Annotated in this window: 96 protein-coding genes and 4 pseudogenes (2 of these 100 running past the window's edge); 52 read left to right on the forward strand and 48 right to left on the reverse strand. The window is 67.7% G+C overall.

Annotation, left to right across the window (positions count from 1 at the left end; translation table 11 throughout):
- From ABD974_RS07485 to ABD974_RS07500, 4 genes and pseudogenes are all read left to right on the forward strand, one after another.
- Positions 1 to 190, forward strand: a pseudogene (locus tag ABD974_RS07485) (DNA topoisomerase I); its annotated part reaches 2291 nt to the left of the window's first position; the annotation flags it as partial.
- 171 nt (positions 191 to 361) lie between these two features.
- Positions 362 to 1252: a class I SAM-dependent methyltransferase gene (locus tag ABD974_RS07490; protein WP_345302675.1), complete on the forward strand. Its 891-nt coding sequence runs from the start codon at positions 362 to 364 to the stop codon at positions 1250 to 1252.
- An 88-nt stretch (positions 1253 to 1340) separates the two neighbouring features.
- On the forward strand, positions 1341 to 2027 hold the full coding sequence (locus ABD974_RS07495) for a DUF4124 domain-containing protein (protein ID WP_345302676.1): 687 nt from the start codon (positions 1341 to 1343) through the stop codon (positions 2025 to 2027).
- A gap of 28 nt (positions 2028 to 2055) precedes the next feature.
- Complete coding sequence (locus ABD974_RS07500) at positions 2056 to 2652, forward strand: DUF4124 domain-containing protein (protein WP_345302677.1); 597 nt, start codon at positions 2056 to 2058, stop codon at positions 2650 to 2652.
- 79 nt (positions 2653 to 2731) lie between these two features.
- Here the strand turns inward: ABD974_RS07500 and ABD974_RS07505 are convergent, their stop codons facing one another.
- The 3 genes from ABD974_RS07505 to ABD974_RS07515 form a co-directional block, all read right to left on the reverse strand.
- On the reverse strand, positions 2732 to 4186 hold the full coding sequence (locus ABD974_RS07505) for a S8 family peptidase (protein WP_345302678.1): 1455 nt from the start codon (positions 4184 to 4186) through the stop codon (positions 2732 to 2734).
- Between the two features lie 251 nt (positions 4187 to 4437).
- A complete protein-coding gene (locus ABD974_RS07510; protein WP_345302679.1) occupies positions 4438 to 6198 on the reverse strand; it encodes a S8 family peptidase in 1761 nt (586 codons plus the stop codon).
- A 155-nt stretch (positions 6199 to 6353) separates the two neighbouring features.
- Positions 6354 to 8420: a multicopper oxidase family protein gene (locus tag ABD974_RS07515; RefSeq protein WP_345302680.1), complete on the reverse strand. Its 2067-nt coding sequence runs from the start codon at positions 8418 to 8420 to the stop codon at positions 6354 to 6356.
- Positions 8421 to 8767: 347 nt separating this feature from the next.
- Between ABD974_RS07515 and ABD974_RS07520 the strand changes: the two genes are divergently transcribed.
- Positions 8768 to 9826 carry a hypothetical protein gene (locus ABD974_RS07520; RefSeq protein WP_345302681.1) on the forward strand — a complete coding sequence of 353 codons (1059 nt, stop codon included), beginning with the start codon at positions 8768 to 8770 and terminating at the stop codon, positions 9824 to 9826.
- 43 nt (positions 9827 to 9869) lie between these two features.
- On the opposite strand, the gene ABD974_RS07525 is transcribed toward ABD974_RS07520, so the two are convergent.
- The 6 genes and pseudogenes from ABD974_RS07525 to ABD974_RS07550 all read right to left on the reverse strand — a co-directional run bounded on the left by ABD974_RS07525 (position 9870) and on the right by ABD974_RS07550 (position 16343).
- Positions 9870 to 10031, reverse strand: a complete 162-nt coding sequence (locus ABD974_RS07525; protein ID WP_345302682.1) for a hypothetical protein — start codon at positions 10029 to 10031, stop codon at positions 9870 to 9872.
- A 139-nt stretch (positions 10032 to 10170) separates the two neighbouring features.
- A complete protein-coding gene (locus ABD974_RS07530; RefSeq protein WP_345302683.1) occupies positions 10171 to 11253 on the reverse strand; it encodes a hypothetical protein in 1083 nt (360 codons plus the stop codon).
- A gap of 78 nt (positions 11254 to 11331) precedes the next feature.
- A pseudogene (locus ABD974_RS07535) lies at positions 11332 to 11435 on the reverse strand (SDR family oxidoreductase); the annotation flags it as partial.
- Positions 11436 to 11498: 63 nt separating this feature from the next.
- A complete protein-coding gene (locus ABD974_RS07540; protein ID WP_345302684.1) occupies positions 11499 to 13307 on the reverse strand; it encodes a M4 family metallopeptidase in 1809 nt (602 codons plus the stop codon).
- A gap of 209 nt (positions 13308 to 13516) precedes the next feature.
- Complete coding sequence (locus tag ABD974_RS07545; protein ID WP_345302685.1) at positions 13517 to 15337, reverse strand: M4 family metallopeptidase; 1821 nt, start codon at positions 15335 to 15337, stop codon at positions 13517 to 13519.
- A gap of 229 nt (positions 15338 to 15566) precedes the next feature.
- Positions 15567 to 16343, reverse strand: a complete 777-nt coding sequence (locus ABD974_RS07550; protein ID WP_345302686.1) for an SDR family oxidoreductase — start codon at positions 16341 to 16343, stop codon at positions 15567 to 15569.
- Positions 16344 to 16406: 63 nt separating this feature from the next.
- Here ABD974_RS07550 and ABD974_RS07555 point away from each other — a divergent pair, with 63 nt between their 5' ends.
- The gene (locus ABD974_RS07555) at positions 16407 to 16667 is read left to right on the forward strand and encodes a hypothetical protein (protein ID WP_345302687.1); all 261 of its coding nucleotides are present in this window, start codon (positions 16407 to 16409) and stop codon (positions 16665 to 16667) included.
- A gap of 82 nt (positions 16668 to 16749) precedes the next feature.
- On the opposite strand, the gene sppA is transcribed toward ABD974_RS07555, so the two are convergent.
- Both sppA and ABD974_RS07565 read right to left on the reverse strand, forming a co-directional pair.
- Positions 16750 to 18645 carry a signal peptide peptidase SppA gene (sppA, locus tag ABD974_RS07560; RefSeq protein WP_345302688.1) on the reverse strand — a complete coding sequence of 632 codons (1896 nt, stop codon included), beginning with the start codon at positions 18643 to 18645 and terminating at the stop codon, positions 16750 to 16752.
- A gap of 78 nt (positions 18646 to 18723) precedes the next feature.
- Positions 18724 to 20151 (reverse strand): MATE family efflux transporter, encoded by a 1428-nt coding sequence (locus tag ABD974_RS07565; protein ID WP_345302689.1) that lies wholly within the window; start codon positions 20149 to 20151, stop codon positions 18724 to 18726.
- Between the two features lie 108 nt (positions 20152 to 20259).
- Here ABD974_RS07565 and ABD974_RS19505 point away from each other — a divergent pair.
- Both ABD974_RS19505 and ABD974_RS07575 read left to right on the forward strand, forming a co-directional pair.
- Positions 20260 to 20557: pseudogene (locus ABD974_RS19505) on the forward strand (DUF3667 domain-containing protein); the annotation flags it as partial.
- Between the two features lie 952 nt (positions 20558 to 21509).
- The gene (locus ABD974_RS07575; RefSeq protein WP_345302691.1) at positions 21510 to 21827 is read left to right on the forward strand and encodes a DUF4286 family protein; all 318 of its coding nucleotides are present in this window, start codon (positions 21510 to 21512) and stop codon (positions 21825 to 21827) included.
- 24 nt (positions 21828 to 21851) lie between these two features.
- Here ABD974_RS07575 and ABD974_RS07580 read toward each other — a convergent pair whose 3' ends face one another.
- On the reverse strand, positions 21852 to 22502 hold the full coding sequence (locus ABD974_RS07580) for a hypothetical protein (RefSeq protein ID WP_345302692.1): 651 nt from the start codon (positions 22500 to 22502) through the stop codon (positions 21852 to 21854).
- A gap of 459 nt (positions 22503 to 22961) precedes the next feature.
- Between ABD974_RS07580 and ABD974_RS07585 the strand changes: the two genes are divergently transcribed.
- The 3 genes from ABD974_RS07585 (at position 22962) to ABD974_RS07595 (ending at position 27273) form a co-directional block, all read left to right on the forward strand.
- Entirely contained in the window at positions 22962 to 25184 is a 2223-nt protein-coding gene (locus tag ABD974_RS07585; RefSeq protein WP_345302693.1) for a primosomal protein N', read from the forward strand.
- A 90-nt stretch (positions 25185 to 25274) separates the two neighbouring features.
- Entirely contained in the window at positions 25275 to 26504 is a 1230-nt protein-coding gene (locus ABD974_RS07590) for an NAD(P)/FAD-dependent oxidoreductase (RefSeq protein WP_345302799.1), read from the forward strand.
- 67 nt (positions 26505 to 26571) lie between these two features.
- Complete coding sequence (locus ABD974_RS07595) at positions 26572 to 27273, forward strand: DUF2278 family protein (protein ID WP_345302694.1); 702 nt, start codon at positions 26572 to 26574, stop codon at positions 27271 to 27273.
- Positions 27274 to 27312: 39 nt separating this feature from the next.
- On the opposite strand, the gene ABD974_RS07600 is transcribed toward ABD974_RS07595, so the two are convergent.
- From ABD974_RS07600 to ABD974_RS07645, 10 genes are all read right to left on the reverse strand, one after another.
- Entirely contained in the window at positions 27313 to 27780 is a 468-nt protein-coding gene (locus tag ABD974_RS07600) for a DUF1203 domain-containing protein (protein ID WP_345302695.1), read from the reverse strand.
- 88 nt (positions 27781 to 27868) lie between these two features.
- The gene (locus ABD974_RS07605; protein WP_345302696.1) at positions 27869 to 29083 is read right to left on the reverse strand and encodes a hypothetical protein; all 1215 of its coding nucleotides are present in this window, start codon (positions 29081 to 29083) and stop codon (positions 27869 to 27871) included.
- A gap of 5 nt (positions 29084 to 29088) precedes the next feature.
- Positions 29089 to 31860, reverse strand: coding sequence for a Vgb family protein (locus tag ABD974_RS07610; RefSeq protein ID WP_345302697.1), 2772 nt, complete (start codon positions 31858 to 31860; stop codon positions 29089 to 29091).
- Between the two features lie 12 nt (positions 31861 to 31872).
- On the reverse strand, positions 31873 to 33021 hold the full coding sequence (locus tag ABD974_RS07615) for a Vgb family protein (RefSeq protein ID WP_345302698.1): 1149 nt from the start codon (positions 33019 to 33021) through the stop codon (positions 31873 to 31875).
- Between the two features lie 31 nt (positions 33022 to 33052).
- Entirely contained in the window at positions 33053 to 34528 is a 1476-nt protein-coding gene (locus ABD974_RS07620; protein WP_345302699.1) for a virginiamycin B lyase family protein, read from the reverse strand.
- A 38-nt stretch (positions 34529 to 34566) separates the two neighbouring features.
- A complete protein-coding gene (locus tag ABD974_RS07625; RefSeq protein ID WP_345302700.1) occupies positions 34567 to 35619 on the reverse strand; it encodes a multicopper oxidase domain-containing protein in 1053 nt (350 codons plus the stop codon).
- Positions 35616 to 37466, reverse strand: a complete 1851-nt coding sequence (locus ABD974_RS07630) for a cyclase family protein (RefSeq protein WP_345302701.1) — start codon at positions 37464 to 37466, stop codon at positions 35616 to 35618. Before ABD974_RS07630 ends, ABD974_RS07625 begins: the two co-directional genes overlap by 4 nt.
- Positions 37463 to 38728, reverse strand: a complete 1266-nt coding sequence (locus ABD974_RS07635) for a beta-ketoacyl-[acyl-carrier-protein] synthase family protein (RefSeq protein ID WP_345302702.1) — start codon at positions 38726 to 38728, stop codon at positions 37463 to 37465. The genes ABD974_RS07630 and ABD974_RS07635 overlap by 4 nt, the downstream gene beginning before the upstream one ends.
- Complete coding sequence (locus tag ABD974_RS07640; RefSeq protein ID WP_345302703.1) at positions 38725 to 40008, reverse strand: beta-ketoacyl-[acyl-carrier-protein] synthase family protein; 1284 nt, start codon at positions 40006 to 40008, stop codon at positions 38725 to 38727. The genes ABD974_RS07635 and ABD974_RS07640 overlap by 4 nt, the downstream gene beginning before the upstream one ends.
- A gap of 7 nt (positions 40009 to 40015) precedes the next feature.
- On the reverse strand, positions 40016 to 40651 hold the full coding sequence (locus ABD974_RS07645) for an SRPBCC family protein (RefSeq protein WP_345302704.1): 636 nt from the start codon (positions 40649 to 40651) through the stop codon (positions 40016 to 40018).
- Positions 40652 to 41027: 376 nt separating this feature from the next.
- On the opposite strand from ABD974_RS07645, the gene ABD974_RS07650 reads away from it, so the two are divergent.
- A complete protein-coding gene (locus ABD974_RS07650) occupies positions 41028 to 42944 on the forward strand; it encodes an NHL repeat-containing protein (RefSeq protein WP_345302705.1) in 1917 nt (638 codons plus the stop codon).
- Positions 42945 to 43073: 129 nt separating this feature from the next.
- Complete coding sequence (locus ABD974_RS07655; protein WP_345302706.1) at positions 43074 to 43466, forward strand: hypothetical protein; 393 nt, start codon at positions 43074 to 43076, stop codon at positions 43464 to 43466.
- Between the two features lie 100 nt (positions 43467 to 43566).
- On the opposite strand, the gene ABD974_RS07660 is transcribed toward ABD974_RS07655, so the two are convergent.
- The gene (locus tag ABD974_RS07660; RefSeq protein ID WP_345302707.1) at positions 43567 to 44334 is read right to left on the reverse strand and encodes an NYN domain-containing protein; all 768 of its coding nucleotides are present in this window, start codon (positions 44332 to 44334) and stop codon (positions 43567 to 43569) included.
- 306 nt (positions 44335 to 44640) lie between these two features.
- The gene (gene rpoH, locus ABD974_RS07665) at positions 44641 to 45534 is read right to left on the reverse strand and encodes an RNA polymerase sigma factor RpoH (protein WP_345302708.1); all 894 of its coding nucleotides are present in this window, start codon (positions 45532 to 45534) and stop codon (positions 44641 to 44643) included.
- 347 nt (positions 45535 to 45881) lie between these two features.
- On the opposite strand from rpoH, the gene ABD974_RS07670 reads away from it, so the two are divergent.
- The 4 genes from ABD974_RS07670 to ABD974_RS07685 are packed head-to-tail and all read left to right on the forward strand — an operon-like array spanning position 45882 to position 51326.
- Positions 45882 to 46292, forward strand: coding sequence for a GntR family transcriptional regulator (locus ABD974_RS07670; RefSeq protein WP_345302709.1), 411 nt, complete (start codon positions 45882 to 45884; stop codon positions 46290 to 46292).
- A gap of 26 nt (positions 46293 to 46318) precedes the next feature.
- Entirely contained in the window at positions 46319 to 47248 is a 930-nt protein-coding gene (locus tag ABD974_RS07675; RefSeq protein ID WP_345302710.1) for an ABC transporter ATP-binding protein, read from the forward strand.
- Between the two features lie 11 nt (positions 47249 to 47259).
- Positions 47260 to 49137 (forward strand): hypothetical protein, encoded by a 1878-nt coding sequence (locus tag ABD974_RS07680; RefSeq protein ID WP_345302711.1) that lies wholly within the window; start codon positions 47260 to 47262, stop codon positions 49135 to 49137.
- 50 nt (positions 49138 to 49187) lie between these two features.
- Positions 49188 to 51326, forward strand: a complete 2139-nt coding sequence (locus ABD974_RS07685; RefSeq protein ID WP_345302712.1) for a prolyl oligopeptidase family serine peptidase — start codon at positions 49188 to 49190, stop codon at positions 51324 to 51326.
- Between the two features lie 67 nt (positions 51327 to 51393).
- Here ABD974_RS07685 and ABD974_RS07690 read toward each other — a convergent pair whose 3' ends face one another.
- Together ABD974_RS07690 and ABD974_RS07695 are read right to left on the reverse strand one after the other, a co-directional pair.
- A complete protein-coding gene (locus ABD974_RS07690) occupies positions 51394 to 53019 on the reverse strand; it encodes a phosphoethanolamine transferase (RefSeq protein ID WP_345302713.1) in 1626 nt (541 codons plus the stop codon).
- 130 nt (positions 53020 to 53149) lie between these two features.
- Complete coding sequence (locus ABD974_RS07695; protein ID WP_345302714.1) at positions 53150 to 55540, reverse strand: S9 family peptidase; 2391 nt, start codon at positions 55538 to 55540, stop codon at positions 53150 to 53152.
- 379 nt (positions 55541 to 55919) lie between these two features.
- Between ABD974_RS07695 and ABD974_RS07700 the strand changes: the two genes are divergently transcribed.
- Together ABD974_RS07700 and ABD974_RS07705 are read left to right on the forward strand one after the other, a co-directional pair.
- Complete coding sequence (locus tag ABD974_RS07700; protein ID WP_345302715.1) at positions 55920 to 56189, forward strand: YcgL domain-containing protein; 270 nt, start codon at positions 55920 to 55922, stop codon at positions 56187 to 56189.
- Entirely contained in the window at positions 56182 to 59520 is a 3339-nt protein-coding gene (locus tag ABD974_RS07705; protein WP_345302716.1) for an ankyrin repeat domain-containing protein, read from the forward strand. The genes ABD974_RS07700 and ABD974_RS07705 overlap by 8 nt, the downstream gene beginning before the upstream one ends.
- 197 nt (positions 59521 to 59717) lie before the next feature.
- On the opposite strand, the gene ABD974_RS07710 is transcribed toward ABD974_RS07705, so the two are convergent.
- On the reverse strand, positions 59718 to 60191 hold the full coding sequence (locus ABD974_RS07710; protein ID WP_345302717.1) for an Lrp/AsnC family transcriptional regulator: 474 nt from the start codon (positions 60189 to 60191) through the stop codon (positions 59718 to 59720).
- Positions 60192 to 60321: 130 nt separating this feature from the next.
- Between ABD974_RS07710 and phhA the strand changes: the two genes are divergently transcribed.
- From phhA to ABD974_RS07775, 13 genes are all read left to right on the forward strand, one after another.
- Positions 60322 to 61230 carry a phenylalanine 4-monooxygenase gene (gene phhA / locus ABD974_RS07715; protein ID WP_345302718.1) on the forward strand — a complete coding sequence of 303 codons (909 nt, stop codon included), beginning with the start codon at positions 60322 to 60324 and terminating at the stop codon, positions 61228 to 61230.
- A 378-nt stretch (positions 61231 to 61608) separates the two neighbouring features.
- A complete protein-coding gene (gene ccoN / locus ABD974_RS07720) occupies positions 61609 to 63048 on the forward strand; it encodes a cytochrome-c oxidase, cbb3-type subunit I (RefSeq protein ID WP_345302719.1) in 1440 nt (479 codons plus the stop codon).
- A 37-nt stretch (positions 63049 to 63085) separates the two neighbouring features.
- Positions 63086 to 63700, forward strand: coding sequence for a cytochrome-c oxidase, cbb3-type subunit II (gene ccoO, locus ABD974_RS07725; protein WP_345302720.1), 615 nt, complete (start codon positions 63086 to 63088; stop codon positions 63698 to 63700).
- Positions 63701 to 63703: 3 nt separating this feature from the next.
- Entirely contained in the window at positions 63704 to 63895 is a 192-nt protein-coding gene (locus ABD974_RS07730; protein ID WP_345302721.1) for a cbb3-type cytochrome oxidase subunit 3, read from the forward strand.
- Positions 63892 to 64839 (forward strand): cytochrome-c oxidase, cbb3-type subunit III, encoded by a 948-nt coding sequence (gene ccoP / locus ABD974_RS07735; RefSeq protein ID WP_345302722.1) that lies wholly within the window; start codon positions 63892 to 63894, stop codon positions 64837 to 64839. The genes ABD974_RS07730 and ccoP overlap by 4 nt, the downstream gene beginning before the upstream one ends.
- A gap of 28 nt (positions 64840 to 64867) precedes the next feature.
- Positions 64868 to 65239, forward strand: coding sequence for a hypothetical protein (locus ABD974_RS07740; protein WP_345302723.1), 372 nt, complete (start codon positions 64868 to 64870; stop codon positions 65237 to 65239).
- A gap of 79 nt (positions 65240 to 65318) precedes the next feature.
- Positions 65319 to 66866, forward strand: coding sequence for a 4Fe-4S dicluster domain-containing protein (locus ABD974_RS07745; protein WP_345302724.1), 1548 nt, complete (start codon positions 65319 to 65321; stop codon positions 66864 to 66866).
- Positions 66863 to 67426 carry a FixH family protein gene (locus ABD974_RS07750; RefSeq protein ID WP_345302725.1) on the forward strand — a complete coding sequence of 188 codons (564 nt, stop codon included), beginning with the start codon at positions 66863 to 66865 and terminating at the stop codon, positions 67424 to 67426. Before ABD974_RS07745 ends, ABD974_RS07750 begins: the two co-directional genes overlap by 4 nt.
- Positions 67427 to 67445: 19 nt before the next feature.
- Positions 67446 to 67916, forward strand: a complete 471-nt coding sequence (locus tag ABD974_RS07755; protein WP_345302726.1) for a methyltransferase family protein — start codon at positions 67446 to 67448, stop codon at positions 67914 to 67916.
- A 38-nt stretch (positions 67917 to 67954) separates the two neighbouring features.
- Positions 67955 to 70393, forward strand: coding sequence for a heavy metal translocating P-type ATPase (locus ABD974_RS07760; RefSeq protein WP_345302727.1), 2439 nt, complete (start codon positions 67955 to 67957; stop codon positions 70391 to 70393).
- Between the two features lie 68 nt (positions 70394 to 70461).
- Positions 70462 to 70647, forward strand: coding sequence for a cbb3-type cytochrome oxidase assembly protein CcoS (gene ccoS, locus ABD974_RS07765; protein ID WP_345302728.1), 186 nt, complete (start codon positions 70462 to 70464; stop codon positions 70645 to 70647).
- 129 nt (positions 70648 to 70776) lie between these two features.
- Positions 70777 to 71511 (forward strand): sulfite exporter TauE/SafE family protein, encoded by a 735-nt coding sequence (locus ABD974_RS07770; RefSeq protein WP_345302729.1) that lies wholly within the window; start codon positions 70777 to 70779, stop codon positions 71509 to 71511.
- A 79-nt stretch (positions 71512 to 71590) separates the two neighbouring features.
- Positions 71591 to 72505, forward strand: a complete 915-nt coding sequence (locus ABD974_RS07775) for a pseudouridine synthase (protein ID WP_425562643.1) — start codon at positions 71591 to 71593, stop codon at positions 72503 to 72505.
- 313 nt (positions 72506 to 72818) lie between these two features.
- Here ABD974_RS07775 and ABD974_RS07780 read toward each other — a convergent pair whose 3' ends face one another.
- The 3 genes from ABD974_RS07780 to recQ all read right to left on the reverse strand — a co-directional run bounded on the left by ABD974_RS07780 (position 72819) and on the right by recQ (position 76058).
- A complete protein-coding gene (locus ABD974_RS07780; RefSeq protein ID WP_345302731.1) occupies positions 72819 to 73712 on the reverse strand; it encodes a hypothetical protein in 894 nt (297 codons plus the stop codon).
- Between the two features lie 24 nt (positions 73713 to 73736).
- A complete protein-coding gene (locus ABD974_RS07785; RefSeq protein ID WP_345302732.1) occupies positions 73737 to 74030 on the reverse strand; it encodes a hypothetical protein in 294 nt (97 codons plus the stop codon).
- Positions 74031 to 74234: 204 nt separating this feature from the next.
- Complete coding sequence (recQ, locus tag ABD974_RS07790) at positions 74235 to 76058, reverse strand: DNA helicase RecQ (RefSeq protein ID WP_345302733.1); 1824 nt, start codon at positions 76056 to 76058, stop codon at positions 74235 to 74237.
- A gap of 149 nt (positions 76059 to 76207) precedes the next feature.
- On the opposite strand from recQ, the gene dut reads away from it, so the two are divergent.
- Both dut and ABD974_RS07800 read left to right on the forward strand, forming a co-directional pair.
- Positions 76208 to 76666, forward strand: a complete 459-nt coding sequence (gene dut, locus ABD974_RS07795) for a dUTP diphosphatase (RefSeq protein ID WP_345302734.1) — start codon at positions 76208 to 76210, stop codon at positions 76664 to 76666.
- Between the two features lie 83 nt (positions 76667 to 76749).
- A complete protein-coding gene (locus ABD974_RS07800; RefSeq protein WP_345302735.1) occupies positions 76750 to 79044 on the forward strand; it encodes a phosphomannomutase/phosphoglucomutase in 2295 nt (764 codons plus the stop codon).
- A 95-nt stretch (positions 79045 to 79139) separates the two neighbouring features.
- Here ABD974_RS07800 and ABD974_RS07805 read toward each other — a convergent pair whose 3' ends face one another.
- Positions 79140 to 79853 carry a hypothetical protein gene (locus ABD974_RS07805; RefSeq protein WP_345302736.1) on the reverse strand — a complete coding sequence of 238 codons (714 nt, stop codon included), beginning with the start codon at positions 79851 to 79853 and terminating at the stop codon, positions 79140 to 79142.
- A complete protein-coding gene (pyrE, locus tag ABD974_RS07810; protein WP_345302737.1) occupies positions 79850 to 80539 on the reverse strand; it encodes an orotate phosphoribosyltransferase in 690 nt (229 codons plus the stop codon). The genes ABD974_RS07805 and pyrE overlap by 4 nt, the downstream gene beginning before the upstream one ends.
- Before the next feature lie 162 nt (positions 80540 to 80701).
- Here pyrE and ABD974_RS07815 point away from each other — a divergent pair, with 162 nt between their 5' ends.
- The 3 genes and pseudogenes from ABD974_RS07815 to ABD974_RS19510 form a co-directional block, all read left to right on the forward strand.
- On the forward strand, positions 80702 to 81517 hold the full coding sequence (locus ABD974_RS07815; RefSeq protein ID WP_345302738.1) for an exodeoxyribonuclease III: 816 nt from the start codon (positions 80702 to 80704) through the stop codon (positions 81515 to 81517).
- Positions 81514 to 82890, forward strand: a complete 1377-nt coding sequence (locus ABD974_RS07820; protein ID WP_345302739.1) for an AmpG family muropeptide MFS transporter — start codon at positions 81514 to 81516, stop codon at positions 82888 to 82890. The genes ABD974_RS07815 and ABD974_RS07820 overlap by 4 nt, the downstream gene beginning before the upstream one ends.
- Positions 82891 to 82906: 16 nt before the next feature.
- Positions 82907 to 83122 (forward strand): annotated as a pseudogene (locus tag ABD974_RS19510) (hypothetical protein); the annotation flags it as partial.
- A gap of 322 nt (positions 83123 to 83444) precedes the next feature.
- Here the strand turns inward: ABD974_RS19510 and ABD974_RS07830 are convergent.
- Both ABD974_RS07830 and ABD974_RS07835 read right to left on the reverse strand, forming a co-directional pair.
- Positions 83445 to 84569 (reverse strand): anhydro-N-acetylmuramic acid kinase, encoded by a 1125-nt coding sequence (locus ABD974_RS07830; RefSeq protein WP_345302740.1) that lies wholly within the window; start codon positions 84567 to 84569, stop codon positions 83445 to 83447.
- A gap of 136 nt (positions 84570 to 84705) precedes the next feature.
- A complete protein-coding gene (locus tag ABD974_RS07835) occupies positions 84706 to 86172 on the reverse strand; it encodes a M23 family metallopeptidase (RefSeq protein WP_345302741.1) in 1467 nt (488 codons plus the stop codon).
- A 203-nt stretch (positions 86173 to 86375) separates the two neighbouring features.
- On the opposite strand from ABD974_RS07835, the gene tyrS reads away from it, so the two are divergent.
- The 3 genes from tyrS (at position 86376) to ABD974_RS07850 (ending at position 89157) form a co-directional block, all read left to right on the forward strand.
- Entirely contained in the window at positions 86376 to 87608 is a 1233-nt protein-coding gene (tyrS, locus tag ABD974_RS07840) for a tyrosine--tRNA ligase (protein ID WP_345302742.1), read from the forward strand.
- Positions 87609 to 87700: 92 nt separating this feature from the next.
- Positions 87701 to 88057: a hypothetical protein gene (locus ABD974_RS07845; protein WP_345302743.1), complete on the forward strand. Its 357-nt coding sequence runs from the start codon at positions 87701 to 87703 to the stop codon at positions 88055 to 88057.
- A gap of 44 nt (positions 88058 to 88101) precedes the next feature.
- The gene (locus ABD974_RS07850; RefSeq protein ID WP_345302744.1) at positions 88102 to 89157 is read left to right on the forward strand and encodes an XVIPCD domain-containing protein; all 1056 of its coding nucleotides are present in this window, start codon (positions 88102 to 88104) and stop codon (positions 89155 to 89157) included.
- Between the two features lie 9 nt (positions 89158 to 89166).
- Here ABD974_RS07850 and ABD974_RS07855 read toward each other — a convergent pair whose 3' ends face one another.
- From ABD974_RS07855 to ABD974_RS07875, 5 genes are all read right to left on the reverse strand, one after another.
- Positions 89167 to 90720 carry an XVIPCD domain-containing protein gene (locus tag ABD974_RS07855; protein WP_345302745.1) on the reverse strand — a complete coding sequence of 518 codons (1554 nt, stop codon included), beginning with the start codon at positions 90718 to 90720 and terminating at the stop codon, positions 89167 to 89169.
- 93 nt (positions 90721 to 90813) lie between these two features.
- Positions 90814 to 92496 carry an XVIPCD domain-containing protein gene (locus tag ABD974_RS07860; RefSeq protein WP_345302746.1) on the reverse strand — a complete coding sequence of 561 codons (1683 nt, stop codon included), beginning with the start codon at positions 92494 to 92496 and terminating at the stop codon, positions 90814 to 90816.
- Positions 92483 to 93001, reverse strand: a complete 519-nt coding sequence (locus ABD974_RS07865; protein ID WP_345302747.1) for a hypothetical protein — start codon at positions 92999 to 93001, stop codon at positions 92483 to 92485. The genes ABD974_RS07860 and ABD974_RS07865 overlap by 14 nt, the downstream gene beginning before the upstream one ends.
- Positions 93002 to 93138: 137 nt before the next feature.
- Positions 93139 to 94692: an XVIPCD domain-containing protein gene (locus ABD974_RS07870; protein ID WP_345302748.1), complete on the reverse strand. Its 1554-nt coding sequence runs from the start codon at positions 94690 to 94692 to the stop codon at positions 93139 to 93141.
- A 154-nt stretch (positions 94693 to 94846) separates the two neighbouring features.
- Positions 94847 to 95359, reverse strand: a complete 513-nt coding sequence (locus ABD974_RS07875) for a hypothetical protein (RefSeq protein ID WP_345302749.1) — start codon at positions 95357 to 95359, stop codon at positions 94847 to 94849.
- 217 nt (positions 95360 to 95576) lie between these two features.
- Between ABD974_RS07875 and ABD974_RS07880 the strand changes: the two genes are divergently transcribed.
- The 9 genes from ABD974_RS07880 (at position 95577) to hslU (ending at position 103619) form a co-directional block, all read left to right on the forward strand.
- Complete coding sequence (locus tag ABD974_RS07880; RefSeq protein WP_345302750.1) at positions 95577 to 97730, forward strand: S9 family peptidase; 2154 nt, start codon at positions 95577 to 95579, stop codon at positions 97728 to 97730.
- A 40-nt stretch (positions 97731 to 97770) separates the two neighbouring features.
- Positions 97771 to 98157, forward strand: coding sequence for a YbaN family protein (locus ABD974_RS07885; protein ID WP_345302800.1), 387 nt, complete (start codon positions 97771 to 97773; stop codon positions 98155 to 98157).
- A 102-nt stretch (positions 98158 to 98259) separates the two neighbouring features.
- Complete coding sequence (gene lptM, locus ABD974_RS07890) at positions 98260 to 98478, forward strand: LPS translocon maturation chaperone LptM (protein WP_345302751.1); 219 nt, start codon at positions 98260 to 98262, stop codon at positions 98476 to 98478.
- Positions 98479 to 98481: 3 nt separating this feature from the next.
- On the forward strand, positions 98482 to 99336 hold the full coding sequence (gene dapF, locus ABD974_RS07895) for a diaminopimelate epimerase (protein ID WP_345302752.1): 855 nt from the start codon (positions 98482 to 98484) through the stop codon (positions 99334 to 99336).
- 23 nt (positions 99337 to 99359) lie between these two features.
- The gene (locus ABD974_RS07900; RefSeq protein WP_345302753.1) at positions 99360 to 100046 is read left to right on the forward strand and encodes a DUF484 family protein; all 687 of its coding nucleotides are present in this window, start codon (positions 99360 to 99362) and stop codon (positions 100044 to 100046) included.
- A 21-nt stretch (positions 100047 to 100067) separates the two neighbouring features.
- On the forward strand, positions 100068 to 100499 hold the full coding sequence (locus ABD974_RS07905; RefSeq protein ID WP_345302754.1) for a hypothetical protein: 432 nt from the start codon (positions 100068 to 100070) through the stop codon (positions 100497 to 100499).
- The gene (gene xerC / locus ABD974_RS07910) at positions 100484 to 101389 is read left to right on the forward strand and encodes a tyrosine recombinase XerC (protein ID WP_425562644.1); all 906 of its coding nucleotides are present in this window, start codon (positions 100484 to 100486) and stop codon (positions 101387 to 101389) included. The genes ABD974_RS07905 and xerC overlap by 16 nt, the downstream gene beginning before the upstream one ends.
- A gap of 181 nt (positions 101390 to 101570) precedes the next feature.
- Positions 101571 to 102122, forward strand: a complete 552-nt coding sequence (hslV, locus tag ABD974_RS07915; RefSeq protein ID WP_345302756.1) for an ATP-dependent protease subunit HslV — start codon at positions 101571 to 101573, stop codon at positions 102120 to 102122.
- Between the two features lie 129 nt (positions 102123 to 102251).
- The gene (hslU, locus tag ABD974_RS07920) at positions 102252 to 103619 is read left to right on the forward strand and encodes an ATP-dependent protease ATPase subunit HslU (protein ID WP_486346766.1); all 1368 of its coding nucleotides are present in this window, start codon (positions 102252 to 102254) and stop codon (positions 103617 to 103619) included.
- Between the two features lie 563 nt (positions 103620 to 104182).
- Here the strand turns inward: hslU and ABD974_RS07925 are convergent.
- Entirely contained in the window at positions 104183 to 105871 is a 1689-nt protein-coding gene (locus tag ABD974_RS07925) for a GspE/PulE family protein (RefSeq protein WP_345302758.1), read from the reverse strand.
- A 152-nt stretch (positions 105872 to 106023) separates the two neighbouring features.
- On the opposite strand from ABD974_RS07925, the gene ABD974_RS07930 reads away from it, so the two are divergent.
- The 3 genes from ABD974_RS07930 to ABD974_RS07940 all read left to right on the forward strand — a co-directional run bounded on the left by ABD974_RS07930 (position 106024) and on the right by ABD974_RS07940 (position 108164).
- The gene (locus ABD974_RS07930; RefSeq protein ID WP_345302759.1) at positions 106024 to 106506 is read left to right on the forward strand and encodes a hypothetical protein; all 483 of its coding nucleotides are present in this window, start codon (positions 106024 to 106026) and stop codon (positions 106504 to 106506) included.
- Positions 106507 to 106606: 100 nt separating this feature from the next.
- Positions 106607 to 107413: a bifunctional demethylmenaquinone methyltransferase/2-methoxy-6-polyprenyl-1,4-benzoquinol methylase UbiE gene (gene ubiE / locus ABD974_RS07935; RefSeq protein WP_345302760.1), complete on the forward strand. Its 807-nt coding sequence runs from the start codon at positions 106607 to 106609 to the stop codon at positions 107411 to 107413.
- A gap of 73 nt (positions 107414 to 107486) precedes the next feature.
- Positions 107487 to 108164: a hypothetical protein gene (locus ABD974_RS07940; protein ID WP_345302761.1), complete on the forward strand. Its 678-nt coding sequence runs from the start codon at positions 107487 to 107489 to the stop codon at positions 108162 to 108164.
- 184 nt (positions 108165 to 108348) lie between these two features.
- Here the strand turns inward: ABD974_RS07940 and ABD974_RS07945 are convergent, their stop codons facing one another.
- The 8 genes from ABD974_RS07945 to ABD974_RS07980 all read right to left on the reverse strand — a co-directional run.
- Positions 108349 to 109719: an ATP-binding protein gene (locus ABD974_RS07945; protein ID WP_345302801.1), complete on the reverse strand. Its 1371-nt coding sequence runs from the start codon at positions 109717 to 109719 to the stop codon at positions 108349 to 108351.
- Between the two features lie 92 nt (positions 109720 to 109811).
- On the reverse strand, positions 109812 to 110507 hold the full coding sequence (locus ABD974_RS07950; RefSeq protein WP_345302762.1) for a response regulator: 696 nt from the start codon (positions 110505 to 110507) through the stop codon (positions 109812 to 109814).
- Between the two features lie 21 nt (positions 110508 to 110528).
- Entirely contained in the window at positions 110529 to 111230 is a 702-nt protein-coding gene (locus ABD974_RS07955) for a tetratricopeptide repeat protein (protein ID WP_345302763.1), read from the reverse strand.
- 34 nt (positions 111231 to 111264) lie between these two features.
- Positions 111265 to 112056, reverse strand: a complete 792-nt coding sequence (locus tag ABD974_RS07960; RefSeq protein WP_345302802.1) for an SDR family oxidoreductase — start codon at positions 112054 to 112056, stop codon at positions 111265 to 111267.
- Complete coding sequence (locus ABD974_RS07965) at positions 112056 to 112745, reverse strand: iron-containing redox enzyme family protein (protein WP_345302764.1); 690 nt, start codon at positions 112743 to 112745, stop codon at positions 112056 to 112058. The genes ABD974_RS07960 and ABD974_RS07965 overlap by 1 nt, the downstream gene beginning before the upstream one ends.
- Positions 112742 to 114274 carry an AMP-binding protein gene (locus ABD974_RS07970; RefSeq protein ID WP_345302765.1) on the reverse strand — a complete coding sequence of 511 codons (1533 nt, stop codon included), beginning with the start codon at positions 114272 to 114274 and terminating at the stop codon, positions 112742 to 112744. The genes ABD974_RS07965 and ABD974_RS07970 overlap by 4 nt, the downstream gene beginning before the upstream one ends.
- Positions 114271 to 114951 carry a thermostable hemolysin gene (locus tag ABD974_RS07975; protein WP_345302766.1) on the reverse strand — a complete coding sequence of 227 codons (681 nt, stop codon included), beginning with the start codon at positions 114949 to 114951 and terminating at the stop codon, positions 114271 to 114273. The genes ABD974_RS07970 and ABD974_RS07975 overlap by 4 nt, the downstream gene beginning before the upstream one ends.
- 250 nt (positions 114952 to 115201) lie before the next feature.
- Positions 115202 to 115343 carry the final stretch of an RNA polymerase sigma factor gene (locus ABD974_RS07980; protein ID WP_345302767.1) on the reverse strand. The gene runs 1181 nt beyond the window's last position, so 142 of the gene's 1323 nt are visible here — the last part of the coding sequence; its start codon lies beyond the right edge, outside the window — the gene reads right to left on this strand; it ends in the stop codon at positions 115202 to 115204.

A 115343-nucleotide genomic window follows, 5' to 3' on the forward strand; every position in this document is an offset into this window, starting at 1 on the left:
GGGCTTCGGTGCGAAGAAGGCGGCGGCGAAGAAGGCCGCGCCCGCGAAGAAGGCCGCCGAGGCCAAGCCCAAGGCCGCGAAGAAGGCCGCGACCAAGACGGCTCCGGCGAAGAAGGCGGCCAAGAAGACCACCGCAAAGAAGGCCGCAGCCAAGAAGACCGCAGCCAAGAAGACCGCCAAGAAGTCCGCGACCAAGGCGCCCGCCAAGCGCGTGCCGCTGTACGACCATCCCGAGCCTGCGAAATCGCTGCTCACCACCAACGCCGGCCCCAACGTCGGCGTGAAGCGGGTGATCAAGAAGGCGAAGGACGAGGCGCCGTTCTGATCGCGGCGCCTTGCGTCTGCGCCGCTTGAGGTCGACATGTCGTTTGCGGACTGGCTTCGGCGTCGTCGGCACCAGCGGGCCCTGCGCGCGCTGGCGCGCTGGCTGCCGCAACCGCCCGGGCATTTCTATTCGCCGGTGACCGATCCCGATGCGCTGGCTGCGGACGCGCCCAGGCTGTGGCCGTCGACGACGGACGCGCCGGGCATCGATTTCGACGACGACGGCCAGCGCCGATGGCTGCGCGACCTCTTTCCGCCGCTGCTCGCCGACTTCGACTACCCGCGCTGCCCCGCTGCCGACCCGCGCGGTTTCCATCTGGACAACGGCCAATTCGGCGAAGTCGACGCCCGTATCCTGTTCGCGCTGCTGCGGCACTGGCGTCCGGCGCGGATGGTCGAGGTCGGCAGTGGCTTTTCGACCCTGCTCGCCGCCGACGTCAACCGGCGCTGGCTCGGCGGCACGATGCGACTGACCGCGATCGAACCCTACCCGCGCGATTTCCTGCACGGCCTCGACGGTCTGCAGTCGCTGCGCGTGGAGCGCGTGCAGGACACGCCGGCGGTGGTGTTCGCCGAACTGGATGCCGGCGACGTGCTGTTCGTCGATTCCTCGCACGTGCTGAAGACCGGCAGCGATCTGGTCCATCTGCTGACGCGCGTGCTGCCGACGCTGCGTCCCGGCGTGCGCGTGCACTTCCACGATGTCTTTCTGCCCGACGACTACCCGCCGACATGGGCGATCGACGAGAACCGCGGCTGGAACGAGCAGTACGCGCTGCAGGCCATGCTCGCGGCGAATCCGCATTGGCGCGTGGTCTTCGCGGCGCACCATGCGCTGACCCGCCTCGCCGACGACGCCCGCGCCGCATTCGGCGATCACGCCGGTCGGCCCTGGCAGGCCGGCAGCCTCTGGCTGCAGCGGGTGTGATCGCTGCGGTCGGTGCGGTCGCTGAACCGGTGCGAACATCGCGCCGGCGCCTCTTTTCCGCTCCGCGCCGACGGCGCATGATGCGCCCATGCGTCCCGTCGCCGCCCTCTGCTGCCTGCTGATCGCGACCGCCTTGGGCGGTCCACGTGCCGCGCATGCCGGCGACGATGTCGTCATCTACCGCTGCACCGACGGCAAAGGCCGTCTGACCCTGCGCGACTCGCCCTGTGCGAAGGGCGATCGCCAGGAAACCCGCAGCATGGTGCGCCCGAAGGACGCGCCGCCGCGCGCGCCGTCGCCGCGGCCGTCGCAGAGCGTGGTCGCGGCCGCATCGCCGCCGCAGGTGATCGTGATCAACGCGCCGCGGCCGCTGTACGAATGCGTGACGCCGGACAACGCGCGCTATTTCAGCGAAAGCGCGGAAGGCAATCCGAGACAGGTCCCCGCCTGGGCGCTGGGCGCGCCGCTGTTCGCGCGCGTGCCCACCGGCGAACCGGGCCGGATCGATTTCCAGGTGGAGAACGGCCGTGTCAGCGGCAATTACAGCAGCGGCAGCCTCGGCTCGGTCGTGGTGCCGACCGCCGCCGCCTACGGCGCGACCACCTGGATCCGCGACGCCTGCTTTCCGCTGCCGCCGGGCGAAGTCTGCGCGCGGGTGCGCGACCGTCGCGACGAGATCCGCCGGCGTTTCGTCATCGCCCAGCCGTCCGAGCGCGCGGCGCTGAGCCGCGAGGAACGCAGCATCGAGGCGCGCCTGAACCAGGATTGCCGCTGAGATGCGGTGTCTGCGATCGTGCGTCCCGATGCTGCTTCTGCTGGCCGCGTGGCCGTCGGCGGTCGTCGTCGCGCAGGACGGCATGACCATCTACCGCTGCGTCGATGCGGCCGGCGCGGTCACCCTGCAGAACGACGTGCCGTGCCCGCAGGGCAGCACCCAGACCCTCCGCAAGGTCGGCGCACTGCCGACCCTGCCCGCGCCGCAGGTCGTCGCGCCGCCGCCCAGAGCGGTTGTGCCAAAGCCGGCGACCGCCGCTACCGCGGTTGCGTCGCCCGTGCCGCCGGCCCCGCCGACGAAGCGCGGTCCGCCGCCACCGCTGTTCCAGTGCCGCACCTGGGACGGCCGCGACTATCTCGGCGACACCGAAACGCCGCCCGCGGCCTGCGTGCAGATGGAAACCGTCGGCATCGACGGTTCGTCCACGCTCGCCGCCGGACAGGCCTGCGAAATGCGCCGCGACGCCTGCATCCCGGTCCCCGCCGAGCAGTTGTGCGCGGCGTGGAAAAAGCGCATGGACGAGGCGGAGTTCCGCTGGAAGTTCGGCGGCAGCCGCAACGACGACCGCAAGGCCGAATTCGAGCGCGCGACCCGGGTGTATCGCGACAGTACCTGCGCGGGTTGAACCGGCCTGCGAAGCACCGGGCGCGTCGAAACGCCCCCGGTGCCGATCGAACGATATCGAACGAAAACGCCCGGACCGATTACGGAATCGGACCGGTCGGACAGCTGAAGGTGCTGCTGCGCGACACCGAGCCGTAGGCGTTGGTGACCGTCACCGTCACCGTTGGGCGCGAGCCTGCCGTGCAACGCCCCATGTAGTAGGTGTTGCCGGAGCCGTTCGGCCAGCGGATCGTCGCCGGCGTCGCCGAGCTGTAGCTCACTTCGCACCAGTACATGCCGCCGCCGCTGTTGGCGTAATCCGGACAGACGAAGCTGGTGATGGTCGGCGGCGTGCCGCCGCCACCGCCGCCGCCCAGCGTGTACAGCAGGCGGTTCGGCGAACCGGTGCCCGGGCTGGTCACGACGTTCGGCGTCGAGGCGTTGATCAGCGCGGTGGCGACCTGCGCGGGCGTCGCCGACGGACTGTTCGCAAGATGCAAGGCGGCCGCGCCGGCGACGTGCGGCGATGCCATCGAGGTGCCGCTGAGCACGGCGCTGGCCGAGGTGTTGGCGATGCCGGCCGAGGTGATGCCGCCGCCCGGGGCGAACATGTCCAGACACGTCCCGAAATTCGAGAACGACGACCGTGCATCGTTGCTTTCGGTCGAACCGATGGTCAGCGCGTTGGCGACCCGGGCCGGCGAATAACCGCAGGCGTCGGCACTGTTGTTGCCCGCCGCGACCACCACGGTGACGCCGCTGTTGATCAGATTGTTGACCGCGGTGTCGACCGAGGTATTGGCGCCACCGCCGAGGCTCATGTTGGCGACCGCGGGCAGCACGCGATTGGCGGTGACCCAATCGATGCCGGCGATGATCTCGGACCACGCGCCGCTGTTGCCGCAGCCGAAGACGCGCACCGGATGGATGGTGACGCCCTTGGCGATGCCCCAGGTGGTGCCGCCGACGGTACCGGCGACGTGCGTGCCGTGTCCGTTGCAGTCGCTGGTGCCGCGGCCGTCGTCGGCGATCGCGCGGAAACCGTTGCCCATGCGCCCGGTGAACTCGGTATGGCCGGTCAGCACGCCGGTGTCGACGATGTAGGCGTGAACGCCGGTCGCGGTGGTGTTGTAGGTGTAGGTGCTGCTCAGCGGCAGATTGCGCTGGTCGACGCGGTCGATGCCCCAGGTCGCACCGCTCTGCGTCGGATTGATCGTGGCGACGCCGTCTTCCTCGACGTAGGCCACGCGCGGATCGGCGAGCAGGCGCGAGAGCGCCGCGTCGTCGGCCTCCACCACGAAGCCGCGCAACGCATGATCGTAGCTGCGCACCAGCTTGCTGCGGTGCGCCGCTGCGATCTCGCGCGCGGCGACGGAGACCGTCGCGCCGCTGCCGCGTTCGCTGGCGAGACGCGCGGCGGTGTCCTTGAGCACCACGATGTAGCGGCCTTCGATCGGTCGATCGGCGGTGCGCAGCTCGCCTGCCATCGCGGGCATGACCGCTGCGCAGAACAGCGAGGCGCCGATGGCGGCCGACAGTCGGTTGATTCGTTTCATGTCCATTCCTTTCCTTGTGATTGATATGAGTGACGCATCGGTACGGCGCGCACGATGAACGTGCCTCCTTCGCCGCAGCGGATCGGGCGCGATGCCAAGGAAAGAGATCAGCCCATCCCTGGCCGGTGGCCGCATGCGACGGCCCGCGTGATCCACCGGTCAGAGTCTAGAAACAGGATGTGAACGTCGGGCGAATTCGGCCCGTGCGCTGCGTTTGTTGCGGCGCGGAAAAAGAGGAACCGGGAAGCCGATCACTGTTCGGTCAGCGCCTCGCGCAGTGCAGCGGAGGCCTTCGCGCGCAGGGCGCCGAGCGGGTCGATCGCGGCCTTCGCGCGAGACACGGCCGACTTCGTCGCCGCGCGGTTCGCGGTGGTCTTGCGCGGTTTCGCAGCCATGCCGCCCGCGGCGAGGAAGGCCGCGCGCACCGCGGGATCGGTGGCGACGTGGAACTCGATTTCGTCGATCAGGCTGGGCGGCGGTGCGGGACGTCCGACCGCGGCGGCGCGCATGCCACCGCGTGCCGTCTCGCCGGCGGCGAACATCTTCGTCGCCGCGCTGGCCAACTGCTTCGGCGTGAGCTCGGGCAGATAGGGCTGCAGCCGCGCCCAGTCGGCAGCGGCGGTGCTGCGGGTGGGCGCGCGCGATGCGCTGCGCATCACCGCGCCGCCGAACGCAGGCAGCGGTGCGGCCATCAGCGCGGCGGCATCGACGAGGCCCGGACCGTAACGCCGGGTATTCCAGCCGGGCACCGTGCGGCAGTGCGTCTTCAGCAGATCCATGAACACCGAGGCGAGACGTCCGCCGTAGCGCGCGCGCAGCGCGGCCACGCCGTGGCGCTGCAGCCACAGCGCGCAGACGCCGGCGGTGGTGGCGGTGGCGTAGGACGTGCCATTGCTGCGTTCGGTGTCGAACCGCAGCGCGCCCGAGACCTTGTGCGCGTAGGCGCGCCAAACCGATTCACCGGGCGCGGTGATGTCCACCGCCGCGCCCGAGGCCGAACCGCGCCAGGGTTTCGTGTCGGCATTGCTCGCGGCCACGCCGACGACATTGTCGAGCTTCGCCGGATAGACCACGAACGGCCACTGATTGCCGGCCGCGGCGAGCAGGATGAGACCGTCGGCGATGACGCGGTCGACGGCGCGTTCGAGCGCGCGCCCGGCCCAGGGTCCGCCGAGGCTCATCGAGACGAGATGACAGCCGCGATCGCGCGCGCGATACAGCGCTTCGGCGACGTTGGCGAAATCGAAATGGATCACCGAATCCGAGACCCGCAGCGGCACCACTTCGGCGCCGGGCGCGACGCCGTGCAGATCCGTCGCGCCGCTGAAGATCACGCTGGCGGTGGCGGTGCCGTGACCGGGATGCGAGCCGGTCATCGGATCGCGCGGATCCGCCGCGTCGGCGACGAAGTCGTAGCCATCGCCGATGCGCAGCCGCGGCCCCGCGATCTGCGGATGCGCGGTGTATCCGGTGTCGGGATGACCCACGCGCACGCCGGCGCCGGTGACGCCGAACTGCGCGCGCGCGCGGTCCGCGCCCACCGCCTTCAGCGACCAGTCGCGCGGCAGCGAGCCCGGCAGGTCGCGGTCGCCGCCGCCGCTGGAACGCGTCGCGAACACCTGCGGTTCCGGCGCGGTGGCGCGAATGCGCACCGCCGGTTCGCAGTCGGCCAACAGCGGATGCGGACGCAGCGCATGCACCGCGTTCCAGGCCTGGGCCACGCTGACCCGCTCGCTGTCGTGAAACGCCACCAGCACGTCGCTCGCGCCCTTGCCCAGCGGACGGGCGATGGACTTCGCCGTCGTCAACGCCGCGAATTCGGGCACGTCGGCGCGCAACTGCGCGATGATCTTCCGGCGTTCCGCCGCGGACAGCGGATCGCCGAGATCGAGAATGAGCCCGCGGACCTCGGGACCGCTCGCCGGCGTCGATGCCGATCTGCGTTTCGACGGGCGCTCAGAGGCGGTTTTCGCCGTTTTCTTCGCCGCGCGTTTCGAAGCGGTGGTCGCCATCCGTCTGCTCCCTGTGCATGGCCGGCGGTGCCGGGGAGACCAGCATAGCGCCGCTCGCCGTCGCACCGGAATGCGTGGGGCGCCTGCACCGGTATCGTTCCGGTCGCGGATGCGGCGCAGTCGCACCGCATCCGCCGGACGCCCGGTCGAACGCGTCAGTGGTGGCCGTTGCCGACCGAACCGCCCTGACCATCGGGCAACAACACGCGGACATTCTGCATCATGCCCTGATCCTCGTGATCGAGGATGTGGCAATGCAGCACGTACTCGCCGATGTAGCGCTGATAGCGCGTGCGCACGTACAGGGTGTAACCCGATTTCACGAACAGCGTGTCCTTCCAGGTGCCCTGCGTGTTGTCGTAATCGGGCACGCTGCTGCCGGCCACGCTGACATCGCGGCCGGTCGCGTTGTCGATGATCCGCGAGATCTGGAACGGGTTCACGTGGATGTGGAACGGATGGCTGCCCAGGCCCGAGGTGAGCGTCCATTCCTCGACGTTGCCGAGGATCAGGTCGCGCGCGGTGGCGGGATCGTAGGACTGGCCATCCACCATGAACTTGCCGTTGGCGATGTTGAATTCCATGGTCTGCCCGGAGTTCGGCGTCAGCTCCGCGGTGGTGATGGTGGCATGCGGCACGAACGCATCCAGCCGCAGCCCGCGGTCGAGATCGGCGATCACTCTCGCCTTCACGTCGTCCGGCATCCAGCGCTCCGCGGAGCGCTTCAGCGTTGTGCGCAGATACGCTTCGATGTCGTTGCCGACCGGCAGGCCGGGATTCACCGACACCGTGCCCAGCAGCCGCCGGCTCTCGGCATCGCCGGAGACGGAGCCCGCCGCCGGAATGCTGTCGTCGATGACGCAGTACTCGCCGGCCGCCGGGAACACCATCAGCAGATCGCTGCGGTAACCGGGCTGCAGGATCGTCTGCGTCCTGCGGATCGTCTGCGCGTGGGTGAGGCCGTCGCTGGCGATCTCGAACTGCGGCAGCGCGTCGCCCACGCAGTTCTGCGAAATCCATTGCGGATGGTCGGAGAGTCGCAGCAGCGTCTGCGGATCCGCGCTCCTGCGCATCGGCACGAACTTCAGGGCGATCGAATCGCGGATGCCGGCATGGATGTTGCGCCAGCGCTCGACGCGACCGGCTTCGGCGTCGGTGAAGCGCGGCAGGATCTGGCCGTTGATGCTGGTGTAGCGGTTCGATTCCTTCCAGGAGGACGGCCCGAACAGGCTGTAGTTCGGCAGCGTGGTGCCGACCGGCACGCCGCCGCTGGCATCGGTGTTGACGGCGACGCCGGTGTAGCCTTCGATCTCGCCGGTGTCGCCCTCGTCGCACACCCAGTCGACGACGTTCACCACCGGATTACCTTTCGAATCGACGCCCTTGGCCATCCGCACCTTCACCTGATCCACGTCGTTGCGGCAGGCGTACTGCACCTGCTGGAACAGCACCAGGCGTTCGCGGTACGCGGTGCCGGCCTCGTCGCGCAGCAGGGTGTCGATGTCGCCGTTGCGGGTCGGCGTCGGCGGGCGATCGCCATGGATGATCAGCGCGCCGGCCATGCCGCTGGCGACCTGCAGCGCGGTGGAGCCGTGCAGATGCGGGTGATACCAGAACGTGCCCGCCGGATGCGTCGCCGGGATGTTGTATTCGTATTCGAACGACACTTTCGGCTTGATCGTGATCAGCACGTTGTCGCTGTTGCCCGACGGGCTGACCCACAGGCCATGCGAGTGCAGGTTGGTCGAGTTGAAGCAGTGCGGCGTGTTGATGTCCGCGGGCTTGCAGTTCGGTTGCGGTTCCAGCTGGTTCTTGAGGCCCATCCTGATGGTGTCGCCGGGATTCGCGCGCTGGGTCGGCGCGACGAACGGCGTGAACGGATTCGCGGGCGCGCCCTCGGCGACGTAGCTGCGCAGCCGCACGCGATCGAAGCGCCGGGTCGCGGGGTTGTAGATCCGGCCGTCGGTGAGTCGGATGTTCAGCAGCGGATCCTTGTCGGGATCGGCGCCTTCCTCCAGGCGCGCGGCCTGCAGCAGCTTCGGGCCGGCCGCGCGCGCGCGCAGCATCGGCACCAGGACGGGGTCCGCGACGATGCGGTCGGCCGGCGGTTGCGCGGGCATGCCGTCGGCGGCGAACGTGGGTGCGACGATGCTGGTGGCCGCCAGCGTCGCCAGCGCGAGCGAGCGGCGGGCGAACGGGACGGTACGCGTACGATGAGCCATGACGAATCTCCTTGTCTGGTCGGGGCAGCCTGATCGGAACTGTCCGGTCGGAACGCTGCGATCGAATGCAGCGTCGCACGCACGGACGGAACCGTACGGAATCTGCTGTCGGACGAACCCCTGTGGCGTGCGGATGGCGGTCGTGCGGGACCGCGCGACTACGATACGCCGAATCGTAGCCGCTGATCATCCGGCTGCGGCATCCGTGACGCGAGGCGTCGGCCCCGTCATTCCTTGCAGGCGACGTGGGCTCGGCGGCTCTGCGACGATCCACCGACCGTCCTTCCGATGCCACCACCATGCCGACCGTCCCCGAACAACACACGCCAGGGCAGCAGAAGACGCGAATGGCGAAGGCCGACTGGTATCCGATCGATACGGGCGATCATGGGCCGCCGCCGTTGTCCGAATGGCTGATGCGTACGTTCCAGCGCATGCATCGCAAAGGCCTGATGACCATGGCTGCCGCGAAGCTGCATGTGTCCGAACCCACGCTGCGCAAGGGCGGCCCTTCGCGACCCGCTGCCCAGCGGCGGATGATCGATCGTTTCCGATCCCACATCGCGAAAGGGATCGACGGTACGGACGAACGCTACCGCCAACACATCGATGCGCTGGATGCACGGATCGAACGCGGCCATTCATTCGATTTCTCTGCCGCTTTCGCCCGGCATGACGATCCGCGGATCGTCGATATTTGCGCGGGCATCGACAACATCAACACCGCGATGCTGCTGCGCCGGATGCCGGCGAGCGAGGCGGACGATCTGTTCCGCACCATTGCCGGGAGGCCGGGCGTGTTTCCCCGCCCGGCGATCCTGTCGCCCGCGGTGGACGCGGTGGCGCTGAACGCCATGTTGATGCTGCTGGCGCTCATGGACCATGCGTTGCGCAGGCAATATGACGATTCAAGCGTTCGGCCACGACCTGTGTTCCTCGGGCTGACGCCGAAACCAGCAGTGGGCAGAGTGCGATACAGGAGCCCCACCCGGCGATACCTGGATCATCTGTATGGATGGGCGCATCTGTTCCGTACGTGGGAACGCAGCGGTAAAGCGCTGTTGCCGGCAACGCTCCCGACACTCGCGAAAATCGATGCGGCATTCGGTTTGCAGGAGGCATCCGGCATCCGTTCGCGCGCGGTGTATTGGCGCGACAACAGCAAGGCCCTGTATCTGGCGGATGTGGACGAGATCATGGGCTGCGCCTTCGGTCAGTATGTCGACGGAATGCGTCCGCTGTGCTTCGATTACTATTTCGCGGCCATGTTCTGGGAAGCGGTGAAGGAGCACGCGCCGGAACGGCTCGACTGGGCGGTCGATCGTTATCGCGAATGGTGGGAAATCTCGCTGGCGGACGATCCGGAAGCGGGTGAACTGCCGGATCCCTACTGGTGCCTGGTTTGATGTTTTTGCGCGCGACGTTCCCTGTCGCGCGCAAGAGATCGCATCAGCGTTTCTTCGATGTTTCCGCAGTCCGCATCGCGCGTTGCTTGAAACCTTTTGCGGATGGGGTCGCGTTCGTGTTGCGGTCAGTCGTGGACTGGATTCTGCGTGCGTCCGCCGGCGTCATCGGATGCTTTTGCTGCTTGGACATCTTGCGGTGGTCCATATTGGCTTTCCTGCGTTGCGTCGACGTATCGCGACGACGCCAGCGTCGGCCAAAACACGCGTTGGGTGCGTCGGGTTTCGCGAAAGTTTCCCTTTGACTGGACTCGACTGAAGACGAACCAGATCCTTCGTGCGAACTATCAGTTGCATGCGGCCTTGGTCCTCTCCTTGTCGCCGCTCTCGGCCGCTTCGCGGCAGGCCTCGTACTTCGCCTGTTGCGCGGCGAGGGCGGCCAGTTGCTTGAGGTATTCCGTCTCGGTCGTCGCCATCGATTTCCGATCGTTCAACCCCCCGATCACAGCTTGGGAATAGGCATGGAGAACGTCGGCCGGCAACTTCGCCAAACCGAGCGCGTCGCCGCCGGCGGTGACGTCGTAGAAGGTCGGCGTGCCGTTGGAGAACGTCACCTTCCAGCTCGTCGCCGCGAACAGGGTGCGTGGGATCGGCAGATACTCCGTGGGCGAGTTCGCGTCGACCAGCGTGTGCACGAACACTCTCTGCTGATTGCCCGCTGCGGCGACGGTCACCTGCACCGGGCGCTTCTGCCGGTAGAAATAGCCATGACCGCGGCTGTCGGGATCGCCGTCCTGCCATTGCGGCTGTGGCTTGATGTCCTTCCCGATACTCTCGACCGTCACGACCAGCCCGCACGAGCCAGGATCGCCCAGGTTGCTCGTCCCGATGGCATCAAAGGTCAACGGGACCGGCGACGGCCGGTTTTCGAACAGGATCTGCCGCTGCGTGTCGGTCGCATCGAGCACCCATTCGTAGGTGCCCGCCGTACTGCAGCCCTTGCCGGGGCTCGCGTCGATGGATCTTCGCTGCACCCCGGCCGCGAGCCGGCCGAGAAACTCGGCGACCTGCGGCGTGCTGCTGCCCTCGTTGTCGCCGTCGAGCAGGCCGTTGGCGTTGACCTTCACCTTCAGCGTGTTCGATCCGATCTGGTTGCGCCGATACTGGGCGACGTAGCGCGCGCCGCGATCGGCGAACGCGTCGGTCGGCACCACCGTGACTGTGCGCGTCTGCGCTGCACCGCTCACGCCGTCGGTGACGGTGAGGATCAACTTCAGCTGCTGCTTTGGCAGGTAATAGACCATCCCGCCCTGCGGCTTGCCGGCCGACTCGGACGGTAGTTTGACCGAGCGCACCGAGGCGCATCCGGTGATCGCGACCGCAAAGGCCGAAGTCAACGCAAAGGATACTGGGCGACGGAGATGCGACATGGGCTGCTCTCTGGATGTGCGGAATTGGCACCTCGAGTAGTAGCAGACCGGGGGCCATTGCGCGGCCTCATTCCGGCATCAGAACCCGTAGCGCAAAAAACCCCACCCACCGCGATGCATTCGTCGGTGATGTAGCTCAATGCGGGCAGGCACAGGAAGGCGGCGGCGACCTCTCCCGGTTCGCGATCCGGCACCTCCGCCGCAAGGCATGACCGTTGCGGCGGAGGCGCGCTGTCGCGAATGTCTTACGGAATCTGCCCGCTCGGGCAGTTGAAGGAGGAAGACCGCGAGGTCGTGCCGTAGATGTTGGAGACGGACACGGTCACACTGACGCGGCTGCCGCTCACGCAGCGACCGCTGTACGAGCTTCCGCTGGAGCCGTTCGGCCAGCGGATGACCGCCGGCGTGCCCGAGGTGTACGCCACCCGGCACCAGTAGGTGCCGCCGCCGCTCATGCCCATGTCCGGACAGACGAAGCTGGTGATCGTCGGCGCCGGGCCGGTGGGCGGGCTGCCGCAGGTCAGGCCCACGGTGGTGAATGCAGCGGTGACATCGGCCACGGTGTATCCGAGATTCGACGCCGCCGTCTGCACCCCGCACACGCCGCTGTAGAAGTCGGTGCTGGGCGTCCAGTACAGATCGTTGGCGCGGGCGAAGACCTTGAACGCCTTCTGCGTGTTCCAGCCCGGCTTGGTCGCCAGGGTATGAAACGCCTTGTTGTAGAGACCCGACGAATAATGCACGTCCATGCCGTGGATGTAGTTCGACACGTGGCCGATCGACTTGCCGTCCTGCGGCGGATTGGCCATGTAGCGCAGCGCGCCGGCCGCCTTGAAGATGCTGGCGCCGACCAGGAAGTCGTTGGTGCCCTTCATGTAGTACTCGGCCGCTTCGCCGGCGATGTCGGAATACGCTTCGTTGATGCCGCCGGATTGATAGGCGTAGGTCAGGTTCGAGTTCTGCGCCGTGAAGCCGTGCGAGACCTCGTGCGAGGCCACGTCGAGGCTGACCAGCGGATAGAAGGTGGTGTAACCGTCGCCGAAGGTCATCGACGAGCCGTCCCAGAACGCGTTCTCGTAGTTGGTGCTGTAGTGCACGCGCATCATCAGCTGGAAGGTCAGCGGCGGCTTGCCGATGTAGGCGTTGTACATGTTGTAGATCACGCTGCCGAAGTAGTGCGCGTCGTTCAGCGGCGAGTACGCGCCGTTGATCGTCTTCACGGTGTTGCGCGGGCAGGTGTAAGAGAACGCGGTCGAACCTGTGGTGCCGTGATTGAGGTTCACGGTCTTCACGTTGGTGTTGTTCATCGTGCACGTGGTGCCCGACTGGGTGACGTCCATCTTGCCGTAGGTGGTGCCGTATTCGTACTGGCCGGTCTTGGCGTTGCCGCCGGGGCCGGTGCCGACGAGGGCATGCTGCAGGTTGTCCCACTGCTGCAGGATGCGACCGGTCTCGGCATCGACGATCACGGTCGGGCGGGTCGGCGAACCGCCGCGCGCGGTGTCGGCGAAATACGACACGACATAGGCCTTGCGGGCGCGGCCGGCGTCGTCGATGTGGATCATGAGCTCGGCCTTCTCGTCGCGCGTGCGCATGAAGCCGACGCGGGTACCGAGGCCGGCGCTCTTGCCGACGGCGAGCGCGCGATTGGCGTTGAGGCGCGGACGACCGGCCGGAATTTCGGAGGCGAGGCCGTCGACCTTGCGGCCGAACAGCGTACTGATGTTGCCGCTGCCGTCTTCGTTGACGATCACGTGCTCGCCGAAGATCGGCAGGCCGCGGAAGGTCTGCTGATAGCGATGGTTGCGCACGCCGAGATCGGTCTTGCGATCCAGCAGGAACAGGCGCGAATCGGTGTCCAGACCGAGCGAACGTGCGTGACGGGCATGGACCATCTCCGCAGCGCCGGAAGCGGCAATGTCGGTATTGCTGCGCTTGACGCGCGCGAGGTCGGTTTGATGCAGATCGCTGCGGACCGCGGCGGAGGTCGCGCCGGCAGCGAGAATCGTGGTGGCCGCGACGGCAAGCAGGCTGAAACGATGGATTTGACGCATCGGGTATCTCTCCTTGAAATGCATGGGCATTGGCGGCATGGCCGCCTGCCGCTAACGCGTGCGACGTTGATCGGTTGACCGTCGCCGATCGGAAGATTCGATGTGCGTGTGTGCCGCCCGCATCGAGATGGTGCGCCAACACGCGCGAACCCGCCGGAGAGCAGGCTCTCCGACGGGTCCGCTTTGCCTGCGATGAAGCCTGCGACGAATTACGGGATCGGGTTGGTCGGGCAATTGAAGGTCGACGTGCGCGAGACCGAGCCGCCGCTGTCGGCGACGGTGACGGTGGCGCTGATGCGCTGGCCGCTGACGCAGGTGGCCGAATACATCGTGCCGGTGCGCGTGCCGCCGCTGCCGGTCCAGGTCGCGGTGGCCGTGGTCGGGGTGTAGTCGACGTAGCAGATGTAGCGACCGCCGCCGCTGTCCGAACTCGGGCAGCTGAAGCCGGTGATCGTCGGCGGCGTGCCACCGCCGCCACCGCCGCTGCAGCTCACGCCCACCGAGGTGAAGGCCGCGGTCACGTCGGCCACCGTGTACGCCAGATCCGTGGCTGCGGTCTGCACGCCGCAGGCGCCCTGGTTGAAGTTCGTGCTCGCGGTCCAGTACAGATCGTTGGCGCGAGCGAAGACCTTGAACGCCTTCTGCGTGTTCCAGCCCGGCTTGGTGGCCAGCAGATAGAACGCCTTGTTGTACACGCCCGACGAGTAATGCACGTCCATGCCGGCGACGTAGTTCGACGCGTGGCCGATCGAATTGCCGTCCTGCGGCGGATTCGCCATGTAGCGCAGCGCGCCGGTCGCCTTGAAGATGTCGGCGCCGACGAGGAAGTCGTTGGTGCCCTTCATGTAGTACTCGGCCGCTTCGCCGGCGATGTCGGAATACGCTTCGTTGATGCCGCCCGACTGGCCCGAATAGGTCAGGTTCGAGTTCTGCGCCGTGAAGCCGTGCGAGACCTCGTGCGAAGCGACATCGAGGCTGACCAGCGGATAGAAGCGGGTATAGCCATCGCCGAAGGTCATCGACGAACCATTCCAGAACGCGTTCTCGTAGTTCGTGCTGTAGTGCACGCGCATCATCAGCTGGAAGGTCAGCGGCGGCTTGCCGATGTAGGCGTTGTACATGTTGTAGATCACGCTGCCGAAGTAGTGCGCATCGTTGAGCGGCGAGTACGCGCCGTTGATCGTCTTCACGGTGTTGCGCGGACAGGTGTACGAGAACGCCGTGGTGCCGGACGTGCCGCCGTTGAGGTTCACGGTCTTCACGTTGGTGTTGTTCATCGTGCACGTAGTGCCCGACTGGGTCACGTCCATCTTGCCGTAGGTGGTGCCGTATTCGTACTGGCCGGTCTTGGCGTTGCCGCCGGGGCCGGTGCCGACCAGGGCGTGCTGCAGGTTGTCCCACTGTTTGAGGATTCGACCGGTCTCGGCATCGACGATCACGGTCGGGCGGGTCGGCGAACCGCCGCGCGCGGTGTCGGCGAAGTACGACACGACATAGGCCTTGCGGGCGCGACCGGCGTCGTCGATGTGGATCATGAGCTCGGCCTTCTCGTCGCTGGTGCGCATGAAGCCCTGACGCGTACCGAGGCCGGCGCTCTTGCCGACGGCGAGCGCGCGATTGGCATTGAGGCGCGGCCGGCCGGCGGGAATTTCGGAGGCGAGGCCGTCGACCTTGCGGCCGAACAGGGTGCGCAGGTTGCCGCTCTCGTCCTCATTGACGATCACGTGCTCGCCGAAGATCGGCAGGCCGCGGAACGTCTGCTGATAACGGTGGTTGCGCACGCCGAGGTCGGTCTTGCGGTCCAGCAGGAACAGGCGGGAGTCGGCGTCCAGGCCGAGCGCGCGCGCGTGGCGGGCATGGACCATCTCCACGTTGCCGGCCTTGGCGATGGACGCGTTCTGCTGCGCGATCCGCGTGATGTCCTGCGGCTGCAGGTCGGTGCGCACCGCGGCGGCGGCGCTGCCGGCCGCGAAAACGATCGCGATCGCGGTCGCGACGGCGAGGGGAGTGAGGTGACGGGTTCGATGCATCGGTGTTCTCTCCTTGAGTCGATTGAGGGCGGCCGCGTGTGCGGTACGCCAGTCCTGGCCCGCGCCCCTGTGCGGGCCTCGCGATGAGGCGGTCGACGCCGGTGATGCGGATGCGCGTCCCGTGCGCAGTGCCTGCCTTCATCTCCGCGCAGCATGCCGCGTGCGCGTCGCGGTCGCTGCGACGCGGGCACCGCATCCAGATGAGCGGCGCGGGACGATGAACGAGCGGTCAGAACCCGTAGCGCAGGAACCCGCCGTCCACCGCGATGCATTCGCCGGTGATGTAGCTCGATGCGGGCAGGCACAGGAAGGCGACGGCGGCGGCGACTTCCTCCGGTTCGCCGATCCGGCCCATCGGCGTGCGCAGCAGCACGTCGTCGAGGTAATCGGGATCGGCGAGCTTGCCGGAGGTGCGGCGGGTGCGGATGTACCACGGCGCCACCGCGTTCACGCGGATGCCGTCCTCGGCCCATTCCACCGCGAGATTGCGTGTCATCTGGTGCATCGCGGCCTTGCTCATGCCGTAGGGCGCGCCGCTGCGCACGTGTGTGATGCCGGAGACGCTGCCGACATTGACGATCGCGGAGGCGGCGTGTTTCGTCAGCAGCGGATAGGCGTAGCGGGCGAGTTCGAACGCGCTGAACAGGTTCACCTCGAAGATTCCGCGCCACTCGTCTTCGCTGTAGTCGTTCGCGGCCTTGGTGAGATTGCCGCCGGCGTTGTTGATCAGGATGTTGAGGCCGTCGCCGAGATCCTCGACCCAGTCCAGCAGTTCGCGACGCTGTTCGTCGTCGCTCACGTCGGCGACGCAGGTGCGGACTTCGCCGTTCGGGAATTCCTCTTCCAGCTCGACCCGCACCGCATCCAGGCCGTTGCCGTCGCGCGCGGCGATCAGCACGCGCGCGCCGAAGCCCAGCAACTCGCGGGCGATGGCGCGGCCGATGCCGGCGCTGCCGCCGGTGACGAGGGCGAGTTGTCCGTCGAGGCGCCAGCGCTGGGGGGACATGGCAGTGACCGGGCTTGCGGGGTTGGGCGTAGGATAGCCGCGTCGCCGTCCCGGAGGAGCCTCATGTCCCGCAGCGTCCGCAGCAAAGCCGCCACCGCCCTCGTGCTGCTGTCGTGCAGCGTCGCCCTGGCCGGGTGCGGCAAACCGGAGATCCCCGATCACGACGATCGTCCCGAGCCCCAGGCCGCGCCCACGGCGCAACCGCCCACCGCGTTGCGGCAGACCATGCAGCAACCCATCGACAAGGCCAAAGCCGCCGAGGACGCGACCGCCGCTGCGGAAGCGAAGCGCGACGAGGCCCTGAACGCGGCGACCGGGGAATAGCTCGCCGCAACGGACCATCGAAAACGACGACGCCCGGCAGTGCCGGGCGTCGTGTTCAGAACCTGCGTCGCGGGTGGTTGGTTCAGAACCCGCAGAAGCAGTAGGCGATGGCCTTGGCCTGCAGGCGACCGTTGGATTCCAGCGCCTGTTCGAAGATGCGCAGATCGCGTTCGGCCTGCGGCACGATCTTCGCGAGCATGCCGCGGGCGATATCGGAATTGCCGAGCAGCGCGTGACCGATGCGGGTGGTGGCGAAGCCGCCGAACCAGCGCTCGAACGGAGTGGTTTCGCGTTCGATGTAACGCACGCGGTAGGTCCCGGGCTTGTCGCCGAGCTTGGCGCGCTTGGCGGCATCGTTCAGCGCCGTCTGCAGTCCGCCGAACGCGTCGACCAGGCCGCGTTCCTTCGCCTGCGCGCCGGACCACACGCGACCGCGTGCGACGGCGTCGACATCCGCGACCGGTTTCTTGCGCGCTTCGGACACCTTGCCGGTGAAGTCGCGGTAACCCTTCTCGATCACCGTCTGCATCACCTGCGAGACCTGCGGCGAGAGCGGGCGGCTGACGTCGAACGCGCCGGCCATCGACGTGGTGGCGACGCCGTCGGTGCGCACGCCGATCTTCTCCAGCGTGCGCGAGAAGGTCGGGATCATGCCGAAGATGCCGATCGAGCCGGTGACGGTCGAGGGATCGGCGTAGATGCGGTCGGCGTTCATGCTGATCCAGTAGCCGCCCGATGCGGCCACGTCGCCCATCGACACCACCACCGGCTTGCCGGCCTTCTTCAGCGCGACGATCTCGCGGCGGATCTGCTCGGAGGCGAACACTTCGCCGCCGGGCGAGTCCACGCGCAGCACCAGCGCCTTCACGCTGTCGTCGTCGCGCGCTTCGCGCAGCAGTTCGGCGGTGGATTCGCCGCCGACGCGGCCCGGGGGCTGTTCGCCGCCGGTGATTTCGCCTTCGGCCACCACCACCGCGACGTTGCCGTCGCCGCCGATGTCGGGAAGGCTGCCGTTGAGGTGCGCGAGATAGTTGCGGAACGACACCTGGCGGAAGCCGCCTTCGCTGTTCTCGTCGGGCGTGCCGCGTTCGATCAGCAGGTTTTCGACTTCTTCCTGCGTCTTCAGGCCATCCACCCATTTCTGCTGCAACGCGTACTTGGCGAGATCGCCCTGCACCGCGGCGATGTCGGCCGGCAGCGTTTCGATGCTGGCCGCGAGCTTCGCGGCGTCCAGCTTGCGCGCCTTGGCGATGTCGCCGAGATGGCGCTGCCAGATGTCGCTCATCCAGAACAGATCGGCTTCCTTCGCTTCCGGCGACGCGCCGTCGAGCACGTAGGGCTCGGCCGCGGATTTGAATTCGCCGACCTTGAACAGGTGGATGTCGACCGACAGCTTGTCCTGCAGGCCTTCGCGGAAGTACTGGCGATAACGGCTCAGTCCTTCCAGCAGCATGCCGCCCATCGGATCGAGGTACACCTCGTTCGCCTGCGCGGCCAGCAGATACTGAGACTGGTCGAAGCTTTCGCCGAAGGCGACGATCTGCTTGCCCGAGGCGCGCAGCGAGGCCAGCGCTTCGGCGACTTCGCGCGCCGAGGCGTAGCCGCTGAAGGACATGCCGTCCACGCGCAGCAGCACGCGTTCGATGCGCTTGTCGGCCTTCGCGGCGTTGATGACCTGCAGCAGGTCGCGCAGCTGCACTTCGTTCACGCGGTCGTCGCCGAGCGCTTCGGCCAGCGCGCGGCTGGTGGGGTCGATCGAATACTGCTCCACCAGCGTGCCCTCGGGCGCGATCACGAGGGTGCTGCCGCTTTCCACGGGAAGCACGCGCTGCGTGCTGCCGGCGCCGATGGCGGCGAGGATCAGCAGCAGCAGCCCGAAGAAGGCGATGTTGAGGATCAGGCGGCGGGTGAAATTCATCGCATCCCAGATGCCGAACAGGATGCTGGCGATGGGGCCGCGACGGCGCGGTTCATTCATGGGGGACATCTCCTTTGATCTGGATCGCAGTCTGCGGGTGGACGGCCTCGCGGTCATCCGCCATCGGTCACGGCGACGTCAAGCACGGTCGGGGGGTGCGGATCCGTGTCCGTCTGCGTGCAGCCGGCGATTCGCTTCCGGCAGCATGGGGACGCGGCGCGACAGGCGCAAGAAGCGCAGCCCCAGCAGCACCGCGGCGACGGTCAGCCCGGCGATCAGGCCCACCCACATGCCGCGGGGGCCGCCGGCCGGGATCAGATCGCCCACGCCCAGCCCCAGCGCCGCGCCCAGCGGCATGCCGATGCCCCAATACGCCACCGCCGCCAGCAGCATCGGCACCCGGGTGTCCTTCAGCCCGCGCAGGGCGCCGACCGACAGCACCTGGACCCCGTCCGGGAACTGGAATGCGGCGGCCATCAGCAGCAGGCCGGATGCCAGTGCGACGACTGCGGCATCGGAGGAATACAGCCCGGCGATGGCGTGATTGCCCAGCAACAGGGTGACGCCGGTGATCAATTGCGTCCCCAGGACCAGCGCGAAGCCGGCGAACGCGGCGCGGCGCAGGCCGTCGCGGTCGCCGCGCCCCACGGCATGGCCCACGCGCACCGTGGTGGCTTCGGCCAGCGCCATCGGCAGCATGAAGCACAGGCTGGCGACGTTGATCGCGATCTGGTGCGCGGCGGCCGGCACTGCGCCCAGGCGGCCGATCACCAGCGCGGTCGCGACGAACAGCCCGCCCTCCATCAGCCAGGTGAAGCCGATCGGCAGGCCCAGCGCCAGCAGGCCGCGGATCGGCGGCCAGCGCGGCGGCTCGTAGCGATCGAACAGCCGCAGAGTGCGGAAGCGCCGTGCGCGGGCCAGATACAGCGCCAGCGTCAGCGCCTGCGCCCACATCGTCAGCGCCGAGGCCAGCCCCAGTCCGCCGGCGCCCAGTGCGGGCAGCCCGCCCAGGCCGAAGGTGAGCGCCCAGCCCATCGGCACCAGCAGCACCAGCCCGCCGAAGCCGACCAGCATCGTCGGCACGGTGAAATGCAGGCCGTCGCACAGGTAACGCATGCACAGGTAGAGCGCCAGCGCCGGCACGCCCCAGCGGATGCCCAGCACGAAGGCCGCGGTACCGGCGCGGATTTCCGGCGCGATCCCGAGCGCTTCCAGCGCCAGCGGCGCCAGACTGAGGAAGCCGAACATCGCCAACCCCAGTCCCAGTGCCAGCCACAACGCCTGCCGGAACAGCGGGCCGATCTCCTCGCGTCGGCCGGCACCGTCGAGCTGCGAGACCGAGGCCGGCACCGCGATCAGCGTGCCCATCGGAATCAGCAGCGGCAGCCAGAACAGCGCCGTGCCCACCGACACCGCCGCCAGAGTGGCGGTCCCGTGGCGGCCGGCGATCAGGGCGTCCACCAGTCCGATCAGACCGGTCGAAACGTGCCCGGCCATCAATGGCGCGGCCAACCGCGCACTGGTGCGCAGTTCGTCGCGGAACCGCGATGTGGGAGCGTCGGACATGGCTGCGCCGGTGGCGGGTGACACCGGCATGGCGCCGGCGCAAGGGCTGATATCTTACGGCACCGCGGATCCGATCCATGTCCGCCATCCACGTCAGCCGGGGAGCGCATGACCGAACCGCAAGCCCACGCCGCGCTTTCCGCCTGCGAGAACTGCGGCAGCGTGCTGCAGGGCAGTTACTGCCATGTCTGCGGTCAGCACGCGCACAGCCCGCTGCACAACTTCGCCCATGCGGTCGAGGAAGTCTTCGAGTCGTTCTGGCACCTCGACGGCCGGATTTTCCGCACCGTGCGCGACCTGTTCGTGCCCGGACGCGTGGCCGCCGGCTATCTTGCCGGTCACCGCGTGCGCTACATCGCCCCGCTGCGGCTGTTCGTGATCATGAGCCTGCTGACGTTCTTCGTCGGCAAGGCCACGCTGCACATCGACAAGGACGCGGTGTTCACCGCCACCGACGGTCCGGCGGAGGTCGGACTGGATGCCGATCCGCCGCGAACATCGCCGAGCGGGACGGGCGCCGACGCCGGAACGGTCGCTTCGGCGTCCGCGCCGGCCACCCTGGCGGAGGCCGCCGCCGCGCCGAAAGGCGCCCTGACCACCATCGATGCCGTCATCGCCGACCGCAACCGCCAGCTCGGCGAGTTCCGTCGCGAAGCGATCGAGTCCGACGGCGGCTGGCTGCTCACTCCGCTCTCGGGCACGGTGCAGTCCGGCATCGACGATGGCGCACGCAGCCGGATGCGGAAACTCGGCGCCTCCGAAGCCGAAATCGACGTGGCGATGGCCCGCGCCGACCTCGAACTGGAAAAAGCCGAGGCCGCCACCAGGACCGCGGCCGCCAAGGACGCCGCCGACGATGGATGGGTCGCGCGCTGGATGAAGAAGCGCGGAGACCGTTTCATGCGCAACAGCGAGGTCATGCGCGAAAACCCCGACGAATTCATCCGCCTGTTCCTGGGCGCGGTGCCCGGTGCGCTGTTCCTGCTGGTGCCGCTGTTCGCCCTGTTCCTGAAAATCGTCTACATCGGCTCCGGGCGCGGCTACCTGGAGCATCTGGTCGTGGCGCTCTACAGCCACGCGTTCCTGCTCGCCGCGCTGTTGCTGCTGTTCGCGTTGACCGGACTGGCGGGACTCGCGCCGGCGGCGTGGATCTGGCCGAAGGTGGGGCTGGGGGTCGCTTCGATGGGGCTGTTCTTCGTCGTGCCCGCCTATCTGCTGGCGATGCAGCGACGGGTGTACGCGCAGCGCTGGTGGGTCACCCTCCTGAAATTCCTGGTCATCGGCAACGTCTACACCGTGCTGTTGACCTGTGCGCTGCTCTACGCTGTCATCGCCGGATTGAGCAGTTAGGGAACGCCATGGCCGCGAAACGCGTGATCTACGAAGTCAACATCGAAGTCGATGCCGCCGCACACGACGAGTACCGCGTCTGGCTGCGCGACCACATCGCCGAGATCCTCGCGCTGCCGGGCTTCAAGGGCGCCAAGGTGTTCGAAGTGCTGGAACCGCCGCCGAGCGCCGGCCGCATCGGTCTGTGCGTGCAGTACGCGCTGCAGGACCGAGCGGCGCTGGACGCGTATCTCCGCGACCATGCTCCACGGCTGCGCGCCGACGGCATGGCGCGTTTCGGCGACCGCTTCCAGGCCAGCCGGCGGGTGCTGCGGGCGACGCGTTGAGGGCGTTGCCCCCGGGATGCGCCGTCAGCGCAGGCTGATGCTGCCCAGCAACTTGTCCAGCCAGCGCGGCTTGCCGACCGGTATCGGGCCGCGCGCCGTGGATTTCTGGGTCCTCGGCACCGTGCCGGTGGCGATCGCGGCATCGCGCAGCCGGGCGATCGCGGCCACCCGTTCCGGCGCCAGGTGCTTCATCACGTAGCGGGCCTCGTCGTTCATCGCCAGCCAGGCTTCGCCGTCCAGCGAGCCGTCGCTGCGCTGCGGCAGCGCGCGCTGCAGCGCCTGCTTGTATTCGGCCGGTTCCACGCCGAACACCGCGGCCGCCTGGACGTCGTCCAGCCCCACCACCACCCGCAGCAGCAGCACTGCGCGGGTGCCTGGGTCCAGTCGCGCCAGCGGTGCGAAGTCGCCGTGCCAGAACGGCGCCAGCGGTTCGGCGTTGAGCGCCGGGTTCTGCAACAGGGTGGTCCAGAACAGCAGCGGCCAGTCGTCCTGGGCGGTATCGCGGGCGTCCTCGGTGAAGCGTTCGATCACCGCCGTCAGCGCGCGGTCGCCGTGCTCGGCCTCGCCGCATTGCAGTTCGGCCAGCAGCGCCGCCCTGCGCTCCACCCCCCGGAGGAATCCGGCGATGGCGGCGGTGGCCGCGGCGGCGGCATCGAGGGTGTGCTGGGACGACATGACGGCGCAACAACGGCTTGACGAAGGGCAGGGATGATGCCTCGCGGCCCCGGCTTCCGGCTTGACAACCATCACGAAACCGGCTCCCCAAGGCGCCGCAAGGGTTTCCGCCAGAGGGTTGTCCGTCGCGGGTTGTGCACAGCGGTCATTTTCCTGCAATGCGCGGACTTTGCCCCGGCGCTGCAGCGGCCCGCGCGCTATGTTTCACGGATAAGCGATTGATTTGAAAGGGGCAAGACGGGGTGGCGTTTTTTTCGCCAGACGCTGCGGAACCCCTGCATTTGCGGCACAAAATCCTTCGCGCACCGATTCATGCACAAACTTATCCACAGCTTGTGTGGATAATGCCGAATTCCTTTGTCGATCCGTGACTTGCGGCCGACTCGTGTGCGATCCGGCAGCAATGCGGTGCAAGTGGGGCCCGCGGTCGGCGGGTCCGGAATCGGTAGACTGCCGCCCATGTCCTACCCCGAGTCCGTGCTGCGCGTAGCCCTGCCGGTGCCGTTGCCGCGCCTGTTCGACTATCTGCCGTCGCCCGATGGTCCGCCGGCGCAGGTCGGCAGCCGGGTACGCGTGCCCTTCGGCAGCCGCAGCCTGATCGGCGTGGTCGCCGCCATCGGCGCGCCCGACCCCGCCTTCGCCGCCGATCTGCGTACCGCCGAGGCGGTTCTGGACGCGCAGCCGTTACTGGAGGGCGAACTGCTTGAGTCGCTGCGCTGGCTGGCGCGCTACACCCATGCCCCGCCCGGCGAGGTCTTCTCCACCGCCCTGCCGGCGGCCTTGCGCCGTGGCGAACCGCTGCCCGACACCCATGCCTGGGCCTGGCGGCTCACCCCCGAGGGCATCGTCGAACAGCCGCGCCTGCGCGGCCGGCCGCGGGAGCTGGCCGAGCGCCTGCTCGCCGGCCTCGCCGACGAAGATCTGCTCGACGCCCAGCTCGACGACTGGCGTCCCGCGGCGCGGGCCCTGCTCAAGCGCGGCCTGGCCGAACGCGTGGCGGTGCCGGCTTCGCAGGCCGCGCCCGTGCCGCAGCCCGGTCCGGCCGCCAACGAGGAGCAGGCCGCCGCGCTGGAGGCGCTGCGTGCCGGGTCCGGGTTCACCGCCTGGCTGCTGGACGGCGTGACCGGCAGCGGCAAGACCGAGGTCTATCTGCAGGCGATCGCCGACTGCCTGGCCCGCGGCCGTCAGGCGCTGGTGCTGGTGCCGGAGATCGGCCTCACCCCGCAGGTGCTGACCCGCTTCCGTCGCCGTCTCGGGATGCCGGTGCACGCGCTGCACTCGGGCCTGACCGACCCCGAACGCGCGCGGGTCTGGGCCGCGGCCGGTCGCGGCGAGGCGCGGGTGATCGTGGGCACCCGCTCGGCGGTGTTCGTGCCGCTGCCCGACGCCGGATTGATCGTGATCGACGAGGAACACGACGGCAGCTACAAGCAGCAGGACGGCATCCGATACCACGCCCGCGATTTCGCCCTGGTACGCGGCAAGGCGCTGGACGTGCCGGTGATCCTGGGCAGCGCCACGCCGTCGCTGGAGACCCTGCACAACGCCGAAGCCGGTCGCTATGGCCACCTGCGCCTGCGCCGCCGCGCCGGCGACGCCCAAGCACCGACGGTGCGCGTGCTCGACGTGCGCAAACGTCCGCTCGAGGCCGGGCTGTCGCCCGAGCTGCTGCGCGGCATCCGCGCCGCGCTGGATGCCGGCGGCCAGGTGCTGGTGTTCAAGAACCGTCGCGGCTACGCGCCGGTGCTGCTGTGCCACGACTGCGGCTGGAGTGCGCATTGCAAACGCTGCAGCACGCCGCTGCGCGCCTCGCCGATGACCGTGCACGGCGGCGGCCGGCGATTGCAGTGCCATCACTGCGGCGCACGGCAGACGCCGCCGCCGGCCTGTCCCGATTGCGCCGGTCTCGCCCTGCAGCCGCAGGGCGTGGGCACCGAGCGTCTGGAGGAACTGCTGGCCGAACGCTTCGGCGACGTGCCGGTGATGCGCATCGACAGCGCCAGCACCCGGCGCAAGGACGCACTGGAGAAACGTTTCGCCGAACTCGGCGACCGCGCGGGCATCCTGGTCGGTACGCAGATGCTGGCGAAGGGCCACGATCTGCCGAACCTCACCCTCGTCGCCGTGGTCGGCATCGACGAAGGCCTGTTCTCCGCCGACTTCCGCGCCGGCGAGAAACTCGCGCAACTGCTCATCCAGGTCGCCGGCCGCGCCGGTCGCGCCGAGAAGGCCGGCGAGGTGTTGCTGCAGACCCATCATCCCGATCATCCGCTGCTGCAGACCCTGATCCACGGCGGATACCACGCCTTTGCCGAGACCGAACTCGCGCTGCGCGAAGCCGCCGGATTTCCGCCGTACGCGCATCTCGCGCTGCTGCGCGCCGAAGCGCAGCACATCGAAACGCCGATGCAGTTCCTGCACGCGGCGAAGGCGGCGCTGCAGCCGCATGCCGCCGTGCGCCCGCCGCGCGGTGCCGCGCCGGAAGGACTCGCGCTGGACGGCCCGGTCCCCGCACCGATGCCGCGCCGCGCCGGCATGCATCGCGCGCAGTTGCTGCTGACCGCACCGACGCGCCGCGCGCTGCATGCCGCGCTCGACGCCGCGCTGCCGTCGATCCATGCGCTGCCCGAAGCGCGCAAGACGCGCTGGTCGCTGGATGTGGATCCGGTGGATCTGTACTGACGCCCGCGCAACGGATCGGCGACAATGCGCGCGCGGCGATGGCGCCGCAGCGGCGGGAAGAAGACGATGTCGGCGATGCCTCATGTGGTGATCGTGGGTGGCGGGTTCGGTGGGCTGTGGGCGGCACGCGCGCTGCGCGGCGCGCCGGTGCGGATCACGTTGCTGGATCGCGGCAATCATCATCTGTTCCAGCCGCTGCTCTACCAGGTCGCCACCGCCGGCCTGTCGGCCCCGAACATCGCCGCGCCGCTGCGCCAGATCCTGCGCCGGCAGAAGAACGCGACCGTCCTGCTGGGCGAGGTTGCGAAGATCGAACCCGACGCCAGGCGCCTGCGGCTCGCCGACGGCCGTAGTCTCGACTACGACCAGTTGCTGCTCGCCAGCGGCGCCACCCACGCCTACTTCGGCCGCGACGACTGGGCGCCGCACGCGCCCGGGCTGAAAACGCTGGACGATGCGCTCGAGATCCGCCGCCGCATCCTCACCGCGTTCGAACGCGCCGAAGCCGAAGACGATCCCGCCGCGCGCGCAGCGTGGCTCACCTTCGCCATCGTCGGCGGCGGACCGACCGGCGTCGAACTCGCGGGGACGCTGGCCGAGATCGCGCGCCACACCCTGCATGGCGAATTCCGCCGCGCCGATCCGCGCCGCGCCCGCGTGCTGCTGCTGGAAGCCGGGCCGCGGGTGCTGTCGAGTTTTCCCGAAGCGCTCTCTGACAAGGCGCGACGGCAGCTCGAAACGCTCGGCGTCGAGGTACGCACCGGCGTGCCGGTGAAAGCGATCGACGACCGCGGCGTGCAACTCGGCGAAGAACGGATCGACGCGCGCACCGTGCTGTGGGCCGCGGGTGTCGCCGCCTCGCCGCTGGCGCGTGACCTGGGCGTGCCGCTGGATCGCGCCGGACGCGTGATCGTGCAGCCCGATCTCACCGTGCCCGGACATCCGGAGATCTTCGTTGCCGGCGATCTCGCGTCGTTGCAATGCGAGGGGAAGCCGGTGCCGGGCGTCGCGCCCGCGGCGAAGCAGATGGGCCGCTACATCGGCGGCGCGATCCGCGCACGCCTGCGCGGCATCACGCCACCGCCGTTCCGCTATCGCGACTTCGGCAACCTCGCCACCATCGGCCGCATGGCCGCGGTGGTCGATCTGCACGGGCTGAAATTCTCCGGCCTGCTCGCCTGGTGGTTCTGGCTGGCCGCGCACGTGCTCTTCCTGATCGGTTTCCGCAACCGCCTCGTCGTCCTGATCGATTGGGCGCAGGCCTACTGGAGCTACCAGCGCAGCGCGCGGATCATCCTCGGCGGCGACCGCGACGCCTGACCGCCTCGCGGCGATCGCCGCGTTGTACCTGGCAGGGCGGCGCCACCGCCGCCAGGGAGACAGGACCATGCCACTGGACCAATACGGCGTGCTCGTCGGCGCCTACAACCGCTTCGAACGCGATCCGCCGGTGGATTACGGCAATTTCTACCACGGCCTGCTGTACCTCAACGCGCCGCTGCCGAACCAGCAGAACCTCGTCGAATGGCGCTGCGCGCTGGACGTGAAGGCGCCCGACGGCGTCGTCGAATACATCCGCATCGCGATCAAGCGCGAGGCCATCGCCGGCATCCTCGCGCTCGACCCCGGCTACCATCCGCTCGCGCCCAATGCCGCGTCCGGCGCGCTGGATTACGTGCGCAGTCCCTTCATCGTCGGCCCCATCGGCTGCCTGTCGATCTTCTACGGACTGCTGAAGGCGCTGGGCGGCCGCGAGCACAAGGTGTTCACCCAGAACGCCGGCGGCAGCGTGCTCGATGCGCTCAACGGGATGCTGATCGACATCCGCCGCGTGTACGTGTTCGGCGAACCCTTCGACCCGCTGCAGCCGGGCAACATCGGCATGCACAACGTGCACATGAACCAGGGCGACCCGATGCCCACGCCCGGTGCGCCGAACTACGGACAGCAGCTCGGCTGGTACAACAGCGGCGGTATCTGGCAGGACGGCGGCGTGCTGATCGAGCACAACGACGGAACGGTCGAGGGCTTCTTCATCAAGTTCCTGACCCAGACGATGAACACCGGCGACGACGGACATCCGCGCTGATCTTCGCGGCGCTTCTGCGCCATCGCGTCGGCGGCGGGTTCAGGCGCGTTCGACCCGGCAGGCGTAGCAGCCGGGCTTCGCGTAGTGGATGTGCAGATAGGCGACGCGCTCGATCGCGAACAACTGCGCGATGCCTGCCTCGACCTGTGCGCCGTCGACCACGTCCGCCCACACCATCATTCCGCGCGCATCGTAGGCGCGCAGCGACAGCAGCCGCGTGCGCAGCAGGGCGGGCACGTCGTCGACGCCGGGCTGCGTCCGGGTCGCCGCTTCGCGCACATAGATCGGGCCGGACGCGCGGTACGGCGTGTCGACGGCGTGATGTTCGTGCGGCAACAGCAGCAGCGTTTCGCCTTCGACCGCGTCCTGCAGACTGACGCGGCAGGGATACACCGGACGCCCGTCGGCGACGACGCGACGGATGCCGCGTCCGCGCAGCGCATCGTCGGACAACTCGAACAGCGGCGCGAACGAGTCCGCGGGCAGGGCGTGGATCTGGAAACTCATGGATGCGCTCCGTGGATGGGAGCGCACAGCGTCGCGCGCTGCGCGCGATCGCGATATCCGATTCTTGCGATGGCGGACGGGCGGTCGATCAGGGCGACTGCAAGCGGCCGATCCGGTGCCCCTCACGATCCAGAAGCCAAGCCTCACCATGGGCATCGAGCGCGAAATCACGCGCTGTCATTGCGTCCAGGGGAGCGGCGTAGGTGTTGATCTCGACGCCTGCAATGCGGGCGATCGTGCCGCTGCGCAGCAGCACCCAGGCCGGCCCCGTATCGCCCGCCAGCACAGCCATCGCATCGTCGCCGGTGGACGACAACGAAAAAGAGACACTGCGTCCGTCGCTCATGGCGTGGAGCAGAGCCGTGCCATCCGCGATCCAGAGTCCGTCGCGCTGCACTGCGACGTGCGCGGCGCGACCTGGAACATTCGGCCCTTGTATGCGTACCGCACTGCCGTTGTCATGATGGCGGTAGGTCAGTCGCGTATCTTGCAACCACCACGTCCCTTTCACCGAGGCGGCGAGCATGATGCCCTGTCCCTGTGCCCGCTGGATCTCACCGTCTCCGTCGATGCCGAGCCAAGAGTCACGCTCGTCGGCACGCAGCCATAATCGACCGTCTCGTGCCAGCACCGGTCGCTCTGGCTTTCGCATGCGTGTCGCAAGCGGAAGTCCGGGCAGCGCTCGTTCGCCATCGTGCCGCTCGACGACACGACCGGAGGAAGCGAGCCGCAACCAGATCCTTCCTGAGGTGGGGGTCCACGCTGAAGCCCGCAACGGCAGCGTCGCGACTGGTTCCGGCGCATCATCAGTGATGATGCGAAAGACGCGATTACCATCGTCGTCCGATACGAGGATGCCCATCCCACCCGATTCCTGCAGGCGGGTGCCGACGATATCCGCCGGCAGTGTCTGCCAGCGGACTTGGACATGACGTTGTTCGACCGTCAATTTTCCGGTCATCCACGGATGGAAACGGCAGCGGTAGACATATTCCCCCGGTGCGGCCGGCGTGAAGCGCGCTTCTCCTCCCACGGGCAGATCCAATGCGAACGCCTTCGATCTGATTTCGACAACGCTGTGTGTGGTGTCCGCACGTCCGTCGTTGCGCCAGACCACGGATTCACCTATCCGAAGGCGCAACGTGCTGGGCGAATAGTATGGCTCGGTGGGGCTGACCATGATCACGTGATCGACCGTCATTCTGGACGAATGCGACTCGGTTACTCTGCCGACTTCCGGAGCGGGCGCTCTGGCGGCTTCCGCCGCCAGCAACGCCAATGCCAATACGACCGTCGAGGACATCGTCGTCAATCCGACGCATCGGCGATGCCGGAAACCATCGCGTCCGTGTCCGGTACGTAGATGTCCAGCAGGTCGGGCACGTGGGCGATCACATCCGTGGCCTGTTGCGTGAACCACAGTGTGCCGTGCTCACCGGCTTCAATGCCTCCGGGCATGGCATTGTCTACCGCAAGCGCGAACTCGTGCACGTGGCCGTCCTGGAGAACACCGATTCGGTTGCCATAGGCCTGCGTGAACCAGAGCCGACCATGGCGATCGAGCACGGCTTTGAAGGGGCTCGCCGTGCGGGTCGGAATTTCGTACTCGATGATCTGTCCGCTGTTCACGTCGAGGCGACCGATCTTCTGCCCAGCCAATTCTAGGAACCACATGTAGCCGCGCTTGTCGGGCACCAGTCCGATCACGCGGCTTCCCTTCGTGGGCACGGGGAATGTTTTCATCTCAAGCGTGCGTGGATTCATGCGCACGAGATGATCGGCGCCACGTTCGTCGAACCAGACGTGTCCATCGTGATCGAGCACGATCGTACTGGGTTCGGATTTCGGATGCGGCGTGTTGAATTCCTCGAACGTGCGCCGCTTCGGATCGAAACGTCCGATCTTTCCGGATTGCTTTTCGGTGAACCACACCATGCCGTCGTGGTGATCCACCGCAATGCCGGTCGGCATGGAGCCGGGCGAGGGAATATCGAATTCCTCGATGCGGCCCGATGACGGGTCCAGACTGCCGATCTTGCCCGCTGCGCGCTCGGTGAACCACAGACGGCCATCCGGCGCCATCTTGATCGACGTCGGCGCACTTTCGGGTGTCGGCGTGTCGTACTCGAGGATCCGTCCATCAGGAGTCAGCCGGAGAATCTTGTTGTTCAGGGGAACCGCCGCAAGACTGGCGTAGCCGCCTCCTCCGGCCGCGGCCCATACGCCTCTGGGTGTGTCCACGACCAGCACCGTGGGCACCCGGCCAGGATTTTCGGTTTTCGCTTCGATCGCATCGATCGACCGCGGCTCGACGCGAACGGTCGCCGTAGTTTTCCCGCAGGCGTACTCGAAGCGGCCCTCGCGGGGGAATGCGTGCGACCACGCGCCAGCGGAAATGGGCGATGCGAAGCTTCCATCGCGCGCAAGCAGGCGCACGCCGGCTTCCGTTGTCCAGCGTACCCGATCTCCACGCTGCACCACGACCTCGGTCGGCGCACAACCTTCCTGCGTCGCGGCGACGTTCACTTCAACTTCCCCGAACATCTCCACGTACAGGAGTTGCCTGCGCAGCAGCGCGGCCGCACCGTTCTGATCGACGGGCAGCGAGCGCCTCACTGCCGCGATGCGTGCGCGCACCTCGGGCAGATTCCGCATGGCGCGCGCCGCCTCCACTTCTCGCCATAGCCCCTGGATACCGACGGCGGCGTCAGCGGTCGACCGGGCGTATCGAGCAACGGCCCTGGCGAGGAAGTCCATGTCTGGCGCGAGCACGAACCTGCTGGAACCGGTGACGGGGCCATCCGCCGTCTGCGCTACCACCTCCAGGATGTGAGGCCCGGGTTCCAGCCCGAGCAGATCGAGTTTGTCTTGTGCGACGTTCTGCGGTTTTCCATTCACGGACACCTGTCGCGGCGCTTTCGCGACGGCTCCGCGCATCAGCAGATTCAGATCGGCAACCGCACCGCGCTGCGTGCCCACCGGAGCGATCACGTCCAGCGGTGGCGGTTCCACAAAACCGAGGCGATGGCCGTATTGTTCGGCGAACCATACGCGTCCCGCCTTGTCGACGGTGATGCCGAATGGCCGGGTGCTGCGCGCCTGCATTCCCGCGACGGGCTGTTCGCCGCGCGCAGTGATTTCAGGCGGGGTCATCGGCCGCGGATCTGCCGCGCCCGATGGCAGATCGTAGCGACGGAATGTGCCCGAAGCGGGGTGGAAGCTGCCGATCATGTTGCCGTCGAGGCCGGTGTACCACACCAATCCATGCGCATCGGTCACCACGCCGCCCGGCCTGACTTTCGGGTCGGGCAACGGAAATTCCTCGATGCGGGTGCGGTTCTCTTGCCGGATCAATCCGAGCCTGCCGTCCAGTTGACAAAACCAGATGTTGCCCTTGGCATCCGAGGTGATGCCTGCAGGACCATAAAACGGCCCCGGCGTTGCCGGACTGGGCACAAGCACATCGACCACTTTGCCGACGGCCGGATCGAAATGACCGACCCGATTGGCTGAGTTCTGGGTAAAGAAAATGTGCCCGTCCGGCGTGATGGCCATGCCCGCAGGCTGTGCACCGGGCACCTGCACAGGGAATTCATCGAACCGGCCGCTGGCTGGATCGAGGCGTCCGAGCTTGTTGCCGACGCGTTCGGTGAAATACACCAGGCCCTGCGCGTCCTTCACGAGGAAGAACGGAAAGCTCTCCTTCGTCGGTACATCGTAGGCGCGTCGTGCCCCGTCGCGGGGATCGAAGTGCACGATCTGGTTCTTGCGGATGTCGCTGTACCAGACGGTGCCGTCCTGGTCGATGAGCAGGCCGACCGGGAAAGACCCTTCAGGGAGCTGGTACTCGCGTTTGGTCCCATCCGGCGCCACTCGCAAGAGTCTGGAGGCGCGGGCAAGCGAACTCCACACCGCCTGATCGGGCGCCATCACCACGATGGATGGCCCCGACCGGGGTGTGTCGATCTCGATCTCACGGACCCTCCCCGAACTGGCGGTGGACGCTGTGCCTGTCGCTGAGAATGTCATCAGAACCAATAGGCCGACGGCGCGCATGGCCGGAAACAGGGCGAAATCCATCGTGCTTCTCCTTCAGCGCGCAGTGCGACGAGGCAGGATCCGGCAGACGTGCGCGCCGGTCACCAGCGAAAACCAGATCGAGCGATCCTTGCCGAGCGTCATGCCGAGCGGCTGCGAATTGCTCCGGGGCAGGTCGAATTCCTCGACCTTGCCCGTGCGCGGATCCAGTCGGCCGATCTTGTTGCCGCCGGCGCTGCCGCGCCAACCGCCTTCCGTGAACCAGACGAAGCCCTCTTCATCGGTCACGTTGGTCGACACGACACTGCCTGTTGTCGGGATCTTGTACTCGCGCCATTTGCCGTCCTCGAACGCGGCCAAAGCATCAGCCATCGGTTCGCTCACCCACACGATCTTGCCTTCGACCCGAACGCCGGCGGGCAGGCCGTTCTTGGACGGCGTATCCCACTCCGTGATCTCGCCCGTGGTCGGATTCAGGCGCGCGAGCTTGTCGGTGTAAAGCTCCGGAAACCAGACATTTCCTTCCGCGTCGAAATCCAGGCGTCCCGGCCCGGACTGCTTGGTCGGCGACGGATATTCGCGGAAGCCGACATCGTGGCGATAGCTCACCACCTGGTTGTTGCCCGGCTGTGTGAACCACACCGTGTTGCTCTTGCGCTCGACATTGATGTGAATCAGAAAGCCGTGACTCGGCGGTTGATGCGCGTACACCACGCCTTCCTCCGGCCGCAATTCCAACAACATCTCGATGCCGTGAGCGGTTGCCCACACCGTGCCGTCGTTATCCACCGCGACCGAGTACGGAGCCGCGCCTTTCGGCACGAAATACTGGGTCATCTCATTGGTGTTCGGATCGATTCGGATGATCTTGTCTTCGCGTGTTTCCACGTACCAGATGTGACCCGTAGGACCTTCCGCCATGTATTTACCCATGCCCGAAACTTTGACAGGGGTCTGCAGTTCGACGATGTCGCGACCGGCGAGCGAACCGATCTTACGGACTTTCGGCTTGATCACCCGTGAAACGTAGGCGCCGTACCAACCGTTCTGACCCGGCCGGATCACCGGAAGATTGTCGGGATTCGACAATCGCTTCACTGTGTCGGGCGGCGGTGGCGGAACCGCTGTGGCCAGCGCCGGCATCATCAGTAGCGCAATCGCGCCCGCCGCGAGTGCGGGAAACAATCTCGAACGGATTTTCATGGCACTTCTCCTTGTGATGGATGCGAGAGACCTAGTGTGTCGGGCGATCGTGCCCGGAATGCGCTCCGACGCCCTGATGCTGCGGAGGAGCGGGATGCGCATTGGAATTGGCGTTCGCAGACGTCTGCGCAGCGAAGGCCTTGCGCGCAGCCTCCGTGGGATTGGCGATCATCGCGACCTTGTTCCCGAGTTGCTCCGTGAACCAGAGCGCACCTTGGCTGTCGAAGGCGAGTCCGCCAGGCCAACTGTCCGGCGTAGGCAATGCGAACTCGACGATTCGGCCGTCGGCGGGATTGAGTACGCCGATGCGATTTCCGAAGGTTTCCGAAAACCAGATCAGGCCGCTTTGGTCCTCGACGAGATAGAACGGACCGCTTTTGGGATTCGGCAGCGGATATTCCCGCAGAGCACCGTTCTCGATCACACCGATCTTGTTCGCTTCGCGCTGCGCGAACCAGACCCTGTCCTGTCTGTCGACCAGGATGCCTGCGGGTTTGGCGCGCGGAGTGGGCAAGGGATATTCGATGAAGCTTCCATCCTTGCGGAGTTGCGCGATCTTGGATCCATCGCGTTCGGCGATCCAGACATCGCCACGTGAATCGAGCGCTATTCCGGTCGGTCGTCCATCTACTGTCGGCACAGCGTACTCGGTGATGATCCCATCGACAGACAGCCGGCCGACCTTGTTGCCTTTGGTTTCGTTGAACCACACAGCTCCGTCCGTGGCCAGCTCCAGCCCCGTGGGCCACGACGTATCGGTCGGAATCCTGAACTCCTCGATGGTCTTCGTCGTCGGATCGAAGCGCGCTATGCGCCCGGCCATCAACAGCGTGAGGTACACGCGCCCATCCTTGCCGACGCGCACTCCGCTCGGTCCGGAGCCCGGCGTCTGGGTGTCGTAGATGGACAGATCGCCATCGGCCGTGAGTCGCGCGAATTTTGAGAGCGGCGGATGCGCGATGTTGCCCCAGCCGCCGCCGCCGAGCGTGACCCAGATGTTGTCCTGGGCGTCAGGAAAAAGGATGCCGGGCACGCTGTTGGGTACCGGAATCGGGAATTCCACGATATCGATGACGATACCCGGCGAGGCTGTCGACGGCATCTGGCTTTCGGTCGTCGCGATCAGCTCGGCGGGCGGATCGCCGACGATCACGATCCCGTACATGTAAGGATGGATCTCGCAGGAAGCCTTGACCACAGCATCCTCCGCAAAAGTATGCGACCACTTCGTGCCCGGCGGAATCGGTCCCGAGCTTCGCATGCCCTCCGTGGTTGCCACCACGACCGTGTGGATAAGGCCGGGCCCGCGGTTTTCCCAGGTTACCGTGGTGCCGCGCGCTACCTTGAGCCGCTTTGGCTGGAAATACGGCGCCTGGTCGTTGAGGATGACGGTCTCGGTCCTGGTGTCGGCCGCCATGCCGATTCCTGCCCATGCCAGCGCCAGCATCGCGACGATGAGGGTCGCGGCGTGGTTTCGGCGAAAGCATTCCTTTAGCGATGGAAACATTTGCGCCTCCTCGAAAGTCCTTGACGGTTTGCAGATGGCTATCCACGCACGCGGAAATGCCCCATGCCTCCCAACTCCGCATAACGGTTCTGGTGGGCGTGGAACATGAACATTCCCTCGTATTCGTATTCGAATTCCAGAATGCGTCGATCCGCCTGCGACAGCAGCACGATGTCCGTGTATTCCTCGGATTCGCCTTTCGGGGTGCGACGCAGATCGCGGAAGAACGTCGCGTGCAGATGCAACGAATTGACTGGATCGAACTCCAGCGCATTGACGTAATAAAGGCGTACCCGCTCGCCTTTCTTGATCTCAATCGGGTTGTCGCGATAAAAATTCGCGCCACCGTTGAGTACATAAAGCTCGTTGCGCTCGTCGAAGTCGAGGTCCCATCCAGAGGCCACGATCACCAGCTCACGTGCCTTGGGCCGCGGCGTTGGCGGATCGATGATGAACGCGCCGTACAGTCCGCGATTCATGTGCAGCCCCACCGGCGGAACATGGCAGTGATACAGCTGCAAACCCCAAGGTCTGGCGTCGAATTCGTAGATATATTCGTCGCCCGGCTTGACCACTTCGGCCACGCCATCCATGTCCGCGGAATGGATGCCATGGAAATGCATCGTGTGCTCGCTGATCGAGCGATTGCGGAAACGGATGCGTACGCGATCGCCCGCAGTGCAGCGGAGGGTCGGGCCAGGCACCGTGCCGTTGTAGGTCCAGGCGGGGAAGAAGATTCCGGGAGCGACCTCGATCTCTCGATCCTCGGCCACCACGTCGTATTCCCGCAACGTGCGGCCATCAGGCAGCGTGCTGACCCGTCCGCGATCGAATTCGGTGAGGAATCGGTCCGGTTGCAAGCCCTTGAGCGAGGAGACCGGCATCGCCATCGCCGCTTCGATCTGTTCCCGGGTATAGCGTTTTGCTCCTTCCGTCGCCATCTTGGCGTGGTTCGGCGACACATGATGGCGCGATGGTTCCAGCGGCACTGCATCGCCCGCTTGTGCGATCGCCTTGTGCGCTGTGGCCATGGCCGCAGGCGCCAGCAGCGAGGCGAGAAATCCACGACGCGTCCAATCGTTTCGGCTCATGGGGTCGCTCGCATCGAGGAGGGCAAGTGGGCGACAGCGCGTACCCACGCCGCGCCGGCCCGTCCGAGTTTGATCGGATAACAGGTGACGGTCGCGCCGGTGGGCGGAAGGAGATGCAGATTCGCCAGCTTTTCGAGTTGGCAGTACGCCCGCTCGCGTCCCGCGTAATGGGTTGGCCAGATCACGCTCGCATCTCCGCTGCGAAGGTATGCTTCGCGCATCGCGTCGAAAGGACGATCCAGGCCCCAGGCGTCGGTGCCTACAACGCGGACGCCTTGATCGACGAGCCACAGCAACGCTTCGCGACCCAGTCCGCAGCCGAGATCCGGATACTCGGGACGTCCCCAGGCGGCATCCGCTCCGGTCCTCAGAAGAACGATCTCGCCGGGCGCGAGCGTGTGCGGAATGCGCGCGAGCGCGTCGCGCAGATCGTCGGCCTGCAGTTCATAACCGCGGGCATGGTGGCGCACATCGAGTACCACCGCCTGCCCGATGCACCATTCCAGAGGCACCTCATCGATCCGAGGGGCCGGCGCGCCTTCGCTCGTAGGACCGTAATGCCAGGGTGCGTCCATATGCGTGCCAGCGTGCGTGATGAGCGTGAACTCCTCGCCGGCCCAGCCTAGACCATCGGGGAGATCCGCAACAGGCACGCCGAACAAAGCGCTCATTTCGTCGGCACCCTCGCGGTGCAGAACGCGGCGTATTCTCACCGGCACACGCTCGCTGGGGAGATCGTCCAGGACGACGCTCAGATCGATCATGCGAGGTTTGGTTCCAGCGGAAAGCTCGGGCGCGTTCAATGCATCCCGCATCCAATCCCATAGTTTCGGCAGGCATTCCTTGAAGCGATCCGTGCAGACATGTTCCGCACCGTCGTAAATGTGCAGGGTCGGCGCCGTTCGCGACCATTCGCACAATGCTTCGATCTGCACGTCGTCTACCAGGTGGTCGCGGCTGCCATGGACGATCAGCAACGGTCGATCCATGCATCCCTTCAACCCTTCCAGCGTGACCAGAGAATCCAGCGTCTCGAATGGGGCGTCGGCTGGCAGGCCGTAGGCATTGCGCACGGCGGGATGTGCAGCGGGCGGCAATTTCGCCAAAACACGGGCGTCATGAAACCCCCCGAGGCTGACGCAAGCCTGCAGGCGTGGTTCGGACGCGCAGGCATGGCAGGCCAGGAACCCGCCGAAACTGACGCCGAACACGCCGAAGGACAGCCCTTCCAAATCGGGGTGAATGTGCAGTGCGTCGAGTGTCGTGCTCACCATGGCGCTGAAGCGGCGCATCGAGACGTTGCCGGGCCGCACGCCATGACCAGGTCCATCGAAAAAGAACACTGCCAGCCCGCGTTGCAGAAATCCTTCCGAGAACTGCGCCAACTCGACTTCCTTCGCAGAGTCCAGTCCGTTGATCAACAGCACGCAGCCCCGCGGATGTGCGGGTACCCGCAGGTAACCGGGGAATCGCGCGCCGTCGAAATCGATCTCGATCAGCCGCGCAGGCGGTTCCAGCAACGAGGCGCCTGCTGCGAACACCGCCTGCACTGCAGTGCGCAGTTCGGTCTTGGACGGACTAGGCGGCAGCTTGAACTGTGCGTAGTGGAAGCATGCCGCGGCGCAGCGCAGGCTTTCGATGGCCGTTGCCGGGTTGCGTTCGGCGATGGCACGCTCGCCGAGGCTGCGATAGTGCGCCGCGCGCGCGCCCAGAATTTCCGACCAGGTCTCCCAGCTTTCCGCGTCTGCGCACAGACGGAAATCTCCGAAGGGAACGCCGAAATGAAGCAGTCGCGCTGCGCTCTTGTCGAGTTCGGTGCGAATGCCCGGAGCGGTCTTGGCGTTCACGCAGCGCTCCTGAGCACCAGACCCGTGTTGATGCCACCATGACCTGAGCCGAAGCACAGCACGGCGCGCGGTCCCGGTTGTGGGGTGTCGTCGAGACCGAAATCGAGCGCTGTGTCTCCGTCGCACACGTTGTCGCGCGGCAGCATCGTGCGTTCCCGGATCATCAGCGAAGCCCAGGTGGCATCGATGGCGCCCGCCGCCGCAAGCGTGTGCCCGATGCGCGCCTTCGGCACCGCGACCCGTGGTCCTCCGCGTCCGAAAACTTCGTCGATAGCGGCGGCTTCACGCCGATCGTTGTCGTTGTCCGCAAGTCCTTCCGGCATCACGCAGTCGATCTCCGCTGCCGTCATGTCGGCGGCATCGAGCGCAAGCCGCAGGCATCGGGCTAGGCCTCGATGACTCCCGGCATCCGCGCCGACATCGTGAGTGATCGCGCCTCCCGCGAGCTCCGCATAGATGGTTGCGCCGCGCATGCGCGCGCGGCCGAGCTCCTCAAGCATGAGTATCGCGCAGCCCTCGCCGAGCACAATGCCTCCCCGGTTGCGGTCGAAAGGCCGATATGCCGTATCCGGGCGGTCCGCCCCGGTATTCAGAAGTCCGGTGGATTCGTGAATTCGGAACACATAGGGCGCCAGCGGCGCTTCGAATCCGCCGGCGTAGACTACATCCGCACGCCGCTGACGGATCGCCAGCGCGCCGAAGAGCAGAGCTTGATGTCCTCCGACGCGATCGGCGACGATGGATTTGGCGAAGCCCTTCAACCCGTTGGCGATGCTCCATTGGCCTTGCGCTGCGGCGAAGAACCACGCGATCGACTGATATGCGCTGACCCGCGAGGGACCGACGAAATGCTGGTTGTACAGCTCGGGTTCGGCGAATTCCATGCCACCGAAGGTGTTCGCAAAGAACATGCCGATCCGCTGCGGATCTTCGCGAGCGAGATCCAGGCCCGCGTCTTCGGTTGCCATCCTGCAGCTGGCCAGAGCCATATGCGTCGAACGATCGGTTTGTCTGCGGACACCGTGTTCGATAAAGGCGCCGGCATCGAAATCCGCTACTTGTCCGGCGATGCGGCACCCATGATTTCCGGTCGGAAAACGATCGAGCGCGCGCAGATGGCTCGTCTCGCGCAGGGAGTTGCGCCAGAACGCCTGCTTGCCGGTGCCGTTCGGTGCGACTACGCCGATACCCGTGACCACAACCCGACAGGCCGGCTGCCCTGCGCCATCCGTACTCATGACGGCATCCGTGGACGTATTCATGCCCGCCTCGATTCCGCACTGCCGAGCATCAAGGCGGAATGGATGCCGGAGAATCCGCTGGCATTGCATTCCACCACGCGTAGACGCCGATCGCGCGCGGCATTAGGCACGTAATCGAGATCGCAGTCCTCTGATGGGTTTTCATAATTTGCCGTGGGTGGTACCACGCCACGGCGCAGCGCTTCCACGCAGACGATGGTCTCGATCGCGCTCGCTGCGCCGAGCGAATGCCCGAGAACCGATTTTGTCGAACTGATCGGTACTCGCCATGCATGCGCGCCGAATGCGCGCTTGAACGCGGCGGTCTCGTTGCGATCATTCTGTTTGGTTGAACTGCCATGGGCGTTGACGTAGTCGATTTCGTCCGCATTCACGCCTGCGCGCCGCATGCATGACGTCAAGGTTGCGGCGAGCGCCTCGCCGTCTGCCGAAAGGCTGGTCATGTGGTATGCGTTCGAAAGGCTGGAGAAGCCGAGGATGCGTCCCAGGATTTCGGCGCCGCGACGACGCGCATGGGTTTCCTCTTCGAGCACGAGGATGCCGCACCCTTCCGACAGCAGGAACCCGTCGCGGTCGCGATCGAACGGGCGCGATGCCCGTCGCGGCGCATCGTTGCGTCGGGTCAGCGCCTTGATATTGTCAAATGAGGTGAAGACGATGGGCGTGAGCGGCGCATCGACGCCTCCGGTAATGATCACGTCCGCCATGCCCGCCTCAATCATGTCGCTGGCGGTACCGATGGCGTCGATGCCGGCGGTGCATCCGGTGCCCATGGTGGTAACGGGGCCGGCCGCGCCGAAATGACGCGCGATTTCCGTCGAAATGGATGATGCGAGGAAACCGCCGTAGGTCCGTGGATCCACCGGATCGATCGTGATGCCTGCGCCTGGATTCGATGCGTCGCGACGGGCGACGCGAACGAATTCCCGTTCCATGAATCCGATGCCGCCGATCGCACTTCCGATACAGACTCCGAGGCGTTCGGGGTCGAGGCGCTCGATATCGATGCCGGCGTTGCGGCACGCGCCGCGAGATGCCGCGAACGCCAACTGACCGGCGCGATCCATCCGTCCGACGTCGCTTCCAGACAAGCCGTGCCGTGTCGCGTCGAAATCCGGTATGGCCGCGCCTATGCGCGATGCGTTCCTGGATATATCCCAGCCGGTGATGGCTTCGCCGCACGCGCGGCCATTGACAACCGCATCCCACAGAGACGACAGACCGACGCCGGCTGGCGTGATCGCCTCGCATCCCGTGACCACGACATGACGGGAGCGCATGACGACCTCAATGCTGCCCGGCGACGTGGCCGGCCTGCGATTCGAGATGACGCTTGACAGCGACGATGGTGCGTTCGCCGTTGGTCTTCAGCGTTCGCCGTACCGTCTCGACGGCTTCTTCTTCGCTTTCGAGTCCCAGCGTTTCCATTGCGCGCTGAACGTCGATCACGGCGTGATGCATCAGCCGCACGCGCACGCCGCTCTGGACCTCATCGAGGTGCCATTCCCCGGTGTGTTCGGTCAGGAATACGGGTGGGCGCGTCTGGCGATAGGTGATCGTGTGCTTGGGTAGCGTTTCGCGCATGCTTTCGACCGTGTAGAGACGATCGTGCGCTTCCACGGTCATCAGCATCCGCTGATGGCGCGTATCCGCTTCGATCATCTCGATCTTGCGTACGTGCGGCGTGATACGCGGCCAGCACTCCGCATTCCAGAAGCAGTCGTACACGCTGTCCAGATCGGCGGAAATCGTATGCTCATCGGAGACGGTGACTCTTCTCATCCTGAGATCCTCGGCGGTCCATTGCGGAAAGCGTAAGGCGATGCATGAATCCCATTGCGCGCGTCCAGCCGGCGAATGATCCGGTGCTGGGGCGACTCCTCTCGGAGCTCGTACGCGCCGTGCGGTGGACGAGTCGGCCAAGTGCCGTTCGTCAGCGCGACGACTCACGCCGCTTATAACACTTGACTTTGGCATTTGCAAATGATTATGTAAGAAAGCCGCCCGACAACTTCGACGAAGACGCGATGGGCAAATCAAAGAACAGGGACATCGCCAGCTAAGGACAGCCTGCCCGGCTGCGGCATGCCTATTCCTGCATACGATCGTTCTCGCCGAGACGGGCGGCTTTGGTTTTTTGCCTGTGCTTGCGGCGCCTCTGCCCTTTGCGCTTTCAATATCGACATGCGCGGCATGACCATCCCGTCCGGACGCCTGTAGCGCCGCGTTCGGGTCAGAATTCGGCCGTACCGGCCAGGATGGATCCGAGACTGTTAGCGAAACATCCATGGAGGACTCTATGTTGACAAGCACAACATTTGGTTACGCCTCAAAGTCCAGGGTCGGTCTGTTCGTGTTGCTGTTGTCCGCCGGCTCGGTCGCATTTGCGGCACAACCCACCGAAGCGTTCGATGAACGCATACTGCAGCACTCGCTGCCCGCCAAGCTGAGCGTGCTTCCGGGCGGAACCAAGCTCAATCAACCGATCGGCGTCGGCGTGGTCGGCACGAATGATCTGTTGCTGGTCGATACCGGCAATCATCGTGTGCTGAGGATGAAGCTCGACGGCACTGTGCTGCTCTCGATTGGCAGCATGGGTAGCGGCCCCGGACAGTTGAAATTGCCTACCGGTGCAGCCGCCGATGCTTCCGGCGCGATCTATGTCGCCGACACGATGAACCATCGTGTCTCGAAGTTCTCCGCGGATGGGAAATTCGTGGCCAATTTCGGCGCATCCGGCGATCTGCATGCGCCGAACGGCATCGATATCGCCAAGGATGGAACCGTGTGGGTCGCAGACACGCTCGCGCATCGTCTGGTGCAGTTCAGCCCGACCGGTCAGCTTCTGCGCACTGTCGGAAGCGAGGGCAGCGGCGCGGGTCAGCTCAAATTTCCGCGTGCAGTCACCATCGCTCCGAACGGAAATCTCTTCGTCAGCGATTTCCAGAACAGCCGTATCGCGCAGTTCTCCGCTTCCGGGGAGTTCGTGAAGAACATCGGCGCTTACGGCGCGGGTCCGGGCCAGTTCGATCATCCTTGGGGCCTGGATTTCGACGCTGCCGGCAATCTGTGGATCAGCGACATGGGCAATCGTCGCGTCCAGCGCATTTCCGTCGCCGGCGGTCTCGCAGCAGATGCGTCTGTATATTTGAGTGACGCCATCGATGACCCGACGCCGGGCGAATGGTACGACGATACGTCGAAGGGCGTTGTCGTCGCTGCCGCCGGTACCGGTACGACGTTGCTCGTGTTGGCCGATTCATCCGGCGACAGCCTCACTACCTATACGCTCGACGGCGGCAGCAAGGTGCGCACGATCGATCCGGTCGCGCAGAAAACGGCTCCAACGATTGCGCTGACAGCCGCCAAGCGTACCAGCGGATTTACGCGTCTCTCGGCCAACTCCACGATCACCAGCGATACGCTCCGTTATCCGTTTGCGGCGCGCACCGCGATCGATGGGCGCACTTTCGTCGCCGACACCGGCAACAACAGGCTCGTGGTCTTTGATCGCAACGGTACATTCGAACGTCAGATCGGCGCCTATGGCAAGGCGGCGGGTCAGTTCGACATGCCAAGCGACCTGGAATTCAACGCAGCCGGCAATCTGCTCGTAGCCGACACGATGAACAATCGCGTCCAGGTGATTTCCACCGCTGGCGAGAACCTGGGCAGCTTCGGTCAGGGTCAGGTAAAAGCGCCTCATGGCATCGGCGTGTCTGCCAGGAACGGCGATGTCTATGTTGCCGATACGCTGGGTCATCGCATCGTCCAGTTCAATGCCGCAGGCGCTTTTGTCCGTGCATTCGGTTCGCAGGGCAAGGGCGCGGGCCAGCTGAGTTATCCCCACGGTATCACCGTTACCGATGATGCGGTTTTTGTTGCCGACTTCCTCAATCATCGCGTTCAGCGCTTCACCCTCGACGGGCGCTACGTCTCCCAGATCGGCAAGCCAGGCGCCAATCCCGGTTCGTTCGAGCATCCCTGGGATATCAGCGTCGCTTCAGACGGCACCCTGTGGGTCAGCGACATGACGAACGGGCGGATCCAGCGGTTTACGCAGACCGGCCTGTTGCTTGGCACATTCGGCAAACAGGGTTCCGAGCTGGGCGAATTCGATCATCCCAAGGGTCTCTTCGTGTCTTCTACCGGGAATGTCGTTGTCACCAGCGCTGGTCTCAATGCAGTCGACCTATTGAGTCCCGCTGCGAAGTGAACGAGATCGGGATCGGTGCGCATACAATACGCGCTGAGCGTCATGCCGCCGCGCGGCCGGCCCGCTGTCAGGGCCGGCCGCGCTTCATCATGACGGCGATCGCAGATCCAAATCGAAAGGACGTCATGCATGAGCCTTATCGTCAAATCGAGTCTCATCGTTCTGGCTGTCATGCTGGGCGGATGGATGATCTTCGACGCGTCGCATGCCTTCGTGACAGGCCATTACGTCACACCTCGCAACGGTGAGGGCGCCGGTCAGCTTGGTCCATGGGCCAAAGTCGTACGCAGCATTGGTATGAACCCCAATGGCACCGGCATGCGCTTGGGCTTCATGGCTCTCGGGATTGCCTGGTTGTCCATGGCGACCGGTTTCGCGGTCAACGCTGATGCCGGGTGGTTGCGGCCGGTCGGCATGGGGCTCGCCATTTGTACCTTGTGGTACGCCCCCATCGGCACATTGCTGGCATTGATCGAATTCGTATTGCTCTTTTGTTTTGCAAGACCCCAATCGTTGACGTGAGCGCGATCTCTGCAGCTTTCTTTCGGCTTTCCATCCATGATCGGTGCGAATCCCGTCCTTTCGCTTGTTCGACCGACGATCGCTTTCGCTCGGTGCGCGCTCAACCCTGTTTTGCCTCGATATTGGGCTTCGCGGTCTTCTTCGGCTTCGCACGGACGAAAACGTGCAGGCCGTTGCGCCGGGTTTCGAACAGTTCGGTCGCTTCGATAAGCGCGCTCAGTTTCACGTAACCGTAGTTGCGTTGGTCGAACGATGCGCGGTTGTTGATGTTCTGGCCCACGCCGGAAAGCGACGACCAGCCGTCGTCCTCCTTCTCCGCTTCCACTGCCTCGCGCAGCAGGTTCACCAGCTTGGTGTCCTGGCGCAGCTTCGCGGTTGGCATCGGCGGCAACGGTGCGGATGCATCCGTCGCTTCGCCCGCGGCCTTGGTGCCGGCGGGCTGCTCGTCGATGTAGAGAAATGTCGAGCAGGCGTTGACGAACGGTTCCGGCGTCTTCTTCTCGCCGAACCCGAACACGCGCATGTTCTGCGCGCGCAGGCGCATCGCCAGCGGGGTGAAATCGGCGTCGCTGGAGACGATGGCGAAGGCGTCGAAGCGGCCGCTGTGCAGCAGATCCATCGCATCCACCACCATCGCCATGTCCGACGCGTTCTTGCCGGTGCTCAGCGCGAACTGCTGGATCGGCTGGATCGCGTTCGGGTGCAGCGCCTGCTCCCACTTCTGCATGTTCGGGCTTTTCCAGTTGCCGTAGGCGCGGCGCACGTTGGCGATGCCGTGGCGGGCCAGTTCCGCCAGCACCACGTCGATCTTCGCCGCCGGCGCATTGTCCGCGTCGATCAGCAGCGCGATCCGCATCCGGTCGTCCATGGCGTTCTCCGCAGTTCGTTCGCGACAGCCTAGGCGCATCCGCCGTGACGCGCTACAGGTGGAGGCGCAGGCGGAGCAACGACACGGGAAGGAGGCCGCGCGCCGCGTCCTTGGGGACGAACGCGGCGCGCGACGGGGGGATGCAGGGCGGTTTCGGGAGCGAGGCGAACCCGCCCTGCGTCTGCTTCAGCGGCGAACGCGCCGAAACAGGATCACGCGGATCGCGACGCGGCACGCAGGACCGGCGGAAACGCGAACGGCCCGGTGTCCCGGGCCGTTCGGCGTCGCGTCGAGGCGGTTGCTTGCTTATGCGGCGAACAGCGCCTTCATCTTCTTCAGCGCGTTCGCTTCGATCTGGCGGATGCGCTCGGCGGAGACGCCGTATTCGTCGGCCAGCTCCTGCAGGGTGACCTTGCTGTCCGGGTCCAGCCAGCGACGCTTGACGATGTCGCGCGAGCGGGCGTCGAGGCGGGCCAGACCTTCGCGCAACAGATCGAGCTGATCGGCCTCGCTGTCGGCGCTTTCGTAGGCCTGCGCCGGGTCTTCGCCTTCGGCCATCAGATAGGCTACCGGCGCGGGCGGCGCGTGGTCGTCGTCGGCGTCGTCCGGCGCGTCGAAACCGATATCGCGGCCGGAGAGGCGCGACTCCATCTCCATCACTTCGCGCTCGGAGACGTTCAGATCCTGGGCGACGGCCCGCACTTCCTCGGCGTTGAGCCAGCCCAGGCGGGTCTTGCTGCGGCGCAGGTTGAAGAACAGCTTGCGCTGGGCCTTGGTGGTCGCGACCTTCACGATGCGCCAGTTCTTGATGATGAACTCGTGCATCTCGGCGCGGATCCAGTGCACCGCGAACGACACCAGGCGCACGCCGATCTCGGGATCGAAGCGCTTCACCGCCTTCATCAGGCCGATGTTGCCTTCCTGGATCAGGTCGGCCAGCTGCAGGCCGTAGCCGTTGTAGCCGCGGGCGACGTGGACCACGAAGCGCAGGTGCGAGAGCACCAGCTCGCGGGCGGCATCGAGGTCGTTCTGCTGCAGGAAGCGGCGGGCGAGGGCCTGCTCGTCTTCGGCCGAGAGCACCGGGATCTGGTGGACGGCGCCGACATAGGCCTCCAGCGAACCCAGCGGCGACAAACCGCTGAAGGCCGGGACCGGCAGGCTGTTCGGGATCATGGCGGTGGGGGCGATGGTCGGGTTCATAGGTCTCGATCTTAGCAGTCGGCTGGTTGGAGTGCTAAACCTCGAAAAAGTTCCCCAGCGTTCCGTTCATGGAACAAACCGCCAGTCCTTCCGGCGGGCTCGTCGTTGATGCGTTCAATCCTGTGACGTGAGCGGGCGGCAAACGCGGACAGATCGCCGACGTGTCGTCATTCTGGCGCAGCGGACGGCGCCCTCAAGCGCCATCGGTCACCCTGTCTGTTGGCGTTCAGCCCTGATCTCAAGAGGACGATCTCAAGAGCACGACCGCAAGCGCGGTCTCACAGGGGTTGACGGGCGTCGCGATGTCCTGCTGTACTAATACAACTAGTACAGTTATGGAGCACCGCATGTCCCGTACCAAGGCCCTGATGATCCAGATCGTCACCGGCGATCCCCGCCCGATCGGCAGGCAGATCGTGGATGCGGTGCGGATGAAGATCGCGACCGGCGAGCTGGTGCCCGGCGACCAGTTGCCCAGCGTGCGCGGTCTGGCCCAGCAACTGACGGTCAATCCGAACACGGTGGCCAAGGCCTATGCCGACCTGGTGGCCGAGGGCTGGCTGGAAGCGCGGCAGGGGCTGGGCCTGTACGTGGCGCCGCCGCGCCAGCGCCTGAGCGATGCCGAGCGCGAGCGCCGCTTCGACGAGGCGGTGCAGCGCTTCGTCCACGACGTGCTGCCGCTGGATGTCTCCGTCGACGAAGTCCATGCCCGCATGGATGCCGAATTCCGCGCGCTGACGCCGCGCAAGACCGCCTGAGGCCGGGGGCGCGCATGACCACACGCATGACAACCCGCATGACCACCAGCGAACACGTCATCGAGACCGATGGCCTGAGCCGGCGCTACGGCCGCAAGCTTGCGCTTGATCGCCTCGACCTGCGCATCCCGCGCGGTCGCATCCACGCCATCGTCGGCGCGAACGGCGCGGGCAAATCCACGCTGTTCCGGATCCTGCTGGGTTTCCTGGCGCCGAGCGACGGCGAGGCGCGCATCCTCGGCCGCGACAGCCAGTGGCTGACGCCGGAAGACCGCGGCCGCATCGGTTTCGTCAACGAAGAGCACACCCTGCCGGGCTGGATGCGGGTGTCGGCCATCGCCGACATGCAGCGGCGTGCGTATCCGCGCTGGAACGCGCGCGCCTACGACGAGGTCATCGGCCACTACCGCGTGCTGCCGGAGCAGAAGGTCGGGCAGCTGTCGCGCGGCGAACGCGCCGGCTTCAATCTTGCGCTGGCGCTCGCGCAGTCGCCGGAATTGCTGATCCTCGACGAACCGACGCTGGGGCTGGACGTGGTCGCGAAGCGCGCGTTCCTGGAATCGCTGATGTACAGCAACGCGGCCGACGACTGCACGGTGATCTATTGCTCGCACCAGATGGAGGAGATCGAGCGGGTCGCCGACAATCTGATCATCCTCGAACTGGGGCGGCTGATGCACATGTCGGCGCCGGAGGAGTTCTGCGCGCGGGTAAGCCACTGGGTCGCGGACATTCCGTTCAAGGGGCCGGAGCCGGCGACGATTCCCGGCCTGCTGGAACGGCAGCGGCTCGACGGCCTGCATCACTATCTGGTGCTGGACCAGGACGCCGCGTTCGCGGAATTCCTGCGCGGCGCCGGCGCGCGTTCGATCCAGAGCATGCCGGTGAGCCTGGACCGTGCGGTCAACGCCTTCCTCGCCAAGAATCACGCCGCGCCCGCGGCGGCGGCAGCCTGAAGGAGGCGCGCATGCATTCCCTGTTCAAGGCCGAGCTGCTGCGTTTCCGGGTGTGGGCGCTGGCGCTCGCGGCAGTGCATTTCATCGCCCTGGGCTTCCTCACCCGCATGGTCGATCTCGCGCAGCAGCCGCTGGTCGTGCACTGGACCTTCGGCGCCATCCATGCGGCGATCGGTCTGCTGCTCGGTCTGTACCAGATGGGCAGCTATCGCCGGCCGAACGCCTGGCTGAATCTGCTGCACCGGCCGCTGGCGCCGCCGCGCATCGCCGTCGCGCTGATCCTGGCGGCGATCGTGCTGCTCGCCGTCGTCGTCGCGCTACCCATCCTGCTGATCGGTGCATGGCAGGAGACGACGACCGCGCGCGTGGTCGATCTGCGCCATTGGCTGCTGGCGCTGGCGGGCCTGCAGATCGCGGTCATCGGTTATCTCGCGGGTGCCTACGGCATGCTCGGCGAGCGTCGATACGCCGCTTCGGGACTCGTCTTCCTGCTGCTGTTGCCGATGTCCCACGCCACCGGCTTCGGCGCCCTGGCGCTGCAGGCGCTGGCGCTGCTGTGGCTGGCGGCGATGGTGTTCGCCAGCTTCAAGCCGGATCTGGATGCGCCGCCGCGCGGGCCCGCGGGCATCGCCGTGGTGGCGTTGCCGCTGCAGATGGCGGCGTTCCTGTTGATCGTGATGTCGTATTACGGCATCGAGACGGTCTGGATCGCGGAAGGCTCGCATCCGAACAACACGCCGGTCCCGCCGCGCGGCGGTCACAACGAAATGGAAAAGGCCGACGAACGCACGCGGATGCGGCTGGCGCTGGACGGCAGCGCGCATCCGGACGCGGCGCTGCTGCGCGAACAGATCGCGCTGTCGGAGCCGCTCGGAATTCCGTCGCAGCTGTCGCGCATGCCGCAGCGCCACGAACTGGCGAACGTGGCGCCGATGGAATTCGACGACCGCGCGCGCGGCATCCGCTGGGTGTTCAGCCACGACGACATGCGCCTGCACGGCTACGCCATCAACGATCGGCGTGCGGTCGGACGGATCGGCGTCGGCGCGGATGGCGCCGCGTTCGCGGCGCCGGCGCTGCCGGCGGGGGCGATGCCCGGCATGGCCGAGGGCGATGCGCTGCTGATCGCCGGCAACACCGCCTATCACTACGTCAGCGAGACGCGACAGGTGCTGCCGCGGATCCGCCTGCCGCGCGACGAAGTGCTGATCGGCGCCGGACCGGTCGGCGAGAGTCTCGGCGCGATCAGCGACCGCGCGCTGTATTTCTTCGATGGCCGCGATGCGGTGGAACACCGGCGGGTGATGACGCCGCGCCTGCGCGTGCCGATGCCCGGCCACTATCGCGACCTGTACACGCTGGACCTGATCGAGCTTGTGGACGGCTATCTCATCGTCTTCGGCTACAGCGCCAGCGCGCACAACGAGCAGGGCGCGGCGCCGTATCAGCAGGTGCTGCGCGTCGGCGACGACGGCCGGGTGGAGACCATCGCGCGGCGTCCGCTCGCATACGACCTGCCTATGCTGTATCGCTACCGCACGTTCCTGACCTCGCCGACGCTGTGGGCGATGGGCACGGCGGCGACGCATCTGTTCGCGCCGCCGCTGCCGCTGGAGGCGAACGTGCCGGCGCCGATTCCGCGCGTCATCGTCGGCGTTGCGATCGCGCTGTCGCTGTTGTCGGCGCTCGCGGCGTGGTGGCGCGGCCGGCGACTGGCGCTGTCGGTACGCGCGCGCGTCGCCTGGATCGCGGTCTGCGCCGCGATCGGGCCGCCTGCGCTGGTGTCGCTGTGGTTGTTGTACCGGCCGGACGAACGCATCGGTGCGGGCGTACCGACGCCGTCACCATCGATCGCAGGTCCGCGGGCCGCTGCATCTCCGTCCACCTGATCCATCCCGCCAGCGCGGCCGGCCGATGCGCCGGCCGCAGGAGAATGCCGATGTCGAAGATTGCGAAGACCTTCGCGATGCGGGTGGCCGTGGCCGCGGTTCTGGGCGCGGCGCTGTTGCCCGCGTCGCGTGCCGCTGCCGGTGCGGACGATCTGCAGGCCGCGCTGCGGGTCGAGCGCGCGCGTCCGCCGGCGCCGATCCTCCCGCGCGCCGCGTTCGTGCTGCACGAGCCGCTGTCGTCGGTGGTGCTCTCGGCCGATGGCCGGCAGGTGGCGTGGCTGCAGGAAAGCGGGCGCAATCGCGAAGTGTGGACGCGTTCGACCGCCGGCGGCGCAGCGCGGCGACGCTTGCCGCACACCACCGCCGAACGCTTGCGCTGGACCCGCGACGGACGCTGGCTCCTGCTGGAATCGCCGCGGCAGGCGTTCGCGCTCGCGGTCGCGGGCCAGGCCGGCTCGGGCATCGTGACGACGCTGGGCGGCGTGGATCGTCGCGTCCTGCTGGATGTCGACGACACCCGGCCGGCGGCGGTGATCGTGGTCGACGTCGATGCGCGCAGGGCCGACGGCACAGCCGCGCGATGGATGCTGTCGCGGATCGACGTCCACGGCCGGCGCACGCCGCTGCATCGCGATGCACGGCGCATCGTCGGCTACGCGCTCGATCCGCAGGGGCGGCTCGCCTACGTGCAGCGGGTGGAAGGCCTGGCCCTGTCGGTGAGGCGGATCGAGGCCGGCGGTCGACTGCGCGAAGTCGCGCGCTGCGCACAGCTGCGGCGCTGCACACCGCTGACCACGACCGCTGACGGCCGCGGCCTGTGGCTGCACGACAACATCGGTGATGCCGACGGGCGTGCGCTGGCGCGACTGCTGCGCATCGATGCCGACGGCACGCTGCGGACCGCGCATGTCGACCCGCGCGGCGAGGCCGATCTCGACGCGCTGGCCTTCGATCCGGGGACGCGACAGCCGACGATCGCCAGCTACCGCAGCACGATCGCCGCCAACCACGGTCTGGATGCCGACAGTCGCCGTCATCTGCAGCGACTGGACACGTTGTTTCCCGATCGCGACCTGCGGATCGCGCCGGCCAGCGGTGTCGGTGCGCGCTGGCTGATCGAAGTGCGCGCGGGGCACCAGCAGGGCAGCCGCTGGCATCTCTACGATCCGGCGACCGGTACGGCATCGCGCTTGTTCGATGCGCGACCGCTGGATGCGCGCCATCGCCAGCCTGCGGCATACATCGACGAGACCGCGCTGGCGCGCAGGATTCCGGTGCGTTGGCGCGCGGACGACGGCATGGTCCTGCACGGTTTCGTGTCCGTGCCGCCCGGTCGCGATCCCGCCACGCTGCCGCTGGTGGTGGCGGTGCACGGCGGCCCATGGAATCACTCGCGGCCGGAGTACAACGGCATCGGCCAGTTCCTCGCCAACCGCGGTCATGTCGTGTTCGAACCCAACTTCCGCGGTTCGACCGGCCACGGCCGCGGTTACATGTTCGCGGCGAACGGCGATTTCGGAAACGGTCGCGTGCAACAGGACATCGTCGACGGCACCCGTCATCTGCTGGCGTCCGGCATCGGCGACGCGCGTCGGGTCGGCATCGTCGGCGCGTCGTTCGGCGGCTATTCGACCCTGCTCGGCCTCACGTTCCGGCCGGACCTGTTCAAGGTCGGCGTGGCGTTCGTGCCGCCGCCGGATTTCGCGTGGACGCTGCGCTGGATCCTGCGCAATCCCGAATCGATCGAACTCGACGGCGTCGTGCCGCTGTCCGACACGATGCGGATGCTGTCGCTCGATACCCGCGACCCCGCGGTCATGGCCCGACTGCATGCGCAGTCGCCGCTGGCGAACGTGTCGCGCATGGATCGGCCGCTGTTGCTGGTGGCCGGCGGCGAGGACCGTCGCGTCGGCATCGCAGGGGTCATCGAATACGCCGCGCGCCTGAAACTCGCGGGCAAGGACGTGAGCCTGGTGGTCGATGCCGACGCCGGCCACGGCAGCCGCGAACCGCTGACGCGCGAAGCCAATCTCTATCTGCTGGAAGCGATGCTGCAGCGGCATCTCGGCGGCGCGTCGCCGGTGCCGCCGGATGCCGCGCTGCAGCGCCATCTGGTCGCGAACCTGCGACTGTGCGGCCGGTCGCCGTCGCCCATCGCCGGGTGCGGCGCGGCCGCACCGCGGCACTAGCCGCATCCGCGTCGCTCCGCCGAACGCCGGTCAAGCGCGGGACGGCGCGCGATTCCCGACGCGCCGCTCAGCGCGTCGCGTCCGGTGTCGTGCAGCCGTCGAACAGATCCAGCGCGGGCTTGCGCACGGCGGTGGTCACATCGGCCAGGCCCAGCACGCTGTGGAAGACATGGTCGTGCGACAGCGGTCGCTTGTCGCGTCCGCGCAGGCAGGGCAGATCGAGGCCGCGACGGGCGGCGAAGCGTTCCGGCGCCCACAGCTGCATCGGCACATGGGTCTGTTCGTCCGGCGCCATGGCGTAGGGCGCGCCGTGCAGGTACAGCCCGTGTTCGCCCAGCGATTCGCCGTGGTCGGAGACGTACAGCAGCGCCGGATCGATGCGCGGATCGTCACGCAGCAGTTCGGCGGCGCTGGCGAGGATGTGATCGGTGTAGAGGATGGTGTTGTCGTAGGTGTTGCGCAGTTGCAGGTCGCTGCACTGCTGCAACTGGTTGCTGCGGCATTCGGGCGTGAACTTCGCGAACGCCTTGGGATAGCGCGCGTAGTACGCGGGGCCGTGACTGCCCAGCAGATGGAGCACCACGACCGTATCGCGGCGGATCGTCGGCAGGGTCGCGCGCAGTTGTTCCACCAGAACCTGGTCGTGGCATCCTTCCTCGTTGCACAGGGTCGGGTCGGCCTCGCGGCCGGCGCGCACTTCCTTCGCCCGCTTCGCGAGACTCTTGCTGCCGGTATTGTTGTCCAGCCACAGCACGTCGTAGCCGCCGCGCATCAGCACGTCGAGGACGTTCTCGCGGTATTTGGCGACGCCGTCTTCGTAATCCCTGCGGCCCAGATCGGTGAACATGCACGGCAGCGAGGTCGCGGTATTGGTGCCGCAGCTGGCGACATTGCTGAAGTTGAGAACGCCGAGTGCGCGCATGCGCGCATCGGTCGGCCGGTCGTAGCCGTTGAGCGAATAGCTGGAAGCGCGGGCGGACTCGCCGATCGCCAGCACCAGTACCACCGGCCGGTCGCCGGCCTTGAGCGCGGGGCCTCGACGCGCGTCGAGGCCGATCGCCTGCAGCGGCCGGTTGTCGTCGCGGGCATGGTCCATGTAGGACAACTGTGCGGCCAGCAGCGCGAACGGATTGGCGATATGCCGCAGTTCCATGTGGTTGCGCAGCAGCGAGGCGACGTCCTTGCCGAAGCCCGCGGCGGCGATGCCGAGCAGGGCGAACGCCAGCGCCGCGAGTTTCAGCCGCGACCACAGCTCGCGCAGCGGCGATCGCCAGTCGATCTTCACCCACCACAGCAGCATCGCCGGCAGCAGGCCGAGGCCTGCGATCGTCAGCAGCATGCGCGCGTTGAGCCATTCGCCGGCTTCGCGCACGTCGGTTTCGTAGACGCTGGCCAGGGCGTGGCGGTCGATCACCGCGCCGAAGTCGCCGATGAAATAGGTCGCGCCGGCCGCGAGCATGAGCACCAGCGTCAGCCCGGGCCGGAACGTCCAGCGCAGGCTCAGCGGCAGCAGCATCAGCAGGGTCAGTGCGAACAGCGCGGCGGCGACCGCCGCGATCACGCCGATGCCGCGCAGGCCGTCCAGGCCGGGCGCATTGAACACGATCCGCCACAGCCGGGCGTTCAGCGCCACGACGATGAAGAGGACGGTGAGCAGCAGAAGAGCATTGGCGCCCAGGGTCGGGCGCGGCACGGCGGAGGGTCTTGGCATTGCGGCATGGTGCACGCCGCGGCTTATGGCAGGATTATGACAACCGCAAGAAATTGCGAGTTTTTCGTTCGTTTTCCGCTAAGTGAGACGGGCGCCACGAAAGCGCGTGCGCTCACTTCAGGCTGCGCTCGAACAATTCGTGGATGCGGCGGTACTGGTCGTACCACGAGGCGGGACGGGTGTAGCCGTGCCGTTCCAGCGGGTAGCTCGCCAGTTCCCACTTGTCCTTGCGCAGCTCGATCAGGCGTTGCGCGAGGGTCACCGAATCCTTGTAGAAGACGTTGTCGTCCATCATGCCGTGGGCGATCAGCAGATGGTCCTGCAGGCGATCGGCGAATTCGAGCGGCGAGGAGCGCCGGTAGGCCTCGGGATCGAGATCCGGGGTGTTGAGGATGTTGCTGGTGTATTCGTGGTTGTACTGCGACCAGTCCGCGACCGGGCGCAGCGCGGCGCCGGCCTTGAACACGCCCGGGCGCTTGAACAGCGCCATGAAGGTCATGAAGCCGCCGTAGCTGCCGCCGTAGATGCCGGCGCGATCGCGATCGCCCTGTTTCGTGTCGACCAGCCAGTCGAGGCCGTCGAGGTAGTCCTGCAGCTCCGGTTCGCCCATGTGCCGGTAGATCGCGGTGCGCCAGTCGCGGCCGTAGCCTTCGGACGCGCGGTAGTCGAGATCCAGCACGATGTAGCCCTGCTGCACCAGCAGGTTGTGGAACATCTGTTCGCGGAAATAGTTCGGATAGCGGTCGCTGACGTTCTGCAGGTAACCGGCGCCGTGCACGAACATCACGATCGGATAGTGCTTGCCGGGTTCGGGCGTCTTCGGGCCGTAGTACTTGCCGCGGATCGTGCCGGCGCCATGCTTCGAAGGGACGTCGACGTACTCCGGTTCCAGCCACGCCATCGCCTTGAACGCATCGCTGCGGGTGTCGGTGAGCGTGCGCGCCTCGCCGCCCGCGGCGTCGACCACCGCCAGCTGCGGCGGCAGATAGCTGTCGGAATGCCGCACCAGCAGCGTCGTGTCGTCCGGCGAGGCGACGAAATCCTCGACCCCGTCCAGCGCGGTCAGTTCGCGTACCGCGCCGCCGGCCACCGGCACCTCGCAGACCTCGTAATCGCCCGGCGAAGCGCGGTTGCAGACGAAGCGGAAGCGGCCGCCGTCGGCGGACAGCACCGGCGACGAGGCCTCCCACTTCCCGGAGGTGAGCGCGCGCGCCCTGTTGCCGTCATGGACGTACAGATGCGACCAGCCGCTTTCCTCCGACAGGTACCACAGCGTGCGGCCGTCGCGCAGCCAGCCGAAGTCGTTGAAGTTCCAGTTGATCCACGCCGGATCGGTGAGCCGGTGCCGCGGTTGCAGTTTGGCGTTCGCGAGATCGACGCTCGCGATCCAGCGATCCTTGTTGTCGATCGCGCGCACCAGCACCGCGACGTTGCGGCCGTCGTCGCTCCAGTGGATCGCCGGGCCGCTGCCGTCGCCGTCGGTTTCGATGCGCACCGCGCGGTTGCCCGTCAGCGGCGCCTGCTTCGCCGCCTTGCGCAGGTCGGCGAGCGGATCGACGGCGATGCCCGGCAGCGCGTCGAATGTCAGTTCGGTCGCCTTCGCCGCGGCGATGTCGACCAGCCACAGCGCATGCGCGACCGGCGCGTTGCGGCCGACCCGGGTGCGGACTTCCTCGAATTCCTCGTAGCCGGACTCGGTGACGTACTTCGGCATCTTGCCGGCCTGACCGCCGTCGGCGCCCTTGGCGGCGGCGACCACCAGCAGCCAGCGCCCGTCGGGCGACAGCGCGCTGTCGCCGATCTCGACGTTCTTGCCGAGATACACCGGCGCCGGCGCGCGGCTCGGATCGGCGCGGCGCCAGGCCAGTTCCTGTTCGCGCGCGGCCTCGCGACGTTCGCGATCGGTCCGGAGCGTTTCGATCAGGCGCAGCTGGCGATCGCGAAGATCGTCCGCGGCCGGCGGCTTGGCCGGATCGTCCGCGGCCTGCACGTTCGCCGCCTGCAGCACGCCGGTGGCGGCGGTCCAGCGCGACCATTCGTTGCCCGCGCGCCAGATGAGGCCGCCGTCGCGGTTCCACTGCGGCCGCGATTCCTGCGCTTCGGTGCGGGTGAGCTGGGTGAGCGCGCCGCTGCGCAGGTCGCGGATGAAGACATCGCCGTTGCGCACGAACGCCATGCGCGTGCGGGTCGTGTCGAACACCGGTCGCGCGGCATCCAGGGCGGCGCGTGCGGCGTCGCCGGTGCGCGCCGGTGCGCCGCCGGCCACCGGCACCGTCCACAGGTCGCGCACGGTCGCGCCTTCGCGCTTGCGGCTGTAGATCGCGGTCTTGCCGTCCCACGACCACCAGGCCTGATCGACCGCCGGGCCGATCCAGTCCGGGTCGGCCATGATCCGGTCCATGGTCAGCGCCTCGGCGGGCTGCGCGGCGGCGTGGCCCGCCATCGACAGGAGTGCGGCGGCGAAGGCGGACAGAGCGGGCGAAGCGCGGAATCGGGAGGTCATGGCGGGCGCCGGCGGACGGAATCGCGCAGCTTACTTCGGGCCTTCGCGTGCGGCAGCGGGCCGATGGTCACGGGTGCGCCTGCGCCCGCGGACGCCATGCGCAGGGGCCGGCGCGGGCGGCCGACGAGCGGACGCGGAACGCTCTAGCCCCAAACCGTGCTTTGCCGCACAATTCGCCCGGAATCTCCACGATATCCGGCAGTTGGGCGATACTTGGATGCATCCGCCGCAGGTCAGGCGCGCAAGTGCTTGATCTGACAGGGGCAGGCCCGATCCGGTTCGATCGGGCCTGTGGCGCCGAGGTCCCGGTCCCGCCGCAAGGCGGGGACGCCGCCGTTTTTTCCTCCGCACCCTTTCCAGGCATCGACCCGTTCCGGCCATGCAAGCCTACGTCTACAAGAGCCAACGGAAGGCCGACACATACGTCTATCTCGCGGCGCGCGACGATTTCGCGCGTCTGCCCGAGCCCCTGCGCGCCCAGCTCGGTGCGCTGCAGTTCGTCCTCGAAGTCGCGTTGACGCCCGAGCGCAGGCTCGCGCGCCAGGATCCCGCCGTGGTCCGCGCCAACCTCGCCGCCCGCGGTTTCCACGTGCAGTTCCCGCCGACCATGGCCGATCCGATGACCGAGGACTGGGGCACGGATGGCTGAGGACGCCATTCTCAACACCGCCCCCCGCACCCGGCCGTCGGCGCCGCCGCTGGCCGCGGGTGTCCTGCTCACCGCGGTCGCCGGTGCCGGTGGCGCGCTCGTCGGCGGCATCGGCGGCGCGCTTCTTGCCGGCTGTGCGGGTCTGCTCGCCCAGCCGGCGTTCGCGTTGGCGATGCGCGGCGGCCGCTTCGTTCCGCGCGACGCCCTGCGCGATGCCGGCGCCCTGGCGCTGTTGTGGGCGTTCGCGCTGCTGCCGTTCTTCGCGCTGATCGCATGGCCGCTGTCGGCGCTGCGGCAGGGCGGCACCCTCGGCGCCGCGGTGGCGGTGAGCGCGGTGGCCGGCGGCGCGCTGATCGGCCTGTGGCGGACCTGGCCGCTGTGGCGCTGGCTGGAAGGCGAGGGCGGCACCCTGCGCGAACACTGGCGCGCGCTGATCGACACCGACACCCGCGACTGGCGCGGCCTCGGCGCCGCGGCGCTGCTGGCGTTGCCGCTGGCCGGCACGCTGTCGCTGGCCTGGCCGGATCTGATGCCGGCGACCGCGCGCTGGCTCGTCGCCGCCGGCTGCGCGCTGGCGTGGCCGCTGGCGCATCGCCTGCTGCTGCGCCTGCCGTCGCCGTCGCCGGTGAGCGCGGACGCGCTGCTGCAGGCGGCGCTGGACGAGGAAGACGCCGATGCCGCCATCGCCGCCGATGTCTCGGTGCTGGCCGGCACCGATCTCGACGCCGCGCTGTACGACGCCGCGCGCCACGGCCGGGTCGAACGCGCGCTGTCGCTGCTCGACGCCGGTGCCGATCCGCACGCGCTGCCGCCGACCGACGCCCGCGACCAGCGCACGCTGCCGATGCTGGCCGCGGTGCTGCCCGACCTGCGCCTGTTGCGCACGCTGATCGCCCACGGCATCGATCTCAACGCGATGCATGCCGGCATGACCCCGCTGATCGCCGCCACCCGCGACAGCTGGCACGGCCGGCCGGAAGCGGTGATGACGCTGCTGACCAACGGCGCCGATCCGCGCATCGCCGACAGCGAAGGCAACACGCCGCTGCACCACGCGGCGCGCAGTTCCGACCCCGGCGTGGCCGCGCTGCTGCGCGATTCCGGCGCCGAGATCGATCCGCTCAACCGCGATCACGCCACGCCGCTGGCGCTGGCCTGCACCGCCGGCAACTGGCGGCTGGCGCGCTTCCTGCTCGAGCGCGGCGCCAGGGCCGATCTGCCCGGCGCGTTGCCGGCGCTGCACGCGGCGGCCGGCGGCGACGAAGACGATCCGGCCGGCGTGCAACTGCTGCTCAAGCATCGCGCCCGCGCCGACGCCCGCGACCCGCGCGGCCGCAGCGCGCTGCACGAGGCCGCGTTCGCCGGACACGCCGAGATCATCGGCATCCTGCTCGGCGCGGGGGCCGACATCCACGCCCGCGACGGCGAACAGCGCACGCCCTTCCTCGACGCCGCGCGCGGCGGTCGACTGCCGGCGCTGCAGGCGCTGCTCGCCGCGCGTCCCGACGTGCGCGCCAGCGACGCCCACGGCCGCCACGCGCTGATCCTGGCCTGCCTCGCGGATGCGCCGTCGCCGGCGCTGATCCGCGCGCTGCTCGACCTCGGGCTCGATCCGGCGCAGGCCGACGCCGACGGCAGACGCGCGATCGATCATGCCGCGGCCGCCGGACGCTGGGCGCTGGTGTCGGCGATCGATCCCGATTACCTGTTGCCCGCCAGCGTCGGTGCTGACGCCGACGCCGACGCCGACGCGCCGGTGCCCGACCGCGCGCCGATCGCGCTGCTGCGCGACGCGCTGTACGAGGGCCATGTCGACGACTGCGCGCGCTGGCTGCCATTGGTCGCGCCGTCCGAACTCGGCACGCTGCTGCACGACGGCGGTTCGCCTGCGGAACCGGCGCGGATCGACTGGCTGCTCGCGCACGGCGCGGATGCCGAGACCCGCGACGCCGCCGGCGACACCCCGATGTTCGCGTGGCTGGCGCAGGGGCCGGCCGCCGCCGCCGCGGTGCAGGCGCTGCTGCGTCGCGGCGTGTCCCCGGCCGGCGCCGGCGGGCTGTCGCGCTTCTTAGCCGCCTGCGTCGCCGCCGATCGCGCCGATCGCGGCCTCGAAAAACTCGCGCTCGATCTGCTCGACCGCGGTGCCGATCCGTTCGCGCCGACGCCGGCGGGCGATCCGCCGCTGACCCTGGCGGTGCGGCTGGGCTGGACCCAGGCGATCGCCCGTCTCATCGCCACCGGCGTCGCGCTCGACGCGCGCGACCAGCACGGCATGACCGCGCTGCACCTCGCGGCCGCGCTGCGCCGCGAGCCGATCCTCAAACAGCTCATCCTCCACGGCGCGTCGCCCAACGTGCGCGCCGCCGACGGCCAGACGCCGCTGGGCGTCGCGTTGTCGAGCGGCCGTCGCGACCTCGCCGACTGGCTGGACTGGCGGCACTGGCCGCTGCCGGGTCGCGCGCTGCGGCCCACGGATCTGCCGGCCGCCGCGGTGCTGGGCGATGCCGACGCGGTGCGTCGCCTGCTCGATCTGGGTATGCCGATCGACACAGCCGATGCGCAGGGCTGCACCGCGCTGCTGCGCGCGGCCGGCGGCGGTCATCGCGCGGTGGTCGAACTGCTGCTCGCCCGCGGCGGCGATCCGAAACTCGCCGCGCGCACCGGCGCCACGCCGCTGTCGGCGGCGGTCAGCATGCGTCAGGTCGACATCGTCGACCGCCTGCTCGCCGCCGGCGCCACGCTCGAACAGCGCCTGCCCGGCGACGTCACCGTGCTGATGCTCGCCGCCGCGCTCGGATTGCCCGATGTCTGCACCCGGCTGCTCGCCGCCGGCGCCAACATCAATGCCGCCGATGCGCAGGGGCTCACGCCGCTGCACTGCGCGGCGCTGTACGGGTTCACCACCCGCGACCGTCGCCGGCTGGTGGCGCTGCTCGATGCGCTGCTGCTGGCCGGCGCCGACCCCGACGTCCAGGCCGCGGGCGGCGTCACCCCGTTGCTGCTGCTGCTCGGCGCGCGCGCCGAGCCCGGCACCGCCTGCGACGAGGACGTGGTGCTCGCGGGCATGGCGCGGCTGCTCGACGAAAGCGCGACCCTGCAGGTGCGCGATCCGCGCGGCTTCGGCCCGCTGCATCTCGCCGCGCTGCACGGCCTGCTGCGCGTCACCCAGCAGTTGCTGCGCGACGGCGCCGATCCGCAGGGCCGCGACATGCTCAACCGCACGCCGCGCGAGATCGCGGTGATGCGCGGGTTCGTCGATGTCGCCGCGGAATTCGCGCCGCTGTCCGGTGGCGTGTCGATGGCGCGGTTCCTGAAGGATCGCGACAGCTGAGCTACGTCGGCCGGGTGCCGATCCCGGCTTCCGTCAGCCCCTGTGGGAGCGGCGGAAGCCGCGACGCTTTCCTGCTGCGGGCGATCGCGGTCGACCGGAGAATGGTTCGGGGCATGGGCGCGCGTCGTGTCCGCAGGAAACAGGTCCCTCGCTGCGCTCGGGATGACAACGGCGGACGTATGGCGACCGCCGCTTTCTCACCGCCCCAGCGGCAACCCCCGGAACGCCTTCACCGTCCGCAGCACGAAACTCGAATTCACGTCGGCGACGCCGGCCTGATTCAACAGCCGGTCGAGCAGGAAGCGCGAGAAGTGCTCAAGGTCCTGCACCACCACATGCAGCAGATAGTCCATGTCGCCGGTGAGCGCGTGGCAGGCCACCACCTCCTCCCAGTCGTTGACGAACCCGGCGAACGCGGCCACCGCCTCGGCGTCGTGGCGCGACAACTGCACCCGGACGAAGGCCTGCAGGCCCAGACCGAGCCGCTCGGGATCGACTTCGGCCCGGTAACCGGCGATCACCCCGTCGCGTTCCAGCCGCTGGACCCGACGCAGGCAGGCCGAGGGCGACAGATGCACCCGTTCCGCCAGCTCGGCGTTGGTCTGGCGCCCGCCGCGCTGCAGTTCGGCCAGCAACAGCAGATCGGTGCGGTCGAGTTCGGCGGCTGGCATGGCGTTGTCCTGCAAGACTAATATGCGCACGATTATTGCGCAAAATCCGGCTCGATCTGCAACGAAGCAAGCTTATTGCGCGGCCGAGCGCTTACAGTGACCGGATCGCCCATGGGCAGGAAGCTTCATCATGAATTCTCTCCAGGACCCGGCCGCCGCGCCGCAGCGCGTCGAGCACCGGATGACCGACAAGGGCTATGTCCCGGTCTACACCACCGCCGTGGTCGAGCAGCCGTGGAGTGGCTACAGCCGCACCGACCATGAGGTCTGGGCCACCCTGTTCGCGCGCCAGCAGCGTCTGCTCGAAGGCCGGGCGAGCGAGGAGTTCCTGCGCATGCAGGCCGCGATGGGCATGACCGCGCGCGAGATCCCGAAATTCGACGATCTCAACCGCAGTCTTCGCGGCGCCACCGGCTGGGAGATCATCGCGGTGGAAGGCCTGCTGCCCGAACTGGATTTCTTCGAACATCTGGCCAACCGCCGCTTCCCGGTGACCTGGTGGATCCGCAAGCCCGAACAGCTGGACTATCTGGCCGAGCCCGATCTGTTCCACGATCTGTTCGGCCATGTGCCGCTGCTGATGAACCCGCTGTTCGCCGACTACATCGCCGCCTACGGCCGCGGTGGCGTCAAGGCGCACGCCATCGGCCCGGAGGCGCTGGCCAACCTCACCCGGCTGTACTGGTACACGGTCGAGTTCGGCTTGATCCGCGAAGCCGGCGGCCTGCGCATCTACGGCGCCGGCATTCTCAGTTCCAAGGGCGAAAGCATCCACTGCCTCGACAGCGCCGCGCCGAACCGCATCGGTTTCGATCTGGCGCGGATCATGCGCACCCGCTATCGCATCGACAGCTACCAGAAGACCTATTTCGTCATCGACAGCTACGCCCAGCTGATGGAGGCCACGCGGCCGGATTTCACACCGCTCTACGCGCAGCTGGCGGTGGCGGACTCGATCCCCGCCGGCACCGTGCTGGACGGCGATGCGGTCTTCCATCGCGGCACCGGCGAGGGCTGGCCCACAGACGCCGACGTCTGAGCGAGCCGGCCATCCGTCGCCCGCCGCAGGGCCCGCGACGGCGGGCCCTGTGCGTTTGCGCACGCATTCCCTCGCGTGCCGCGCAGGCGTAGGCTCGAATCGATGGCTTGCGGCGGCGATCGCTGCCGATAGCCGCGGTCTTTCCTCGACCCGGGAGTGATGCATGGCGTGCATTCCGCATCGTCTTCGCCCGTTCCGTCCGCGTCGCAGCCCGGATCAGTGCCCGATGGGCGTCCGATCGGGGGCGATCGGGGGCGATCGGGACCGATGAGGCGAGGGTCGCACATCGATTTGGCGCGGATGCCGCGCGGGCTTGATCCGGATCAAAACGCTGCCTTAACGCAATCTTATGATGCACCGCAACCCGGAGGTCCATCCATGCAAACCGCGACGTCAACCTACAACGACAAAGTGGTGCTCCAGTTCTCGGTGATGACCGTGGTCTGGGGCATCGTGGGCATGCTCGTCGGCCTGTTCATCGCTGCCCAGATGTACTGGCCCGCCCTCAATTTCGATCTGCCCTGGCTGTCTTTCGGCCGGCTTCGTCCGCTGCACACCAACGCGGTGATCTTCGCGTTCGGCGGCAGCGCCCTGTTCGCCACCAGTCTGTACGTGGTCCAGCGCACGTCGCACGTGCGGCTGCTCTCGGACAAGCTGGCCGCGTTCGTGTTCTGGGGCTGGCAACTGGTCATCGTGCTGGCCGCCGTGACCCTGCCGCTGGGCCTGACCCAGGGCAAGGAATACGCCGAGCTGATCTGGCCGATCGACATCCTGATCGCGGTGGTCTGGGTGGCGTACGCGGTGCTGTTCTTCGGCACCATCGGCAAGCGCAAGGTCAAGCACATCTACGTCGCGAACTGGTTCTACGGCGCCTTCATCATCGCCGTGGCCCTGCTGCACATCGTCAACAGCCTCGCGATTCCGGTCACGCTCACCAGCTCCTTCCCGATCTACAGCGGCGCCGTCGACGCGATGGTGCAGTGGTGGTACGGCCACAACGCGGTGGGTTTCTTCCTGACCGCGGGCTTCCTCGGCATGATGTACTACTTCATTCCGAAGCAGACCGGCCGCCCGGTGTACTCGTATCGCCTGTCGATCGTGCACTTCTGGGCCCTGATCGCCATCTACATGTGGGCCGGCCCGCACCATCTGCAGTACACCGCGCTGCCGGACTGGGCGCAGAGCCTCGGCATGGTGTTCTCGCTGATCCTGCTGGCGCCGTCGTGGGGCGGCATGATCAACGGCATGATGACCCTCTCGGGCGCCTGGCATAAGCTGCGGACCGATCCGATCCTCAAGTTCCTGATCGTCTCGCTGAGCTTCTACGGCATGTCGACCTTCGAAGGTCCGATGATGTCGATCAAGACGGTCAACTCGCTGTCGCATTACACCGACTGGACCATCGGCCACGTGCATTCCGGTGCGCTGGGCTGGGTGGCGATGATCTCGATCGGTTCGATCTACGCGCTGCTGCCGCGCCTGCTGGGCCAGAAGGAAATGTGGTCGGTCAAGCTGATCGACGCGCACTTCTGGACCCACACCATCGGCGTCGTCTTCTACATCGCCTCGATGTGGATCGCCGGCGTGATGCAGGGCCTGATGTGGCGCGCCACCAACAGCGACGGCACCCTGACCTACAGCTTCGTCGAATCGCTCGCCGCGACCTATCCCTACTATCTCGGCCGCTTCGCCGGCGGCGCGCTGGTGGTGGTCGGCATGCTGATCATGGCGGTGAATGTGATCCGCACCTGGCAGGCCGCCAAGGGTCCGGTGGCGTATCCGGTGATCGCGCCGGACGCCGCGGAAGCCCGCGCCTGACCGCCCGCCGCAGAACACGAACACGAGGCACAGACCCATGAGCCACGCTCACGAGAAAGTCGAAAAGAACATCACCCTGATGGCGATCCTGATCGCGGTCGCGGTGTCGTTCGGCGGCATCGCCGAAATCGTCCCGCTGATGTTCCAGGCGGAAGCGATCAAGCCGCTGCCGGGCGTCAAACCCTATCCCGCGCTGGAGCTGGCGGGCCGCGAGGTCTACATCCGCGAAGGCTGCTACAACTGCCATTCGCAGATGGTGCGCACGCTGCGCTTCGAGACCGAGCGCTACGGCCATTACTCGCTGGCCGGCGAGTCGGTCTACGACCGTCCGTTCCAGTGGGGCAGCAAGCGCACCGGTCCGGACCTGGCCCGCGTCGGCGGCCGCTACTCCGACGACTGGCATCGCGTGCATCTGAACAATCCGCGCGATCTGGTGCCGGAGTCGAACATGCCCGGTTTCCCGTGGCTGGCCGACGCCACGGTGGACGGCGCGCTGGTCAAGAAGAAGATGCAAGCCCTGCGCACGCTGGGCGACCCGTACACCCAGGCCGACATCGACGGCGCCAACGCCGCGGTGGAAGGCAAGACCGAACTGGATGCGGTGGTCGCGTATCTGCAGGGTCTCGGCAAGCACGCGCCGAGAGGGGGCTGAGCCATGATGTCCGGCATCGTCACCGCCATCCTGCTGGTGTTGTTCCTGGTCGGCAGCGTGTGGGCCTTCAGCCCGCGCCGCAAGCCGGAATTCGAAGCCGCCGCGCGCATGGCGCTCGGCGAGGACGACGCACCTGAAACCGCATCCAATCCAGTCGAACAGAGCAGAACGAAACAAGAGGAGAGCGCCCGATGAGCGCCGCCAACGTGGGTACGGGCATGAGCGGAGGCTGGTCCGCCTTCGTCATGGCACTGGTCGTGTTGAACGTGGTCGGCTGTGTCTGGCTGATCTGGTGGACCGCCAAGCGCCGTCCCGGCGATCCCGGCCCGACCGACACCAGCCATGTCTGGGACGAGAACATCACCGAGTACAACAAGCCGTTGCCGAAGTGGTGGAACAATCTCTTCTACCTCACCATCGTCTTCACCATCGGCTATCTCGCGTGGTTCCCCGGCCTGGGCGCCTTCGCAGGCACCAGCGGCTGGACGTCCGCCAAGCAGCACGATGCCGACAAGGCCGCGCAGGACAAGAAGCTGGCCGCCACCTTCGCGCCGTACGAAGGCAAGGCCATCGACGAGATCGCGAAGGATCCGAAGGGTCTGCGTCTGGGCAAGGCGGTGTTCGCCAACAACTGCGCCACCTGCCACGGCTCCACCGCGCAGGGCGCGATCGGTTATCCGAACCTCACCGACAACATCTGGCATTGGGGCGGTGCGCCCGATCAGATCCTCGAGACCGTGCTGAACGGGCGTCAGGCGGCGATGCCGGCCTGGGAAAGCGCGCTCGGCGGCAAGCAGGGCGTGACCGCGGTGGCCGTTTATCTGCAGTCGATGCGTGGCGAGAAGGTCGACACCAGTCTGGCCAATATCGGCAAGAACAAGTACGAGACCATCTGCGTCAGTTGCCATGGCCCCGACGGCAAGGGCATGCAGGCGCTGGGTGCGCCCGATCTGACCGACGATTACTGGTTGTACGGCGAAAGCCTCGCCGCGCTCGAACAGAGCATCGGTCAGGGCCGCAACGGACAGATGCCCGCGCATGCGCCGATCGTCGGCGAGACCCGCGCCCGCCTGGCGGCCGCGTATGTCTGGTCGCTGTCGCAGGGCAAGGCGAACGCGCCGCAGGGTGGCGCACAATAAGCCTCATCAACCGAGACGGAGGCGTGCGATGACCCGGGATGCTTCGAATCAGGATGCTTCCAATCAGGACGCTTCGAACCCGCATGCCGACCCGGCCTTCGCACGGATCTCCGCGCCGCTTCCGTTCGATCATCCGCCCCGGCCGCTCTCGCAGCGGCTCGGGGCGATTCTCTGGCCGAGCTTCTTCGCCGCCGGCGTTTCGACCATGGTCTGTTTCGCGCTGCTCGACCCGCTGACGCTGCGCGACATGACGTTCCCGCACCTCGACATCAATCGCGAGACCGGATACGCCATCGGTTTCTTCGCGTTCTGGCTGGCCACCGCCGCCTCCAGTCTGTTCACCTGGATCCTGCTGCGCCCGGCGAGTCGCTTCAATCATCCATTGAAGCGCGAAGATTAATTTAGTGATTTCTAATATATAATCTTCCTGCCGTCGCACGCCGCGCCCGGCAACGCCTCCCTTCGCCTCCGCAGCCGCCATGAAAAAGCAGATTCCGCTCCAGGTCGCCGACGAACCGGCATCGATGTACGTCAGCGAGCAGAAGATCCATCCGCGCGAGATCGACGGCCGTTTCCAGCGCCTGCGCGCGATCGCGGTGTGGGTGCTGCTGGGCATGTTCTACGTGTTCCCGTGGATCAACTGGGACGGTCGCCAATCGGTGCTGTTCGATCTGCCCGCGCGCAAGTTCTACGTGTTCTGGCTGAATTTCTGGCCGCAGGATTTCGTGTTCCTTGCGATGCTGCTGATCATCGCCGGCCTGTCGCTGTTCTTCTTCACCGCGCTGGCGGGACGCCTGTGGTGCGGTTACGCCTGTCCGCAGACGGTGTGGACCGAGGTCTTCATCTGGATCGAGCAGTGGGCCGAGGGCGATCGCAACAAGCGGATGAAATTCGACAAGTCGCCGTGGACCGCGGAGAAGATCCGGCGTCGCGGCGGCAAGCACGTGCTGTGGCTGGTGTTCGCGCTGTGGACCGGCTTCACCTTCGTCGGCTTCTTCACTCCGATCCGCGAGCTTGCTGATCGCTTCGTGCCGTTTGCGTGGGGCGGGTGGGAAACCTTCTGGGTGTTGTTTTACGCATTGGCCACCTGGGGCAACGCCGGTTTCCTGCGCGAGCAGGTGTGCAAGTACATGTGCCCCTACGCGCGCTTCCAGAGCGCGATGTTCGACCGCAACACCCTGATCATCGCCTACGACCCGATGCGCGGCGAGCCGCGCGGCGCGCGCAAGAAAGGCAAGGTCGCCAGCGTGCTGGAACGCGGTCGCGGGTTGCTCGACAAGGCCCTCGCCTACGACTACGTCTTCCGCGCTGCGCATCACCACACCGCCGCCGACAACCTCGTCGCCGCGCGCGGCAACACCGCCATCGCCGATCCCGGCCTGAAGGCGGAACCGCTGCCGAAGTTCGAGCCCGAACAGCTCGGCGACTGCGTCGACTGCACCATCTGCGTGCAGGTCTGCCCGACCGGCATCGACATCCGCAACGGCCTGCAGTACGAGTGCATCGCCTGCGGCGCCTGCATCGACGCCTGCAACGAGGTGATGGACAAGGTCGGTTATCCGCGCGGCCTGATCCGCTACGCCACCCAGAACGAGATCGACGGCAAGCCGTCGAAGGTGCTGCGTCCGCGCATCTTCGTCTACGGCATCCTGCTGCTGACGCTGGTGATCGCCTGGGCCTGGAGCGTGACCCATCGCAGCGAACTGATCGTCGAAGTGCTGCGCGACCGCAACGCGCTCTATCGCGAAACCGCGGCCGGCGTGGAGAACGATTACACGCTGAAGTTGGTCAACAAGACGCAGCAGCCGCAGCGCTACCGCATCACCCTCGAAGCGCCGGACGGCATCGTGCTGCGCGAGGGCACGCAGACGATCGAGACCACCGCCGAACAGGTCCTCAGCCTGCCGGTGACGGTGATCGCCAAGGGTGAGATCATGGGCAAGCGCGAGATCGAATTCGTGGTGGTCTCCGCCGACGGCCGCTCGCGCGAAGAGATCCCCACCAGCTTCTTCGGGAAAACACCGTGAGCCGAGACGACATGCCCGCCGATCCGAAGCGCCAGTCGCCCTGGCGCAATCCGATGGTGTGGTTGATGGTGGGTTTCCCGCTGGCGGCGGTCGTCGCCGGTATCGCCACGGTTTTCATCGCGATCGACGCCGGCGGCAGCGACGCCATTCCTGACGACGTGCGTCGCACCGCGCAGATCCAGACCACCGAACTCGGTCCCGACGAGCGCGCCGCCGAGCGCAAGCTCGCGGCGGTGTTCAGCGTGCAGGAAGGCGCGGTGGAAGTGCTGGTCGCCACCGGCGACTTCGATCGCGGACACCCGCTGAAGCTGTCGCTGCTGCATCCGGTGGACGCCGCGCAGGACATCGCGTTGACCCTGCAGCCGAACGGACGCGGCGGCTGGAGCGCGACGCATGCGCTGGATGTCGGCCATGCCTGGCGCGTGCAGTTGCTGGACGATGCGGGCACCTGGCGTCTGCTCGCCCGCCTGCCGGCGGGCCAGCGCGGCGTCCTGCTGCGGCCTTCGCTGGCGGGCGACGACGATGCCGTCGCCACTCCGCCGCCCGCCAAGGCGCCATGAGCCACTGAGTCGGGTCCACATGTCGCGTCCGACGCCGCTCGACAACCGGATTCCGCCGCCGCTGGCGATGCTGCTGGTCGGCGCGGCGATGTGGGCGACGGCGTGGGCATGGCCTGCGCTGGCATTCGATCCGCCGCTGCGGCTGCCGCTGGCGGTGGCGATCGCGCTGATCGGAGTGGGCATCGAAATCGCCGCCGGATGGACGTTCCGTCGCGCGAGCACCACGGTGAATCCGCTGCGCCCGGAGAATGCGGCACGGCTGGTGACCGGCGGCCCGAACCGTTTCAGCCGCAATCCGATGTACCTCAGCCTCGCATTGCTGCTGTTGGCGTGGGCGGTATCGCTGGGGCACGCCGCCGCCTTCGCGCTGTGGGCGCTGTTTCCGCTGTTCATCACCCGCTTCCAGATCCTGCCGGAAGAGCGCGCGCTGGCCGCGCGCTTCGGCGACGCGTACGCGGCGTACTGCGCGAAGGTCCGGCGATGGCTGTGACCGGCGACGCCGGTGCGCGCTCTGGCATCATCGCGGCGATGAGCGACTCCCGTACGCCCGACCGCAGCACTGACCGCCTCCGCGCCACCTGCTTCCATTGCGGCGAACCGCTGCCCGCGCAGCCGGTGATCGACACCGTGTCCGGCGCCGAGCAACCCTTCTGCTGTACCGGCTGCGCCGCGGCCGCGCGCTGGATCGGCGAGGCGTCGCTTGACGACTACTACCGCCTGCGCCAGAGCGACGCCGCGCGCGTCGGCACCGAGACGCTGGATTACGCCAGTTGGGATCGCGACGATCTGCTGAGCGAGCACAGCGTCGCCGTCGACGGCGGTCGCGAGATCACCCTGCTCACCGACGGCATGCGCTGCGCGGCCTGCGCCTGGCTGATCGATCGCGCGCTGACCCGCGAGCCGGGCGTGCGCGAAGTCGCCGCCAACGCGGTCACCGGCCGCATCCGCATCGTCTGGGACAGCGCGCGCACGCCGCTGTCGACGCTGTTGTCGCGGTTGGCCGCGCTGGGCTATCGGCCGTCGCTGGCCACCGGCGAGGCGCGCGAACGCGAGCGCCGGCGCGAACGCAACCGCTGGCTGTTGCGACTGGGCGTGGCCGGGCTGGGCGCGATGCAGGCGATGATGTACGCCGAAGCGTTGTATCTCGATACCGCGGGCGAGATGTCGCTGGCTACCCGCGATTTCTTCCGCTGGATCACCTTCCTCGTGTCCACGCCGGTGGTGTTCTACGCCGGCTGGCCGTTCCTCGAAGGCATGTGGCGCGAACTGCGCGGCCGCCGCCTCGGCATGGACACGCTGATCGCCGGTTCGACCCTGCTGGCCTACTTCGCCAGCCTGTACGAAACCCTGCGCGGCGGCGCGCACGTGTGGTTCGATGCCGCGGTGATGTTCGTGTTCCTGCTGCTGACCGCGCGCATGCTGGAGCAGCGCGCGCGCGGCATCGCATCCGCGCAGGTGGACGCGCTGGCCCGCGCCCGCCCCGCGCTGGCGGCGCGCGAACGCGACGACGGCAGCGTCGAACAGATTCCGCTGAGCGCGCTCGCGGTCGGCGACATCGTGCGCGTCGCGGTGGGCGAGGGCGTGCCCGCGGATGGCGAGGTGCTGGGCGAAGCAGAGGCCGCCGACACCGCGTTCGACGAATCGCTGCTCACCGGCGAATCCGAGCCGGTGGCGAAAACCCCCGGCGCGATGGCATTCGCCGGCAGTGTCTGTCGCGAACGACCCGCGCGCCTGCGCGTCGCCCGCACCGGCGCCGACACCCGTTTGTCGCAGCTCACGCGTCTGGTCGAGCGCGCGCAGGAACAGCGGCCGCCGATCGCGCGCGCCGCGGACCGCATCGCGGGCTGGTTCGTGAGCGTGCTGATCCTCGCCGCCGCGCTGGTGTACGCATGGTGGCGCATGCACGAGCCTGCGCGCGCGTTCGAGGTCGCGCTGGCGGTGCTGGTGGTCAGCTGTCCGTGCGCGCTGTCGCTGGCGGTGCCCGCGGCGCTGGCCGCGGCGCACGGCGGGCTGGCGAAGCTCGGGGTGCTCGCGCTGCGCGGCGAGGCGCTGGACACGCTGGCGCGGGCCGATCGCATCGTGTTCGACAAGACCGGCACGCTCAGCGACCGCCGTCCGCGGCTTGCGGAGGTCGAGAGCTTCGACGGCATGACGGGGGACGCGGCGCTCGCCATCGCCGCCGCGCTGGAACGCGACAGCGGTCATCCGCTGGCCGCGGCCTTCGCCGATGCGGGCATCGCGGCGCAGCCGACCGTGACCGATCTGCGCAGCGAACCCGGCCACGGCGTCGCCGGGACGGTCGACGGCCGCGCGTGGCGGCTCGGTCGCGCCGCATGGGCCGCCGGTCGCGACGACGACGATGCGGTGTGGCTCGGCGACGGCGCGCGCGGCGTCGCCCGTTTCGTGCTGCGCGAAACCCCGCGCGCCGATGCCGCGGCGGCGCTCGCCGCGCTGCGCGCGCAGGGCCTGCGGGTCGCGCTGTGCAGCGGCGACGCCGAAGCGCCGGTGGCGCGCATGGCCGCGACCGTCGGCATCGCCGCCGACGACGTGCGCGCGCGGCAGACGCCGGAAGACAAGCTCGCCTACGTGCGCACGCGCCAGGCCGCGGGCGAGATCGTGGCGATGGTGGGCGACGGCATCAACGACGCCCCGGTGCTGGCCGGCGCCGATGTCTCGCTGGCCCTGGCCGACGGCGCCGCGCTGGCGCAGCGCGCGGCCGATTTCGTGGTCACGGGCGGCGCCCTGCGGCGCATTCCGCAGGCGATCGCGCTGGCCCGCCGCAGCCGCCGCATCGTTCGCCAGAACCTCGCCTGGGCGCTGGGCTACAACCTGCTGGCATTGCCGCTGGCGGCCACCGGCCAGGTCACGCCGTGGATCGCTGCGATCGGCATGGCGCTGTCGTCGCTGCTGGTGACGCTGAACGCGCTGCGCCTGAATCTCGCGGACGCGACCGACCCGGGCCACTGATCGAGGCCGGTCCGTGCATTTGACCCCGCTCAGAACCCTCGCCGGCCGCGGCACGTAGACTAGCGGTCATGAACATCCTCCTCGCACTCATTCCGATCAGCCTGCTGCTCCTGGGCGCGGCGATCTGGGCCTTCGTCTGGGCGGTGCGCAAGGGCCAATACGACGATCTCGATACCCCGGCGCTGGACATCCTCGTCGATGACGACAAGCCGATGCCGGTGGCGCAGGTTCGCCATGGCGACCGCGATCGGTAAACCCGTGCGGTCCGTCGTCTCCCTGTGGGAGCGACGGGAGTCGCGACTGCGGTCCGATCGCGTTGGCCGGCCGTCTCAACTCCTGTCGCGACTCCCGTCGCTCCCACAGTCGGCTGTGCAGGGCATGTCATGCTGATCGACTGGCTCGTCATCGGTGCCGCCCTGCTCAGCGGCCTGCTCGGCGGCGTGCATTGCGCCGCGATGTGCGGCGCCATCGCCACCAGCCTGTCGTTCGGCCAGAAGGCGGCGAACCCCGCGACGCAGTGGCTGCACGCGCTGCAGCCGAACCTCGGCCGCGTGCTCGGTTACACGCTCGCCGGCGCGATCGTCGGCGGCTTCGGTCACGGTCTCGTCACCGTGGCGCAGACGCCGAAACTCGCGCTGCTCATGCGCATCGCGGTCGGGCTGATGATGATCGTGGTCGCCGTGCGCCTGCTCGATCCGCGCGGCCGCTTCAATCCGCTCGCGCGTCCGGGCCGCGCGCTGTGGCAACACCTGCAGCCGCTGCAGCGCGCGCTGTTGCCGGCCGATACCGCGTTCAAGCGCATCGGCATCGGCCTGCTCTGGGGTTGGCTGCCCTGCGGCCTCAGCGCGACCCTGCTGGCGACCGCCTGGTTGCAGGCGAACGCCTTCAACGGCGCGCTCACCATGCTCGCCTTCGGCCTCGGCACGCTGCCGGTGATGCTGCCGTTGACGTGGAGCGGCGCGCGCCTCGGCCAGCGCCTGCAGCGCGGCGGCCTGCGCGCCGCCGCCGGCGTCTTCGTGCTGCTCGCCGGCGGCGTCACCATCGCCGCGCCGTGGCTGATGCAGGTGCCGGCGCTGCACGGCGTGCTCTCGGCGCTGGGGTGCCGGCCGCTGGTGTGAGCGGCGACAGCATGCCGTCGCGATCATGCGGGCGAGCATCGCGCATCGTTCGGTGAAACGTCCGCAGCGCCGCCGGACGATGCCGGTTCCTCCGTACACTGCCCGCATGCCATCACCACGCCCGATCGACGGCGTCTCCGCGAGTCGTTTCCAGTTGCCGCCCGGTCCGTGGGCGACGGTGCTGGAGGCGCTGTGCGCGTGTTTTCCGAGGGTCGAACGCGATGTCTGGGCGTCGCGATTCGCGCGCGGGCGGGTGTCGGATGCGGCGGGCGCCGTGCTGCGCGTGGATGCGCCGTATCGCCTCGGTGCGGAGATCCACTATTACCGCGAAGTCGTCGATGAGCCGCGCCTGGCGGCGGAAGAAACCATCCTGCACGTCGATGCGGATCTGATCGTCGTCGACAAGCCGCACGGCCTGCCGGTCGTGCCCGGCGGTGGCCATGTCGCGGAGACGCTGCTGGCGCGTCTGGTCCGACGCTTCGGCGACATCGGCATCGTGCCGTTGCACCGCCTGGACCGGCCGACCGCGGGGCTGGTGCTGTTTTCGGCCAATCCCACGACGCGCGCGCGTTATCAGGCGCTGTTCCGCGAACGCGCGATCGACAAGCGCTACGAAGCGATCGCGCCGCCGCTGCCGGCGCTCGCGTTTCCGCTGGAACGTCATACGCGCGTGGTGCGCGGCGAGCCGTTCTTCCGCATGCGCGAAGGCGACGGCGAACCGAACGCGCTCACCCGCATCGACGTGACCGAACGGAGGGCGGACGCCTGGCGTTACGCGCTGGAACCGGTGACCGGCCGGAAACATCAACTGCGCGTGCACATGGCCGCGCTGGGCGCGCCGATCCTGGGCGATCCGCTCTATCCGGTGCTGCGCGCCGACACGGACGATGCGCCGGAATACTCGCTGCAACTGCTGGCGCGATCGCTCGCGTTCGTCGATCCGCTCGACGGCAGGCACCGACGGTTCGAAAGCGAGCTGTCGCTGCGGATGTGAGCTGCGCGGGGTGCCCGATCAGCCCTGCTCCCGCACGACCTCCAGCACCTCCGCGCCGTAGCGCGCGAGCTTGGCGCCACCGATGCCGCCGATGGGCCGAGTTCCGGCATCGATTCCGGCCGGCGTTCGGCCTCTCGTGCGTCCGGGTCGTGCCATGTGACAAAAGCAGCAACTACTGCGGATCGAATTACTACCAGCATCTTCGTGCTGCTTGACGGTGGTGTCACCATCGCTGCAGCGTGGCTGATATAGCGACTGTCGCTGCACAACTCTCTCTCGGTGTTGGTGGATCTGGTTATTCTTTAAGGAATTTTTAGATTTCTATTTTCTGGGCTGGTATTGAATTCAAAACCCAACACTCTTGATGAGTATAGCGAGCATCAAGTGCATTTACGTATTTTTGTTCGGATGCCTCAAATTTCAATTTTATTGTCAAATCACTGGGGTCTTTTTCATGTTCTTCTTTGGCGGTAGTCCATTCCTTGTGCAAATCCAGCGAGCTGACGAAGGACGATATTTTTATTTCTTTATTTGCGCCATGTGACATGACGCCTGCGTATTTATAGGAGTCTATAATAGTCTTTTGTCCATCGCCATCAACATCAACGGGTGCAGTAATCCATTTAAAAATATACAAAAGGAAAAGGTTGGCCACCCAAATTACCGAGCCATTCAAAAAATTTTCTTCTGTTGATTTGCTAAGACTGTTATGAAGATTGGTTGCTCCGACAAGGATAACTTCGGGGCCATGCTCTACCCAGCTGCCTTTGTATTTCCCCGCGGGAACATAGTTAAAAATTCCTGCATTGCATTGCCCAAGATAAACAACGGCGCATTCTAACTTTGGCGATTCTTTTATAACTTTTATTAGTAAAAAAGGCGTGATGGGGGGTGATGCATCAATTCCATCAATGCTGCCATGGCCAGTGACAAACATGACCATATTTTCATGAGAGTTGTTCTTTTGATCATCGAAGAAGATGATGGAATCTTTTATTTCATATGTGTGCCTTGTGGCATTTGATATGATTTGAGAAATTAAATTTCTGTTTTTTCCATCGACGTAAATTACGATATCTTTTGGTGATATTCCTGCTGCTTCTAAACATAACAAACCAAATGCGATATCCCAAATATGTCTCTCTTCTGCGTCAGAACTAGAAGACAAGAATAAAATCCATTTGGTATTTCCTTTGGTTAGGCTCATTTCTTGGTCCTTGCCGAATGGAAGCTATCTCATGACTGCAACTGTTAGATTACTAAGAGAGTTTGGCCTTGGAATGTCTGAGAAGTAGAATAGTTCATCGATGCTTAAATCATCTACTTCACCTCCGATTTCATGGGTGATGTTTCCGATTTTGTCGAGACCAAATATGTTGTGGCCGACCTTCAAATAAAAACAAGCATCATCCTTCTCTTTTATTGATGACGACTTAAATAAAAGCCATTGCCCCAAATTGACACACTCCTTGATCGACTCATCGATTGCGGGTAGCGTTTTCGATGAAATATTTTTGAGCTTCATGGCGTCACCTAAGATTAATTAGTCCGTTCACGTAGACGAGTGCATCTGCATGCCTTGTCAATTTTGCCTATCCTCCGTCGCGGGGATTGAGACGTAGACTACTACCACAAAATTTTAGTCAGCGCATGTGCCATATTTGAATGAATATTTCTAATTAAAACAAATAGTTATAGAAATAGCGGCATGTTTGGCTAAGGCGTTGACTTAGGTGGCGAGATCCCTTCCCATCACCTGCTCCCGCACGACCTCCAGCACCTCCGCGCCGTAGCGCGCGAGCTTGGCGCCGCCGATGCCGCCGATGCGGCCGAGTTCCGGCATCGATTCCGGCCGGCGCTCGGCGATCTCTCGCAGGGTGCTGTCGTGGAAGATGACGTAGGCGGGGACGTTCTGGTCCTTCGCGAGGCGCGCGCGCAGGTCGCGCAGGGCGCGGAACAGCGCGAGGTCCTGCGATGCGACGGGCACGCCGCTGCGGGGGCCGCCGTCGCGGTCGCGCTTCGATTTTTCGACGACGTCCCGGCGCAGCATCACGGTCTGGCCGCCGGTGAGCACGGCGCGGCTGGCGTCGGTGAGGCGCAGGCCGCCGTAGGCGTCGGTGTCGATGGCCAGCAGGCCGCCGGCCACGAGCTGGCGGAACACGCCGCGCCAGGTCTTCGCGTCGAGATCGGCGCCGATGCCGTAGGTCGTGAGCCGGTCGTGGCCGAACTGGCGGATCTTCTCGCCTTCGCCGCCGCGCAGCACGTCGATCACGTGCGCGGCGCCGAAACGCTGGCCGGTGCGGTAGACGCAGCTCAGCGCCTTGCGTGCGGCCACGGTTGCGTCCCAGCTGTCGGCGGGCGTCAGGCAGTTGTCGCAGTGGCCGCAGGGATGCGGGTAGGTTTCGCCGAAGCCGGCGAGCAGCACCTGGCGGCGGCAGCGCATCGATTCGCAGTAGCCGAGCAGTTGGTCGAGCTTGCGGCGTTCCAGCTGCTTGCGCTCTTCGCCGGCCTCGGACTGCTCGATCATCTGTTTCAGCAGCACCATGTCGCCGAGGCCGTAGCACAGCCAGGCTTCGGCGGGCTCGCCGTCGCGGCCGGCGCGGCCGGTTTCCTGGTAATAGCCTTCCAGCGATTTCGGCAGGTCGATGTGGGCGACGAAACGCACGTCGGGTTTGTCGATGCCCATGCCGAACGCGATCGTCGCGACCATCACCACGCCGTCCTCGCGCAGGAACCGGCGCTGGTTCTGCGCGCGCACGTCGGCATCCAGGCCGGCATGGTAGGGCAGGGCCTTGAAGCCCTGGCCGGCGAGAAACTCCGCGGTTTCCTCGACCTTGCGCCGCGACAGGCCATAGACGATGCCCGCCTCGTCGCGATGCGCGCGCAGGAAGTCGAGCAACTGGCGCTTGCCGTTGTCCTTCTGCACCACGGTGTAGCGGATGTTCGGGCGGTCGAAGGAGCTGACGAACCGGCGCGCGTCTTCCAGCTGCAGGCGTTCGGCGATCTCGCGCTGGGTCGGCGGGTCGGCGGTGGCGGTGAGCGCGATCCGCGGCACGTCCGGCCAGCGTTCGTGAAGCACAGTCAGCTCACGGTATTCGCGGCGGAAATCGTGGCCCCACTGCGAGACGCAGTGTGCTTCGTCGATGGCGAACAGCCCGACCTTCGCCCGGTCCAGCAGCGACAGGAAACGCGGGGTGAGCAGGCGTTCCGGCGCGACGTACAACAGATCGAGTTCGCCGGCCAGCATCGCGCGTTCGATCCGCGCCGCCGATTCGGCGTCGAGCGTGGAGTTGAGATATTCGGCGCGCACGCCGAGCTGGCGCAGGGCTTCGACCTGGTCCTGCATCAAAGCGATCAGCGGCGACACGACCACGCCGACGCCGTCGCGCAGCAGCGCGGGCACCTGATAGCACAGCGACTTGCCGCCGCCGGTGGGCATCAGCACCAGGGCGTCGCCGCCGTCCGCGATGTGTTCGATGATGGCCCGCTGCTGGCCGCGGAAGTCCTCGTGACCGAAGACGCGGCGCAGCAGGTCCCGTGGAGACTCCTGCATCGCATCAGGGTAGCAGGCGCCGCAAGCGCGCCGCCGGCCGGTATCGCTGCCGTTCGGGTGCCATCGCGGGTTTGGCGCGGGCGGGGTCCTGCCACGATACTGGACGGCGTGCTTCCCGCCCGCTTCGACGATTCCATGGCCGCGATCCGATGACCCACACCCTGCAAGTGAAACTGCTCGATCCCCGCTTCGGCGGCGAATGGCCGCTGCCGGCCTATGCCACCGAAGCCAGCGCCGGGCTGGACCTGCGCGCCGCGCTGGACGCGCCGCTGACCCTGGCGCCGGGCGACGCGGCGCTGGTGCCCTCGGGGCTGGCCATCCACATCGGCGATCCCGGGCTGTGCGCGGTGATCCTGCCGCGCTCCGGGCTGGGCCACAAACACGGGATCGTGCTGGGCAACGGCACCGGCCTGATCGACGCCGATTACCAGGGGCCGTTGCTGATCAGCGTCTGGAACCGCGGCCGCGAGGCCTACGAGGTCACGCCGGGCGACCGGATCGCGCAACTGGTCATACTTCCGATCGTGCGCGCGGGCTTCGAGGTCGTGGATACTTTCACCGACAGCGCCCGGGGCGCCGGCGGCTTCGGCCACACCGGCGTGCGCTGATCGGCCTGGCCCGCCACAGGGTTCCTTTCCGCTTCACCCCGGCCGCATCGCGGCCGGCGACCGACAGGCACGAGATCGCATCGATGAAAGACAGTCTTCGCCAGCAACTGCTCCAGATCCGCCCCGCGATGAAGCCGGCTGCCGTGCTCTGCGCGCTGCTCGCGCTGTGGCTGGGCTGGAGCGGTGTGGCCCAGTTCCGCGACAACGAGCGGCGCGACGATCTGCAGGCCAGCCGCGACCGCGGCGTGCAACTGGTGCATCAGGCGCTGATGCAGCAACAGAAGCGCCTCACCGAAGCGCTGGCGTTGGCCGAAGTGCAGACCGCGCTTGCCGGCGACGACCTGGCCAGCGCGTCCAAGGTGATCAGCGCCGGCTGGCCGAACGTGTCGCTGGTGCAGGTGCTGCCGCCGGATCTGGACGATGTCTACGCAGGGTTGTCCAAGGGCGGCTACGGCAAGCTGGCGGTGGTGGAAGCCGCGCTGTCCGACGACAAGATCCGCACCTGGGTCATCCGTGATCTCAACCAACCGCGTCTGGCGCTGGCGGCGCCGGCCAAGGTCGGCGAACGGGTGGCAGGCGTGGTCTACGTGCAGTTGCCCTTCACCGAGCTCAGCTCGGGCCTGGAGGCCATCGGTCTGGCCGGCGACACCTATCTCGGCCTGCGCCAGGGCGGGGTGACGCTGTGGGAGCGCGGCGAAATCGCGTATGCGGACGGCGCCGAGCGCATGGCCACGGCCGTCGGCGACTCCGGTCTGCGCCTGGTCGCGGCCACATCGCCGCCGCCCGCACAGGCGCTGGGCCTGGGGCCGATGATCTCGCTGATCGCATCGGTGATCTTCGCCATCCTGGTGTACGTGACCTGGCGCATCTCGCGTCTGCACGCGGCCGCCGGCGCGGTCGACGAGTCGCCCACGCTGATGGAAGCGGTGGCCGCCGGACCCGACGACGACGCGTCGCCGCTGGCGATCGAGGTCCGCGAGGCGCCGAAACCCAAGCCGGTCCTGATCGATCGCAGCATTTTCCGCGCCTACGACATCCGCGGCGTGGTCGGCAGCACGCTGGACCGCAGCGTCGCCGAGCTGATCGGTCATTCGGTCGGTTCGCTGATGCAGGAACAGGATCTGCGCGACATCGTGATCGGCCGCGACGGCCGCCTGTCCGGGCCGGAAATGGTCGAGGGCCTGATCGCGGGCCTGCGCAAGGCCGGCGTGAACGTCACCGACATCGGCATGGTGCCGACGCCGGTGATCTATTTCGGCGCCTATCACCTGCGCACGGGCTGCTGCATTTCGGTCACCGGCAGCCACAATCCGCCGGACTACAACGGCTTCAAGATCGTGGTCGGCGGCGAAACCCTGTCCGGCGACGCCATCACCGACCTGCACGCGCGCATCGCCGAGAACCGCCTGCACACGGCCGCCGTGCCGGGCAATCTGGGCGAGCGCGACATCAGCGCCGATTACGTGCTGCGCATCGCGTCCGACGTGCAGCTGGGGCGTCGGCTCAAGGTCGTGGTCGACGCCGGCAACGGCGTCGCCGGCGAAATCGGCCCGCGCGTGCTCGAGGCCATCGGCGCGGAGGTCGAGGAGCTCTACTGCGAGATCGACGGCACCTTCCCGAACCATCACCCCGACCCGAGCGAGCCGCACAACCTCGAAGACCTGATCCGCATGGTGCAGCGTCTCGATGCCGACCTCGGCATCGCCTTCGACGGCGACGGCGACCGCCTGGGCGTGGTCACCCGCGATGGCGAGAACATCTACGCCGACCGCCTGCTGATGCTGTTCGCCGCCGACGTGCTGGAGCGCAACCCGGGCGCGATGATCGTCTATGACGTGAAATGCACCGGCCGCCTCGCCTCGCACATCCTCCGCCACGGCGGCAGCCCGTTGATGTGGAAGACCGGACATTCGCTGATCAAGGCGAAGATGCGCGAGACCGGCGCCGAGCTGGCCGGCGAGATGAGCGGCCACTTCTTCTTCGCCGAACGCTGGTACGGCTTCGACGACGGCATCTACGCTGCCGCGCGTCTGCTGGAGATTCTGGCCACCGCGCCGGAATTCCCGGACGAAGTGCTGCACGCGCTGCCCAAGGGCGTGTCCACGCCGGAGATCAAGGTCGATGCCCCCGGCGGCGACCCGCACAGCTTCGTCGAAACCTTCCGCGAGGGCGCGTTCTTCGAGGGTGGCCGGCTGTCGACCATCGACGGCCTGCGCGTGGACTGGCCGGACGGCTGGGGACTGGTGCGCGCGTCCAACACCACGCCGGTGCTGGTGATGCGCTTCGATGCCGACAACGCGGCGGCGCTGGCGCGCATCCAGGGCGTGTTCCGTGAGCGTCTGCTGCAGCTGAAACCGGATCTGGTGCTGCCGTTCTGATCGGGGCCGGCTGATCGCGGCCGGCCGATCCGGGCCGCTTCCACCGCCGCACCCGGTGCGCGGCGGGATGGAGCGACGATGCGGGGGGCGCCGAATCAGCCGCCGGTCGCGGGCGCCGGCGTCGCGGCCCCCGTCGCGGTGCCATCGGTCTGGCCCTTGAGCGTGCGGTAACGCGACAGCGCCTGCTTGAATTCGGCGTCGAGCGCCTGGCGCTCGACTTCCTGCCGCTGCTTCAGCGCGCGCAGCGCCTGCAGTTCGGCGTGCTGGTTGCGGATCTTGTCGCGCAGCGCCTTGCCCACCGGCTTGGACTGCAGCTCGAGTTCGTTGGCCTGGCGCAACAGGCTGATCAGGCTCTTGTGCAGATTCACCAGCGCCAGCGCCGAGCCCTTGAGCGATTCCTCGATCAGCTCGAAGCGATTGCGGAAGGCGTTCTCCAGATCCTTCTCGGTCTGGTAGGACACCACCATCGCCATCTCGCGACGCGCCTTCGCTTCCTCGGCCTTGCGCGCTTCGTCCTCGGCGGCGGCGCGCACCCGCTCTTCGGCGGTCAGTTCGCGGCCGACGTGGTTCACGGCAGTGCCGGTCCTGGGATCGAATTCGGTGCGCTGGCGGCCCACGGCCGAAGCCGGCAGGGCATCGCTGCATACCCGCTTGCCGCCTTCGTCCCAGCAGTAGAGCTTCTTCGGTTTGGCCTGCTGCGCGGAGGCGCCAGCCGGAAGCAACACGCACACCGCCAGGGCGAACGCGGCCAGCGCCCGTGCGGAGCGGCGTTCGGCATGGCGACGGCGATGGCAGTGCGTGGCGGTCATGTCGCCGTCCCCCCGGTGGGCGCATCGATCTGGTCGGCGCGACGACCGTAGCGGGCCCGATAGGCCAGCAGACGCGTGCGCTGGTCGAGAAGTTCGGCGCTTTCACCCGCGAATGCAAGCAGATCGTCCAGTCCTGCGACCGCGATCACGGGAATGCCGGATTCCGCCGTCACCGCCTCGGCGGCCGACAGCGCCGGGCCGTCCGGCGGCACCTCCTGACGGTCCAGCGCGATCACGATGCCGGCCGGGGTGCCGCCGCCGTCCCGGATCAACCCCAGGGCCTCGCGGATCGCAGTGCCGGCGGTGATCACGTCGTCCACGATCAGCACCCGCTTCCCGGCCAGCGGCGCACCGATCAGGGTGCCGCCCTCGCCGTGGGTCTTGGCTTCCTTGCGGTTGAAGGCCAGCGGCAGATCGCGGCCGCGGCGGGCGTATTCGCAGGCCAGCGCGGTCGCCAGCGGAATGCCCTTGTAGGCCGGGCCGAACAACAGGTCGAAGTCGAGGCCGGCGGTGTCGACCGCATCGGCGTAACAGCCGGCCAGTCCGGCGAGCGCGGCGCCGGAATCGAAGCGCCCGGCGTTGAAGAAATAGGGGCTCAGCCGACCCGATTTCAGGGTGAATTCGCCGAAGCGCAGCGCTTCCGCGCGCAGGGCCAGCTGGAGGAATCGGGTGCGGTGGTCGGTCACGGGCGGTCGCAGGCGGGCGGATGGGCAGATGATAAATCCTGCGTGACCGCCGCAACGGCCCGGGCCGTGCGCGGATGGCCGCCGCCGGGGCGCCCGTCGATCCGACGGCGAATCCGTTACTCTTGCCCGATCCCGTCGCTGTGCGGCTCCCACCGGGTTTTCATGCGCATCATCAGTTTCAACGCCAACGGCCTGCGCTCCGCGGCCACCAAGGGATTCTTCGACTGGTTCCGCGCGCAGGACGCCGACGTGCTCTGCGTGCAGGAGACCAAGGCGCAGGAACACCAGCTCGGTGCCCCGGAACTGTTGCCCACCGGCTACCGCGCGTTCTTCAAGGACGCGATCACCAAGAAGGGCTACAGCGGCGTCGGCATCTACAGCCGCCGGCCGCCGGACGAGGTCCGCACTTCGCTGGGCTGGGCGCCGTTCGACGACGAGGGCCGCTACATCGAAGCGCGCTACGGCAATCTCAGCGTCGTCTCGTTCTACATCCCGTCCGGTTCCTCGGGCGAATTGCGCCAGGACTTCAAGTTCGAAGTGATGCGGTGGCTCAAGCCGATCCTCGACGAATGGCTGCGCAGCGGACGCGATTACGTGCTGTGCGGCGACTGGAACATCGTCCGCGCCCGCAACGACATCAAGAACTGGACCTCGAACCAGAAGAATTCCGGCTGCCTGCCCGAAGAGCGCGCTTGGCTCAACGCGCAGATCGCCGACGCCTGCGGCGACGGCACCGCCGCGCCGGACCGCGGCTGGCTCGACAGCTACCGGGTGCTGAAACCGGAAGGCACCGACTACACCTGGTGGTCGCAGCGGGGCGCCGCCCGCGCCAACGACGTGGGCTGGCGCATCGACTACCAGTTCATCACGCCGTCGCTGCGCGACAAGGTCAAGGCCTGCGCGATCCACCGCGATCCGCGGTTCTCCGATCACGCGCCCTATGTCGTCGATTACGACCTCGGGACCGACCGCCGATGAGCGCGACGACTTCGCCGAAAGCGGCCTACGGCTGGCGCGACGTGCTGCGCGCGCTGCGCCAGCGCAAGGTGCTGGCGATGCTGATGCTCGGCTTCTCCTCGGGGTTGCCGCTGTATCTGGTCGGCAACACGATGGGTTACTGGATGCGCGATGGCGGCAGCGAACTGTCCGCGATCGGTTTCCTCTCCTGGGTGGGGCTGGCCTACACCCTGAAGTTCGTGTGGGCGCCGATCATCGACAAGACCAACGTGCCGCTGCTCGGTCGGCTCGGACATCGGCGCGGCTGGATCCTGGCGTCGCAGCTGGTGGTGGCCGCCGGCCTGATCGGCATGGCGGTGATCCAGCCGGAAGGCGGTCTGGTGGTGTTCGGCGTGATGGCGCTGATCGCGGCGTTCGCGTCGGCCACCCAGGACATCGTGGTCGACGCCTGGCGCATCGAGATTTCGGACAACGGCGAAGAACTCGGCCTGCTGAGCGCCGGTTCGCAGCTGGGCTATCGCACCGCGCTGCTGGTCACCGATGCGCTGATCCTGATCCTGGCCGCCCACATCGGCTGGTCGCTGTCGTACTGGGTGATGGCGCTGCTGATGGGCATCGGCATGCTGGCGGTGTTCCTCGCGCGCGAACCGGTCGGCAAGCGCGCGGCGGCTGATCCGACGACGGGACATCCGACAACGGAGCATGCGGCCACGACTCTGTGGACCGCGCGCGGTTTCTTCGATGCCGTCGTCGGTCCGTTCGTGTCGTTCTTCCGCACCCACGGCAAATGGGCGCTGCTGATGCTGCTGGCGATCAGCCTGTATCGCCTGCCGGACTTCGTGATGGGGCCGATGGCCAACCCGTTCTACAAGGATCTCGGGGTGACCAAGGAGCTGGTGGGCGAGGTGCGCGCGACCGTGGGATTGATCGCGTCGCTGATCGGGATCGCCGCGGGCGGGCTGTCCGCGGTGCGCTTCGGCCTGATTCCCACCCTGCTGGCGGGCGCGATCGTCGGCCCGGGTTCCAATGCCGCGTTCGCGTGGCTGGCGTACCAGGATCCGACCATGACCAACTTCGCGATCGCGATGGTCATCGACAACGTCTCCTCGGGATTCGCGGGCACCGCGCTGGTGGCCTACATGTCCAGTCTCACCAGCGTCGGTTACACGGCCACGCAGTACGCGCTGCTCAGCTCGTTCTATGCGCTGCTGGGCAAGGTGCTGAAAGGCTTTTCCGGGGTCGTGGTGGAACAGTTGGAGGTCGGGCGCACGCTGCTCGAAGCCTACGCGCTGTTCTTCCTCGGCACGGCCCTCGCCGGCATTCCCGCGCTGCTGCTGTGCCTGCTGCTGGTGATGCGCAAGCCGCCGGCCCCTGCGGCCGCCGCGCCGGCGTGATGGCGGCGCGATCGCCATGACCGACCTCGTCCTCCGCGATATCGATCCGATGATGGCCGAGCGCATCCGCAGGGTTTCGGAGGCGAACGGCTGGACGATGCATCAGACCATCCTGCATCTGATCGAACGCGGGCTCTACGCCAGCGAGGGCGGCGCGCTGCGTTTCGATTCGAAGGAGTCGGACGTCCTGCAGTCGGTGATCGCGGCGCTGGAGACCGTGCCGAACGATCCGGGTTTCTCGCTCATCGGTCGCGTCGCCGGCGCGTCGACCGCGCCCGAGGCGCCATCGTCGCCGACCGAGTTCGATCCGAACGAACTGGAGCGTTTCCTGCAGAACGTGCCGGTGGGCTCGAAGCTCGGCAGCCACGAGTGATGCGTCGTGCCGGCTGAAATGGATTGCGGATATTTCGGTAGAGCGGCCTTCAGGCCGCTGCTCTTGCGGTACGAAGCAGCAGCGGCCTGAAGGCCGCTCTACCGCCGCATGGGTGTTTCGTCGGTCGTGGACGCGATGCGATCGTCGCGATGTTCCGGGTTCCGCGTGGGCCGACTCGCCGCTACGCCGGATAGATCGCCCCCAGCACCCGCGGCCCGGCCGCGCCGGTGACGCTGGGCAGGTTGCCGGGACGGCCGAGCAGGGTCTGCCGCGCCAGCCAGGCGAAGCCGAGGGCTTCGACCATGTCCGGGTCGATGCCGTGCGCGGCGGTGGACTCGACCGCGACGCCCGGCAGCGCGTCCGCGAGCGCCCGCATCAGCACCGGGTTGTGCACGCCGCCGCCGCAGGCGATCACGCGCGCGGCGCCGGGCAGCGTGGCGCGCAGGGCGTCGACGACGGTGCGCACGCTCAGCGCCAGCAGCGTGGCCTGGACATCGGCAGGCGTGGGATCGCCCTGCAGCCGCGCCTCGACCCAGGCGAGGTGGAACTGGTCGCGACCGGAGGATTTCGGCGGCGGCATCGCGAACCACGGCTCGTCCAGCAGGCGCGCCAGCAGCGCGGCGTCGACCTGGCCGCCGGCCGCGAACGCGCCGCCGCGGTCGTAGCCCGCGCCGGTGTGGCGCAGGCACCAGGCATCCATCAGGCCGTTCGCGGGGCCGGTATCGAAGCCGCGCACCGGGCCGCCATCGCGCGGCAGCAGGGTGAGATTGGCGATGCCGCCGAGATTCAGCACCGCGCGATCCTCGTCCGGCGAGGACAGCAGCGCGGCGTGCAGCGCCGGCAGCAGCGGGGCGGCATGGCCGCCGGCGGCGAGGTCGCGGCGGCGGAAATCGGCGACCGTGCGCACGCCGGTGGTCTCGGCGATCCGGGTCGGGTCGCCCAGCTGCAGGGTGAAGGGATACGGCCCGTGCGGGCGGTGGCGCAGGGTCTGGCCGTGCGAACCGATCGCGGCGATGGCCGCGCGGTCGACGCCGCTGTCGCGGATCGCGGTCTCGGCGGCCGTGGCGAACGCGGCGCCGATGCGCGCATCGAGTTCGCCGATCTCGTCCAGGGTCATCGCCTGGGCATGCTGTCCCAGCGCCACCAGCCGTGCGCGCAGATCCGGGTCCCAGGGATAGGTTCGCCCGAACACCAGCCCGGCCTGCGGCGTGGGCGCGTCGTGGAAGCGGGCGATGGCGACATCGATCCCGTCGGCGCTGGTGCCGGAGATCATGCCGAGGTACAGCGCGTCGTCGAAGGCGGTCATCGCCGGATTATCGCCGGATCATCGCTGGATTATCGTCCGATCATCGACGCAAGCACCCGCGAATTCCGGACCCCGGATGCGCGGACGGCGCCGTGAGGCGCCGTCCGGGTACTGCCTGCGAAGACCGGGCCGCGGGTCAGCCCTTGTTCTTCGGCTTCTGCGCCGGCTTCGCGCCGAGCGCGGCGGCGAGGCGCTGCTGCGCGCTCTCCATGGCGCCGGGGAAGACGATGTTCTCGACCGTGCGGATCTTGGCCATCGCGCGCTGGGTCTCGGTGCGGAAGCTGGCCAGCTCGGCGCCGCGCAGCGGCTCCGGCGGCGGCATCGTCATCGACAGCGGATTGCGGTGCACGCCGTTGACGCGGAATTCGTAGTGCAGATGCGGCCCGGTGGACATGCCGGTGCTGCCGACGTAGCCGATCACCGTGCCCTGGGCGATGCGCTGACCCGGACGGATATTGCCGAAGCGCGACATGTGGCCGTACAGCGTGGTGTAACCGCGGCCGTGATCGAGGATGACCGCGCGGCCGTAGCCGCCCTGCCAGCCGACCACCTTCACCACCGCGTCGCCGGCGGCCTGGATCGGCGTGCCGGTCGCCGCGGCATAGTCCACGCCCTTGTGCATGCGGGTCCGGCCCAGCACCGGATGGCGGCGCGTGCCGAAGCTCGACGACAGCCTGGCGTAGGGAATCGGCATGCGGATGAAGGCCTTCTTCAGCGGCCGGCCGTCGGCGGTGAAGTATTCGGGCCGGCCGTTGCGGGTGTGGCGGAAGCCGGTGTGCAGCTTGCCGTCGATCGTCACCGCCGCAGCGAGCACCGCGCCGGTGCGCTGCAGTTCGCCGTCCACCCACATCTGGTCGACGACCACGCTGAAGTGGTCGTCGGCGTCGAGATCGGAATCGAAGTCGACGTCGTACTTGAAGATTTCGTCGGTCAGCTGGTCGAGATGGGCGCCGCTGAGCCCGAGTTTGCGCGCCGAACGGAACAGCGAGCTGCCGACCTTGCCGCTGAGGACCACGGTGCGCACGTCGACGTCGCGGCGGATCAGGGTTTCCTCGATCTCGTCGCCGGTGAGGTCGAGCTGCACGCGCTGGCCGTCGCTGCGCAGGTAGCGGATCGCGCGCAGCTTGCCGTTGACCGGCAGATCCACCGACAGCTGGGTCTTGGGCGTGATCTGGCCGATCTCGGCCTTCACGCCCGGATGCGCCAGCACCCGCTTGAGGTCGGCCTCGGGAATGCCGAGGCTGGTGAACATGTGCTTCAGCGAGGCGCCGCGGCGCACGGTCACCGCATGCCAGCTGTCGCCCAGGCTGCCCTGCAGGCGCGCGCGCGACAGCGGCGGCAGCTTCAGCGAGAGCGTCTGGGTGGGAATGGCGGAGGGCGGCTGCAGCACGGTGGCGAAGCCGGGCACGATCGCGCCGAGCAGCGCGACCATGGTCGCGACCAGGCTGGCCTGCGCCCATTGGCGGCGGGTCCAGCGGCCGTTGAAGCCGGCGGAGGGGCCCTGTCCGGGCTCGGTCTGGCGGTCGACCTGTTCCTTGGCCAGACGCAGATTGCGCAGACGGATCAAACGGTTGCGCAGGGTGCGGCTCGACGGCGTCGTCATGAAACGGATTCCCCTGTCGGGACAGCCAAAGCGGTAACATAAGTTAGTCGAAAAGAGTGCGTCAAATCCTTGACCGGCTTGGTTTTTTTCGACTTTTCGGTTTAACTAGACTTTAACGCCCCGTTCATGCGCCGGGCCCGGTTCTGCCGACGGGTTCGCGCTTGCGTCCCTCATTGCCTACCGGCTCACCGTTCAGCCCGCCCATGTCCACCGAAGCCCCGAATTCCGCCGTCGACCCTGCCGTCATCGAGACCCTTGCCCGCGGCGCCGACGAAATCCTCAAGCGCGAGGAACTGGAAGCCCGCCTGCGGCTGGGCCGCCCGCTGCGGATCAAGGCCGGCTTCGACCCGACCGCGCCGGATCTGCACATCGGCCACACCGTCCTGCTGAACAAGATGCGCCAGTTCCAGGACCTCGGGCATCAGGTGATTTTCCTGATCGGCGACTTCACCGGGATGATCGGCGACCCCACCGGCAAGAACGTCACCCGCAAGCCGCTGACCCGCGAGGACGTGCTGGCCAACGCCGAAACCTACGCCGAGCAGGTGTTCAAGGTGCTGGACAGGGACCGCACCGAAGTGCGCTTCAACAGCGAATGGTTCGGCCGGATGAGCGCGGCCGACATGATCCGGCTCGCCGGCCAGCACACGGTCGCGCGCATGCTGGAACGCGACGACTTCGCCAAGCGCTACGCGGCGCAGCAGTCGATCGCGATCCACGAATTCCTCTACCCGCTGGTGCAGGGCTACGACTCGGTGGCGCTGAAGGCCGACGTGGAACTGGGCGGCACCGACCAGAAGTTCAACCTGCTGATGGGCCGCGGCCTGCAGGAGCACCACGGCCAGCCGCCGCAGATCGTGCTGACCATGCCGCTGCTGGAAGGCCTGGACGGCGTGAACAAGATGTCGAAGTCGCTGGGCAACTACATCGGCATCGCCGAGCCGGCGATCGACATCGTCAACAAGACCATGAAGATCGGCGACGCGTTGATGTGGCGCTGGATCGATCTGCTGAGCTTCGAAATCTCCATCGCCGAAGCCGCGCGGCTGAAGGCCGACATCGAGGGCGGGCAGTTGAATCCGCGCGACGTGAAGCTGCGCCTCGCGCGCGAGCTCGCCGCGCGTTTCCACGACGCCGCCGCGGCCGAGACCGCGATCGCCGGCTGGCACGCCGCGGTCACCGGCCAAGGCGATACGTCGCTGCTGCCGCTGCAGGAGGTGACCGTGCCGGCCGAAGGCATCCGCATCGCCGCGCTGTTCACCGCCGCGGGCATCACCGCCAGCAACGGCGAGGCCAGCCGCAAGCTCAAGGAACGCGCGGTGAAGGTCGATGGCCAGGTCGTGGAAGATCCGACCACGACGTTCGCTCCGGGTTTCGAGGGCGTGCTGCAGGTCGGCAAGCGCAATTTCGCGCGGGTGCGTCTGATCGCGGGCTGAGCCCGCGCCGCAGGAGATCCCTCATGTCGACGGCACGGCCGATTGCATCGATGTTCGGACTGGCTTTTCTGTTCTCGCTCACGGGGTGCGTGATGAGCAATACACCGATGAAAGCGCCGCAGACGTCCTCGGCGATCGAGGTCCCCTCCGCGACCTCGACCGAGGCGCTGTTCTCGTGCGCGGAGACCACCGTGCAGGCGTTGGCGGACACCGACGACCGGTGGGATCCGCGGGTCACCCGCAGGGATGTCGAGGCCGGTGTGCTGGAAACCTCGAATTACGGCAAGGAGAACGAATCGGGGTTCCGGATCAGGCTTCGTTTCGTCTCCGGCAGCGGCCAGGCGCAGGTCGGGCTCAAGGGCGCGGGCGCCTATTTCATCGATCTCGGCGTCGAAGAAGCGATGACCCGGTTCAAGTCGAAGATGTCCGTCTGCCTGTCGTCCCGATAGCGCGCCCGCACCGATCGGCGCTTTTCCAATACTGAGTCGCACGCATGCCGGACTATTCGATCGAAGCCAGGTCGCTGGATCTGCCTGGACCCTACAGCCACAACTTCTGGGTGCTGCGCGACCAGGACGGCAAGGCGCTCGCGGAGCTGCACGGGCTCGCGACCGACCGCGAAACTGGCAAGACCGTGCCGATCGGCACCGACGAGCAACTGCATTCCCTGCGCGTCCGCCATTTCCCGCTCGATGCCGATTACGCGCAAAGCCTCGGTGCGAAGCAGAGCATGGGCGGCTACATCGTCGCCGGGCAGGACAGCCGGACGGTGCTGACTTCCGACAAGGAGGAGGTGATGGCGCGCTGGAACGCCGCGGTCGCCGCCACCGTGCCGCTGAACGCGCTCGATCGCGACTATCCGAGCTACGGCTTCAAGACGTTCGCCGAGACGGTCAACAGCAACTCGACCTATCGCACCCTGGGCGAAGTCATGGGCGTCCATGTCCACGAATTCAGTGGCGTCATGGAGCCCGGCATCGACAACCGCATGGTCGACACGAAGCGGATCGAGGAATTGCGCACGCACGGGTATCCGGTGCTGGACGAGCCGTCGATCAAGCGCGACGGCAAGTACGAATTTCTGGAACTGTCGCCCGTGCCAACCCCCGGGCCCAGCCCCGCGCCGGTCGACGATGGCCACGCGCAGTACGACCCGCGCACCCCGGGGCATCCCGGCCACGCCGATTACGCGCGCATCCGCGAAGGCCTGGCCGGCAGCCTCGCAGACGCCCGCGCGCTGGACAACGTCAGCGCCTCGGCCTATCGGGAAATGGCCGCGAATCCGCTGATGAAGCAGGTCGACTACGTCGGCGTGCACAACGGCAACGCCATCGTCGCGTACGCGCCCTACGGCCTGGGCCGCGAGCCGATGTTCAACGTCCACACCGATGTGGCCCAGGCACGGCAGCAGCCGGCGGAAGAAAACCTGGATCGCGCGCAGGCGCTGGTGGAGGCGCGGGCGATGGCGCAGACCCAGGAACAGGCCTCGCAATCGCAGTCCCAGTCGCAGGGCGGCTCGGCGCTCGCCATCGGCGCCAGAACGACCTGATCCGGCGCTTCAGAGCGACCGCGGTGCGATCGCCGGCGCGCCCTGCGCGCGCGTCTCGTCCTGCTGACGCTCGAACGACCGCTCCGGCTCGAATGCCACCGTTTGCCGCTGCGCAGCCAGCCGTTCGAGGCTCTGCTCGGCCGGCGCCAGATCCGCGATCTCCACCCGCGCGCGCCTGGCGTGGGGTGCGGCCGGGTCCTCGCCCTGGACCATGATCAGGCCGTTGCCGTCGCGGCTCGACAGCACGTGGTCGATGCGCGTCATGCCCTGTTCCGCGGCGCTGAGCGCGATCGCGGCCGCGGCATCGGCGTGCCGGTCGGGCCCGGACAGGGCGGCGACCGGTCCCAGCCGCGTCAGGCCGTCGCTCGCCTGCCGGTACAGCGGATGCTCCGGCAGCGTTTCCGGCACCGGAACCGGCGGCGGGGCCGGCGGGCCGACCCACTGCGGCCGTTCACGGTCCGGCGGCAGTCCGAGATTGCGCAGCGCCTGCGCGCGTTCGACCACGAAGTCGGGATGGTCGTGCTGGAAGGGCGGGAAGCCGAAGACCGCCGGATCCTTCACCGCGACCATCCCGTCGGCCGGGACATTGAGCAGCGCGCGATTCGCGCCGAGCGCGTCGAAATCGACGCGGTAGTGGGTCACGACCGCCGCCTCGGGCGGCGCCAGTTTCGGGGCGTCGGTCATCGGGATGCCGGCGACGGTGTCGCCGCCGGACGATCGCAATGCCATCGCGTCCGGCGCCGTCGGTGCGTCCTGCCCATGCAGGCCCTCCGCGTATCGCAGCTTCTCGGCGCTCTGGATGACTTCGAGTCCGTTGAGGAGCGCCTGGTGCCGATAGTCCAGCAGGCCGTTGGCGCCGAACGTGCCGGGCAGGGCGTCGGCGTAATTGACCTTCATCGCGTCCACGTTCGCGTCCGAGAACGGCAGGGTGCCGTCTGCGTTGCGCGCGAGGCCGCGCCAGGCGTAGCCCTGCGGATCGCCGGGGCGCGGCGTCAGGAAATCCTCCGACCAGGTGGGCATCGTCCGCGCGAGGTCGGCGGCCTCGACCGTCATCCCCGCCTTTCGCATCGCCGAAATCACCGCGTTGAAGCCGCCGATCTCCGCGCGCGCTTCGCTTTCGCGTGAGGCTTCGATCAGGCCTCGCAGCGCGTCGGTGTAATCGTGCGGACGGTCCGCGCTGCGGCTGATCGCATCGACCGCCGGCAGGAACGTCCCCTTGAGGTGGGTGGCGTCGTGCGCGTCCAGCGCGTGCTGCGTTTCGTGTCCCAGGGTGAAGACCAGCTCCATCGGATGGCCGGCGTCCGGGTTGGGAATCGACATCGCCCGTGTGGTCGGGCTGTAGCTCGCGCCCGCACCGGGCGAGGTGCTCTGGTCGAAGCGTTCCAGCAAGCCTTCGCCGATGGCGGTGAGCAGGTTCTGCCGGAGTTCGGGCGAGGATTCGATGGCATGCCGCAGGTAGGTGTCCTGCTCGCGCGGCAAGGACACGCTGAAGGCGGGATGCTCGTAGGCGTCGAGCATCGCATCGAGCCTGCGTGCGGATTCTTCCGGATCGTATCGAGCCACGCGCGCCCCCTTCGGCCGTCCTGGTGCCATCCAGAACGGCAAGGCCGACGCGTCGCGGACAGACGACGCGCCGTATGCGGGCGGCCGCGCCGCCTAGAGCGTGTGCGGCTTGACCGCGCCCTGCGGCGGCGGGTCCTGGGCCTGGCCCTGCGCCGGGTCCTGTCCCTGGCCCTGCTGGACGGCCACCACCGGCGGCTGCAGCACCGGTGGCTGCTGCGCCTGATGCAGGTCGTGCAGGCTGTCCTGCGCGGGTCGCGCCGCCGCCTGCGCCAGATCGACGGCGGCATGGCGCGATTCGGGCGCGCCCGGATCCTGCCCCTGCACGGCGATCATCCGGCCCGCCGGCTGGCTGGGCACGATGCTGTCGATCTGCTGCAGACCGTCCCGCTGCGCCTGCAGCGCCAGCGCCGCGGCCACGTTCTCGAAGCGCACGCGGTCGCCGAGATCGCCGGCGCCGCTCACGCCCGCCAGCGCCGCGCGCGCCTGGGTCATCAGCGCGGGTTCGTGTACCTGCGGCTGCGCCGGTGGCACCGGCACGCGCGCGACGTTCGGGTTGGGATCGTCGGGATCGCGGCTGCCGAAGACCGACTGCGCGAAGGCGGACACGCGCTGGCTTGCGCTGCTCGGCAAGACGCCCTGCTCGCGCAGCAGACGGGTGGCCTGATCGCGGCCGCGCACCGCGTCGGCGGTGAGGTCCACGCTGGCGTCGACCTGCGCGCGGCGCGGATCGTTCGGGGCGGCGTGGGCGTCGTCGAGCGCCTTGTTGCGCGCGAACGTGTCCACCGTGCGCAGCACGCCGTCCGGCGGGAAGCGCATCACCCCGGGGTTCGCGCCCAGGGACGCGAAATCGATCCTGTAGGCGTTGTCCACCGGCACGTAGTCCGGCGTGCGCCGGGTATAGAAATCGCGCTGGTGGTCCATGCTGGCGGCGCGGGTGATGTCCTTCTCCGAATCCTGCACCAGCTTCCAGGCGGTGATGATCGACTGGTGACGGTAGTCGAGCAGGCCGTTGTCGCCGAACGAACCGGGGAACTTGTCGGCGTAGTGGTGCTTCATCGCTTCCACGTTCTCCGGCGAGAACGCCAGGGTGCCGTCGGCGGCGCGGGTGAGCCCCGCCTTCAGCTGATAGGTCAGGTTCGGCGCGCTGCCGCGGCGTTCGATGAAATCGTCCATGCGCCCGGGGAGGGCTTCGTACAACGCGCGCTCGGTGGGCACGCCGCCGCCGTTCTTGCGCGACACGTACGAGCACAGCGCGTTGAAGCCGCCGATGTGCGCCTGCGCTTCCTCGGCGCGCACGCCTTCGACGTAGCGGGCCACCGCGGGCGTGTAGTCGCGCGGGGCGCCATGCGGCGAGGGTTGCGCCGCGCGGTCCGGATCGTCGGGATCGGCCTTCGCCGGCACGTACGGCGCCTGGATCGCGGCGATGTCCTGTTTCAGGCGTTCGGCGTACGGCTGTTCCTGGCCCTTGAGGCTGAGCGCGTGCTGGGTTTCGTGGCCGAGCACGAACACCAGCGCCGCGGCGTTGTCGTACGACGCCTTGGTGACGTCGAGCGTCTGGGTGCGGCTGTTGTACGAGCCGCCGGCGCCGTCCAGCTGCGCGGCGTCGAGAGTGAACCGGTCGATGTAGCCGGCGTCGAAGGCGCGCGACAGGTTGTCGCGCAGCACCGGCGATTGCACCACCACCGCTTCGAGCGTGGCGCGACCGTAGAGATTGCGCTCGCGGCGGTCGGCGATGCTGTCTTCGTAGGCGGCGAGGGCGGCGTCAAGCGTGGGCATGGCGGGCCTCCACGCTGTCGATCAGCACGCGGGCGACGCACAGGCGATCCGGATGCGCGGCGCTTTCGGCGCGCAGCTGCACGTCGACCGCGAACGGGCCGCGGCGGAAGCGGAAGCCGGAGAATGCGTCGCGCGGGCCGAGGATCGGCGTCGAGGTGTAACCCGCAGCGCCGAGCGCATCGGCGAACTCGCCGAATTCCATGCCGCAGACCGCGGACCAGTCGTCGTGGGCGCCCTGCTGGTCGTCGAAGGCGATCAGCAGCCGATTGGGTTCTCCGCCGCGCTCGGGGTCGCGCAGCGCGATGACGTTGCCGATCCAGCGCGCGTCGATGGGTTCGCCGAAACCGAAGACGCGCGCGTCCTCGCGATCGAATTCGACATCGCGACCGAAGGCTCGGCCGACCTGCGCCGGGCCGATGTCGTCGACGGTCCGCAGGCCGTCGAGCAGATGCAGGATGCGCGCACTGAAGGCGCGGCTGCGTGCGAGGGGCGTGTCTGGATTCATGGTCTTCCCTGGGGGCGTGAATGCGGCGACGCTGCGGCGCGTCCGCGGCCGAGAGTGCATCCGCCGACGCGACCGGTCAACGACCGGCCGGACCGGCCGCCGGCGCCATCGGGCGATCGCGCCCGACGGGCCCGCGCTCACATCGACATGCCCTTGCCCGGCTGCGGCGGATCCACGGTCGGGGTCTGCGCCGGCGTCTGCGCGCCCTGCAGCGCCTGCAGGCTCTGTTCGGCCGGCTGCCTGACCGCCTGCGCGACCTCCACCGCCGCGAGGCGCGCGTCCGCGGCCGACGGGTCCTGGCCCTGCACCGCGATCAGGCGTTCGCCGCCGGTGCTTTTCACCACATGGTCGATCGCGGTCAGGCCGCTGGTCTGCGCCTGCGCCGCGAGGGCGGCCGCGGCGTTCTCGAACGCCTTCGGATCGCCCAGCCCGCCGTTGGGCCCCAAGGCTTCCAGCGCTTTTCTCGACTGCTGCAGCAATGCGGGTTCCGGCGCCGGTGCCTCGATGTCGGCGGGCAAATCGATCGCATTGCGGCGGCCCAGCGCCCGCATCGCGTCGGGGCGCGCCACCGCCGCGGTCAGGGTCGGGTCCACCGCCGCGCGCAGCGCCTGGATCTCCGGGTCCTCCATCGGTGCGCCGGATTGCAGGCGCGTGGCGACGGCGTAATTCGTATCGACGACGTCGACGATGCCGCCGGCCGGGAATTTCAGGATCGCCGGGCTGGCGCCGAGCGCCGCGAAGTCGATCTTGTAGGCGTGCTGGACCGGCGCGTAGTCGGGCGCCAGTTGCCCGTCCGGCCCGGTCGCCGCGCTGGCGGCGAGGATCGAGCGGTGCTGGCCGTAGCCGGTTTCGGCGGTGTGGATCTCCTTCCAGGCGTTGAAGATCGCCTGGTTGCGGTAATCCATCAGACCGTTCGGGCCGAACGTGCCGGGGAACTTGTCCGCGTAGTACACCTTCATGCGATCGATGTTGCCGTCGGACAGCGCCATGCTCCCGTCCGCTTCGCGGACGAGGCCGGGCTTCATGGTGTAGTCCTTCCAGATCAGCCCGGTGACGTTGATGAAGTCCGACATTCGGCCGGGGGCGGTGTCGTACATCTCGCGGACGGTCGGCGCGCGGTCCAGATGGCGCTCGTGGCGGACGTAGGACGCGAGCGCGTTGAAGCCGCCGATATGCGCCTGCGCTTCCTCGCGGCGGGTGCCTTCGACCACGTCGCGCACCACGTCGGTGTAATCGCGCGGCGCCGCGCGACTGGTGGGCGCGTTGTTGTTGTCGGCCCGCAATCCGATCGCCGCGGTGAGCGCGGTGTCGTAGGCCGGGGCCTGGCCCTGCAGGCTGAGCGCGTGCTGGGTTTCGTGGCCGAGCACGAACACCAGATTCGGCTCGTTGCGGAACGAACCAGCGTTGAGGTTCATCGATTTTTCGCCGGGGCTGTACGAGCCGCCGGCGCCGTCGTCGGCGGCGACGAACCTGAAACTGTCGAGATGGCCGGCGGCGATGGCCTCCTGCAGCTTCGTCTTCAGCACCGGCGAGGCCTCGATCGCGTGCTCCAGCGCGGCGCGGCCATGGGCGGGATCCGCCGGCTGCGCGGCCTCGTAGGCATCGAGCAGGTCGGTCAATGTCGGCCGCGGCGGTGGCGGTGCGGGCGCTTCCGGCACCACCGCCAGCGGCGGTGCGGGCGGATCGGGCACGGGCGGATCGGGTATGGGTGGGCCTGGCACGGGTGCGCCGATGGGCGCATCGGGCAACGGTCCGGGTGGCGGGCCGGGCGGCGGTGCGGGCGCGTCGGGCACCGGCTCGTGCGGCGCCGCATCCTGCGGTTGCGGCTGCTCGCCGCCGATGACGTCAGGCGACCGCTGCATGGCGCGCCTCCGTATCGATGACCAGCATGCTCACGCACAGCCGCTGCGGTTGGTCCGGACGCACGGCGCGGACGATCGCTTCGATGGACACGTCGCCGCGTTCGAACAGCACGCCGTAGAACGCGTCGCGCGGCCCGAGGTTCGGGCGCGCCGTGTAACCGGCCGCGATCAGCGCCGCGGACCAGGCCTCCAGATCCAGCGCGCAGACGTCGGACAGATCGTCGTAGCGGCCGGTCTGGTCGTCGCAGGAAAAGACGATCCGCGTCGGCGCACCGCCGCGCGGATCGGGCACGGTGACGAGATTGAGGATCCAGCGCGGATCGACGGCTTCGCCGATGCCGTAGGTACCGGGATCGGACGGATCGGTCGCGACCGGCGTGCCAAGGATCGCCTGCAGGCGATCCGGAACGAGGTCGCCGGGGCCGCGGAGCGATTCGAGCAGGCGCAACACGCGCCGACCGAACGCTTCGCTCCGCTGAAGGGACTGCGATGCCATGCCAACCTCCTTGTTGCCGTGCCTGTCGTCGTGCCTGTCGTCGCGTGCGCGGCGGCGGCGTCGCGCAAGCATCGTTCTTCACAACGAAACGCGGGTCGGCGCACGGCCACCATGACCACCGCCACGGCGCCCGGCGGCGCGGATCTGTCATGCTTGGCCATCGGACTCCGGATTCGTCGCCCTCATGTTTTCACGAAAATTTCACTTACTGATGCTCATGACCCTGCCGCTGACCTCGCTCGCCGCCGATCTGCCCACGCCTCCCGATGCCGCGAAAAAGCCCCATGCGGTCAAGGCCCCGCACGGCGCGGTGCGCAACGACGAGTACTACTGGCTGCGCGACGACACCCGCAAGGACCCGGCGATGCTGGGCTATCTCAACGCCGAGAACGCCTACGCCGATGCGGTGATGGCGCCGCTCAAGCCGCTGCAGGAAACGCTCTACGACGAGATCGTCGGCCGCATCAAGCAGGACGACGATTCGGTGCCGTACCGCGAACGCGGCTACTGGTACTTCAGCCGCTTCAAGGCGGGCCAGGACTATCCGGTGTACATCCGCGCCAGGGCCGCCGCCGACGGCAGCCAGGGCAAGGCCGATGAAGTCCTGCTCGATCTGAACGTGCTGGCCAAGGGCAAGGATTACTACAGCGTCGGCGATTACGCGATCAGCCAGAACAACAGGCTGATGGCCTACGCCGAGGACACCAGCGGCCGCCGCCAGTACACCGTGCGCTTCAGGAACCTCGAGACCGGCGAGCTGTACCCCGACGAGATCAAGGGCGTCTCCGCGAACCTGGTCTGGGCCGACGACGACAAGACCCTGTTCTACGTCGAGAACGACCCCGAGACCCTGCTGACGGTGCGGGTGAAGAAGCACGTGCTGGGCACGCCGGTCAGCACCGACGTCCTGGTCTACGAGGAAGAGGACGACAGCTTCTACATGGGCATCAGCCGCACCCGCGACGACAAGTACATCTGCATCGGCGTGGAAAGCACGGTCTCCAGCGAAATGCGCTGCGCGCCGGCCGCGAAGCCCGAGACCTTCACCGTGCTGGCGCCGCGCCAGCGCGACGTGGAGTACGACGCCGAGCATCTCGACGGCCGCTGGGTGATCCTCACCAACGCGCCGGGCGCCGACGGCAAGCCGGCCGCGAACTACAAACTGATGACTGCGCCCAGCGACGCCACGTCGCGCGCGCAGTGGAAGGAATGGATCGCCCACCGCGACGACGTGTTCCTGCAGGGCTTCGAGCTGTTCGACGGCTTCACCGCGGTCGAGGAGCGTTCCAACGGTCTCGAGCGCATCCGCCTGATCCGCGCCGACGGCGGCGAGGAGTACGTGAAGGCCGACGATCCGGCCTATTCCATGGGCCTGTCGACGAACGCCGAAGCCGACACCCCGTGGCTGCGCTACAGCTACACCTCGATGATCACGCCGGCCACCACCTACGAACTGAACACCGCCACCGGCGAACGCCGGATGCTCAAGCAGCAGCCGGTGATCGGCTACGACGCCACGAAGTACGCCAGCGAACGCGTCTGGGCCACCGCGCGCGACGGCACGAAGATCCCGGTGTCGCTGGTCTACCGCAAGGGCTTCGAGCGCAACGGCAAGGCCGCGCTGCTGCAGTACGCCTACGGCAGTTACGGCAGTTCCACCGACCCGGGCTTCAGCCTGACCAACGTCAGCCTGCTCGATCGCGGCATGGTCTACGCCATCGCCCACATCCGCGGCGGCCAGGAAATGGGCCGCAAGTGGTACGACGACGGCAAGCTGTTCCGCAAGAAGAACACCTTCACCGACTTCATCGACGTCACCGATTTCCTGGTGCGCGAAGGCTATGCCGCGAAGGATCGCGTCGCCGCCTATGGCGGCAGCGCCGGCGGCCTGCTGATGGGCGCGATCTCGAACATGGCGCCGGACCGCTATCGCGTGATCCTGTCGCAGGTGCCGTTCGTCGACGTGGTCACCACGATGCTCGACCCGAGCATTCCGCTGACCACCAACGAATACGACGAGTGGGGCAATCCGGAAAAGAAGGATGCCTACGACTACATGCTGACCTACTCGCCGTACGACAACCTCTCGAAGCAGGCCTATCCGGCGATGTTCGTCGGCACCGGCCTGTGGGATTCGCAGGTGCAGTACTGGGAGCCGGCGAAGTACGTCGCCCGCCTGCGCGATCTCAACACCTCGAAGCAGCCGGTGGTGTTCCGCACGAACATGGATGCGGGCCACGGCGGCAAGTCCGGCCGGTTCCGCCGCTATCGCGAACAGGCCGAGATGTACGCCTTCCTGCTCGACCAGCTCGGCGTGACCGCGGGCAAGTCCGCAGACGGCAATACGTCCGAGAGCCGGTCCGCCGAATGAGACCGTGCGCCCGTCCGCACGCGGACGGGCGCTGCCCGACATGACGTCGCCGCTGCCGCCCACCCGCTTCCGCTGGCTGTGGTGGCTGCTCGCCTACGCCAGCCTCGGGCTGGGCATCGTCGGCATCGTCGTTCCGGGCCTGCCGACGGTCCCGTTCGTCCTGCTCTCCGCCTTCGCCGCCGCGCGCGGTTCGCAGCGGCTGCACGCCCGGTTGCTGGCGCACCGCCGCTTCGGGCCGATGATCGTCGACTGGCAGACCCAGGGTGCGGTGAGCCGGCGCTCGAAATGGCTGGCCACCGGCACCATGAGCCTGTGCGCCGTGATCATGTTTTTCACCGCGCCGCAGTGGTGGATGGCCGCCATCGGCACCGCGATCATGACCGTGGTCGCGACCTGGCTGTGGTGTCGCCCGGAACCGCGCCACTGACGCCCGTCCGCGAGGCCCCGGCGCACCCGCCGCCGGCCACCGCTTCGGCCTGCGCGCCGCGCGGCGCATGAAAAAGGGGATCGCACGCTCTACACTGCGCGCATGAACCGACGCCCCCGCTTCCTGATCGTGGCCATCGTCGCCGGCGCCCTCGCGCTGGCCCTCTCCGGTTGCGGCAACAAGGGCCCGCTGGTGCTGGCCGACGACGTGCCCGCCGACGCCACTGTCCCTGCGCCCGAGACTCCCGCGCCCGCGCCGCCGGCGGAACCCGCCGCGAAGCCGCCCGCGGCCGAAGATCCCGCCGCAAAACCCCCGCGCTGAGCGATGCACGCGCTGCGCTTCACCAAGATGCACGGCGCCGGCAACGACTTCGTCGTGCTGGACCGCCGGCACGACGCCGCGCCGCTGGATCCCGCGCTGTGTCGCGCGCTGGCCGATCGTCGCACCGGCATTGGCTGCGATCAGATTCTCACCATCGAACCACCGCGCAGCATCGGCGCCGCGGCCTCGTACCGCATCTGGAACGCCGACGGCTCGTCCTCGCAGCAATGCGGCAACGGCGCGCGCTGCGTCGCCGCGTGGATGCTGCGCGACAGCGTCGCGCTCGATCCCGAACGCTGCCTCGCCGACCATTTCGAACTCGACAGCCCCGCCGGCACCCATGCCGTCGATGTGCTGGATCTGCATCACTACCGCATCGCCATGGGCCGCCCGATCTTCGCGCCGGCGCGCATCCCGCTGCTCGGCTTCGACGCACCGCAGAGCGAGTACGCGCTGACCTTCGGCGGCGAGACGCTCGCGGTGGGCGCGGTGTCGATGGGCAATCCGCATGCGGTGATCGAAGTCGACGATGTCGACGCCGCGCCGGTCGCCAACTTCGGTCCCGTGCTGCAGCGCCACGCCGCCTTCCCGGAATCGGTGAACGCGGGCTTCGCCCAGGTGGTCGCGCGCGATCGCATCCGCCTGCGCGTGTACGAACGCGGCGTCGGCGAAACCCTCGCCTGCGGCAGCGGCGCCTGCGCCGCGGCGGTGGTGCTGATGCGTCGCGGCCGCGTGGATCGCGACATCGCGGTGGAACTTCCCGGCGGCACGCTGCGCATCGCCTGGCCCGACGACGACGCCGAAGTCGCGATGTCCGGGCCGACGGCGTTCGTGTTCGAAGGGGAATGGTGGTCATGACGCACGAACCGGTGAACCCTCCGATGTACGACAAAGACAAATTCGACAAAGACAGGATCGGCGCCCACGAAATCGCTGCCTGGCTGCGCCGGCACCCGAATTTCCTGCAGCAGTTTCCGGATCTCGCGCTGAGCCTCGTGGTGCCGCGCGAGCAGGGCCCGGCGGCATCGCTGGCCAGCTATCAGCTGGACATCCTGCGCGACAAGAACCGCGAACTTTCGCGGCGCCTGCACGAGTTGTTCGGCAACGCGCAGGAGAACGAGCGGCTCGCCGTGCGCACGCACCAGCTGACCCTGGCGCTGATGAAACAGGACAACGCCGCCGCCACCGTGCGCGCGATGGCCGCCAGCCTGGCGGAGGATTTCAACGGCGATCTGGTGCGGATGGTGTTGTTCGTGCCGATCGCGGGCCTGGAAGATACGGATTGGTTGCAGACGCTGCCCGAAGCGGACGCGCGGCTGTCGCCGTTCCGCGATTGCCTGAAGGACGGCGAGCCGATCTGCGGCCGCCTGCAGCCGGAGAAGAACGCGCTGCTGTACGGCCTGCGCGCGGAAGACGTGCAGTCCAGCGCGCTGCTGCCGCTGCCGGGCGTCGGTCTGATCGCGGTCGGCAGCCGCGATCCCAACCGCTTCTTTCCGGGCATGGGCACGCTGTTCCTGCGGATGATGGGCGAAGCCTTCGCCGCGGCGATGGGCCGGTTCGACGGCTGATCCGGAGGCGACGCTCCCACCATGTCGCCCACCCCGAATGCATGGCTGCTGGTCGCCGCCGCGCTCGATGCGATGGCGGCGCTGCTGCATGTCGGCTGCATCGTTTTCGGCGCCGCGTGGTATCGCTTCTTCGGCGCGGGCGAACGCATGGCGCGGCTCTCCGAAGCGGGCGACTGGCGCCCGATCGTCGTCACGTCGGGCATCGCGATCGTGCTGTCGGTGTGGGCGCTGTACGCGTTGTCCGCCGCGGGCGCGATCGCTGAATTGCCGCTGCTGCGCATCGGCGTGTGCGCGATCACTGCGGTGTTCCTGCTGCGCGGCGTGGGCGGCGCGCTGTATGCGGCCTTCGGCGCGCCTGCCGGCGTCGCCTTCTGGTGGTGGAGTTCCGCGATCTGCCTCGGTATCGGCCTCGTGCATCTGCAGGGTCTGATGCAGGTGTGGGCGCGACCGTGAGCGTGTCTGCAGGCGCGCCGATCGCCGATTTCCTCGCCCATCTGCAGATCGAGCGGCGGATGTCCGCGCACACGCTCGATGCCTATCGGCGCGATCTCGATGCGCTCGCGGCCTGGGCCGCGGCGCAGGGCATCGCCGATCCCGAGGCGCTGCATGCCGAACAGCTGCGCGCCTTCATCGCCGCCGAACACCGGCGCGGCATGTCGCCGAAAAGCCTGCAGCGCCGGTTGTCCGCCTGCCGCAGCTTCTATCGCTGGCTGGTGAAGCATGGCCGCATCGCCGCCAGTCCGGCGGCCGGCATTCGCGCGCCGAAGGCGCCGCGCAAACTGCCGCAGGTGCTCGATGTCGACGAAGCGGTGCAACTGGTCGAACTGCCGACCGATGCGCCGCTGGGTCTGCGCGACCGCGCGATGCTGGAACTGTTCTACAGCTCCGGCCTGCGCCTGAGCGAACTGTGCGCGCTGCGCTGGCGCGATCTCGATCTCGCCGACGGCCTGGTCACCGTGCTCGGCAAGGGCGGCAAGCAGCGCAGCGTGCCGGTGGGTTCGCATGCGCGCAAGGCGCTGGACGACTGGCGCCGCGAATCGCAGGGCCAGGCCGACGGCGCGGTGTTCCCGGGGCGCGGCGGTGCGCCGATCGGCGCGCGCGCGGTGCAGATCCGCCTGCGCCAGCTCGCGCAGCGGCAGGGCCTGTTCAAGCGCGTGCATCCGCATCTGCTGCGGCATTCGTTCGCCAGCCACGTGCTCGAATCGTCCGGCGACCTGCGCGGCGTGCAGGAACTGCTCGGCCACGCCGACATCGCCACCACCCAGATCTACACGCACCTCGACTACCAGCACCTCGCCAAGGTCTACGACGGCGCGCATCCGCGGGCGAAGCGCAAAAGCTGATCGTCTGTCGGTAGAGCGGCCTGACCAGTCATTCGACTGTTGAAAACCAGGCCGCTGCTTTCCCCGGCGCAGAGCAGCGGACTGAAGTCCGCTCTACCGCGTGGATGAACGATGGGTCATCGGTCACCCCTTGCACGGGTGCGGACCGGCCCCCACAACCGGTGGACACCCCGGAGGCCGCATGGACCCCAGCCAGAATCCCAACACCTTCCACGCCACCACCATCGTGTCGGTGCGCCGCAACGGCCGCGTGGTCGTGGCCGGCGACGGCCAGGTCACGCTCGGCCACACGGTGATGAAATCCAACGCGCGCAAGGTGCGCCGGCTCGGCCGCGACGGCCAGGTGCTGGCGGGTTTCGCCGGCGCCGCCGCCGATGCGTTCACCCTGTTCGAGTTGTTCGAATCCAAGCTGGAGAAACACGGCCAGCTCACCCGCGCCGCGGTGGAACTGGCGAAGGATTGGCGCACCGAGCGCCGCTTCGGCAAGCTCGAAGCGCTGCTCGCGGTGGCCGATCGCGAAACCTCGCTGATCGTCAGCGGCACCGGCGACGTGATCGAGCCCGAAGACGGTCTGGTCGCGATCGGCTCCGGCGGCATGTACGCGCTGTCCGCGGCGCGCGCGCTGCTGGCCCACACCGAGATGAACGCGCACGACATCGCGGTCGAATCGCTGAAGATCGCCGGCGACGTGTGCATCTACACCAATCGCAACATCGTCGTCGAAGAACTCTGATTTTTTCTGTAGGAGCGGCTTCAGCCGCGAGTCTCGGGCCTGAAGGCCCTCCTACGAAACCACCGCGATTCCTGTCGCATTCGAAGAATTCGAGCCATGCCCAACAAGACCGAACACGCCAACAGCACGATGACCCCCCGAGAGATCGTGCAGGAACTCGATCGCCACATCGTCGGCCAGAGCGCGGCGAAGCGCGCGGTCGCCATCGCCCTGCGCAACCGCTGGCGGCGCATGCAGCTCGACGACGCGCTGCGCAATGAGGTGATGCCGAAGAACATCCTGATGATCGGCCCCACCGGCGTCGGCAAGACCGAAATCGCGCGCCGCCTCGCGACGCTGGCGAACGCGCCGTTCGTGAAGGTCGAGGCCACGCGCTTCACCGAAGTCGGCTACGTCGGCAAGGACGTGGAGCAGATCGTGCGCGATCTCGCCGACACCGCGGTGAAGATGTATCGCGAACAGGCCAAGGCCCGCGTGCGCGCGCAGGCCGAAGCGCGCGCCGAGGACCGCATCCTCGATGCGCTGCTGCCGCGTCGCGCGCCCGCCAACACCTTCGGTTTCGGCGCATCCGAGCCCGGCGCCGGCGTGCTGGACGTGGGCAGCGGCGAGACCCAGGACAAGGCCGGCGAGACCCGCGCGAAATTCCGCAAGCAACTGCGCGCGGGCGAACTCGACGAGCGCGAGATCGAGATCGAAACCGCGGTCAATGTCGGCGTCGACATCATGGCGCCGCCCGGGATGGAGGAAATGGGCCAGCAGCTGCGGCAGATGTTCTCGAATCTGTCCGGCGGCAAGACCCACACCCGCAAGCTCACGATCCGCGCCGCGCGCGTGCAGCTGATCGAGGAGGAAGCCGCGAAGCTGGTGAACGAGGACGACGTGCGCGAGGCCGCGATCGAAGCCTGCGAGCAGCACGGCATCGTGTTCATCGACGAGATCGACAAGGTCGCCAAGCGCTCCGAGAGCCACGGCGCCGACGTCAGCCGCGAGGGCGTGCAGCGCGATCTGCTGCCGCTGGTCGAAGGCTCCACCGTCAGCACCAAGTACGGCGCGGTGAAGACCGACCACATCCTGTTCATCGCCAGCGGCGCGTTCCACCTCGCCAAGCCCAGCGACCTGATTCCCGAACTGCAGGGCCGCTTCCCGATCCGGGTCGAACTCGGCGCGCTCGGCAAGCAGGATTTCGTGCGTATCCTCACCGAGCCGAAGGCCTCGCTGACGCTGCAGTACGTCGAACTGCTGAAGACCGAAGGCGTCGAACTCGATTTCGCGCCCGAGGCCATCGAGCGCCTGGCCGAGATCGCCACCACCGTCAACGAGCGCCAGGAGAACATCGGCGCGCGTCGCCTGCACACGATCCTCGAACGCCTGCTGGATACGCTCAGCTACGAGGCGCCGGACCGCGGCGGCGCCAAGGTCACGATCGATCGCGCCTACGTCGACCTGCACCTCGGCGAGCTGGTGCAGGATCCGGATCTGTCGCGCTACATCCTCTGATCGTCGTCCCGACATGGGGTGCGCCCCGGCGCCCCGGAATTCCGGCATTTCGATGGTCCGGTGCGCCGGGGCCTGAGGTATCCCCACGAATTTTTCATGAAGCACAGTGATTTCTCAGTTCCGAAGGTATTCGTCATCCGGTTCTGGTCTTGATCTACCGGGGCCCCTGGTCGCGACGGGTTTCGCGGATCAGGCCCAGCGGGCGCGCGGCAGGACGCCGCGCGTTTTTCGACAGGACACGGATGTCCTGTCGAAAAACCCCGCGAAAACCGTGGACCCGGCGCAACGCGCCGGGCGCGACCGACGGGGTGTGCTTTCTTTGGGTTACTTTTCTTTGCACAAGCAAAGAAAAGTGACTCGCTCGCGGCAGCGAGCGAAACCAAGGCCGTGCGGCAGATCGTTCCGTCAGCCTTCGTAGCGAGTTTGATTCGAATCGATCACAAACAGATCCCTCGCCTGCGGCTCTGGATGACAGTCGTATCCAGAATCATCGTAACCCGATGATTCATTGAGGGAAAAAGTGGGGATACCTCAGGCCGGGGCGCACCCTATGCGCGTCTCGATTACTCGGCCCGCACCCGCCACGCTTCGGCCAGCGAGATCGCGCCGCTGCGCGCCAGCCGCACCGCGGCCTGGGTGATCGGCACCATGCCGCCTTCGATCGCGGCGGCGTGGATCGCATCGGCCTCGGCGCCGGGCACGATCAGGCTGCGGATCTTCTGGGTGACGATCATCAGTTCGTACACGGCCTGGCGCTTGTACACGCCGAGGCCTTCGCAGTGGCTGCAGCCGTGGCCGATGTGGAAGACCTCATGGTCGGCCACGCCGAGACGCTCACGCACGTGCGGCTCCACGCGCTCGATCTCGCGGCAGTGCGGGCAGGTCAGCCGCACCAGCCGCTGCGACATCACCGCCAGCAGCGACGCGCGCAGCAGATAGGCCTCGACGCCCAGATCGAGCAGCCGCGTCACCGTGGTCGCGGCGGTGTTGGTGTGCAGCGTGCTCAGCATCAGATGCCCGGTGAGCGCGCTTTCCACCGCGATGTCGGCGGTCTCGCGGTCGCGGATCTCGCCGACCATGATCACGTCGGGATCGTGGCGCAGGAAATTGCGCATCGCGCTGGCGAAGGTGAACCCGGTGGCGCGGTTCACCTGCATCTGCTGGATGTCCTCGATGTGGAATTCCACCGGGTCCTCGATGGTGAGGATGTTGATGCGGCGCTTGCGCATCTCCAGCAGCATCGCGTACAGCGTGGTGGACTTGCCGCAGCCGGTCGGCCCGGTGGTGAGGAACATGCCGTGGCTGCTGTCCATCACGTCGTCGATGCGCTGCCGGTCTTCCGGCGTGAGCCCCAGCTGTTCGAGGTTCCACAGGCTTTCGTTGGTGTCGAGCAGGCGCACCACCACGCTTTCGCCGAACACCGACGGCAGCACCGAAATGCGCAGATCGACCTTGCGCCCGTCGTCCAGCGCGAAGGTGGTGCGGCCGTCCTGCGGACGGCGATGTTCGGCCAGGTTCATCGCCGCCAGCACCTTGATCCGCCCGACCACCGCGGGATGCAGCGCGCGCAGCAGTTGCCGCACCGGCACCAGTTCGTCGTCGATCCGGTACAGCACTTCGGTGCCGCGTTCGCCCGGGCGCAGATGGATGTCCGACGCGCGCCGCGTCACCGCGTCCGCGATCAGGGTCTGCACGATCCGCACCACCGGCCGTTCCTTCGCCAGCCGCTGCGCTTCCACCGGATTGGTCTCGCCGCCCTGCGATTCGGGATCGATGCCCAGCTGCATCGCGACGTCGCGGTCCTCGACGCGGTCGTAGTAATGCGCGATGCCGTCGCGGATGTCGCGCGGCGTCGACACCACCGGGATCACGCGGTCGCGGCTGAGGAAGTCGAGCATGCCCTGCACCTGATGGGTGCCCGGGTCCTCCATCGCCACCGCGATCACCCCGCCGAGGGCGCGCAGCGGCACCGCGCGCAGTTGCCGCGCCATGTCCGGGCCGATCAGGGCGATGGCCTTCGGGTCGGGCTGCAGGTGCGCCAGCCGCGCCAGCGGCAGGCCGAGGGTGCGCGCGACCTCCCAGCTGCGTTCGATGGCGTCGTCGCCCTGCGCCTGCCAGGTGGGCAGGTCGATGCCGCCTTCCGCACCGCCGTCGGCGAAGGCGACCTTCGAATAGGTCTGGAGATAGCGGTCGAGTGCGACGTCGCTGTCGATCAACAGCGGCGCCGCCGGTACGGACGGTTCGAGTGTCATGCGGGCCTCCCCCCTGAGAGACGAGGCCAGTATCGCGCGGGCCGGGGGGCGCGATTTGACCGCGATCATGTTCCGCGACGTCGCGGGTGCGCGCGGCGCGGAGAGACGGTATGGTTTGCGCGCCGTCGCCCCCGACCATGGAGGTCCCCCCGATGCCGTTCGCCCCCACCCTCGACGCGGAGCAGTGCCTGCTCCGGCTGCTGGCGCTGATCCGCGGCCTCGACAGCGTCGCCGGGATCGATGCCGCCCGTCTGCGCACCGCCTTCGGCGTGTCCTTCGACAGAGACGAGAACCGGCTCGGCTTCGGCGAACGCCTGAGCCGCGAGTGGTCGACATCGTTCGAATGGGACCCCGGCCATCCGCATGGCCCGCGCTTCGAATTCGCGTTCGTGCCCGATCCGCCCGGCGCGCATCCCCCCGCGACCGCGATCTGCGCCATCGACTTCGACCGCTTCGCCGCCGAACTCGCCGCGATGGGCTTCAGCCGCGAGACCGTCCACGGCGAACACGGGCGCGTGCTGCACGACGATTTCGAGCGCGGCGAACTGAGCGTCACCGTCTACACCCGCGGCGAGGCCGACGACAGTCCCGAGCGCATCACGCACAGCTGCGTGCGTCGGGTCGTGATGCTTTGAGCCCGGCCCCGGCCCGCACCGCGGCGGTCGCGGGCGTGCCGGGCCGCCCGCGGCGGCGGCCTCCCGGGTCTCCCCGGGGCCGGCGCGGTAAACTGCCGCCATGAATCCGTCCGACACGCCCGACCAGCCCGACACCGACCGGACAGCCTCCGGCGACACCACCCACTTCGGCTTCCGCGACGTGCCCGTCGCCGAGAAGCAGAAGCTCGTCGGCCAGGTGTTCTCCTCGGTCGCCGGCAACTACGACCTGATGAACGACCTGATGAGCCTCGGCATCCATCGGGTCTGGAAGCGCTATTTCGTCGCCACCGCGCAGGTGCGCCCGGGCGACCGCGTGCTGGATCTCGCCGGCGGCACCGGCGACATCGCCGCGCTGCTGAAGGACCGCGTCGGCGACGAAGGCGCGGCTTCTCAAGGGTGTGTCGTGCTCGGCGACATCAACGGCGCGATGCTGCGCGTCGGCCGCGACCGCATGACCGACCGCGGCAACGTCCGCGGTTTCGAATACGTGCAGTGCAACGCCGAGAAATTGCCGTTTCCCGATGGCAGTTTCGATCTGGTCACCATCGCCTTCGGTCTGCGCAACGTCACCGACAAGGACGCCGCGCTGCGCGAGATGCACCGCGTGCTCCGCGTCGGCGGCCAGGCGCGCGTGCTGGAGTTCTCCGAAGTCACCGCCGAATGGTTCAAGCCGATCTACGACTTCCATTCGTTCAAGATCCTGCCCCGGCTTGGGCAGCTGTTCGCGAAGGACAGCGACAGCTACCAGTACCTCGCCGAATCGATCCGCAAGCATCCGCCGCAGGATCAGCTCAAGGGCATGATGCAGACCGCCGGCTTCGAGCGTTGCTCGTACAAGAATCTGTCCGCGGGGATCGTGGCGATCCATACGGGGTATCGGATCTAATTAGGGGATGGGAAAAAATCACTCACATTTTCAGCCAATGCTTCCTGACACACAGGGAAATCAGAACAGTCGCGTGCTGGTAAGAATTGAACGAGATGGAACTAGTCTTGCACTCGTGAGGCTTCATGTTGTCGATCAGCGAGATAGAGAGGAAATCATTCTCACTCACTTCCTTAAAAAGTACTTGCCACTGATCTATCAGCGCGATTGCGGTGTAAACATACTATCTCGCGACGCACCATGGGATTTCGCATTGGAAATTGAGGGTGGCGAAAACTTCAATGTTGAGATCACTTCAATCGCCGATAACAAAAGTTTATTTGAGCTTGAAAGTGCTGAGCGAGAGCTTTCTTCGGCCAAATTGAATAAGAAACTTTCACCTCACAAAATACAAAAGCTCGATAAGCTATTCCCGCGCGAGGAGGATGAGAATTTTTCAAGAGAGGAAAATTCTTTTTTCGAAAAACAAATGATAACCGTATCGTCATTGCCGCCGCCGGCAGAGTCTTACGAGTCGTTGCTCTCGGTAGCTATTTCTGCGAAGGCAAGCAAGAGGCACGGCGGCAAGGAGGAAACGATACTTGTCATAGATGATCAGACAACCGCATTTACTAGTGATGAAATACTTTCTAGTCTTAACAATCTTCAGACAGTCGATCCATTCAAAGAAATTTGGATTTATGTCGGATATTGGGGCACTCTCTCCGGAGACGGCGAGTACACCCTGATTAAGGTCCGGCCCATTGCCTAACGAGTAGCCCGGGTGCGGCCTTCGGTCTTGCCCGGGCAACGAGATCGCCGACGGCTCGAAAAGGCAAAAAGCGTCGCGACTTGCGTCGCTCCTACAGGGAGCAACGGTGTACTGCCGAGTTTTTGCAAAAGCTCGCGGCTGAAGCCGCTCCTACGGGAATCAACGACGCCTGCCTGGTGTACGGTCACGCCGCCGGCAGGCTGACCGTCGCGCGCAGGCCGCCGAGGGTGGGAGAGGCGTCGAGGGCGATGCTGCCGCCGTGCAGTTGCAGGGCCTCGGCGACGATGGCGAGGCCCAGGCCGCTGCCTTCCACGCCGGTGCCGAGTTCGCGGTGGAAGCGTTCGAACACGCGTTCGCGCGCGTGCTCGGGAATGCCCGGGCCTGCATCTTCGACCACCAGCGTCGCGCGGTCGCCGTCGCGGCCGACGCGCACCGCGATGCGGCCGGCGGGCGGGGTGTAGCGCACGGCGTTGTCGATCAGGTTGCGCACCAGCGCGTCGATGACGGACGCGTGGCCGGGCACGTTCGTGGCGTCGAGTGCGAGCTGGAACTGCCCGTCGCCGGCCGCGCCCAGCGCGACCAGATCGCGCTCGTGGCGGCGGACCACGTCGGCGAGGTCGATCGTGGTCGGCGCGGTCGCGACCATGCCGCTTTCGATCCGGCTCAGCGCGAGCAATTGCGCGACCAGGCGCTCCATGCGCAGGATGCCGGCATCGAGATGCGCCTGCGATTGCGCGCGTTCCGCGTCGTCGTTCGCATGATTCAGGTTGTAGGCGTGCACTTTCAGCGCGGCGAGCGGCGTGCGCAGTTCGTGCGCGGCGTCGGCGGTGAAGCGGCGCTCGCGGGCGAGGCCGCTCTGGAGACGCGCCAACAGGCCGTTCACCGCCTGCACCAGCCCGAACACCTCGCGCGGTACGCGCGCGAGCCGGATCGGTTCCAGCCGTTCGGGCGCGCGCAGCGCCACCGCATCGGAGACGCGCTGCAGGCTGCGGCAGGCCCAGCCCACCGCGAACCAGACGAACACCGCGAGCAGCGGCAGCGCCGCGAGCAGCGGCAGCATCGTGCCGACCGCGATTTCCTCGGCGATTTCCTCGCGGATCGCGGACAGTTCGCCCGACTGGTACCAGTGGCCGGACGGCGATTTCAGGGTGAAGGTGCGCCAGTGTTCGCCGTCGATGATCTGATCGGCGAACCCGGGGATCAGCGGTGCCAGCCGACGGTCGGGGCCGCTGTCGGAGCGCAGCAGCAGCGTGCCGCGCGCGTCGCGCACCTGGAACGCGAGTTTGGTTTCGTAGGCATGGCCGTCTGACATCGCCAGCGCGTCGCCCTTGCCTTCGGCGCGGCCATGCCAGACCGCGATCACCCGCGCTTCGCTGTCGTCCGGCCGCGCATCGAGCTCGGACAGCGGTTCGTCGACCAGACTCATCAGCACCCGCGAGGAATGCGCGAGTTTCGCGTCGAACAGTTCGCCCGCTTCCTGCAGGCCGGCGCGATAACTGAAGGCGGCCGCCACCAGCAGCACCAGGGTGGTGATGCCGAGGATCGACAGCAGCAGCGCGCGCCGGATCGAGATCATGCCGGGCGGAGACACCGCGGTCGCGAGGGCGTCGGTACGCGGCCCGCTGCCGCCGATGATGTCGTGCGCGCTCATGCCGGCGTGGCGCCGTCGGCGTCGCCCTGCGCCACTTTCTCGTCCAGTGCGTAGCCGATGCCGCGGAGGGTACGGATCAGCGCGGGATCGAGCTTCTTGCGCAGCGCGTGCACATGCACGTCGAGCGCGTTGCTGGCAACGTCCTCGTCCCAGCCGTACAGCCGCTGCTGCGCGGATTCGCGCGAGATCGGCCGGCCGCGGTGTTCCATCAGCAGCCGCAGCAGGGCGAATTCGCGTCGCGGCAGATCCAGCGATTTCCCGCGCCACACCACGTCCAGCCGCGCCGGATCGAGTTCCAGCGCGCCGATGCGCAACGTCGGCTGCGCGCGTCCGCCGGTGCGCCGCAGCAGCGCGCGCGCGCGGGCGAGCAGTTCCTGGGTGTCGAAGGGTTTGCCGAGGTAATCGTCGGCGCCGGCATCGAGGCCGAGGGTGCGGTCGCTGGCGCGCTCGCGCGCGCTCAGCACCAGGATCGGACTGTCCACGCCGGCGCGACGGGCCTGGCGGATCACCTCCATGCCGTCCATGTTCGGCAGGCCGAGATCCAGCACGGTGAGGTCGATGCCGCCGTCCTTCAGCGCGGCCAGCGCGCTGGCGCCGTCGCGCAGCCAGTCGACGGTGAAGGCCGCGCGTCGCAGCGCGGTGCGGAGGCCTTCACCCAGGGATTCGTCGTCTTCGACCAGCAGGATGCGCATCCGCGCAGTGTGGAGCGGCGCTCAGCGCGCCGCAAGCTTGGTGCGGACCTTGGCCAGCAGCGCGGCGACCTCCTTGCGGCGGCCCTGATCGGCGAGTTCGCGGCCGGGTCGGGCCGGAGCGGCGAGGGCCTTTTCCAGCGCCGCGGCGGCACCCTTCCAGTCGCCCTGGCGATGCAGGAAATCGCCGTAGAAATAATTGCTGTCGATGCCGTTGGGGTTCGCCTGCAGGCCCTTGCGCAGCAGCTCGCGCGCCTTGTCGTCGTCGCCGAAACCGATCGGCCAGCCCGGCACCTGGTAATACAGCACGCCCAGACTGGTGTAGGCGGACCCGTCGAGGGCGTTCGGATCGAGTTTGATCGCCTGTTCGAAATCGGCCTTGGCCTGTTTGGCCAGACCCATCGCGCCGAGTCCGCCGCGTTCGCCGGCGTAGCTGGACAGCACGATGCCTTCCCAGACCAGTGCGTTGGCGTCCTTCGGCTGCGCGGAGCGCGCCGCCGCGGCCTGTTTGGCCAAGGCTTCGAACGCGGCCTCGCGCTGCGCTTTCGGGGTGCTGTAGTTCACCTCGGCCCAGCGGTCGCGCACGGCGACGACCTGCGGCGAGGGATCGCCAGCGATGGCGAAGGCGGCGGCGGTGAGACAGGCGGCGCCGAGCGCGGCGGCGAGCAGGCGCTGGCGGAGACGGGACTGGCGAAAGCCGGACGGGTGAAAGCGCGACACGATCATGACGATTCTCCTTGGAACGGGATGTGCGGCCGCATCACGCGCGGGCGTGGCGACGCACGATGGACAGTTGGGATTTGAGGTTGCGGTCGACCAGACCGGGCAGCGCGCCGTTGAGGCGCGCGAACAGCTTTTCCGGCCAACCGAGCTGCAGCCGCGACCGGCCGCTGGCGATGGCGGCGACGAGCTGCGCGGCGACGTCCGCGGGCTCGTCCTGCGCGACCTTCATCTCGCGGTTCATCGCGTCCACCTGCGGCGTGTTGAACGCGGTGCGGGTGGCGCGCGGCGACAGATACTGGAAACGCAGGCCGCTGTCGGCATGCTCGCGCGCCAGCCCTTCCATCAGCCCGCGCAGCCCGAACTTGGTCGCGCTGTACGCGGCGAAGCCCGGAAACGCGAGGCTGCCGAAGGTCGAACCGACCGCGACCACCGCCGCCTGTTCGTGCCGTTTCAGCATCGGCAGCAGTGCATGGATCAACAGCATCGGTGCGGTGAGATTGGTGTCGATCAGTGCGCGCAGCGCCTCCGGCGACTGATCCTCGAACAGGCCGAACGCGCTCTGCGCATGGGCCAGCACCAGCAGCGACGGCGGACGTTGCAGCGTGCCCGCCACGGCGACCAGATGCGCGCGCCCGGCGTCGGTGGCCAGGTCCGCGACCAGCGGCGCCACGCGTCCGGAGGGATGGCGCGCGACGATGGCGTTCAGGCGGGCATCGTCGCGACCGATCGCGACGACGCGCGCGCCCGCGGCCACCAGCGCGTCGCACAGCGCGCTGCCGATGCCGCCGCTGGCGCCGGTCAGCAGCACGGTGCGGTCGGTCAGCGCGATCATGCGGCCTCCGCCAGCGCGTCGCGGCCGTCGCGCAGCGTGCGGAACACGTCGCCGTACAGCTTGTAGAAGCGTTTCGCGGCGTGGATCACCGCGCAGCGATCGTCCTCGTGCTCCAGCCGATTCATCAACTGCTCGTAGAAGCCGGTGTGCTCGATGTCGAGATCGCCGTGCGAACGCAGATAGCTGAAGGCGTTGCGCGGCAGGCCCAGCGTGTGCTCGATGGTTTCGGCGGCGCGCGTGGCCAGCGCCACGCTGGTGCCTTCCAGCACCAGCACCATGCCGAAGAAACCGACCGGATTGCCGCGGGCGATGGTGTCGTAGGCGTAGGCGATCATCAGTTCGGTGGCTTCCGACGGTTCGCCGCCGGCGATCGCGGCGCGGTCGGCGCCGCAGGCTTGCAGATCGTCGAGGATCCACTCGTGGTGGCCCATTTCCTCTTCGATGTATTCGCCCACCGCCGTACGCAGCCATTCCAGACGCGCCGGCAGGCGTCCGCCGCAGGCCATCAGCAGCGGCACGGTGTGACGCACGTGATGGAAGGCCTGGGTGAGGAAGGCGGTGTAGTCGTCCAGCGCGATGCGACCGGCCAGCGCCTCCTGGATGATCGGGATGGCGATCAGCGCGTTGCGTTCGCGCACGGTCTCGGCCAGCAGACGGTCGTGAAAGGGAAGAGCGGGCGAGGTCATGCGTCGACTCCGGACAACGATGAAAGGGGAACGATGGATGCCGACGAGGAAGCGGATGCGTCGGCGTAGCGCGACGCGACGGCGTCGCGGTAGCGCGCGAGGATGGCGTCGCGGCGCGGCCGGCCGTTGCTGGTCAGCAGGCCGTCGGCGAAGGAGAACGGGGCGTCGGCGCGGACGATGTCGCGGACCTGGGCGTAGTCGGGCAGACCGCGGTTGATTCCGTCCAGCGCCTGTCGCAGCGCGCTGTCGTCGAGATCGGCGCGGCGCGGCCACACGATCGCGACGTTGAACGGCCGCGCTTCGCCGTACACCACCGCCTGCGCGAACGCCGGATGCTGCAGCAGTTCGCTCTCCACCCATTCGGGCGAGACGTTGCGGCCGAACGAGGTGATGAAGACGTTCTTGCGGCGGCCGGTGATGTGGACGAAACCGTCGGCGTCGACATGGCCGAGGTCGCCGGTGGCGACCCTGCCGTTCGCAAGCGCGTCGGCGGCCGGACCGTCCTCGCCGAGATAGCCGAGGCAACGCACGCCTTCGACGAACAGTTCGCCGTCGCGCACGGTCACCGTCGCGTGCGGCAGCGGCTTGCCGACGCTGCCGGCGCGCTGCGCGCCCGGACGGTTGAGGCAGACCACCGAGGCGCATTCGCTGAGGCCATAGCCTTCGTACACCGGCAGGCCCAGGGCTTCGGCGCGCGCGATCAGCGCCGGTCCGACGCGGCCGCCGCCGACCGCGAGGAACTTCAGCGAATCCGGCAGTTGCGCGCCCTGTTCGGCGGCCATCACCAGCGCCAGCAGCAGTTGCGGCAACAGGATCGCGCTCTCCGGGCGATAGCGATGCAGGCAGGCGAGGAGCGTCGGCACATCGAGGCCGGCGGCACCGGTGTAGCCGACTTCGGCCAGCGGCGGCACCGCGATCTCGGCGCCGGAGATCAGCGCGGCGTAGAGGCCGGCGACGTTCTCCAGCAGCGTCGACAGCGGCATCAGGCACAGATGCCGCGTCGGCGACAGCGGCGCCGCGGCCTCGGCCAGCGATGCGGCCACGGCGTACAGCGCGCCGGCATCGAGACACACGCCTTTCGGCGCGCCGGTGGTGCCGGAGGTGTAGGTGATGGTGGCGGTGCCGGCGGGCAGCGTGGTCGACAGCGGCAACAGCCGCAGCAGGGTCAGCGCATCGCCGAGCGCGACCGCCGGTGCCGTCGCGAACGTCTCCGGCAGCGGCGCGTTGGCCGGCACCACCAGCGCGTCGGCGCCGCTGCCGATCAGCGCATGCATCGTCTGCGCCGGAGAGAAGAACGTCGGCAGCGGCACGTGCACCCGGCCGAGCCGGCGGATCGCGAGATCCAGCGCGAGCCACGCGGGCCCGTTGTCGAGCCGGCTGGCGATGCGCTGCGCGCCTGAGGCTTCGAGCGCATCGGCGAAGGCGCGCACCTGCGCGCCGAGTTCGGCGTCGGTCCACGCGCCATCGCGCCAGCGCACCCGCGGCGCGGGGCCGTCGAGACGTTCGATCAGGGTCGCGAAATCGTTCACAGCGCCCCCGCGAAAGAGAACATCGCCGGCCAGCTCGGGGATGCGTCGGGCAACCGCTGCGTCCGTTCGAGATAGGCGTGACCGGCGGCGATGTCGCCGAACAGCAATTGCGGCTGCGTTTCGTAGTAACGACCCCAGGCGTTGCCGTCGCCATCGAGCCGCGAGGCGTCGGCATCGGCCAGAGTCACCGTGGCCAGGTGCAGGCGGTCGAAAGCGTTGCGCAGTTGCCGGGTGGCCGCGAACAGCACCCAGCGGAAGCCCGCCGCGTGCAGCCAGTGGGTGAGATGCAGGATCAGCTCGCGCGCGTCGCCGCTGGAGAGCGCGCCGAAATTGCCCACTTCCACCAGCCGGTCGCGCGTCACCCCGCGACCGACGACCGCGGCGATGGCGTCCTCGGCGCTGCCGTCGAGATACTGCTCGACGAACAGCGGGCCCTCGTGGCCGCAGCGCAATCCGACCGCAGCCTGCAGGCCGCCGGCGGCATTGCGGAAGGCGAGCAGATGCGGCAGGAACGCGGTCAGCCGTGCGTCGTAACGCGCGCGATAGACCTGGGCGATGAAGGCCTCGGTGTCGGCGCGGCGCGGATCGCCGGGATCGATCAGGGCGCCATCGGTGAAGGCGCGGCCATCGAGGGTGCGCGTGCGTCGCAGCGTGGCGGGAAAGGTGGTCGGTGTCATGTGGACGCATGCTGTCCACCGCCGATTAAGCATCGATGAGCCGATTGTTAGGCCGATGTAAGCGAATGCTTCGGAATCCGTATGCCCATCGCCGCGCGATGAGACGACGCGCACGCGTTTGACGCGAAGTTAACGCGGGCTTGTCGAAATCATGACGATTCGGCGCATCGCGCGAGAATCGTTCGCGCTTGCGACGAAATGGAACGAACCATGCGATCCGTCGACACGATGGACGCGGAACTTTCCGATGTCAGTCGTGCGCGGCCGTACAGGCCGCCGCCCGGTCGCGCATCAAGGCGCGGTCGCGCGCGTTGCCGGCGAGGTCCGCGGCGCGTTCGAACGCGATCCGGGCTTCGTCGCGACGTCCGAGCTGCAGCAGCAGATCGGCGCGG

It is taken from the genome of Lysobacter hankyongensis, assembly GCF_039543145.1.
Lineage (GTDB): Bacteria > Pseudomonadota > Gammaproteobacteria > Xanthomonadales > Xanthomonadaceae > Lysobacter_I > Lysobacter_I hankyongensis.

Coding starts and splice junctions, on each gene's coding strand:
- ABD974_RS07695 (WP_345302714.1), bottom strand. CDS start 55,540: ATGACCTCCCGATTCCGCGCTTCGCCCGCTCTGTCCGCCTTCGCCGCC.
- ABD974_RS07800 (WP_345302735.1), top strand. CDS start 76,750: ATGAAAGACAGTCTTCGCCAGCAACTGCTCCAGATCCGCCCCGCGATG.
- rpoH (WP_345302708.1), bottom strand. CDS start 45,534: ATGAACCCGACCATCGCCCCCACCGCCATGATCCCGAACAGCCTGCCG.
- ABD974_RS07865 (WP_345302747.1), bottom strand. CDS start 93,001: ATGAATCCAGACACGCCCCTCGCACGCAGCCGCGCCTTCAGTGCGCGC.
- ABD974_RS07730 (WP_345302721.1), top strand. CDS start 63,704: ATGATGTCCGGCATCGTCACCGCCATCCTGCTGGTGTTGTTCCTGGTC.
- ABD974_RS07930 (WP_345302759.1), top strand. CDS start 106,024: ATGCCGTTCGCCCCCACCCTCGACGCGGAGCAGTGCCTGCTCCGGCTG.
- ABD974_RS07835 (WP_345302741.1), bottom strand. CDS start 86,172: ATGACGACGCCGTCGAGCCGCACCCTGCGCAACCGTTTGATCCGTCTG.
- ABD974_RS07965 (WP_345302764.1), bottom strand. CDS start 112,745: ATGACCTCGCCCGCTCTTCCCTTTCACGACCGTCTGCTGGCCGAGACC.
- ABD974_RS07905 (WP_345302754.1), top strand. CDS start 100,068: ATGTCGCCCACCCCGAATGCATGGCTGCTGGTCGCCGCCGCGCTCGAT.
- ABD974_RS07675 (WP_345302710.1), top strand. CDS start 46,319: ATGACAACCCGCATGACCACCAGCGAACACGTCATCGAGACCGATGGC.
- ABD974_RS07705 (WP_345302716.1), top strand. CDS start 56,182: ATGGCTGAGGACGCCATTCTCAACACCGCCCCCCGCACCCGGCCGTCG.
- ABD974_RS07605 (WP_345302696.1), bottom strand. CDS start 29,083: ATGTCCTCGACGGTCGTATTGGCATTGGCGTTGCTGGCGGCGGAAGCC.
- ABD974_RS07710 (WP_345302717.1), bottom strand. CDS start 60,191: ATGCCAGCCGCCGAACTCGACCGCACCGATCTGCTGTTGCTGGCCGAA.
- ccoP (WP_345302722.1), top strand. CDS start 63,892: ATGAGCGCCGCCAACGTGGGTACGGGCATGAGCGGAGGCTGGTCCGCC.
- recQ (WP_345302733.1), bottom strand. CDS start 76,058: ATGCAGGAGTCTCCACGGGACCTGCTGCGCCGCGTCTTCGGTCACGAG.
- ABD974_RS07555 (WP_345302687.1), top strand. CDS start 16,407: ATGTCCCGCAGCGTCCGCAGCAAAGCCGCCACCGCCCTCGTGCTGCTG.
- ABD974_RS07740 (WP_345302723.1), top strand. CDS start 64,868: ATGACCCGGGATGCTTCGAATCAGGATGCTTCCAATCAGGACGCTTCG.
- ABD974_RS07805 (WP_345302736.1), bottom strand. CDS start 79,853: ATGACCGCCACGCACTGCCATCGCCGTCGCCATGCCGAACGCCGCTCC.
- ABD974_RS07770 (WP_345302729.1), top strand. CDS start 70,777: ATGCTGATCGACTGGCTCGTCATCGGTGCCGCCCTGCTCAGCGGCCTG.
- ABD974_RS07625 (WP_345302700.1), bottom strand. CDS start 35,619: ATGAGCCGAAACGATTGGACGCGTCGTGGATTTCTCGCCTCGCTGCTG.
- ccoO (WP_345302720.1), top strand. CDS start 63,086: ATGAGCCACGCTCACGAGAAAGTCGAAAAGAACATCACCCTGATGGCG.
- ABD974_RS07505 (WP_345302678.1), bottom strand. CDS start 4,186: ATGAAACGAATCAACCGACTGTCGGCCGCCATCGGCGCCTCGCTGTTC.
- ABD974_RS07510 (WP_345302679.1), bottom strand. CDS start 6,198: ATGGCGACCACCGCTTCGAAACGCGCGGCGAAGAAAACGGCGAAAACC.
- ABD974_RS07620 (WP_345302699.1), bottom strand. CDS start 34,528: ATGTTTCCATCGCTAAAGGAATGCTTTCGCCGAAACCACGCCGCGACC.
- ABD974_RS07785 (WP_345302732.1), bottom strand. CDS start 74,030: ATGAAGCTCAAAAATATTTCATCGAAAACGCTACCCGCAATCGATGAG.
- ABD974_RS07595 (WP_345302694.1), top strand. CDS start 26,572: ATGCCACTGGACCAATACGGCGTGCTCGTCGGCGCCTACAACCGCTTC.
- ABD974_RS07575 (WP_345302691.1), top strand. CDS start 21,510: ATGGCCGCGAAACGCGTGATCTACGAAGTCAACATCGAAGTCGATGCC.
- ABD974_RS07975 (WP_345302766.1), bottom strand. CDS start 114,951: ATGACACCGACCACCTTTCCCGCCACGCTGCGACGCACGCGCACCCTC.
- ABD974_RS07885 (WP_345302800.1), top strand. CDS start 97,771: ATGACGTCGCCGCTGCCGCCCACCCGCTTCCGCTGGCTGTGGTGGCTG.
- ABD974_RS07530 (WP_345302683.1), bottom strand. CDS start 11,253: ATGTCGCATCTCCGTCGCCCAGTATCCTTTGCGTTGACTTCGGCCTTT.
- ABD974_RS07525 (WP_345302682.1), bottom strand. CDS start 10,031: ATGGACCACCGCAAGATGTCCAAGCAGCAAAAGCATCCGATGACGCCG.
- tyrS (WP_345302742.1), top strand. CDS start 86,376: ATGTCCACCGAAGCCCCGAATTCCGCCGTCGACCCTGCCGTCATCGAG.
- hslV (WP_345302756.1), top strand. CDS start 101,571: ATGGACCCCAGCCAGAATCCCAACACCTTCCACGCCACCACCATCGTG.
- ABD974_RS07655 (WP_345302706.1), top strand. CDS start 43,074: ATGAGCCTTATCGTCAAATCGAGTCTCATCGTTCTGGCTGTCATGCTG.
- ABD974_RS07600 (WP_345302695.1), bottom strand. CDS start 27,780: ATGAGTTTCCAGATCCACGCCCTGCCCGCGGACTCGTTCGCGCCGCTG.
- ubiE (WP_345302760.1), top strand. CDS start 106,607: ATGAATCCGTCCGACACGCCCGACCAGCCCGACACCGACCGGACAGCC.
- ABD974_RS07900 (WP_345302753.1), top strand. CDS start 99,360: ATGTACGACAAAGACAAATTCGACAAAGACAGGATCGGCGCCCACGAA.
- ABD974_RS07880 (WP_345302750.1), top strand. CDS start 95,577: ATGACCCTGCCGCTGACCTCGCTCGCCGCCGATCTGCCCACGCCTCCC.
- ABD974_RS07540 (WP_345302684.1), bottom strand. CDS start 13,307: ATGCGTCAAATCCATCGTTTCAGCCTGCTTGCCGTCGCGGCCACCACG.
- ccoS (WP_345302728.1), top strand. CDS start 70,462: ATGAACATCCTCCTCGCACTCATTCCGATCAGCCTGCTGCTCCTGGGC.
- ABD974_RS07775 (WP_425562643.1), top strand. CDS start 71,591: ATGCCGGTTCCTCCGTACACTGCCCGCATGCCATCACCACGCCCGATC.
- ABD974_RS07830 (WP_345302740.1), bottom strand. CDS start 84,569: ATGACCGCCTTCGACGACGCGCTGTACCTCGGCATGATCTCCGGCACC.
- ABD974_RS07640 (WP_345302703.1), bottom strand. CDS start 40,008: ATGCGCTCCCGTCATGTCGTGGTCACGGGATGCGAGGCGATCACGCCA.
- ABD974_RS07875 (WP_345302749.1), bottom strand. CDS start 95,359: ATGGCATCGCAGTCCCTTCAGCGGAGCGAAGCGTTCGGTCGGCGCGTG.
- ABD974_RS07545 (WP_345302685.1), bottom strand. CDS start 15,337: ATGCATCGAACCCGTCACCTCACTCCCCTCGCCGTCGCGACCGCGATC.
- ABD974_RS07520 (WP_345302681.1), top strand. CDS start 8,768: ATGGCGAAGGCCGACTGGTATCCGATCGATACGGGCGATCATGGGCCG.
- ABD974_RS07820 (WP_345302739.1), top strand. CDS start 81,514: ATGAGCGCGACGACTTCGCCGAAAGCGGCCTACGGCTGGCGCGACGTG.
- ABD974_RS07860 (WP_345302746.1), bottom strand. CDS start 92,496: ATGCCCACGCTTGACGCCGCCCTCGCCGCCTACGAAGACAGCATCGCC.
- ABD974_RS07660 (WP_345302707.1), bottom strand. CDS start 44,334: ATGGACGACCGGATGCGGATCGCGCTGCTGATCGACGCGGACAATGCG.
- ABD974_RS07495 (WP_345302676.1), top strand. CDS start 1,341: ATGCGTCCCGTCGCCGCCCTCTGCTGCCTGCTGATCGCGACCGCCTTG.
- hslU (WP_486346766.1), top strand. CDS start 102,252: ATGACCCCCCGAGAGATCGTGCAGGAACTCGATCGCCACATCGTCGGC.
- ABD974_RS07610 (WP_345302697.1), bottom strand. CDS start 31,860: ATGGATTTCGCCCTGTTTCCGGCCATGCGCGCCGTCGGCCTATTGGTT.
- ccoN (WP_345302719.1), top strand. CDS start 61,609: ATGCAAACCGCGACGTCAACCTACAACGACAAAGTGGTGCTCCAGTTC.
- ABD974_RS07550 (WP_345302686.1), bottom strand. CDS start 16,343: ATGTCCCCCCAGCGCTGGCGCCTCGACGGACAACTCGCCCTCGTCACC.
- ABD974_RS07950 (WP_345302762.1), bottom strand. CDS start 110,507: ATGCGCATCCTGCTGGTCGAAGACGACGAATCCCTGGGTGAAGGCCTC.
- ABD974_RS07635 (WP_345302702.1), bottom strand. CDS start 38,728: ATGAATACGTCCACGGATGCCGTCATGAGTACGGATGGCGCAGGGCAG.
- ABD974_RS07565 (WP_345302689.1), bottom strand. CDS start 20,151: ATGTCCGACGCTCCCACATCGCGGTTCCGCGACGAACTGCGCACCAGT.
- ABD974_RS07815 (WP_345302738.1), top strand. CDS start 80,702: ATGCGCATCATCAGTTTCAACGCCAACGGCCTGCGCTCCGCGGCCACC.
- ABD974_RS07650 (WP_345302705.1), top strand. CDS start 41,028: ATGTTGACAAGCACAACATTTGGTTACGCCTCAAAGTCCAGGGTCGGT.
- ABD974_RS07760 (WP_345302727.1), top strand. CDS start 67,955: ATGAGCGACTCCCGTACGCCCGACCGCAGCACTGACCGCCTCCGCGCC.
- ABD974_RS07515 (WP_345302680.1), bottom strand. CDS start 8,420: ATGGCTCATCGTACGCGTACCGTCCCGTTCGCCCGCCGCTCGCTCGCG.
- ABD974_RS07850 (WP_345302744.1), top strand. CDS start 88,102: ATGCCGGACTATTCGATCGAAGCCAGGTCGCTGGATCTGCCTGGACCC.
- ABD974_RS07700 (WP_345302715.1), top strand. CDS start 55,920: ATGCAAGCCTACGTCTACAAGAGCCAACGGAAGGCCGACACATACGTC.
- dapF (WP_345302752.1), top strand. CDS start 98,482: ATGCACGCGCTGCGCTTCACCAAGATGCACGGCGCCGGCAACGACTTC.
- ABD974_RS07745 (WP_345302724.1), top strand. CDS start 65,319: ATGAAAAAGCAGATTCCGCTCCAGGTCGCCGACGAACCGGCATCGATG.
- ABD974_RS07780 (WP_345302731.1), bottom strand. CDS start 73,712: ATGAGCCTAACCAAAGGAAATACCAAATGGATTTTATTCTTGTCTTCT.
- ABD974_RS07490 (WP_345302675.1), top strand. CDS start 362: ATGTCGTTTGCGGACTGGCTTCGGCGTCGTCGGCACCAGCGGGCCCTG.
- sppA (WP_345302688.1), bottom strand. CDS start 18,645: ATGAATGAACCGCGCCGTCGCGGCCCCATCGCCAGCATCCTGTTCGGC.
- ABD974_RS07680 (WP_345302711.1), top strand. CDS start 47,260: ATGCATTCCCTGTTCAAGGCCGAGCTGCTGCGTTTCCGGGTGTGGGCG.
- ABD974_RS07500 (WP_345302677.1), top strand. CDS start 2,056: ATGCTGCTTCTGCTGGCCGCGTGGCCGTCGGCGGTCGTCGTCGCGCAG.
- ABD974_RS07615 (WP_345302698.1), bottom strand. CDS start 33,021: ATGAAAATCCGTTCGAGATTGTTTCCCGCACTCGCGGCGGGCGCGATT.
- ABD974_RS07580 (WP_345302692.1), bottom strand. CDS start 22,502: ATGTCGTCCCAGCACACCCTCGATGCCGCCGCCGCGGCCACCGCCGCC.
- ABD974_RS07585 (WP_345302693.1), top strand. CDS start 22,962: ATGTCCTACCCCGAGTCCGTGCTGCGCGTAGCCCTGCCGGTGCCGTTG.
- dut (WP_345302734.1), top strand. CDS start 76,208: ATGACCCACACCCTGCAAGTGAAACTGCTCGATCCCCGCTTCGGCGGC.
- phhA (WP_345302718.1), top strand. CDS start 60,322: ATGAATTCTCTCCAGGACCCGGCCGCCGCGCCGCAGCGCGTCGAGCAC.
- ABD974_RS07845 (WP_345302743.1), top strand. CDS start 87,701: ATGAGCAATACACCGATGAAAGCGCCGCAGACGTCCTCGGCGATCGAG.
- ABD974_RS07670 (WP_345302709.1), top strand. CDS start 45,882: ATGTCCCGTACCAAGGCCCTGATGATCCAGATCGTCACCGGCGATCCC.
- ABD974_RS07925 (WP_345302758.1), bottom strand. CDS start 105,871: ATGACACTCGAACCGTCCGTACCGGCGGCGCCGCTGTTGATCGACAGC.
- ABD974_RS07955 (WP_345302763.1), bottom strand. CDS start 111,230: ATGATCGTGTCGCGCTTTCACCCGTCCGGCTTTCGCCAGTCCCGTCTC.
- ABD974_RS07685 (WP_345302712.1), top strand. CDS start 49,188: ATGTCGAAGATTGCGAAGACCTTCGCGATGCGGGTGGCCGTGGCCGCG.
- lptM (WP_345302751.1), top strand. CDS start 98,260: ATGAACCGACGCCCCCGCTTCCTGATCGTGGCCATCGTCGCCGGCGCC.
- ABD974_RS07755 (WP_345302726.1), top strand. CDS start 67,446: ATGTCGCGTCCGACGCCGCTCGACAACCGGATTCCGCCGCCGCTGGCG.